Annotated in this window: 77 protein-coding genes and 1 rRNA gene; 35 read left to right on the plus strand and 43 right to left on the minus strand. The window is 63.7% G+C overall.

The window, feature by feature from the left end; genetic code table 11:
* Positions 1 to 168 precede the first annotated feature (168 nt).
* Positions 169 to 1992, minus strand: a complete 1824-nt coding sequence (locus HMPREF2734_RS02020) for a phosphoenolpyruvate carboxykinase (GTP) (protein ID WP_070568809.1) — start codon at positions 1990 to 1992, stop codon at positions 169 to 171.
* A gap of 294 nt (positions 1993 to 2286) precedes the next feature.
* On the opposite strand from HMPREF2734_RS02020, the gene trmB reads away from it, so the two are divergent.
* Genes trmB through HMPREF2734_RS02050 form a run of 6 tightly spaced genes read left to right on the plus strand, consistent with a single transcriptional unit; the run spans position 2287 to position 8463 of the window.
* Positions 2287 to 3057, plus strand: coding sequence for a tRNA (guanosine(46)-N7)-methyltransferase TrmB (gene trmB / locus HMPREF2734_RS02025; protein ID WP_070568811.1), 771 nt, complete (start codon positions 2287 to 2289; stop codon positions 3055 to 3057).
* Complete coding sequence (locus HMPREF2734_RS02030) at positions 3057 to 3731, plus strand: NYN domain-containing protein (RefSeq protein WP_070568814.1); 675 nt, start codon at positions 3057 to 3059, stop codon at positions 3729 to 3731. Before trmB ends, HMPREF2734_RS02030 begins: the two co-directional genes overlap by 1 nt.
* A 9-nt stretch (positions 3732 to 3740) precedes the next feature.
* The gene (locus HMPREF2734_RS02035; RefSeq protein WP_070568816.1) at positions 3741 to 6032 is read left to right on the plus strand and encodes an MMPL family transporter; all 2292 of its coding nucleotides are present in this window, start codon (positions 3741 to 3743) and stop codon (positions 6030 to 6032) included.
* On the plus strand, positions 6022 to 6987 hold the full coding sequence (locus HMPREF2734_RS02040; RefSeq protein ID WP_070568819.1) for a lysylphosphatidylglycerol synthase transmembrane domain-containing protein: 966 nt from the start codon (positions 6022 to 6024) through the stop codon (positions 6985 to 6987). Before HMPREF2734_RS02035 ends, HMPREF2734_RS02040 begins: the two co-directional genes overlap by 11 nt.
* A 58-nt stretch (positions 6988 to 7045) precedes the next feature.
* A complete protein-coding gene (locus HMPREF2734_RS02045; RefSeq protein ID WP_141750399.1) occupies positions 7046 to 8119 on the plus strand; it encodes an HNH endonuclease signature motif containing protein in 1074 nt (357 codons plus the stop codon).
* Complete coding sequence (locus HMPREF2734_RS02050; RefSeq protein WP_246815477.1) at positions 8116 to 8463, plus strand: DUF3054 domain-containing protein; 348 nt, start codon at positions 8116 to 8118, stop codon at positions 8461 to 8463. Before HMPREF2734_RS02045 ends, HMPREF2734_RS02050 begins: the two co-directional genes overlap by 4 nt.
* A gap of 173 nt (positions 8464 to 8636) precedes the next feature.
* On the opposite strand, the gene HMPREF2734_RS02055 is transcribed toward HMPREF2734_RS02050, so the two are convergent.
* The 12 genes from HMPREF2734_RS02055 to HMPREF2734_RS02110 all read right to left on the minus strand — a co-directional run bounded on the left by HMPREF2734_RS02055 (position 8637) and on the right by HMPREF2734_RS02110 (position 27331).
* Positions 8637 to 10178, minus strand: a complete 1542-nt coding sequence (locus tag HMPREF2734_RS02055; protein ID WP_070568824.1) for an acyl-CoA carboxylase subunit beta — start codon at positions 10176 to 10178, stop codon at positions 8637 to 8639.
* Positions 10175 to 14896 (minus strand): type I polyketide synthase, encoded by a 4722-nt coding sequence (locus tag HMPREF2734_RS02060; protein WP_070568827.1) that lies wholly within the window; start codon positions 14894 to 14896, stop codon positions 10175 to 10177. The genes HMPREF2734_RS02055 and HMPREF2734_RS02060 overlap by 4 nt, the downstream gene beginning before the upstream one ends.
* A gap of 35 nt (positions 14897 to 14931) precedes the next feature.
* Complete coding sequence (locus tag HMPREF2734_RS02065) at positions 14932 to 16749, minus strand: FadD32-like long-chain-fatty-acid--AMP ligase (RefSeq protein WP_070568830.1); 1818 nt, start codon at positions 16747 to 16749, stop codon at positions 14932 to 14934.
* Positions 16750 to 16782: 33 nt separating this feature from the next.
* On the minus strand, positions 16783 to 17724 hold the full coding sequence (locus HMPREF2734_RS02070) for a cutinase family protein (protein WP_070423320.1): 942 nt from the start codon (positions 17722 to 17724) through the stop codon (positions 16783 to 16785).
* Positions 17725 to 17747: 23 nt separating this feature from the next.
* Positions 17748 to 18224, minus strand: a complete 477-nt coding sequence (locus HMPREF2734_RS02075; protein WP_070568833.1) for a hypothetical protein — start codon at positions 18222 to 18224, stop codon at positions 17748 to 17750.
* A complete protein-coding gene (locus HMPREF2734_RS02080; protein ID WP_070568834.1) occupies positions 18224 to 20167 on the minus strand; it encodes an alpha/beta hydrolase-fold protein in 1944 nt (647 codons plus the stop codon). Before HMPREF2734_RS02080 ends, HMPREF2734_RS02075 begins: the two co-directional genes overlap by 1 nt.
* Positions 20168 to 20358: 191 nt before the next feature.
* On the minus strand, positions 20359 to 21357 hold the full coding sequence (locus tag HMPREF2734_RS02085) for an alpha/beta hydrolase (RefSeq protein WP_070568837.1): 999 nt from the start codon (positions 21355 to 21357) through the stop codon (positions 20359 to 20361).
* Between the two features lie 71 nt (positions 21358 to 21428).
* Complete coding sequence (locus HMPREF2734_RS02090) at positions 21429 to 23192, minus strand: arabinofuranosyltransferase AftB family protein (RefSeq protein ID WP_070568839.1); 1764 nt, start codon at positions 23190 to 23192, stop codon at positions 21429 to 21431.
* A 25-nt stretch (positions 23193 to 23217) separates the two neighbouring features.
* Entirely contained in the window at positions 23218 to 24213 is a 996-nt protein-coding gene (locus tag HMPREF2734_RS02095) for a decaprenyl-phosphate phosphoribosyltransferase (RefSeq protein WP_070423325.1), read from the minus strand.
* Positions 24214 to 24732: a phosphatase PAP2 family protein gene (locus HMPREF2734_RS02100; RefSeq protein ID WP_070423326.1), complete on the minus strand. Its 519-nt coding sequence runs from the start codon at positions 24730 to 24732 to the stop codon at positions 24214 to 24216.
* Complete coding sequence (locus HMPREF2734_RS02105; RefSeq protein WP_141750400.1) at positions 24722 to 26671, minus strand: glycosyltransferase; 1950 nt, start codon at positions 26669 to 26671, stop codon at positions 24722 to 24724. Before HMPREF2734_RS02105 ends, HMPREF2734_RS02100 begins: the two co-directional genes overlap by 11 nt.
* 87 nt (positions 26672 to 26758) lie before the next feature.
* On the minus strand, positions 26759 to 27331 hold the full coding sequence (locus HMPREF2734_RS02110; RefSeq protein ID WP_070568842.1) for a TetR/AcrR family transcriptional regulator: 573 nt from the start codon (positions 27329 to 27331) through the stop codon (positions 26759 to 26761).
* A gap of 73 nt (positions 27332 to 27404) precedes the next feature.
* On the opposite strand from HMPREF2734_RS02110, the gene HMPREF2734_RS02115 reads away from it, so the two are divergent.
* From HMPREF2734_RS02115 to HMPREF2734_RS02125, 3 genes are all read left to right on the plus strand, one after another.
* On the plus strand, positions 27405 to 28094 hold the full coding sequence (locus HMPREF2734_RS02115; RefSeq protein ID WP_070568845.1) for a GAP family protein: 690 nt from the start codon (positions 27405 to 27407) through the stop codon (positions 28092 to 28094).
* A gap of 124 nt (positions 28095 to 28218) precedes the next feature.
* Positions 28219 to 29751 (plus strand): SulP family inorganic anion transporter, encoded by a 1533-nt coding sequence (locus tag HMPREF2734_RS02120; protein WP_070568848.1) that lies wholly within the window; start codon positions 28219 to 28221, stop codon positions 29749 to 29751.
* A 10-nt stretch (positions 29752 to 29761) separates the two neighbouring features.
* Positions 29762 to 30172 carry a hypothetical protein gene (locus HMPREF2734_RS02125; protein ID WP_070568851.1) on the plus strand — a complete coding sequence of 137 codons (411 nt, stop codon included), beginning with the start codon at positions 29762 to 29764 and terminating at the stop codon, positions 30170 to 30172.
* A 9-nt stretch (positions 30173 to 30181) separates the two neighbouring features.
* Here HMPREF2734_RS02125 and HMPREF2734_RS02130 read toward each other — a convergent pair whose 3' ends face one another.
* A complete protein-coding gene (locus tag HMPREF2734_RS02130; RefSeq protein WP_246816762.1) occupies positions 30182 to 31483 on the minus strand; it encodes an ATP-binding protein in 1302 nt (433 codons plus the stop codon).
* A gap of 74 nt (positions 31484 to 31557) precedes the next feature.
* Between HMPREF2734_RS02130 and HMPREF2734_RS02135 the strand changes: the two genes are divergently transcribed.
* A complete protein-coding gene (locus HMPREF2734_RS02135) occupies positions 31558 to 32121 on the plus strand; it encodes a TetR/AcrR family transcriptional regulator (protein ID WP_070568856.1) in 564 nt (187 codons plus the stop codon).
* Between the two features lie 3 nt (positions 32122 to 32124).
* On the opposite strand, the gene HMPREF2734_RS02140 is transcribed toward HMPREF2734_RS02135, so the two are convergent.
* Positions 32125 to 33717 (minus strand): cation:proton antiporter, encoded by a 1593-nt coding sequence (locus tag HMPREF2734_RS02140; RefSeq protein ID WP_070453294.1) that lies wholly within the window; start codon positions 33715 to 33717, stop codon positions 32125 to 32127.
* An 84-nt stretch (positions 33718 to 33801) separates the two neighbouring features.
* Here HMPREF2734_RS02140 and HMPREF2734_RS02145 point away from each other — a divergent pair, with 84 nt between their 5' ends.
* On the plus strand, positions 33802 to 33996 hold the full coding sequence (locus HMPREF2734_RS02145) for a hypothetical protein (RefSeq protein ID WP_070568859.1): 195 nt from the start codon (positions 33802 to 33804) through the stop codon (positions 33994 to 33996).
* A gap of 81 nt (positions 33997 to 34077) precedes the next feature.
* Positions 34078 to 35031: an iron-siderophore ABC transporter substrate-binding protein gene (locus HMPREF2734_RS02150; RefSeq protein WP_245167960.1), complete on the plus strand. Its 954-nt coding sequence runs from the start codon at positions 34078 to 34080 to the stop codon at positions 35029 to 35031.
* 21 nt (positions 35032 to 35052) lie between these two features.
* Here the strand turns inward: HMPREF2734_RS02150 and HMPREF2734_RS02155 are convergent, their stop codons facing one another.
* The 7 genes from HMPREF2734_RS02155 to glf form a co-directional block, all read right to left on the minus strand.
* On the minus strand, positions 35053 to 35823 hold the full coding sequence (locus HMPREF2734_RS02155) for an ABC transporter ATP-binding protein (RefSeq protein ID WP_070423332.1): 771 nt from the start codon (positions 35821 to 35823) through the stop codon (positions 35053 to 35055).
* Positions 35820 to 36815: a FecCD family ABC transporter permease gene (locus HMPREF2734_RS02160; RefSeq protein ID WP_083279546.1), complete on the minus strand. Its 996-nt coding sequence runs from the start codon at positions 36813 to 36815 to the stop codon at positions 35820 to 35822. Before HMPREF2734_RS02160 ends, HMPREF2734_RS02155 begins: the two co-directional genes overlap by 4 nt.
* Positions 36815 to 37837 (minus strand): FecCD family ABC transporter permease, encoded by a 1023-nt coding sequence (locus tag HMPREF2734_RS02165; RefSeq protein ID WP_070568860.1) that lies wholly within the window; start codon positions 37835 to 37837, stop codon positions 36815 to 36817. The genes HMPREF2734_RS02160 and HMPREF2734_RS02165 overlap by 1 nt, the downstream gene beginning before the upstream one ends.
* Before the next feature lie 12 nt (positions 37838 to 37849).
* A complete protein-coding gene (locus HMPREF2734_RS02170; RefSeq protein WP_070568863.1) occupies positions 37850 to 38752 on the minus strand; it encodes a siderophore-interacting protein in 903 nt (300 codons plus the stop codon).
* Positions 38753 to 39045: 293 nt separating this feature from the next.
* Positions 39046 to 40758, minus strand: a complete 1713-nt coding sequence (locus HMPREF2734_RS02175) for an RNA-binding domain-containing protein (protein WP_070568866.1) — start codon at positions 40756 to 40758, stop codon at positions 39046 to 39048.
* A gap of 128 nt (positions 40759 to 40886) precedes the next feature.
* On the minus strand, positions 40887 to 41123 hold the full coding sequence (locus HMPREF2734_RS02180) for a hypothetical protein (RefSeq protein ID WP_070423337.1): 237 nt from the start codon (positions 41121 to 41123) through the stop codon (positions 40887 to 40889).
* A gap of 9 nt (positions 41124 to 41132) precedes the next feature.
* Positions 41133 to 42323, minus strand: a complete 1191-nt coding sequence (glf, locus tag HMPREF2734_RS02185; protein ID WP_070568868.1) for a UDP-galactopyranose mutase — start codon at positions 42321 to 42323, stop codon at positions 41133 to 41135.
* A 150-nt stretch (positions 42324 to 42473) separates the two neighbouring features.
* Between glf and HMPREF2734_RS02190 the strand changes: the two genes are divergently transcribed.
* On the plus strand, positions 42474 to 44357 hold the full coding sequence (locus tag HMPREF2734_RS02190; RefSeq protein WP_246816763.1) for an N-acetylmuramoyl-L-alanine amidase: 1884 nt from the start codon (positions 42474 to 42476) through the stop codon (positions 44355 to 44357).
* An 18-nt stretch (positions 44358 to 44375) separates the two neighbouring features.
* On the opposite strand, the gene glpK is transcribed toward HMPREF2734_RS02190, so the two are convergent.
* Positions 44376 to 45836 carry a glycerol kinase GlpK gene (gene glpK, locus HMPREF2734_RS02195; protein WP_070568871.1) on the minus strand — a complete coding sequence of 487 codons (1461 nt, stop codon included), beginning with the start codon at positions 45834 to 45836 and terminating at the stop codon, positions 44376 to 44378.
* 303 nt (positions 45837 to 46139) lie between these two features.
* Here glpK and HMPREF2734_RS02200 point away from each other — a divergent pair, with 303 nt between their 5' ends.
* Together HMPREF2734_RS02200 and HMPREF2734_RS02205 are read left to right on the plus strand one after the other, a co-directional pair.
* Positions 46140 to 47072: a hypothetical protein gene (locus HMPREF2734_RS02200; RefSeq protein ID WP_141750402.1), complete on the plus strand. Its 933-nt coding sequence runs from the start codon at positions 46140 to 46142 to the stop codon at positions 47070 to 47072.
* Between the two features lie 72 nt (positions 47073 to 47144).
* Entirely contained in the window at positions 47145 to 47606 is a 462-nt protein-coding gene (locus HMPREF2734_RS02205) for a hypothetical protein (RefSeq protein ID WP_070568874.1), read from the plus strand.
* Here HMPREF2734_RS02205 and HMPREF2734_RS02210 read toward each other — a convergent pair.
* Genes HMPREF2734_RS02210 through serS form a run of 3 tightly spaced genes read right to left on the minus strand, consistent with a single transcriptional unit; the run spans position 47603 to position 50522 of the window.
* Positions 47603 to 48442: a Cof-type HAD-IIB family hydrolase gene (locus tag HMPREF2734_RS02210; RefSeq protein WP_070568877.1), complete on the minus strand. Its 840-nt coding sequence runs from the start codon at positions 48440 to 48442 to the stop codon at positions 47603 to 47605. The two genes, HMPREF2734_RS02205 and HMPREF2734_RS02210, sit on opposite strands and share 4 nt — an antisense overlap.
* Positions 48439 to 49269 (minus strand): lysophospholipid acyltransferase family protein, encoded by an 831-nt coding sequence (locus tag HMPREF2734_RS02215; protein WP_070568879.1) that lies wholly within the window; start codon positions 49267 to 49269, stop codon positions 48439 to 48441. The genes HMPREF2734_RS02210 and HMPREF2734_RS02215 overlap by 4 nt, the downstream gene beginning before the upstream one ends.
* Entirely contained in the window at positions 49269 to 50522 is a 1254-nt protein-coding gene (gene serS, locus HMPREF2734_RS02220) for a serine--tRNA ligase (protein WP_070422639.1), read from the minus strand. Before serS ends, HMPREF2734_RS02215 begins: the two co-directional genes overlap by 1 nt.
* 80 nt (positions 50523 to 50602) lie before the next feature.
* Here serS and HMPREF2734_RS02225 point away from each other — a divergent pair, with 80 nt between their 5' ends.
* Genes HMPREF2734_RS02225 through HMPREF2734_RS02235 form a run of 3 tightly spaced genes read left to right on the plus strand, consistent with a single transcriptional unit; the run spans position 50603 to position 52791 of the window.
* A complete protein-coding gene (locus tag HMPREF2734_RS02225) occupies positions 50603 to 51331 on the plus strand; it encodes a GntR family transcriptional regulator (protein ID WP_070422640.1) in 729 nt (242 codons plus the stop codon).
* A 9-nt stretch (positions 51332 to 51340) separates the two neighbouring features.
* A complete protein-coding gene (locus HMPREF2734_RS02230) occupies positions 51341 to 52441 on the plus strand; it encodes a septum formation family protein (RefSeq protein WP_070568881.1) in 1101 nt (366 codons plus the stop codon).
* A 2-nt stretch (positions 52442 to 52443) separates the two neighbouring features.
* Positions 52444 to 52791 carry a metallopeptidase family protein gene (locus tag HMPREF2734_RS02235; protein ID WP_070568884.1) on the plus strand — a complete coding sequence of 116 codons (348 nt, stop codon included), beginning with the start codon at positions 52444 to 52446 and terminating at the stop codon, positions 52789 to 52791.
* On the opposite strand, the gene pheA is transcribed toward HMPREF2734_RS02235, so the two are convergent.
* Complete coding sequence (gene pheA / locus HMPREF2734_RS02240) at positions 52788 to 53612, minus strand: prephenate dehydratase (protein ID WP_070568888.1); 825 nt, start codon at positions 53610 to 53612, stop codon at positions 52788 to 52790. The genes HMPREF2734_RS02235 and pheA overlap by 4 nt on opposite strands.
* A complete protein-coding gene (locus tag HMPREF2734_RS02245; RefSeq protein WP_070568891.1) occupies positions 53613 to 54536 on the minus strand; it encodes a DUF2891 family protein in 924 nt (307 codons plus the stop codon).
* 17 nt (positions 54537 to 54553) lie between these two features.
* Here HMPREF2734_RS02245 and HMPREF2734_RS02250 point away from each other — a divergent pair, with 17 nt between their 5' ends.
* Positions 54554 to 55261, plus strand: a complete 708-nt coding sequence (locus HMPREF2734_RS02250; RefSeq protein WP_070568895.1) for a CPBP family intramembrane glutamic endopeptidase — start codon at positions 54554 to 54556, stop codon at positions 55259 to 55261.
* 31 nt (positions 55262 to 55292) lie between these two features.
* Positions 55293 to 56621, plus strand: coding sequence for an LCP family protein (locus HMPREF2734_RS02255; RefSeq protein WP_083308035.1), 1329 nt, complete (start codon positions 55293 to 55295; stop codon positions 56619 to 56621).
* Between the two features lie 330 nt (positions 56622 to 56951).
* Here HMPREF2734_RS02255 and HMPREF2734_RS02260 read toward each other — a convergent pair whose 3' ends face one another.
* Positions 56952 to 58535: an alanine/glycine:cation symporter family protein gene (locus HMPREF2734_RS02260; protein ID WP_083279457.1), complete on the minus strand. Its 1584-nt coding sequence runs from the start codon at positions 58533 to 58535 to the stop codon at positions 56952 to 56954.
* A gap of 187 nt (positions 58536 to 58722) precedes the next feature.
* Here HMPREF2734_RS02260 and HMPREF2734_RS02265 point away from each other — a divergent pair, with 187 nt between their 5' ends.
* Positions 58723 to 60165, plus strand: a complete 1443-nt coding sequence (locus HMPREF2734_RS02265; protein ID WP_246816764.1) for a YjiH family protein — start codon at positions 58723 to 58725, stop codon at positions 60163 to 60165.
* Positions 60166 to 60176: 11 nt separating this feature from the next.
* Here HMPREF2734_RS02265 and hutG read toward each other — a convergent pair whose 3' ends face one another.
* Complete coding sequence (hutG, locus tag HMPREF2734_RS02270) at positions 60177 to 61130, minus strand: formimidoylglutamase (protein WP_070568898.1); 954 nt, start codon at positions 61128 to 61130, stop codon at positions 60177 to 60179.
* 37 nt (positions 61131 to 61167) lie between these two features.
* Here hutG and HMPREF2734_RS02275 point away from each other — a divergent pair, with 37 nt between their 5' ends.
* The 7 genes from HMPREF2734_RS02275 to hutI all read left to right on the plus strand — a co-directional run bounded on the left by HMPREF2734_RS02275 (position 61168) and on the right by hutI (position 70537).
* Complete coding sequence (locus tag HMPREF2734_RS02275; protein WP_070568901.1) at positions 61168 to 61902, plus strand: IclR family transcriptional regulator; 735 nt, start codon at positions 61168 to 61170, stop codon at positions 61900 to 61902.
* Positions 61903 to 61934: 32 nt separating this feature from the next.
* On the plus strand, positions 61935 to 63482 hold the full coding sequence (gene hutH, locus HMPREF2734_RS02280) for a histidine ammonia-lyase (protein WP_070568904.1): 1548 nt from the start codon (positions 61935 to 61937) through the stop codon (positions 63480 to 63482).
* Positions 63483 to 63659: 177 nt separating this feature from the next.
* Positions 63660 to 64826, plus strand: coding sequence for an acyl-CoA dehydrogenase family protein (locus HMPREF2734_RS02285; RefSeq protein ID WP_070422648.1), 1167 nt, complete (start codon positions 63660 to 63662; stop codon positions 64824 to 64826).
* Between the two features lie 20 nt (positions 64827 to 64846).
* Positions 64847 to 65983 carry a CaiB/BaiF CoA transferase family protein gene (locus HMPREF2734_RS02290; RefSeq protein WP_070568906.1) on the plus strand — a complete coding sequence of 379 codons (1137 nt, stop codon included), beginning with the start codon at positions 64847 to 64849 and terminating at the stop codon, positions 65981 to 65983.
* A 21-nt stretch (positions 65984 to 66004) separates the two neighbouring features.
* Positions 66005 to 67402 (plus strand): YjiH family protein, encoded by a 1398-nt coding sequence (locus HMPREF2734_RS02295; protein ID WP_141750403.1) that lies wholly within the window; start codon positions 66005 to 66007, stop codon positions 67400 to 67402.
* A 158-nt stretch (positions 67403 to 67560) separates the two neighbouring features.
* Complete coding sequence (hutU, locus tag HMPREF2734_RS02300) at positions 67561 to 69252, plus strand: urocanate hydratase (RefSeq protein WP_083308036.1); 1692 nt, start codon at positions 67561 to 67563, stop codon at positions 69250 to 69252.
* A gap of 91 nt (positions 69253 to 69343) precedes the next feature.
* A complete protein-coding gene (gene hutI / locus HMPREF2734_RS02305; RefSeq protein ID WP_070568909.1) occupies positions 69344 to 70537 on the plus strand; it encodes an imidazolonepropionase in 1194 nt (397 codons plus the stop codon).
* Here hutI and HMPREF2734_RS02310 read toward each other — a convergent pair whose 3' ends face one another.
* Positions 70538 to 71461, minus strand: a complete 924-nt coding sequence (locus HMPREF2734_RS02310) for a DUF5926 family protein (protein ID WP_070422668.1) — start codon at positions 71459 to 71461, stop codon at positions 70538 to 70540. It abuts the gene before it with no gap.
* Positions 71462 to 71504: 43 nt separating this feature from the next.
* Entirely contained in the window at positions 71505 to 72260 is a 756-nt protein-coding gene (locus HMPREF2734_RS02315; RefSeq protein ID WP_070568912.1) for a glycerophosphodiester phosphodiesterase family protein, read from the minus strand.
* 64 nt (positions 72261 to 72324) lie between these two features.
* Between HMPREF2734_RS02315 and HMPREF2734_RS02320 the strand changes: the two genes are divergently transcribed.
* Positions 72325 to 74250 (plus strand): alpha/beta-hydrolase family protein, encoded by a 1926-nt coding sequence (locus HMPREF2734_RS02320; RefSeq protein ID WP_246816765.1) that lies wholly within the window; start codon positions 72325 to 72327, stop codon positions 74248 to 74250.
* On the opposite strand, the gene msrA is transcribed toward HMPREF2734_RS02320, so the two are convergent.
* Positions 74247 to 74888 carry a peptide-methionine (S)-S-oxide reductase MsrA gene (gene msrA / locus HMPREF2734_RS02325; RefSeq protein WP_070453367.1) on the minus strand — a complete coding sequence of 214 codons (642 nt, stop codon included), beginning with the start codon at positions 74886 to 74888 and terminating at the stop codon, positions 74247 to 74249. The genes HMPREF2734_RS02320 and msrA overlap by 4 nt on opposite strands.
* Before the next feature lie 89 nt (positions 74889 to 74977).
* Here msrA and HMPREF2734_RS02330 point away from each other — a divergent pair, with 89 nt between their 5' ends.
* Together HMPREF2734_RS02330 and HMPREF2734_RS02335 are read left to right on the plus strand one after the other, a co-directional pair.
* Positions 74978 to 75580 carry a superoxide dismutase gene (locus tag HMPREF2734_RS02330; protein ID WP_070568946.1) on the plus strand — a complete coding sequence of 201 codons (603 nt, stop codon included), beginning with the start codon at positions 74978 to 74980 and terminating at the stop codon, positions 75578 to 75580.
* A gap of 238 nt (positions 75581 to 75818) precedes the next feature.
* Positions 75819 to 76952 carry an MFS transporter gene (locus HMPREF2734_RS02335; protein ID WP_083308039.1) on the plus strand — a complete coding sequence of 378 codons (1134 nt, stop codon included), beginning with the start codon at positions 75819 to 75821 and terminating at the stop codon, positions 76950 to 76952.
* A gap of 6 nt (positions 76953 to 76958) precedes the next feature.
* On the opposite strand, the gene HMPREF2734_RS02340 is transcribed toward HMPREF2734_RS02335, so the two are convergent.
* A complete protein-coding gene (locus tag HMPREF2734_RS02340; protein WP_246816766.1) occupies positions 76959 to 78458 on the minus strand; it encodes a TM0106 family RecB-like putative nuclease in 1500 nt (499 codons plus the stop codon).
* 106 nt (positions 78459 to 78564) lie between these two features.
* On the opposite strand from HMPREF2734_RS02340, the gene HMPREF2734_RS02345 reads away from it, so the two are divergent.
* A complete protein-coding gene (locus tag HMPREF2734_RS02345) occupies positions 78565 to 79200 on the plus strand; it encodes a DUF6474 family protein (protein ID WP_070453376.1) in 636 nt (211 codons plus the stop codon).
* On the opposite strand, the gene HMPREF2734_RS02350 is transcribed toward HMPREF2734_RS02345, so the two are convergent.
* Together HMPREF2734_RS02350 and HMPREF2734_RS02355 are read right to left on the minus strand one after the other, a co-directional pair.
* On the minus strand, positions 79201 to 79839 hold the full coding sequence (locus tag HMPREF2734_RS02350) for a LuxR C-terminal-related transcriptional regulator (RefSeq protein ID WP_070422656.1): 639 nt from the start codon (positions 79837 to 79839) through the stop codon (positions 79201 to 79203).
* A 15-nt stretch (positions 79840 to 79854) separates the two neighbouring features.
* Positions 79855 to 81075, minus strand: a complete 1221-nt coding sequence (locus tag HMPREF2734_RS02355) for a sensor histidine kinase (protein ID WP_070568917.1) — start codon at positions 81073 to 81075, stop codon at positions 79855 to 79857.
* On the opposite strand from HMPREF2734_RS02355, the gene HMPREF2734_RS02360 reads away from it, so the two are divergent.
* Positions 81074 to 81625 (plus strand): DUF2020 domain-containing protein, encoded by a 552-nt coding sequence (locus HMPREF2734_RS02360; protein ID WP_070568920.1) that lies wholly within the window; start codon positions 81074 to 81076, stop codon positions 81623 to 81625. The two genes, HMPREF2734_RS02355 and HMPREF2734_RS02360, sit on opposite strands and share 2 nt — an antisense overlap.
* Positions 81625 to 82572: a TIGR00730 family Rossman fold protein gene (locus HMPREF2734_RS12225; RefSeq protein ID WP_083308042.1), complete on the plus strand. Its 948-nt coding sequence runs from the start codon at positions 81625 to 81627 to the stop codon at positions 82570 to 82572. Before HMPREF2734_RS02360 ends, HMPREF2734_RS12225 begins: the two co-directional genes overlap by 1 nt.
* Before the next feature lie 3 nt (positions 82573 to 82575).
* Here HMPREF2734_RS12225 and HMPREF2734_RS11950 read toward each other — a convergent pair whose 3' ends face one another.
* From HMPREF2734_RS11950 to HMPREF2734_RS11955, 6 genes are all read right to left on the minus strand, one after another.
* On the minus strand, positions 82576 to 82728 hold the full coding sequence (locus HMPREF2734_RS11950; protein ID WP_167617510.1) for a hypothetical protein: 153 nt from the start codon (positions 82726 to 82728) through the stop codon (positions 82576 to 82578).
* 3 nt (positions 82729 to 82731) lie between these two features.
* Positions 82732 to 83505, minus strand: a complete 774-nt coding sequence (locus HMPREF2734_RS02370; protein WP_070568923.1) for a class E sortase — start codon at positions 83503 to 83505, stop codon at positions 82732 to 82734.
* 8 nt (positions 83506 to 83513) lie between these two features.
* Positions 83514 to 84143, minus strand: coding sequence for a TetR/AcrR family transcriptional regulator (locus HMPREF2734_RS02375; protein ID WP_070422659.1), 630 nt, complete (start codon positions 84141 to 84143; stop codon positions 83514 to 83516).
* Between the two features lie 115 nt (positions 84144 to 84258).
* Positions 84259 to 84528 carry a GlsB/YeaQ/YmgE family stress response membrane protein gene (locus tag HMPREF2734_RS02380; RefSeq protein WP_070422660.1) on the minus strand — a complete coding sequence of 90 codons (270 nt, stop codon included), beginning with the start codon at positions 84526 to 84528 and terminating at the stop codon, positions 84259 to 84261.
* 84 nt (positions 84529 to 84612) lie between these two features.
* Positions 84613 to 85518, minus strand: a complete 906-nt coding sequence (locus tag HMPREF2734_RS02385; protein WP_070568926.1) for a universal stress protein — start codon at positions 85516 to 85518, stop codon at positions 84613 to 84615.
* A 62-nt stretch (positions 85519 to 85580) separates the two neighbouring features.
* Positions 85581 to 85727, minus strand: coding sequence for a hypothetical protein (locus HMPREF2734_RS11955; RefSeq protein WP_167594476.1), 147 nt, complete (start codon positions 85725 to 85727; stop codon positions 85581 to 85583).
* On the opposite strand from HMPREF2734_RS11955, the gene HMPREF2734_RS02390 reads away from it, so the two are divergent.
* On the plus strand, positions 85663 to 86712 hold the full coding sequence (locus HMPREF2734_RS02390) for a pseudouridine synthase (protein WP_141750404.1): 1050 nt from the start codon (positions 85663 to 85665) through the stop codon (positions 86710 to 86712). The two genes, HMPREF2734_RS11955 and HMPREF2734_RS02390, sit on opposite strands and share 65 nt — an antisense overlap.
* Positions 86713 to 87336: 624 nt before the next feature.
* On the opposite strand, the gene rrf is transcribed toward HMPREF2734_RS02390, so the two are convergent.
* A 5S ribosomal RNA gene (gene rrf, locus HMPREF2734_RS02395) occupies positions 87337 to 87454 on the minus strand.
* Between the last annotated feature and the right edge of the window lie 84 nt (positions 87455 to 87538).

Here is an 87538-nt window from a genome sequence, read left to right on the forward strand (position 1 = left end):
GCCGATAGCAGACACACATTTTGTCGCTTAACCCGCATTTCACCCACCATGCCGTGAGCATAACAAAATGCCCGCCTCGCGGCGGGCATCCTGCAAAATTAACAACAGATCTTGTCTGAAGTTTTCCACGGGCGATGTTACAGCATCACCCCGTGGGCGGGCAAGGGGTTACTTCGCGGCGTGGATGCGCTCGTCGAGCTTCTTCAACTGGTCGAAGATCTCCTGCGGGATGCGGGAGCCGAGGCTCTCGAGGTAACGGCGGGAATCCGCGACGTCTTCCTTCCACAGTTCCGGATCCGCGGTGAGCGCCTCGCGGACGTCCTCGATCGGGGTGTCCAGACCATCAAGGTCCAGGTCCTCGGCGCGGGCGGTGTAGCCAACGACGGACTCCTCAGCCCCGACGTTGTCCTCGATACGGTCGATGACCCACTTGAGCACGCGGGAGTTCTCGCCGAAGCCCGGCCACAGGAAGCGGCCGTCCTCGCCGCGGCGGAACCAGTTGACCAGGAAGATCGACGGCATGCGGTCGCCGCCCTTCTTGCCCATGTCGAGCCAGTGCTGGAAGTAGTCGCCCACGTTGTAGCCCATGAACGGCAGCATCGCCATCGGGTCGTGGCGCAGGGAGCCGACGTTCGCCTCGACAGAGGCTGCGGTCTGGCCGGAGGAGAGCATCGCGCCGATCATGGTGCCATGCTCCCAGTCGTGCGCCTGGGTGACCAGCGGGACGGTGTCGGGGCGGCGGCCACCGAAGAGGATGGCATCGATCTTCACACCCTGCCAGTCCTCGAACTCCGGCGCTGCGGTCGGGCACTGCTCGATGGCCACGCAGTAGCGGGAGTTCGGGTGGGCGGCCTTGCTGGTGGAGTCCGGGTTCCAGTCTTCGCCGCGCCAGTCGATCAGGTGCGCCGGCTTTTCGCCGTCCATGCCTTCCCACCAGACGTCGCCGTCGTCGGTAAGAGCGACGTTGGTGAACAGCACATTGCCCGGCTCCATGCTCTTCATGGCGATCGGGTTGGAGGCGAAGTTCGTGCCAGGGGCGACGCCGAAGAAACCGTTCTCCGGGTTGACGGCGTAGAGGCCGTCTTCGCGCAGCTTCATCCACGCAATGTCGTCGCCAACAACCTCGGCCTCCCAGCCCGGCAGGGTCGGGGTGAGCATGGCCAGGTTGGTCTTGCCGCAAGCGGACGGGAATGCAGCGGCAACGTGGTACTTCTTGCCCTCCGGGTTGGTGAGCTTCAGGATGAGCATGTGCTCAGCCATCCAGCCCTCTTCCTTCCCCATCACAGATGCGATGCGCAGGGCGTAGCACTTCTTGGCCAAGATGGCGTTGCCGCCGTAGCCGGAGCCGTAGGACCAGATTTCCTTGGTCTCCGGGAACTGGGAAATGTACTTCGTGTCGTTACACGGCCAGGCCACGTCTTCCTGGCCCGGCTCGAGCGGGGCACCGACGGAGTGGAGGCAGTGGACGAAGTTGTCACCCTGGATCTTGTCCAGCGCCTGGGTGCCCATGCGGGTCATGATGCGCATGGACATAACCACGTAAGCGGAGTCGGTGAGCTGCACGCCAAGCTTCGGGTCCGGGTCGGAGATCGGGCCCATGCAGAACGGGACAACGTACATGGTGCGGCCACGCATGGATCCGGCGAAGTGCTCGAGCATTTCTTCCTTGAGCGCTTCGGGCTTCATCCAGTTGTTGGTCGGGCCGGCATCTTCTTCGTTTTCGGTGGCGATGAAGGTGCGGGACTCGACGCGGGCGACGTCGGAGGGGTTGGAGCGCGCCAGGTAGGAGTTGGGGCGTTTTTCCTCATTGAGTTTGATGAGCGTGCCGGCGGTGACGAGTTCGTCGGCCAGGCGGTTCCATTCCTCGTCGGAGCCGTCTGCGAAGACCACCTTCTCCGGCTCGAACAGGTCGACGGCTTCGTTGATCCAGTCGATGAGCTGTTCGTTGTCGGTGGGGGCTTGGCCCTCCAGGCGCTTAACTTCGGCGGTCATGTGCACTCCTTGTGTAACTGGTTATTGCCAGTGCGTGGCGCACGGCAACCCCAATAATCGTTGCGTTTTGCCCCAAGAGTATCGAAATGTGTGTTCTTCAAGCCAAACCTTGGGCACTTCCACAGCATAGTGGATATAACCAGTACGCCCGAGCACTCATAACACTTTGGGCGGGGGTAACGCGCTACCCCCGACAGGGGTGCATGCGTATCGACGACACGGGGGTGACAACCCGGCCCCTCACCCCTCGCCGGGACACTTGCGTTTGACCTGTTCATATGGACAATAAACACGATGAATAATTCTGAAAACACGCGGTCGGGCACGGGCGAGTTGCCCGCTGGCCGCCCATTGCAAACTGATTTTGAAACCGGCCTGGATTACCCGCGTTTGGGGTCCGTGACGTTTCGTCGCGGCACGCTGACCGATAACCAGGAGGCTCTGTTCAACGAGCACTGGCCACGCCTGGGCAAGGTGCTGGCGGAGGGGTCGGACGAACGCATTGATATCGACGACTGGTTTGGCCGCACCGGCCACCCCACCATCGTGGAGATCGGCTCCGGCACCGGCACGTCCACCGCGGCGATGGCTCCGCTGGAGGCGGACACCAACGTGGTTGCCGTGGAGCTGTACAAGCCGGGGTTGGCGAAGTTGCTGGGCGCGGTGGTGCGCGGTGGCATCGACAACATTCGTATGGTGCGCGGCGACGGCGTGGAGGTGCTGGCCCGCATGTTCGGCGAGGAATCCCTCGACGGTGTGCGCATCTTCTTCCCGGACCCGTGGCCGAAGGCGCGCCACCACAAGCGCCGCATCATCCAGTCCGGCACCCTCAACCTCATCGCTACGCGCCTGAAGCCGGGCGGCGTGCTGCACGTGGCCACCGACCACGCCGACTACGCCGAGTGGATCGACGAACTAGTCAATGTGGAACCCATGCTGGAGTACAAGGGCTGGCCGTGGGACGAGGCGCCGATGCTGACGGACCGCCAGGTGATCACCAAGTTCGAAGGCAAGGGTCTGGACAAGGATCACGTGATCCGCGAGTACCTGTGGGAGAAGAAGTAATGGACCTGCAGGCAATGACCCACCCCTACACCCCGGGCGCGCCGGCCGGTCCGGAGAGCTACCTGCTGGTGTGGGACGCCCCGAACCTGGACATGGGCCTCGGCGCGATCCTGGGTGGCCGCCCGACCGCGGCGCACCGCCCGCGTTTCGACGCCATCGGCCGCTGGCTCATCGACCTCGCCGCCGACCGCTCCGACGAACTCGGCTACGACGTCGAGCCGGAAGCCACCGTGTTCACCAACGTCTCCCCCGCCGGCGCAGACTCGATCCGCCCGTGGGTGGAGGCGCTGCGCAACGTCGGTTTCGCCGTCTTTGCTAAGCCGAAGAGCGAAGAAGACTCGGATGTGGACGGTGACATGATCGACCACATAGAGCGTCGTCGTAAAGAAGGCGTGCTCCAAGGCGTTGTCGTCGCATCCGCAGACGGGCAGAACTTCCAAGAGCTCCTGCAAGAACTTATCGACGACAACGTCCCCGTCACCGTCTTAGGCTTCCACGAACACGCCTCTTGGGCCGTGAACTCCCCGGACGTCACCTTCGTGGACCTCGAAGACATCCCGGGCGTGTTCCAAAACCCGCTGCCGCGCGTCCACCTGGACAAACTGCCGGAGGAAGGCGCCTGGCTGCAGCCGTTCCGCCCGCTCAAGGCGCTTTTGCACAACCCGAAAGACTAGGAGCCCGCCGTGTTTTACAAGTGGGGCCACTTCGCCTACCGCCACCGCCGCATCATCCCGGTCATCGTCATCGCGTTGATCCTGCTGATGCAAGTGCTGTTCGGATCCAAACTCGCCGACCGCCTCTCCCAGGAAGGCTGGGAGGACCCGGGCGCGGATTCGACGACGGCGGCGCAGATCGAATACGACACGTTCGGCCGCGACAACTCCGGCGATGTGATCCTGCTGGTGACGGCGCCGGATGGGGTGGACAGGCCGGAGGTCGTCGATAAGGTGAATGCGCAGTTGGGGGAGCTGAAGGCGCAGCACCCTGACCAGATCGCGCACATCACCAGTTACTTCGAGCGGCCCAACCCGCAACTGGTCAACGCCGATCACACCAAGGCGTTCGCCGCGATCGGGCTGAAGGGCGACGGCGAGCAGACGCTGAAGGACTTCCGCACCATCCAGCCCGCGCTCGAGGCGCTGGAGGTCCCTGGCGGCACCGCCCAGATCGCCGGCGCCACCGCCGTGGCCGACGCGTTGGACACCGGCATGGCCGACGACATCGCGCGCGCCGAAAAGATCGGCCTGGTGTTCGTTGCCATCATCCTGCTGTTTGTGTTCGGCGGCGTGGTGGCCGCGGCGATGCCACTGATCGTGGGCATCCTGTCCATCATCGGCTCCCTGTCGCTGCTGGCGGTGCTGGCGCAGTTCCAGCAGGTCAATATTTTCTCCCAGTCGATCATTACGCTGCTCGGCCTGGGCCTGGCCATCGACTACGGGCTGTTCATGGTGTCGCGCTTCCGCGAGGAACTCGACCGCGGCCTGGACACCGAAGAGGCCGTCGCCGTGACCACCAACACGGCGGGCAAGACGGTGTTCTTCTCCGCCCTCATGGTCGGCGTCGCACTGTCGGGCCTGCTCATGTTCCCGCAGGCGTTCCTCAAGTCGGTTGCCTACGGTGCGATCAGCGCGGTGGTGCTCGCCGCGGTGATTTCGGTGGCGGTGCTGCCGGCGCTATTTAGCATGCTGGGCACCAAGATCGATTTCCTGTCCGTGCGTCGTCGCAAAGAGCGCAGCATGGAAGATACGGTCTGGTACAAGATCCCCGCCTGGGCGATGCGCCACGCCCGCCCCGTTGTCGTCGGGGTGGCGGCGCTACTCATCGCCCTAACCGTGCCGATTGTCGGCATCGCGTTCGGCGGCATCAACGAAACCTACCTGCCGCCCAACCAGGTCACCCGCCAAGCGCAGGACGAGTTCAACGAAGAGTTCCCCGCCTTCCGCACCGACCCGGTGAAACTCGTGGTCCAGGGCGCCGACAACGCGCAGCTCGGCCAGATCGTCATGCAGACCCGCGAGATCGACGGCTTCACCCGCCCGCTCAAGCCCGACTACCCCACCGAAGGCGACATCACGGTGCTGTCGGCGCCGTTGGAGAACAGGGACGGTGGGGCGGACGTCGTCAAGCAATTGCGTCAGATTGACGTGCCGGAGGGCGTAACCACCTACGTCGGCGGCACCCCCGCCATGGAAGTCGAATCCATCGAAGCGCTGCTGGAGCGCCTGCCGTGGATGGGCGTTTACATGGTGCTCGCGACGTTCCTGCTCATGGCGCTCGTGTTCGGGTCGCTGATCCTGCCGGCGAAGGCCGTGATCATGAACATCCTCGGCATCGGCGCCACCCTCGGCTTCCTCACCGCCGTGTTCGTCGACGGGCTCGGCGCAGGGGTGCTCAACTTCACGCCGGGTCCGCTGATGAGCCCGATCCTGGTGCTCATCGTCGCCATCCTCTACGGCCTGTCCACCGACTACGAGGTGTTCCTGGTCTCCCGCATGGTGGAGGCCCGCCAGGACGGTGCACGTACCGACGACGCCATCAAGGACGGCACCGCCCATACCGGTGGGATTATCACCGCCGCGGCCGCCATCATGATCGTGGTCGCCGCCGCGTTCGCCCTGTCGGACATCGTGATGATGAAGTACATCGCCTACGGCATGATCTTCTCGCTCGCCCTCGACGCGACAATCATCCGCCTGCTGCTCGTGCCCGGCGTGATGCACCTGCTGCGCGAGGACAACTGGTGGGCGCCACGCTGGGTCAAACGTGCCGCGGGTGCACTCGGCGAGGGCTCTGGCGTATCGACGACACCACCCACCGAAACCCCCATCGAGCACATGGTCGTTGACACCCTGCCCGGCCGCGCCGGCGTCTCCGTCGAAGAGGACGCGACGCTGGTGCCGTTTAGCGAACTCATGCGCGACATCGAGCAGCGCCGCGCCCTCGAGCAGCTGAAGAAGAAAGAACTTGAACGCTAGGACCTGGCTGCGCTGGCTCGCCCCGGTCGTTCTGGCCGTGGTGGTGCTGGTAGTACTCCGCGACCAGATGCCGTTCTTCGGCGACGCCTGGCGCGCCGTTCGGTCCGCTTCGCCGCTGCCACTGTTGGGCACGGTGGTCACCGCCTTGCTGGCGCTGGTGGCGATGGCCGGGGTGATGCAGATCCTGCTCAACGTCGAAGGCCGCATCACGGGGGTGGCGCGCACGAACGCGATCGTGTTCGCCTCCAACGCGTGGTCCACCACCGTGCCGGGCGGACCGGCACTGTCGGCGTGGCTGACGTACCGGGTGCAGCGCACCTGGGGGGCGTCGACGGGCCTGTGCGGGTGGTTCTTCGTGGTCTCCGGTGCGCTGTCCACGGTGTGGCTGGTGCTCATCGGCATCGTCGCCGTGGTGCTGCTGGGTGCCGACCTGTCGGTGACGTCGCTCGTGCTGTCGCTGGTGGCGGCCGCGCTGACCATCGCCGCGGTGCTCTGGGCGACGCTCAACCCTGCGGTGCTCAAACGCTGGGTGCGCTTCCTGCCCTCGCGCGTGCACGAGCGCGCTGTGTCCGTGATCGACCAGGTCTCCGCCATCCGCATCTCCGCCCCAGCCTTCGCAGGTGCGGCCGGGCTGTCGCTGTGTAACCGGCTGCTGGACCTTGCGACGATGGTGTGTTCGGTGTGGGCGGTGTCGTCGTCAAGCATTTCGCTATCAGGTATTTGCTTGGCGTTCATCATGACCAAACTCGCGGGATCCGCCCAAGTCACGCCCGGCGGCCTGGGGACCGTGGAGCCGGTGGCGGTGGGCATGCTGGTCGCCGGGGGCCTCTCGCTTGCCGACGCCACCGCCGCCACCGTCATCTACCGCGCCATCTCGTTTGCGCTCGTGACCGCCATCGGCTGGATCGTCTATTCCGCCTTCTACCTGGGACGTGTGGATAAACCAACGGCATAATCGCGAGTTATCCACAGGGCCGTTGCGCAAGTTTGGCCGGCGCTTTAGGTTGAAATGCATGACTTCATTTACTGCTCTCGTGGACACGCTGGCCAGCGCCGTTGATGCGCTCGCCGGTTTCGACGAGCAGTACGCTCTCCAGGCAGGCCTCGACCCGGCGCAGGTGTCCGCGTGGGCGGGGCTGCGCGAGGTGTACTTCGGCCGCACCGCCTACACCCGCAAGCAGGCCGTGGCGCTGGAGCGGGCGCGGGGGTTCTCGCTGCACCAGTTGGTGGCCATCGAGCGCCGCCTGAAGCGCCTGCCAGTCAACGAGCGTTGGGCGCCGCGGCTGGCGCTGCTCGAGGTGCGCGGCGACTACCGGGCGGTACAGAAGGCCGCGCGCGAACTGCTTCCCGACGACGACCACACGCCCGAAGACGCCTTCCGCTTCTCCGCCTCGCGGGGTGGCAAACGGAAGTTCTCCGGCTGCGGCGATGAGCACGTACTGGCTGCGCTGGAACAGCAGTTGCGCTCCGGGCTGGACGCGTCGAAACCCGCGGGCCCGCAGATGTTCGCCCGGTTCGCCGACATGCTCGCCGGGGGTGGCGGGGTGCAGGTGCAGGCACCGCGCCCGATCGTGGCGGTGCCGGCGGACCAGCACGTGACAATCCTCGCCGACCACGGCGACGACGTCCTGCTCGCACTTTCCGACGGCACCACCATCACCGGCGCCGAATACGTCGCGGCGTTGTTGGGTGAGATGTTCCCGACCGAGGTCGCGCTCGTGCACCCCGAGGCCGGGCCGGTGAACCTGTACCGGACCCAGCGCGTGGCCAACGCGAAGCAACGCGACTTAGCCCGCATGGCCACCCCGATGTGCCCCGTACCCGGATGTCGGGTGGCGGCGGATCTGTGCGAGTTTCACCACATCACGGCGTGGTCGCAAGGCGGGCAGACCAACCTGGCCAACCTGGTGCCGCTGTGCAGGTACCACAACCGGGTCAACCACGACGATCCCCGCCACACCAACCGGCGCGGAAGGATCGAACGGATCCGGGGCCGGCCGGTGTGGGTTTCACCGCGCGGGTACCCGGTGTTTAGGCCCTGCGGAATCATGGACGCGCTGTTCGGGCGCTACCATCTGCGAGTATGACGAAACGAATCACACGCCCCACCGCGATCGCGGCAGACTACGTCGCCATCGCGGTATTCGCGCTGCTCGCACGCGCCGCCCACCAGTCCGAAACCATGCCGTTCAACTTCACCGGCTGGCTGTCCACCCTGTGGCCGTTCGCCCTGGGTGTGACGCTGGGATGGCTGATCGCCCGTGACAACAAGGGCGGCATCATCTGGCCGGTCACCGTGATCACCGGCCTGGTCATCTGGGGCATCCGCAACGGCTCGATCCCCCACTGGTCGTTCATCATCGTGGCGACGACCATGTCCGCGCTGCTCATGCTCGGCTGGCGCGGAATCGCAAAACTCGTGCGCAAATAACAAAACGCACCCGCCAACCAAACGGGTGCGTTTTCGGCGTCCAGGCCTAGAAGCTCGAACCGAAGTTCCAGAGCGGATCACCCGTCTGGATGCCGTTGATGAACCAGATGATCATGCTGACAAGGTCGCCGAACAGGTCGAGGGTGGAGGAAAGCATAGAAGAAGGGCCTTTCTTACAGGGGGCTGATGGTGTGCTTCTTAGGAAGGTCGAATTCTTGTTTGGTGGCCAATTGGCGAAGGGCTCGTCGTAAAGCAATGCGTGTTTGATTGGGCTCGATCATCTGGTCGATGTACCCACGCTCCGCAGCCACGTACGGGGAAGTCATCTCCTGGTCATAGAAGTCCATGAACATCTTCTTCATGGCCTCGCGCTGATCAGGGTCCTCGATGGCGGCGAGCTGCTTGCCCTGCAGCATCACCACCGCCGCCGCCGAACCCATCACGGCGATCTGGGCGGTGGGCCAGGCGAGGTTGATGTCGCCGTTGAGGTTCTTCGACCCCATCACCGCATACGCGCCGCCGTAGGCTTTGCGCACGACCAGCGTCACCTTAGGCACGGTGGCCTCCACGCCGGCGAAGGCGAACTTCGCGCCACGGTGGATCAGGCCTTCGCGCTCCTGCTCCACGCCGGGCAGGTAGCCGGGGGTGTCCACGACATAGACGATGGGGATGTTGTAGGCGTCGCAGGTGCGGATGAAGCGCGCGCCCTTGTCGGCGGCGTCCGCGTCGATGCAGCCAGCGGCGTACATCGGGTTATTGGCGACGAAGCCGACCGCCTTGCCGTCGATGCGGCCGAAGGCACAGATGAGGTTTTCGGCGTAGCCGCCTTGGATTTCGACGAGGTCTTCGTCGTCGCCAAGTTGCACGAGCAGATCCATCATGTCGTAGCCGGCGTTGGTGTCGTCGGGCATGAAGGAATCGAGTGCGGAGTCGTCCAACTCCTCGTCCGCGGGGGCCGTCACGACGGGGGCCGCGTCGAAGGTGGAGGTGGGCAGGTGGGCCAGCAGGTCCTTGACGTAGTCGAAGGCGTCCTCCTCCGTGGCCACCACGGCCTGGATGTTGCCGGCTTGCTCCTGTACGCGCGCACCGCCGAGTTCGGCGGACGTGATGTCTTCGCCGGTGACCTCGCGGATCACGTTCGGGCCGGTGACGTACATTTCGGACTCGCCGTCGACGGCGATGACAAAGTCGGTGGTCACCGGGGCGTAGACGGCGCCGCCGGCGGACTTGCCCAGCATGATCGAGATCTGCGGGACGCGGCCCGACAGCGGCAGTTGGCGCTTGGCAATCTCGGAGTACATGGCCAGCGACGTCACCGCGTCCTGGATGCGGGCGCCGCCGGAATCCTGAATGCCGATCACGGGACACGAGATCTTGATGGCGAACTCCATGACCTCGGTGACCTTGCGACCGAACGTCACGCCGACGGAGCCGCCGTAGACGGTTTTGTCGTGGGCGTAGACGGCGACGGGGCGGCCGTCGATGCGCCCGTAGCCGGTGACCACACCGTCGGAGTAGACGGCGTCCGGGTCGCCGGGGGTGCGGGCGAGCGCGCCGATTTCGACGAAGGATCCCTCGTCGAGCAGGGCGTCGATGCGTTGGCGCGGGGTGGTGCGGCCGGCGTCGTCGCGACGCTTGCGCGAGCGTTCCGAGCCCGGGTCCTGCGCTTTGTCTAGCCGTTCGCGCAGGTCGGCGAGTTTGTCGGCGGTACTCATCGCTTCCCTTCGATCCATGCGTTCATGTGCTTACCGACGATGCCCACCGCCGGCTCGTCCACAACCGCCAAGTGGTCACCGGGCAGGTGGACGATGGTCAAGTCGCTCACGATAGCGCCCCAGCCGCCGTCCTCGTCAATGTGGGCGTAGTTCGGCTCGAGCTGGATGGCGCCGTCGTGCATGCGCTCGGCGCGGAACAGCAGCACCGGCACGTCGACGTCGGCCCAGCGGGTGAAGTCGAGGTGGTTGAGGATCTGGTTGTCCACGAACGATGCCCGCTGGTGCTCCAGGACACCGGCGGCCAGGCCGTGTTCGGAAGCGTCGGTGCTGGCCAGGAACTCGGTGAGCATGGTCAGCAGTGCGTCTTCGCCGGCGGTTTCGAGCAGCTCGTAAGGCACCTCGAAGTCCAGGCCATAGGTCTCCTTGGCAAAGGCGGCGTAGCGGCCCCAGCGTGCCTTGGTCTCCTCGAGCGTGTCGGGGATCGGCTCGGACGGCTGGGTGGTGTCCAACAGCGCGATGAAGTCGATCTTGTCGTTGCCCAACTGGGATGCGACCTCGTAGGCCAGGGCGCCGCCGAAGGACCAGCCGGCGAGGATGACCTTGCGCTCGCCTGCGATGCGCTCGATGTCCTTGACGTACTCGGCAGCACGCTCCTGGAGGGAGCCCTCCAGGCGCTCGACGCCGTAGACCGGGACGTCCTTATTCAGGCGGCGGGCCAGCGGCGCGTACACCGACGACGACCCGCCCGCCGGGTGGAAAATAAAGACAGGGTTCTTGGCGGCGTCGCCATCTCGGAAGACGCGGATGTTGCCGTCGACCGGGGTCTCCAGACCCTCGCGGACCTTGTTCGCAAGCGGTTCGAGCGTCTCGGCGCCCAGCACATCCTCGGCGGTGACCTCGATGCCGGAGCGCTCGGTCAGGTGCGCGGCGATCTCGCCCGCCTGCTCCTTACTAATTTCCGGCAACTCCGACGTCACACCAGCAGCCGCCGCACCGGCGTACTTTGCCCAGGCACCGAACACCATGCGTTCGGACGCGTCGCGCGGGGCGACGCCCACGCCCTGGGTCTTTTCGGCAGCAGCGGCCGGGTCGCGCGCCTCGTCGTTGACAGCCATCGGCTGAGGCGCATCGGTGCGGCCTGCGACGGCGTCTTCGACGATGCGGATGACATCGGCGACGGAGGCGTCGCGAAGCGTTTGCACCTGCAGCGGTGGGATCTGGAAGTCGTTTTCCACCCGGTTTTTGATGCGCATGCCCATCAGGGAGTCGAGGCCGAGGTCGATCAGCGGCAGCTCGTCGGGCAGGTCCTCGGGGTCGTAGCCCATGGATTCGGACACGATGCCACGCAGGCGCTCGGCAACGGTCTCGCCGGAGTTGGGGTCCCAGCGCACGGCGTCGATGTCGTCGTCCTGGTCCTCGTCAGAGGCGGCGGCCGGGGTGTCGTCGATACGCGTGGGCTCCATGACGCCCTGAACCGGGGCGCGGTCGATGGTGGAGGCGAAACCCTCCGCAACCAGCGCGGAACCGTCGTACACCTTGACGGACACGCCGCCGAGCGAGGACGCCACCACAGTGGTCACCTCGCCGTCGGCGGGCAGGTAGCCGTGCTCTTCCGTAGCGACGACACGCGCACCCTCGGCTACCTCGGCCGCAGCGGACTCGATGAGTTGGTGCGGGCTGAAGACCTGGTCGGCGGCGGTCGCGAACGCAACCTCGCCGCTCGGCAGCGTCACACGGGAGCCCAAAAGCGACGTGCTTGCCGACGACGGCCTCGCCGGCGTCCAGTGATCCACCTGCTTAAACGCCATCTTCGGCGCGTCGATGAACTTGCCTGCGCCGTAGAAGGCGCCGAAGTCCACCGGCACGCCGCCGGCGTAGAGCTTCGCGGCGAGGTCCAAAAGCGACTCGAGCTCGTCGACCTTGCGCTTGGTGGTGAACAGCAGCTGCGCATCCGGCTGGCCGGCGGCGAACGCGGTGTTCATCATGCCCATCAGTGCAACCGGGTTCGGGGTGATCTCCACAAGCGTGGTGTGGCCGGCGGCAAACGCGGCTTCGGTGGCGTCCTGGAAGTAGACCGGCTGGCGGGTCATGCGCAGGAAGTAGGCGTCGTCGTGGATGGTCTGGCCGGGCTGGTAAACCTCGCCGCGGTCGACGGAGGTAAACAGCGGCACCGTGAGCGGGCGCGGGGTGATGCCTGCGATTTCGCCAGCGAGCTCGCCCATGATCGGGTCGAGCGCGCTGGTGTGGCCGGCGCCGCGCACGTTGAGTTTGCGGGCGAACTTCTCCTCAGCGGTGAGTGCCTCGACGATGTAGTCGACGGCCTTCGACGGCCCGCCGACGGTGGTCATGCCGGGGCCCGCGTAGACGGCTGGCTCAACGCCTGCAGCCTGCTCATGCTTATCGACGAACTCCGCCAGCGCCTCGCGCGACAACTCCACAACTGCCATCGCGCCTTCTTGGTCGGTGCCGGCAATCATTTCTTCACCTTCACCCATGAGGCGGGCACGGGCGGTGGCGATGAGGATGCAGTCCTCGTCGCTCAGCCCGCCGGCACCGTAGGCTGCGGCAATCTCACCCATGGACATGCCCATGGTGGCGGCCGGGGTGATGCCGGCGGAGGCCAGTAGGTCGGTCTGGGCGATCTGGATGGCGGTGATGGTGACCTGGCCGGTTTCGGTGTCGTAGGTCAGTTCGTCGTTATCAATGATCTCGAGCATCGACCAGCCGGCCTGGAATTTGACCATCTCGTCGAGTTCGCGCATGCGGCGGGCGAACAGCGGCGAGCGGGCGATGAGTTCCTTGGCCATCTTGCGGTGCTGGGAGCCGAAGCCGGAGTAGACGAAGACGGGGCCCATGGGGGTCGGTGCGTCGGCGGATGCGATGCCGGGGCCGATCTTGCCGGCAGCGACCTGGCGTAGGCGCTTGACGGCTTCTTCGGTGGTGGTGGCCTGGACGACGGCGGCGGAGCGGCCGTGGTTGCGCTTGGCCAGGGAGCGCGCCACCGGGATCAGGTCGGTGTCGGGGCGGCCTTCGAGGAAGTCGGCGAGCGCGCCGGCAGCTTCCTTGCGACGAGAGGGCAGCAGGCCCGACACCGGCAACGCCGCCGCAGCCACGCCCTCGAAGGACGGCTCGGTTTCGGGTGCCTGGGTGTCGTAGTCGGCCGGGTCGAAGTCGGCGACGACCACGTGCGCGTTCGTGCCGCCGAAGCCGAAGCCGGACACGCCGGCGATGCGGCGGCCGGAGTAGCGCGGCCACTCGCGCGGGTCCTGGACGACCTCGATGCGCTCGGTGTCGAAGTCGACGTAGCGGTTTGGGGCGGTGAAGTTAATGGACTCCGGAATCGTGTCGTGCTTGAGCGCCTCGATCACCTTGATCAGCGCCACCACGCCGGCGGCGGATTCGGAGTGGCCGATGTTGGACTTCGCCGACCCCAGCAGCAGCGGCGAGCCAGCGTCGCGGCCACGGCCGAGGACCTCGCCGAGTGCGGTGGCCTCGATCGGGTCGCCGAGGATGGTGCCGGTGCCGTGGGCTTCGACCACGTCGACCTGCAGCGGATCCACACCGGCGTCGTCGTAGGCGCGGCGCAGCACGTCTACCTGGGCGTCCGGGTTGGGGGCGGTCAGGCCGTTGGAGTGGCCGTCGGAGTTGGTGGCCGAGCCTTTGATTACGCCGAGGATGTTGTCGCCGTCGGCGATGGCGTCGTCGACACGCTTGAGCACGATGAAGCCTGCGGCGTCGGCGCGGACGATGCCGTCGGCGTCGTCGGAAAACGCGTGGATGCGCCCGGTCGGCGAGATCACGCCCAACTCCGAAAACGCAAGCGAGGCGAACGGGTTGGCCAGGATGTTCACGCCGCCGGCAAGGGCGACGTCGGCTTCGCCGTCGCGAAGCGCGCGCACCGCGTGGTGCACCGACACCAGCGACGAGGAGCAGGCGGTGTCCACGTTCATGGACGGGCCGCGGAAGTCGTAGGCATAGGAAATGCGGTTCGGGATGACCGCGGAGGATGCGCCGGTTAGCGCGTACGGGTGCGCTTCGGCGGGGTCGGCGACGATGAGCATGCCGTAGTCGTTGTTGGACGAGCCAACGAACACGCCGACGGGTTCGCCGCGCAGCTTGCTGGGTGCGAGGCCTGCGTCTTCGAGGGCTTCCCACGCAACTTCGAGCATGATGCGTTGCTGCGGGTCCATGTTTTGGGCCTCGAGTGGGGAGACGCCGAAGAATTCGTGGTCGAAGGAGGCGATGCCGTCCATGTAGCCGCCGTCGGTGTTTTCTTCCGACATTTTAGTGCGGACGACGGGGTCGCCGAGGTATTCATTCCAGCGTGGTGCGGGAAGTGGGCCGGTGGCGGAGCGGCCTTCGATGAGCATTTGCCAGAATTCGGCGTTGTTTTTGGCGCCTGGGAAGCGGCCGGCGGAGCCGATGATGGCAATGTCGTGGGTGCCAGGGGTCGCAGTTGCTTGACGACGACGCCTTACCGGCCCCTCCGCCTTCACCGCCGTCAGCGCCGCGGCGATCGCAGCGACGGTCGGGTACTGGTAGGCGATGGTCGGGTCTACGCGGCGGCCGAGGAGCGTTTCCAGTTCGCCGGAGAGGATCACGGCGTCGCGGGATGCGAGGCCGTAGGTCTCCAGCGGCGTGGTCGGGTCGACGTTATCTACGCCGGTGGCGCGCTCAACCCAGCTGGTGAGCCACTGAATCAGATCATGCTCGTTCATAACAGCTCAGACTATCGCCCACCGGCGGGGTTTTGTTACTGCGTTGCAGCGTGTTCGCGATCGGTGAATCGCTTCGCGTTGACGCGGCGGGCGATCTTGCCTGCCGAGGAGCGTGCGATCTCGCCCGGACCGTAGAACTCGACGACCTCCGGGGCGATGCCGTGCTTGGCGGTGACGGCGGAGCGGATGGCGTCGATGGCGGCTGCGTCGCCGTCGGCGGAGGCGTTGTCGGCGCGTTCGACCATGATGATGAGGCGCTCGACGTCGTCGCCAGGCACTGCGAATGCGGCGACGGAGTCCTTGCGCACGTGGTCGGTGGACTCCATGACGGTGGCTTCGATGTCCTGCGGGTAGTGGTTGCGTCCCGCCACGACCACGAGGTCCTTGACGCGGCCGGTGATGTACAGGTGGCCGTCGAGCATGGTGCCCAGGTCGCCGGTGGCGCACCAGTTGTCCTTCGGCATGCCGTCCTGGATGGTTTCGCCGATGGTGTTGTGGAACGTCGCGGCGGTCTCTTCCGGGCGGTCGAGGTAGCCGGCGGCGACGTTCTTGCCGTGGACCCAGATTTCACCGATGGTGCCGTCTTCGACCTCGTTGCGGGTCTCCGGGTCGACGATGGCGAAGTGCATCCAGTTCACCGGCTGGCCGTTCGACGCGGTAGCCACGCCGCCTTCGGCCGGGACGGCCTTGCCCTCTGCGAGTGCGTCGCGGTCGAACTCGATGAACTTCGGGCGCTCATCGGTGCGGTCGGTGGATACCAGCAGGGTGGTCTCGGCCAGGCCGTAGGACGGGCGCAGCACGGAGCGGTCGAGCCCGGAGGCGCTGAACGCGTCGATAAACGCGGTCACGCCCGCGCGGGTAACCGGCTCGGAGCCAATGATGATGCACTCCACGGCGGAGAAGTCGTACTGGTCCGCAGATTCTGGCGCGGCGTAGCGGGCGGCGAGGTCCAGCGCGAAGTTGGGGATCACGGTGTAGACGTGGATGTCGGTGAGGTCGTCGTCGCGACGCGACAGGCGCTCCACCCAACGCTTCGGCTGCTGGATGAAGTCGCGCGGGGCGAAGATCTCAATCTCCTGGCCCAGCACAACGCCGAGCATGGCCACGATCATGCCCATGTCGTGGTGCAGCGGCAGCCAGGTCGGGATGCGCATCGGTGTTTCGAACTTCACCGCGTCGTTGATCTGCAGAACGTCGGTGACCAGCGCCTCGTTGGTGATCATCACGCCTGCCGGGTTGCGGGTGGAGCCGGAGGTGTACTGCAGGAAGCAGATCTGGTTCGCGGTGTCCTCGCCCGGCACCGGCGGGATTGGCTGGTAGGACTCGGCGAGCGTGTCCGGCAGGGAGTCCACGGCGATGACGCGGGGACGTTCGGTGCCGGGCAGGTCGGCGAAGTAGCGGCGCACGGCGGGGGCGGCGACGGAGTTGGTGAGCACGATCTGGACGCCGGCGTCGCCAAGCACTGCGCGCAGGTGGCCCTCGTGGCCCGGCTCGGTCGGGTCATACAGCGGCACCGGCACCTGGCCGGCGTAGAGCGCGCCCATGAAGCCGAAGACGTACTCGGCGGAGTTCGGCGCCATCAGCGCGACGCGTGCGCCCGGCTCGCCGACCTGGGCGAGGCGTGCTGCGACGGCCTTGATGCGGGTGTTGACCTCGGAGCGGGTGAACGTTGTTTCCACACCAGCTGGGTCGGTGGAAAAGTCCCACGCGCGGACGTTGATCGCGTCGCCGCCGCCGGCCTGCAGTTGGGCCTGGTGGATCATTTCGGCGAGTCGGGGCAGGGTGAAGTGTTCTGGCAGGGCGATGTCGCCGTCGGGGCCGATGAATTGGGCGGTCAGTTGCTGAAGATCCATCGAAAAACTCCTTGTTTTACACCTGTATTCGAGTTACAAACTCTCTACCACGTCACGGACCCAATTGACAGCCCACTCGGGCACTGTCGAGCCCGGAATCACGTCCGGATTTGTGGCATATAGTGCATGATTGCCGTTTGCTGAAATGAGTGCGTTTGCGCGTTCGATCGCGTTGCCTACACCCAGTGGGGCGTCGCAAACGGTGTCGTTCGGCGCGCAGATTTCGTAGGCACGGTCCTCCACGAGACCGAAGCCGCCGGGGCGTGGTCCGGTCATGGTGGCGCCGGGGGTGACGGCGTCGGCGACGCGCTGCAGCGGCTGCAGGACGATCTCCGCGCCGGTGCCGTGCACTTCGGCGCCGGGGTTGATGCCCACGCCGTTTTCTCGGCGTCCGTCGGCGATCATCATCGCGCCGAGCAGACGGTCCGGGTTGATCGGACCTTCGCTATTGCCTATCGACGACGCCACGTCCCCCACAATCACCGCACCCTGCGAAAAGCCCGCAATGATGAACTTTGTCGACGAGCAGGTGCGCGCCACGAAGTCCAGTTCGCCTCGCAGTTTCGCGGTGCCCTCGGCGCGGGAGTCGTCGTAGGTCATCTCGGCGCGGCCGTGCGCGGTTTGGATGTTGCGGAACTGCGCGGTGTACGGGACGGTGAACACACGCACGTGGTTGATGTCGTACATCTCCTGCAGCGGGCGCGTGATGGACAGCATGAAGCTGGCCGGGTTGGCCTGGGGGTTGAACGGGTCGTCGTCTGCCGCGGATTCCCAAGTGCCCGGCACGGAGATGACTTCGACGGCGGGACACCAGTCGGGCTCGTCGACACGCTCGGGCGCGCTCGACTCTGGCGGCTTGCTCGCCGACGGCAGGTCGCTGTCGGTGGTGGTGCGCCACTGGTAGATACCTAGGCCGATAAGCGCAAGCACCACAATCACGGCAGCGACGACGACAACGTTGCGCGATCGGCGCATGAAAACTCCTTACACGTGCGGGGTTAGCCGCACAGGTTGGCGCGAGCGGTGTCGCTGAGCAGGGTCGCTACGGTGCCTGCGTCCATGTCGGTGCGGCGCTGTTCGACCAGTTGCCCAGCGACAGCGTCGCGGGTGATCGTATCGTCGTCGCACACGGTAAACCCGGTTGCTGTGAGTTGGTCTTCAAGACCGTCGACGTTCACCCCGTTTTGCCTGAGGTGATCCAGAAACGCCTGCTCCTCCGGCGCGTATGAAGGCACCTGGGTGGGCACGGTTTCCACTTCCCGTGCGGGTTGGTCGCCGGCGCCATTGCGTGACGACGACGCCGTCGCGGATTCCGTCGCGGACGCAGTACCCGACTCAGTGGCCGAGGTGGCCGTTTCCGTGGCTGAGGTGGCCGCAGTTTCGGTGACGTCCTCGGAGTCCACGGTGGCTCCACCGCAGGCGGTGAGGGCGGCGGTGCAGGTGATCGTCGTCAAGCAAAGGGCGAATTTGCGCATTACTTCTTCCTTACGTTGACCACGCCGTTGACCTGCTCAACCGTGCCGTGCTGGAAGTCGATGGTCAGACCGCCAGCCGGAATCTTCGCCATGTCCTTCACAGGCCAGCCGAGCTCGCCCTGCTCGTAGCCGCGCTTGCCCCACTCGTTGAAGATGTCGCCCTTGAGAATCGTGTGGGCGCCGGTGGCAGCGGACCAGTAGATGTTGCCGTGCTCGAACTCCTGGAAGAAGCCGCCCTTGATGGCGATCTCATTGGACTTCGGGTAGCCGAGCTCGGAGGTGGCGGTGCCGATCTCGCCGTACTTCTCGCCGATCGCACCGTGGACGATGTAGTGCTTGCCGTCCGGGTTGCGGGTGAGGTAGCCGCCCTGGAACTTCTGCACGTAGCCGTCGCCGACCTTGTTGGCCTCGGCGACCGGGTACTTCAGGTCGCCGGTCTCGTAGCCGTTGGCACCCCATGCCTTGAACATGTCGCCCGGGATGGCGTAGGCGCCGGTGTTCGCGGTCCAGTAGACGGAGCCGTTTTCGAAGTGGACGAAGCGGCCCTGTCCGTCCGGTGCCTGGAGCTCGCCGGTGGTGGGGAAGCCGAGCCAGCCAGCGGCGCCGCCGAGCGCGTTGTACTTGGCCAGGATTGCGCCGTACAGGGCGTGCGCGCCGGTGTTCGGGGACCAGAACGCAGTACCGCCGCGGAAGTCCTGGGCCTTGCCCTTGCCGTCCTTGCCCGCGTTGTACTCGTCGTTGACACAGGTGCCGATGACGCCGGACTTGGTCTCTTCTGCGATCGCACCGATCGGGTTGCACTTGGAGCCACGGTCAGCCTCCGGCACGTCGAGGGCGTTAGCGATGTACGGCCATGCCTGTGCCATCTCGAACTGCCAGTACTCCCACGAGTGCACGCCAGAGGGGCGGAAGCGCACGATCGGCTTGACGGAGGTACGCGAGGCGTAGTCCACGAACGTCTGGGTGGACAGGCGCGAGATGACCTCCAAGCCCATGCCGGCAGCGTTCGCGCGGCCCTTGGCCACGGATTCGGCGTTGCCGTAGTCGTCGCGGCCCGAACCGGAGGAGACGTAGACCGTCATGTCCTTCAGGTTCTCAATGCCCAGCTTCGGGTCGTGGTCGATCCAGTCCTGGGAGCCCAGCGGGCCCCACATGGCCTCGGCGCTGTAGCCGCCGGCATCCATCTGCGCAGCCTTGATAGCAGTCGGCATGCCGGTGGTCGTGGTGTCCAGGTAGCCGGAGAACGAGCCGACAAAGTTAAACAGGTGCGGGTTGCGCTCAGCCAGGTTGACTGCGGCGGTGCCACCCATGGACAGGCCGACGACGGCGCGCTTGCCGTTGGAGCGGAACTCGTTGTTCAGCACCGGGACGAGCTCCTTGGTCAGGAACGTCTCCCACTTGTAGTGCTTGCCGTTGTTCTCCCGCTGCCAGTCGGAGTAGAAGGAGGACTCGCCGCCGACCGGGAGGATGACGTTGACGTTCTTGTCGGCGTAGAACTGCTCGATGTTGGTTTCGATGGTCCAGCCGTTTTCGTCGTCACGCGCGCGCAGGCCGTCGAGCGCCCACACTTCCGGGAACTTCGCGGTCGGGTTGGAGTGCCAGTCACGTGCCAGCAGGATCTGCACCTGGATGAGTTCCTTCGGCATGGCCGCGGACTTGATGAATACGGCTACGCGACGGCTGGTGATCCACTCGATGCGGTCCACCTTCACGCCCTCCGGCAGGCCGGGGATCTCGGGGTTCTTCTCCACCTCGATCGGAGTGCGCTTTGGCGGGTCGGACGGGCGCAGACCGTCGGAGATGCCGCGGTTCGACGACAGCGACGAAAGGTCCGAGGACTGTGCTTGGGCGGTGACTGCGGCCGACGGCGCCAGCGTGAGAGCCAGCGCGGCAGGCAGCAGGGCTGCGGTGAGCCTGGTGGGGGTGATCCGGTTGTCTCGCATGAGTCTCCTACCTCGTCGGGCTACTTGTGTCACAAGAGTATCGCCCTAAATCTTAAGTTTCACTTGAGGGTTTAATCGAGCGCGACACGCGGGGCGTTACTGCAAACACTTCCGCAAACACCTCTACAAACAACAAAAGGCGCGTGCGGAACACATCCGCACGCGCCCTCACCTGGCTGGAAATCCGGGAACTACCAGGCGTTCATCACATTCAGGATGCGCGGCTTGGTGGCCTCGAGCTGGCTGCCAAACTGATCCCAGTTGTGCAGGCCGGTCGGGGTGAACACGGCAGTGTGCTTCACGCCGGTCACGGTGGCCTTGGCGGACCAGGCGCGCGTCGTCGCGTTGGCAACGCCCTCGAGCGCGATGCCGGCGGCTTGGTGCTGCGGCAGGTACTTCTCGTCGGCCGGGCCCGGCACGGCGGAGCCTGCGGAGACGTACACGTCCTTGCCGCGCAGGTTGCCCATGTTCAGGAACGGGTCGTTTTCAAAGCGGCGCGGGTTCAGCGAGGAGCCCCACATGGCGTTGACGTTGTACATGCCGCCATCCAGGAGCGCGGCGCGCAGCGCGGTCTGACCACCCGGGATGGTGGTGGCCAGGTAGCCCGAGTAGGACAGCACCTGACGGAACTGGTTCGGGTGCAGCGCAGCCAGGTTGACCGCGGCGGTGCCACCCATGGACAGGCCGAGGATGGAGTTGTTCGTCGGCGACACGCCGAAATGCTGCTGCAGGTACGGCGGCAGCTCCTTGGTCAGGAACGTGTCCCACTTGTAGGTCACCGGGTTGTTGAAGTCGTAGGTCGCCGGGGCGTTCCAGTCGGTGTAGAACGACGACTGTCCACCCACCGGCAGCACGAGGGTGATGTTGTGGTTAACAAAGGTGCGTGCCGCGTTGACGTCGTTGAGCCACGCGTTGGTGCGCTCCGTCGCACGCAGGCCGTCGAGCATGTAGAGGCCCGCGTTGCCGCCGCGCTGGGCGGGCTGGATCTGTACCGGGATGTGGCGGTTCATTGCGGCCGACCACACGTTGCAGCGCTGGACCCAGTAGCCGACCCGGTCCCAGGTGCAGCCGGGGCGCAGCCAGTCGCGGTTGGCGGCGGCGGCCTGTGGCGCGCTCACGATGGAGATCGCGCTGAGGATCGCGACCAGCACCGCGGTGAGTTTGCGGCGCACGGAGGTTCGAGTGTTCATGCATTCCCCTCGAGACGTGTTTTCAGGCAAAAGACACGTTCACGTTACCAACCCGAAACATAGTCCGCTATTCACTCGGTCGGCCAGGCGATTTGTCGGGTGGGGCTGGTGTGACTGAGGTAGTGCGTGGGGTCGTCGTCAAGCGTGAGCGTGCGGCCCGGGCCCAACGAGTAGCGGACGTTGGCCCAGAAGCGGTCCCAGCTCATGGGTTCGCGGGAGGTGGCCAGCAGGTCGGCGATGTCGTCGCTACGCAATGCTTCGCGCGCGTCCTGCGCTTTTTGCTTATCGACGAACTGCGGCAACTTGTCCAGATCCGCATCCGTGTCCGCCACCTGCCACTCCAGGCCCAGTTCCTTGTCGTGGCCGATGCGCCCGTCCGGCACCCGCGGCATGCGCGCGGCGATCGGGGTGGCCAGGCCGACCGTGTCCAGGATGCGCGTGTTCAGCGGCGAGTTCATGCTGGTCATGCCAAGGTTGACCATGTAGGCGGTCAGTTCCAGATCGCGCTGGTCGGTTGCGTCGGGCTGGCGCTCGCGCACGAACCACTTGTAGCGCTCCGGCTCGGCGGTGACGATAGCGAGGCTGATCTGGGCGGCGTCCTCGTCGAGGCCTTGCTCGATGGCCTCGTTCCAGTCCCACATGAGTTTCGAGCCGAGGAAGTCTTCGGCGTACAGGGGTGGGTCGCCGGCGTCGCGGCCGACGGCCATGGTCCAGAAGTCGCGCTCGTCGACAATGCCGAGTTCCTTTTCGCCGTTGTTGTATGGCTCCCAGTCGATGGGATGCGCGCGCAGGACGATCACGCTGGCCCACACGACAAGCGCGGTGCCCACTGATGCGGTCACCTTGGTGTACGGCACCGCCATCACTGGCAGCAGCAGCGCGAACAGGGGCAGCAGCCACATGCGGCCGTGCATGAAGTCGCCGCCGACGCGCAGCACGTACAGCATGTGCGCGAGTGCAACGCCGGTGGTCAAACACACAATTGCTAATCGACGCCCCCTCGCACCCCACAACAACCACACCGCCACCGCAGCAGCGCCGAGGAGAGGCAGGGCCAGCCAGTAGTAGCCGAAGAAGTCCGCAAAGTACTCCCAGCCGCGGGCCCATTCAGAGCCGCTGGCGGACTTGGCCACCGCGGTGTGCGGGGTGATCAGGCCGTAGTAGCCCATGCGGAACAGTTGGTAGCCGGCGGGAACCGGCAGCGCTACGGCGAGGATGCCGAGCGTTTTGCGGGGGCTAAACGCGATGAGCATGATGCCTGCCACCCCGCCGTAGAGCGCGAGTTCGGGGCGGACCAGCCAGGACAGGCCGGACCAGAACGCGAGGAAGTAGCCGGCGTAGGGCGCGCGGCGCTTGACCGGGTCCTCGGCCCAGGCGACGAGTGCCGCCCACCAGATGGCGATCCACAGCAGCGACATGCCCCACTCGAGCCCGGAGGTGGCAAAGTCGCGCGCGGGCGGCAGCGCAATATAGATGATGATGCCGAACGGGATGACGGGGCCGACCCTGCCCCAGAACTTGCCGGAGGCGTACGCGGCGGTGGCGGCTGCTGCGGCGGTGCACAGCAACGCCAGCCACATGGCGATGCTTTCCAGACGGGCATCCGTGAGCCACCCGAACAGCGTGATCAGGTACTGCCACAGGGTGGAGGTGTTGGCCTCCACGCGCTCGCCGGCGTTGAACACGGGACCGTTGCCGGCCAACAGGTTGCGCACGGTGCGCAGGACGATCAGGCCGTCGTCGGACATCCAGCGGCGGGTCCAACCGCCCCAGAATGCGGCAACGCCCGCCACCACGGCTGCGGCGAGCGCGGAGATGCGGGCGTTTTTAGTCATTGCGCAGATGTTACTGCGTTTTGTCCTACCAACCTAAGTTCGGCACAACGTAGACCGCCATGACGATGCAGAAGATCCAAGCTGCGGCGAGAAGCTGCAGCACTCGGTCCTCGAGGGCGATCTCGTCGGGTGCACCGCCCTGACCACCGTCGACGACGGAGGCGTAGCGCAGGATCGCGATCACGAACGGCACCATGGATACCTGGTACCAGATGGCGGCGGTGCCCTCGACGGAGTTGGAAAGCTGGAAGCCCCACAGTGCGTAGGACATGACCACGGCGGTGGCGGACAGGGTCCAGACGAAGCGCAGGTAGGTTTCGGTGTAGCCCTGCAGCGAGCGGCGGATCTCCGCGCCGGTTTCCTTGACCAGCAGCAGTTCTGCATAGCGCTTGCCGGAAGCCATGAACAAGGAACCGAACGCGGCGACCAGCAGGAACCACTGCGACAGCTCGATGTCGGCAGCGACACCGCCGGCCATGGTGCGCAGCATGAAGCCGGAGGACACCAGGGCGATGTCGATGACCGGGATGTGCTTCCAGCCGAAGCAGTAGCCGAGTTGCAGCGCAATATAAATGCCAATGACCCACGCCAACGCGGCACCATCAGTGGCCAGCAGCGACAGGCCGAGTGCCGCGGCGATGAGCACCGCCGCCATGATGTATGCCAGGTTGATCGGCAGCATGCCGGAGGCGATCGGGCGGAAGCGCTTCGTCGGGTGGCGGCGGTCCGATTCGACGTCGCGGGCGTCGTTGATCAGGTAGATCGAGGACGCACCGAAGCAGAACACGATGAACGCCAGCAGGATGTCCACCACGGTGTGGCGGGTGAACGCTTCCGCGCCGGCAGCCAACGGTGCCGCCAGCACGAGGACGTTTTTCACCCACTGCTTGGGGCGCAACCCCTTGATCATCGCGTCGACGAGGTTCTTCGGTGGGGTTTTCTTCATCACCTGGTCCACACCTGAGGTGTGGGGTTCAGACTTCAGCAGCGGCTCGTCGATAGGTTCTTGCGTGTGTGCCACTTAAATCCTCTTCTCCGCTTCAATCACGGCCTTCGCCGTCCCCGCGCCAAGCAGTGCGCCGGCGAGGGTGTCGGTCGGGTAATGGACGCCGAGCACGTTACGCGACAGCATCATTACGGGCACCAGCAGCCACGGCCACTTCTTTCCGGTGATGTTGGCCAGGTGCGCGGCGGCGGCACCCGTGTTCGCGGCGTGCGAGGACGGGAACGACAGTTGGGAGGGCGTTCCCACTCCGATCTTCACCCGCGGGTCGTTCGGGCGTGGGCGTCGCACGATGCGTTTGAGCACCACGGTTGCGGCGTGCGCGGCGAAGGTGCCAACGCCCAGTGCGAGCCACTTTGAGCGCCGTTGCTTATCGACGTCCCCGATGCTCGTTGCGATGGCGCCAGCCATCGCAACGCCTAGCCAGCCCAGGTCGTGCTCACCGAAGTATGAGAGCACACGGGCGCCTTTGGCGGTGGCGGGAGAATACAGCGCGTCCTGGATGGCGACGAGCAGGTCTGTTTCCTTACTGGGCATCGAACACCTTCCCCCAGTTGTCGTGGCTGGTGAGGTCTTCGCGCGCGTCGCGGTAGATGCGCTTGAGTTCCGGCCAGCGCTGCTTGATGTCGGCGCGCAGCTGCTTTTGCTCTTCAACAAGTTTGTCGGCGAGGGCCTTGTCGCGCTTGCGGAAGGCCACGCCGGTGCCGCCGGCGGTGGACACGGTTGCGGAATCCACACGTGCCAGGGTGTACCAGCGGGCTTCCTCCGCGGTGAGGTTCAGCTGCGGGGCATCCCAGTGGGCGCGGTCTTCGTCCTTACGCAGGTGCAGCAGTGCCTTAACGGCCCACGGGATCTTCTTCACCTTGGCTAGGCGGCCGCCGATCTTGTTCGTCGGCACACCGGGCGCGCCGGTGGGTGCGGGCAGTTCGGTCGCGGACGGCAGGACCTGCGCGTCGGAGTACTCGCTACGGATCTTCTGGATGCGCGGCAACGAGGATTCGAGGATGTCGAAGAGTTGGTCCGGCCCGGCCAGGAAGTCACGCATCGCCTCGTTTTGGATGGCGATGGTGGAGTACTCCATGCAGAAGTAGTGCTTCGCAGTGGACTTTTGCATGTTCTTCAGCATCGCCTCGGGGTTGTCGGGCCCGTAGATGGAGGCGACGATGAGGCGATTGCGCATGTGGAAGTATGCCTGCCAGTCGATGGCGTCGTCCTTGTCGGCCCAGGCCATGTGCCAGATGGCAACGCCCGGCCAGGTGACGGTTGGGAAGCCCGCTTCCTTGGCGCGCAGGGCGTACTCGTTGTCGTCCCACTTAATAAATAGCGGCAGCGGCAGGCCCATCTTCTCTGCGACGACGCGCGGGAAGAGGTTCATCCACCAGCCGTTGTAGTCCACGTCGATGCGGCGGTGCAGCGGGCGCGAGGTGGTCTTACGCGGATCCAGATCCTCTTCCTCAGTGCCCACGTAGCCGAGTGGGTACTTGGCAAAGTCGTGGTCGTACACGGCGTGCTTGGCTGCAGAGAACATGAAGATGTTCGGGTCGACGGTCTCGCCGGTTGTGCGCAGCTGGGAGCGGTCCTGCAGGTTCAGCATCTGGCCGCCGACCAGGATCGGCTGCTTGGCGTAGCGCGCGGCCTGCACGGAGCGCACGATGGAGTCCGGCTCGATGGCGATGTCGTCGTCCATGTACAGGATGAACGGCGCGTCGGTGCTGTTGAGCGCCTCGTACATGATGCGCGAGTAGCCGCCGGAGCCGCCCAGGTTGCCCTGGTGGAAAATTTGCAGTTTGCCACCGAGATTCTTCTCCGCTTCGGCGAAGTCCGGCTCGTCCGCCGGGTGCTGGTTGCCCTGGTCGGGCATGAGCACATTGCTAATCGACGCCTCCACGTACGGGTCCTCAGCCAACGCATGCAACGCGTTGACCGCATCCCGGGGACGGTTAAACGTGGGGATGCCAACGGCGACCTTTTTGGGTTGGGGTGGGACCACGGTGCCGTCGTTAAGCACTTGCTCTTGCGGCTCCTGCGGGGAGCACCACGCCGCATCGCTGATGCGCGTGTCCTCCTCGGCGGTGATGTCGAACCACAGCCAGCCGCCGTCCTCGAAATTGCCCAGCTTCAACGGGATCTCCGTGTAGCCGGTCGCGTCCACGTTGGTCACGCTGATGCGGGTGCCGTCGTACTTCGAGCGGTACACCGAAATCGTCGCGCGGCCCTGAACCGTCATCGCCAGGACGACGGTGTCCAGCTGCGACCAGCGGCGCCAGTAGCTCGCCGGGAACGCATTGAAATAGGTCTCGAAGGAAACCTCGTTGCCTGCCGGAACCTCAAAACTCGTCCGGTCCGACCAGCGCAGGCGCTGCTTGTTCTGCTCCTGCTCGATCAGGTACAGCATGCGCACGTCGTGCGGCTCGCCCTTCTTCGGCATCAGCACACGCGCAAGCGTGTCTACCGCGAGGTTGTTGCTCGTTTCCACAGCTCTCACTTTCTATTGTGGGCAGTCGGAGTTAAGCGTAATCGCTTCAAAGGTGATTCCTTGGTGTGGCTCGCGGGGTGGCGCGGGTTAGCCGGCGAAGAGGAGGCGCAGGCCCTCACGGAGGTCAGCCAGGATGCGGTCGGCCTCCGATTCGGGAACCCGCAGGTTGTCTAGAGTGAGGCCGTTGACCAGCGCGGTAACCAGGCGCGCTTTGGGCTTTGCGTCCTCCTCACCGCCCATCGCAGCGACAACGCTGTCCTGAAAGTCTTCGAGGACCTCGGTATAGAGATTCGCAATCCAGTCCCGGGTTGCAGAGGCGGAGCCGTACGTGACCCAGATTGCGGCGTCTTCGGAACGCACACCTCCGATCGGGAGGAGCTCTGCAAGCCTCGCCACCCAGGTTTCGAGCTCGCCTTCCCTTTCAGGCACCGCCGCCACCCGCTCGCTCTGGCGCTGGATGGAGCGGATGAACGCGTGAGCCAGCAGGGTGTCCCTGTTCGGAGCGTGGTACTGCACAGAGCCGGCGGCGAACCCGGATTCCTTCGCCACCTCCCGCACGCTCACGGCATCGAGCCCCCGCGACGCAATGATGCGGATGGTCGCGTCGGCGACGGTCGCGGCCGATTCTGAGAACTGATGGTCCAGGGAAAAATCATTCATGGTTGCGCCCCAGTCTAGATTCTCGTACGTTCGTACGGTGTAATACGTTCGTACGAGAGATCCGGAGATCCGCATGGGTTCAGTCATCGCCGTTGTTGGCTTGGCGCTGCTCGACAGCCTGAGCTTGGGCACCCTTGTCATCCCCCTTGCGCTTATCGTCCACTGGCGCGCCGTCCGCGTGCCGGCGCTGACCACCTACCTGCTTACCGTTGCGGCGGTGTACTTCCTCCTCGGACTAGGGATCCTCCTCGGGTTCGCCGGCCTGGGCTCAATTGCCGAACGGGCCACGCAGACCGACGTCTTCCCATGGATCACGTTGATACTGGGCGCGGTCCTCGCGCTTTTCGGCATCTTCGGCCCCAACCCCAAGAAGCCCGAACCCGGGCAGTTGCCGAAACGCGCAGCCGGAGCCACAAGCAGTGTGCCAAGCATGGTCGCCCTGGGCCTCGGCGCATCACTTACCGAGGCGGCGACGATGCTGCCGTACATCGCAGCGATGGGCATCATCGGCAGCTGGGAAATCCCCTCCGCGGCAAAAGCCGGGGCCGTGGGCGTCTACTGTCTCGTCATGATCTTGCCGACGGTCATCCTCGCCACCTTGGCGCTGCTCTTCGGCCAGAAGTTCTTCCCGCGGCTCGAGCGCCTCATCCCCCGCCTCGAGTACGAGGCAAAAGTGACACTTCTCTGGATCGCCGCCATCGTCGGCATCTACATGGTGGCGTACAGCTTTGCGACGATCCGCGGCGACCTCCCCGCCTCGTAACAAGGACCGTTTTCGCGCGGCGGCTGCATTGGCGATCGCCTCCCCGGAACCGTTACGGTAGCTACGATTTCCACCCCTCACCTGCTCGAGGGAAACCATCTAACGCATTGAAAACGGTATACCTATGGCTGCCCCTCACACCGAGACCACTCGCGAACCGCTCGCCCCGACGGGCGTTGTGGAATCCTTCCGCTACGCATTTAGCTCCGCCGCGCGGCTTCGTCGTGAAGTACTTGCCGGGCTCACCGTCGCACTCGCCCTGATCCCCGAGGCCATCGCGTTTTCGATCCTGGCCGGCGTCGACCCCGCCGTCGGCCTGTTCGCCTCCGCCACCATGGCTGTGACCATCGCGTTTACCGGCGGGCGGCCGGCGATGATCTCCGCCGCAACCGGCGCAGTCGCCCTCGTCATCGCACCCGTCTCGCGCGAGTACGGCATGGACTACTTCATCGCCACCGTGCTGCTCGCCGGCGTGTTCCAAATCATCCTGGCGGCACTCGGCGTGGCGAAACTGCAGCGCTTCATCCCGCGCTCAGTCATGGTTGGTTTTGTCAACGCCCTCGGCATCCTCATCTTCGCTGCGCAGATGCAGCACCTTATCGACGTCGCCTGGCCCGTCTACGCGCTCACCGCCGCCGGCCTGCTCATCATGGTGTTCTGGCCGAAAATCACCAACGCGGTCCCCGCCCCGCTGGTTACCATCGCGGTGCTGACCACCGTGGTCGTCATCGCTGACATCCCCGTGCCCACCGTCTCCGACATGGGCGAACTACCCCGCTCCTTCCCCGCCATGATGATCCCGCACGTGCCGCTGACGTGGGAGACGTTCCAGATCATCGCGCCGTACGCGCTGGCCATGGCAATCGTGGGCCTGTTGGAATCGCTCATGACCGCAAAACTTGTCGACGACATCACCGACACCCACTCCGACAAAACCCGCGAATCCTGGGGCCAGGGCGTGGCCAACATCGTCACCGGCCTCTTCGGTGGCATGGGTGGTTGCGCCATGATCGGCCAAACCCTGATCAACTCCCGCGAGGCTGGTGCCCGCACCCGCCTGTCCACCCTGCTGGCCGGCGTGTTCCTGTTGGTTCTCCTGCTGGCGTTCGGCGACGTTGTGGGCATCATCCCGATGGCCGCGCTCGTCGCCATCATGATCGTCGTCTCCCTTGGCACGATCGACTGGCACTCCATCCACCCGCGCACCCTCAAACTCATGCCGGTGTCCGAAACCATCGTCATGGTGGTCACCGTTGCCGCCACCTTGATCACCAGCAACCTCGCCGTCGGCGTGGTGCTCGGCGTGGTCACCGCCATGATCATGTTTGCCCGCCGCGTCGCCCACCTCGCGTCGGTAGAGAAGGTGGCGGAGCTCGACACTGATGGCGACGGCCGCATCGACACCCGCACCTACCGCATCCACGGCCAACTCTTCTGGGCATCCAGCAACGACCTGGTCTACGCCTTCGACTACGCCGACGACGCCGACCACATCATCATCGATCTCAGCCACGCCGAAATCTGGGACGCCTCCACCGTGGCCACCCTCGACTCCATCACCCAGAAGTTCCACAACCGCGGCAAAACCGTCACCATCACTGGCCTCGACGGCCCCAGCAAAGCCCGACTCGACCGCCTCACCGGCCAACTCCCGTAGGCTCTTCGCCATGAAGCCTTACAACTACAACGGCGATTACGACGCCGACGGCCTCCCCATCGGGGGATCTGGAGACCGGAGTGGAACTGGCGGCGGACAGGGTGGCGGATTTCTCGGGGGAAGCTCGGTTGATCGCTCGCCACTCGGCGCCCCCAATGAACACCGCACCCCCGGCACGCCCGCCCGCAACTACACCATCGGCGCAGTCCTCATCGCCATCTGCGTGCTGTCCTTTTCGTTCCTTTCCGGCGCAACCGCCGTGTTCGTTGGCATCTTCGGCGCCATCGCCGGTGCCGTGTTCCTGATCATGGGTGTTCAAGGCAGCAACGACGCACCCAACCTGGAGCAGCACTACTTCGACTCCCAACCCGAGGTGGACTGGGACGACAACTTCAAGCGCGAGTTCGGCGACGGCCGGTAGGTGGTTCGGCTACGGGCCTAGCGCCCCGATCGGCACAACCACCACACCGTCCGCTCGACGGTGTGCAGGCCCACCAGAGGTGACAACGAGCAACACGGTGTCCTGTTCAAGCTGTTCGTCAAACCTCTTAAGGGTGTCTGCCGCGTGATCGAGAATTTCCGGCGTGTACCCAAGCTTGACCTCAACCAGGATGTCGACGCCTTCGTAGTTCACCACCGCATCAACCTCAAGCTTCGTGTTTAGCCGAGCGTGGTACACCGTCTTGCCAGTCAGTGCGCGAAGCTCGTGGAAAACGAGCGACTCGAAAAGCTGCCCAAAGTAGCGCGGATCCTGCAACAGTTGCTGAGGACCGCGCTCAAGTGCAGCCATCGCAAAGGACGGGTCCGCGAGGTGACGCCTGGGTGACTTGCGCAAGGTTGCTTTCGACCGCAGGTGCGTAGACCACGCTGGCTGATCCACCGAAATAAAGATCCGCGATAACGCGTCGAGATAATCACGTGCGGTTTCACGATGCATGTCGATATCAGTCGCAATTGTTTGCAGATCAATTTCTGTAGCAACCGCGCGAGAGATGGACTGCATCATTCTGCGCACACGCTCCGAGTCTCGCGAGACTTCACCCACAGTGTGGATATCCACATCGGCGACCGTCTGCACGTAATCACGGACGTTCTCTATCGCGTCATCCAAGGAAAGGTCCGCGTTGTAAGGAAGGCCTCCGCGACACATTCGCTCAGCAAGCTCAGTCAGCGTCAAGGCAGGAGTTGCAAACTGAGGCGCATTGCCCGCAGCAATCTTGCTGAGGGATGCAGAACCTTCTGACTCTCCCGACTCGAACAGGGTCATCGTCGACATCGTTAGGCGCGCAAATCTTCCAGCACCAGAGTGGCGGGTTGCGTCCACTCCCGGAGCGGTGGAACCCGTGAAGATGAACTGTCCCTTCGCCTTACGAGAATCAATCTCGTGCCGCGCAAAATCCCAAAGACGCGGTTGCAATTGCCACTCGTCGACGAGACGAGGGGTGCCACCTTCGAGCAGTACACGTGGATCGGTCGCCATCGCCAGCGGGACGCTCGGATCAGTTTCAACATTCAAGACACTCCCGGCCTGCCGGCTCGCGGTTTCCGTTTTCCCGCAGCCCTTCGGCCCTTGAATGAGCACTCCACCTTGGCGACGAAGAGCGCTTTCGAGTTGGCCATCCGCAAGCCTTGGAATGTATGAGTTTGACATGCCAAAACTATACCTCCCACCAGCATATTCGACACTTTGAAACGGTTTTGTTCGACATTTTGAAACGATTTCGTTCCGCACTTTGAAATTCTGCGAGATAGTCGGCGGAAACATGTCTCGCCGAAACGAAATAACCACTCCGTAGACTCAGGGGCATGCCGAAGATTACTGAGGACACCGTCGCCGAGCACCGCGCCGTACAACACCGCGCGGTGCTTGACGCCGCCGAGCGCCTCATCGTCGAAAACCACGGCAAGGTGCCCACCCTGGCGGAGGTGGCTGCCGCGGTCGGTCTCGCGCGACCCAGCGTGTACCGGTATGCAAAATCCCAGCACGACCTGCTGGTCCAGCTCCTCATCGCGGCCACCGACGAGTGGAACGCCGAACTCGAGGCCAAGATTAAAAACGCGCCGCCGGAGCCTCATCAGCGCATCCGCGCCTACGTGGACGCCACCCTGGACCTCTTCGCGCATGGTGGCCACGGCCCACTCATGGCGGCGGCGAAGAACTTCCCGGAGGCGTTTGCCGACGACAACGTGCAACGCTCCCACGCCGGATTCCGCACCATCGTGGCGGACTTTTGCCCTGGCGTATCAGCCGTGGATATCGCGCTGCTCAACTCCGCCATTGCGCGTGCAGCCGAGTTCGCCGCCACACCGGAGGCGTTCAAGGCGGCGCGGGAGACGTTATATGCGATGGCGGATGTGGTCGTCGATTAGCAACTAGGACTCCCACTTCACCATCTGGCTTGGGCGTGCGAGCACGTTGCGCTTGCTGGCCACGATAAGACGGTCCAGGTCAGCCTGCACCGCGTCCACATCCGCCGGGTTGTACTGGCGCTCCCGGCGCGCCCGGTGCAACTCGGAGCTCGCCGCCTTAAGCGCAACCTTCTGCATTTCAATCGCGCTTTCGCGAGCGCGCTCGAAAGCTGCCATGCGCTCGTCAGTGCTTTCCGGATCCTGCAGGCGCTGCTCCGTAATCGAGTTCAACCACTCCTGCACCATCGTGTACGCCTCCGGCGCATGCTCCTCGCCGTGTTCGCGCACCGCCTTGTGCGCCGCCGCGTACGCCCGCTGGTTCAATTCTTCAATTGCCCGGTCTGCTTCTGGGCCTTTTTGCAGGTCCATCTTCCGCACCAGCCATGGCAGCATGAGGCCGGGGATCACCATCGTGCAGGTCAGCACCGTCAACGCAATGACGGACAGTTCGTGGTGGTACTCGGTTGCCGACGGCGGGATAGCCAACACCAGCGCCAACGTGACCAAACCGCGCATGCCAGACCACGCCATCAGGAGCACCTCCTGCAGGCGCAGTGGCGACACGTGCGTGCGACCCTTGCGCACGTTCAACTTGTACAGCACCCACATCCAGGCCAGACGCACCACAAATGCGACGACGGAGAGCACCACGCCGACTTGTACGGCCGGCCAAATGTAGGTGCCGGCGGTGTCGATAGCATCACGCACGCTCATGCCGATCAACCCGAACGCCACGCCCGTGAACAGCAGCTCCACTGTTTCCCAGAACGAGTGACCGGTCAGGCGGTCCTCCGCTGTCATCGTGGAGCGCGACGACAACTCCACCGCGGCGATCACGATCGCGATCACGCCCGAAGCGTGGATCGCCTCACAACCCGCATAGATGGCGAACGGCAGCACCCACGTAAACGCGGTACGGATCACGGAATCTGGCACCGAGTTTGCAAACAGCGCAGCTAGCCTGCCGACGATCAACCCCACCACCACAGCAACCGCCGCGGCATAAAGGAACTCAACGAATCCCTTGGTGAAGTCCACTTCACCCTCTGCAATCACCGCAGCCATGGCGATGTTGAAGGTGACAATCGAGGCGGCGTCGTTAAACAGCCCCTCCGTCTGCAACGTTCCGGTGATGCGCTTCGGAATGCCAGCCGGTCCCGCCACCGCGTCGACCGCGACTGGGTCCGGCGGGGCGATCGCCGCCGCCAACACCATCGCGGTAGCCAGACTCACGCCCGGCAGGATCCACATCGCCGTCGCCGTCAGCGCCGCGATAGTAAGGAACACCAGGATGACCGACATGGTCAGCACCACGTTGAGCTGCGAGCCGATCTGACCCCAACTCGTGCGCCTGGCCAGCGACCACAGCAGTGGCGGCAGGAAGATCGGCAAGATCAGGTGTGTGTCAATGGACACCGTGTCAATGCCTGGAATGAAAATCACCGGCGCCACCACGATGGTCAGCAGCGCCGGCCACGGAATGCCCGTGCGCTCACCAACCGCAGCGACAATGACGGTGGCCAGCAACAATCCGATTAGCGCAATAAACGTTCCCACGCTGGCTCAGCTTACGACGCTGACGCTGGTTCCTCGCCCATCTGCTGAATTCACAGAAATCCGATATCGGCTTCCGCCGGCGACGTGTTGGACGTCATCGGCGACTCCGTCCCGGCCTTCACCACCCCATATGCACTGCTTGCCCACAACGACTCGGCCGAGTTCGGCACCGATGACGACACGGTGGTTGGCATCATCAACCGCTCCGACATCAACCGGTACCTCGTCTCGACGTTCGTCGCCCCGGTCCCGAGCGCCCAGACAAGGATTGTCCCTTAGGTAAGGCATGCCTTAGAGTAATCACGTTAGGTCAGGGAGACCTAACGTGAAACTTTTTGACCACCTACGAAAGGTGCAACCTTGGCACTCTTTACCTCTCGCGCCCTGAAGGGGATCGCAGCCACGTTCACTGCGGCGCTCATGCTTGCCAGCTGCTCCAGCGGATCAAGCGATTCAACAACCGCCCCCGAAACTTCCGATGCCAACGGGTCAGAGGAGCGCATTGTGACAATGGGCCTCGGCGACGTCGATACGGTTCTTGCCCTGGGCGAACAACCGGTTGGTTACGCCACCTGGCAACAGGAAGGTACGGGGGACCCTTCCGGACTTGGACCGTGGGCCAAGGACAAGCTCACAGTCGAACCAAACCCGCTCCGGGACACGACCACCGAGTTCAGTACTGACACTGCCGAACAAGTTGCCTCGCTCAACCCGACAAAGATCATTGCAGTGAATAGCGGCCTCGAAGCCGATAAGAGGGCATTACTCGAGCAGATTGCACCAACCACCTTCCACTCGGATGAGTACCAAGATTGGCAGGTGCCATGGGACGAACAGATTAAGGAAATCTCCAAGGCGTTGAATAAGGAGGCCGAAGGCGAAAAGCTCATCGCCGACTCCGAGAAGGCCTTCCAGGATTTCCGTGAAGCGCACCCCGAGTTGCAAGGCAAAACAGCGGTAATCGGCATGCCTTACGACGGAAAGTTTGGCGTCTACACCTCGGGCGACGGCCGCGGCTCCTTCATCGAAAAACTAGGGTTCAAGATCCCGGAGAAGTTCAACGGCGATGGCTCCAGCTTCTTCCTTGACTGGTCCCCCGAGAACTACGCCGACTTCAACGACGTGGATTACCTCTTCGTGCTGGACTACTACGGCGCAATCGATGCTCTGAAGAACGACGCCACCTTCATGGACCTCGATGTGAATAAGCGTGGCGGGGTCTACTGGTTAGACACAGATACCGCCAACGCAATGAGCATGCCGAACCCCCTCACGATCCCGTACGCAATCGATCAATTCAAAAAGCAGCTCTAGAACACCAGGCAGAAGTGGTGCTTACCGGGGTACAACCAGTGGCCCCCCGTTTACCGGGTCTGTTGCCACGACAGCAGGCAGATGAAAAACACGGTCCAGTAAGGACTCGGTGAGCACCTCGGCGGGCGCACCGACCGCTTCCACCTCGCCACGCTGCATCACGATGAGTTGATCTGAGTAGCGTGCAGCGAGGTTCAAGTCATGCAGCACCATAAGCACGGTTCTCCCCTCCTGATCAGCGAGACGACGTACGAGTGACAAGACCTCGACAGAGTGAGACAAGTCGAGATAGGTCGTAGGCTCGTCCAACAACACGAGCGGAGTCTCCTGAGCTAAGACCATCGCAATCCAAGCGCGCTGACGCTGACCACCAGAAAGTCGCTCGAGCGGACGGTTTGCAAACTCCGTGATATTGGTCAGTTCCATCACCTCATCGACCACACGTGAATCCTCAGCCGAGCTCTGTCGCAACCAAGATCGATGTGGGTGGCGTCCACGGCCAACCAAATCATGCACTGTCAGCCCCTCGGGAGCCACCGGAGTCTGTGGCAACACTGCAAGCTGACGCGCAATCTCGCGGCGCTTCAGATTCGCCATGTCCACGCCGTTCAGCGTTACCGTGCCGCAGTCACGCGTAAGAAGCCCTGCCACAGCACGCAACAGCGTTGACTTGCCACAACCGTTTGGGCCGATGATTGTGGTGATTCCGCCTTTGGACACGTCGAAATCAATGCCCTTGAGGATGACGGAAGCGCCATAACTTACCTTAAGATTTCGGACCTGAAGCATCATATGGACACCTTTCGTGTTGCACGCAACAGCGTGTAAAGCAGCACTGCGCCACCAATTGCAGTTGTGGCTATCCCCACCGGCAGATTCCCCGGCACCAGGGTTCGCACCGCCAAGTCAGCGACGGATACGATCGCCGCGCCAGTAAGCATCGCGGTTCCTAATGGCGGCGTTGCTGCATGTGTGATCTTGCGTCCGATCTGTGGTGCGACAAACGCCACGAAGGCTATCGGCCCAGATGCCGCAACGCCCATCGATGCCAGTATTACAGCCATTAGCATGAGGGTCAGCTGGGTACGCCGGGGCTCTACCCCGAGACCAGCAGCAGTGTCCTCCCCCAAAGAGAGTGCCTCAAGCTTGAAGGCTACCCACCGCAATAGTGGAATGACGACCGCCAGTGCAATGAGTACAGCGATGGCGTCGTGCCAACTAGAAGAACCCACCGAACCGGTCACCCACGCCTGCGCCTTGCCTACATCTCGATAGTCAGCACGAACAAGCAGGAACGAGTTGTAGGCCATCGCCAGCGCATTGATGATGATGCCGGCGAAGACAAGCTGGAAAGACCCTAGTCCAGCACCACGACTCAGCCACCAGATTGCCGCAGATACGGTCAGTCCCCCGAGGAATGCACTGAGCGGCACGCCCAATACACGCAGCATCATCCCGGCACTTCCACCAGCGAGTAGCGCGGTCAACGCGAAAGCGGAGGCACCCGAGGTGACCCCCAAGATGTCCGGACTCGCCAGTGGGTTCCTTGTAATGGTCTGGAAAATTGCCCCGGCAAAGCCCAGCGCAGCACCTACCCCCAGCGCCGTGACCACTCGTGGCAGGCGCCACTCGAGAACTACAGTCCGGGTCAGCTCTGCCGTTTGGCCCATGAGAGCGGAAACTACGTCTCGAACCGATAGCTCGAAATCTCCAACCATCACGCCCCCGAGGGCAGCGGCTAGGGCCAGCACCGCAAGAGCAGTGTTTATCGCGAAAACCCGCATCAGAGTTTCGTCCCCTTCCGCAAGATATGCAGTGCAAATGGGGCCCCAACGAAGGCGAGTGTGATGCCCACCTGTAATTCTCCAGGGCGCGCGATGACGCGACCAATAACGTCAGCAAGCAAGAGCAACGTCGCCCCAGCCAGCGCGGAACACGGCAGCACCCAGCGGTAGTCCGGGCCGGTGAGGCTACGCACGAGGTGCGGAACAACCAGGCCAACGAACCCGATCGGTCCGGCTCCAGCCACCGCTGCGCCAGTAAGCAATGCAACCAGGACGATACCCAAGGTCCGCGCGATAGAAACTCGGACGCCAAGTGCATTTGCCACGTCATCCCCCAAGTTCAGGAGGTTTAGCTGATTCGCTGAAGCAAAGGCGCCCACGAGCCCAAGAACAATCACGGGAGCAAGGACCGTGACCACCTGCATATCGCGTCCGGCGATAGCACCCGCTGTCCAAAACCGCATCTCATTAAGGCTTCGCGTATGCGTCAGTACGATGCCGCTCGTCAGCGCAGAACAAACCGCACCCAACGCGGAACCACCAAGCACCACCGTGATCGGCGTAGATCCCAGGCTTCTCATGCTGAGCACGAACACAAGCGCTACCGCAAGTATCGCCCCGAGAAATCCCACCCCGACAGTGCCTAATACCGTCATTGACCCATGAAAGGAAATGGCTGCTGCCACAGCAAGCGCCGCGCCAGGCCCGACGCCCAGCAGGTTTGTGTCTGCTAACGGGTTTCGGGTGTGTCCCTGCAGCAGTGCGCCCGCAGTGCCCAGCGCTGCTCCCACCAGCAGACCAAGCAGAGTGCGCGGAACACGGAGCTGCGCGATGATCTTCGCCTCATCGCTGGACGCCTCAGGCTGTTCGTCTGCGCCCGAGAACGCCAGCATGAGTCCATCACGAACCGCGCTCACCGTCGCCTCGAAACCCATTTCGCGCGCCCCGATCAACAGCGACACCAGCGCTGCACACACAGTGGAAATCACAAGGAGGGCGACAAGCCCAACACGTTTAGTCACGCTGTAACTCCGTTACCGCCAGTACCCCATGAACGACACGTGGTGACGAGGCACTCCCGCCTCACCCACCAGAAGCCGCCGCATCGCCGTCACAGCCGTATTCTTCCCAGCGATCCAGTAATAGGTATGTCCCACGGTATCCGGCGTGGAAGCTATGGACTCACCACTGCTGGAATACGTGGGTGTCTCCCAGACTTCATCGAGCTGGGCTTCATCCACAAGGCCAGTTTTTCCAGTTTCCAACGAAGCGGAGGCACAACGGGATCCAACTTCCTGTTTCAGCTGCGCAAGAAGCAAGCCTCCGTAGTCGAAGTCACCCTCTTCACGAAAGTGCCAACGGATATCAACCTGTGAAGGGGAGTCGATGGGCAGGTGATTGCCGGCGGGCACCTCGATATCAACCGAACCGGCGAGCCCCTCGGGCCAATCCCCCAAGATACGAGCCATTGCAGGCAACGCGGTTTCATCGCCGTAAAGACGCACAATCGCAGCAGATCCGGGGTCAAACTCAATACCAACACCGGAATCATCGTCGCGGGTTGGTCCAATAATCAGCAGCTGCTGCCCAGGGTGTGCGTCCTGCGCCCACGCCGAGGCGGGACCGGGACTATCGCTGTGCAAAACAAAATCCACATCCAATTCGTCAGGGCCTTCAGCACTTCGCCGGAACTCCCGAATGGAATAGGTACGCAGGTGTCCGCGCATATGCTCCGGCATCGCACGCCACGTCTCCCACCACCCCTCTTCCGGAAGCTCGAACAGACCACTGACAGGCGGGATCAGTAGCTTGATACGCAAATCCCTGATAGGAACGGCGGGTCCCATGTCGTCGACCCCGGTGAACGTCACCCGCTGGAAACTCGGCGCAATGCGTTCACTGCGGACGACGGTTGCAAGGAAAGGTCTAAAACTCACCCCGCAAACTATATAGGCTTGCCTATCCTAAGGAAAGCATTGAGGTGAGCAGTCCCGGCGCCCGTGTAGCCGGCCAAACGGCTAGTCGCCTTTAAGACCGGTGACGGCACGGGCGCGGGCATCATCAACCGCCCTGACATCAACCGGTACCTCGTGTCCGCCTTCGTCGCCCCGGTCCCGAGCGCCTAGCCACCCGGCTGCGGAGTTGTTTGAAACAACTATGAAACAACTCGCTATAAAACTGACCCGAAATTAAACCATCGCCGCAGTTCACAATAGTTGTTTCGAGTTGTTTATACCGAAACCCAACGGACACTCGGGCCTCGCGTTGGGCTCCCGTCGGCGATTTTCGCTTTCCCTAGGTCCCGAAGGTGGCGAAGGATTCGGCTCACTGATTCACGCTCGACGCCGAGTTCATTCGCAACCTCACGAGCGTTCAGGGACTTCCCCTCGCGCAACTGAGCAACGATCCAGTCCTCGGTAGTCACGGATGCAATCACAGTGGAACCGTTTTCCTCAAACGCCGTCCGTGCTCGAGCAGACAATATCCACTCGGGGGCATCCCGCAAAGGTTCTAGGAAGCCCTGACTTGCGTACCACCCCAAGTATTCTTGGGCCTGCGCTTCCGGGACTTGCATGAGTCGGGCCGCCGTGGACGTCATCAAAATCTGGTTGTTCGCCAGATGACGCGCCACTAAGAGCCCATTTACGCTATTGAATATCGCCTCTCCGAACTCAGCACGCAGCAGGTACAGCGACTTAATAAAAGCCGAATCGACGTTTCCGGCGGGCAACGTGACCTCCACAAACGGTCCATCGGCATTCAGACTAGGCGCTTGTCTACCACTGGCGAGCATGGAGACCCACATGCGATCGAAGCCTCGCGAAGACTCTTCAGCGAGGCCCAACCGCCGCAATGCACCCATCAGAATCGGGTTACGCGGGATCGATTGGGTGGTCAGAATCCTTTCCTCAGGCACGCCGACAGGGAGACCACCAGGAGACCAAACGGTCAGACTGGTCGGAGACTGATCAACAACGATTGCAGTGGTCGCTCCCCAGTCGCGGTGCGCGAATGCGTTGGAAACAATTTCGTCTACAGCAGCCGCAGGAAACGCCGGAATGGGAAACTCTTGCCCGTTCGGGAGTTGCACTCGCGCAATTTCCTGCGACGTGTGAGCCTTAATCAACGCACGAAGCTGTTCTGATGCAGTAATCAACGGTGCGGAGATCTCGGTGACTTTCGGATCGCCACTGGGCACGTCGCGAAGCAAGTGTCGCACGACCGTCCGGTTGCGCAGCGGCTGCATGAAGAGAATTTCTGCCGCAAAGGTCAGCGCGCCATGGGGCGTAAACAATCCCAACTCACTGCAGAGTTCAAGACTCGTCTGGGGTACAGGAGAGTCATCACCCAAGGCATGCTTCCGGTTGGCAAGGAGTGCTTTAGCCTGCTCGATTGCCTTAGGATCGAGATCTTCAGGGCTTCGTCGAGACGCAGTAGCGCTCAGGTCAGGGTTCGAACGGGACAGGTGAATACTGCGACGCTCATCCTCGCCCAGAGGGACGCAGTTTTTCCCGACACGTTTACTGGCTTGGCCTTTGGAACGCTGATACAGCGCCATCCCCCGTGGGATGCGCAATGCAATCAAACGCTTGCCGCAGCGCTCGATTTCAGAAGCTTCGACCTGAATATGAGGCTGCGTCTTGCTGTAAATCTTTTCCACCAACCAGTCGCATGAGCGATCGGTGCCAGTGAACGCAGCAGGGCCTGCCTTCTTGTCATTGACGCCAAGGACGATGTAGGCGACACCGCCGTCGGCGTTGGAGAAACAAATGACCTCGTCGACAAGAAACTCCACAAGCCCCGCATCGGGGTTCTTGTTCATCGGGTGGACAGCAGGATCTTCCTTGAAATCCAGTACCTGGGATTCCCAGCTCCCAGCGCTATCTCCGGCCTCAATTGCCGACAGCGCTTCCTCCACACCCTCAAAACCCGAATCGAGCATGGGCTCAGAATAACAAAAGTTGTTTCAAAGTTGTTTGAAACAACTCCGAAACAACTTACCGCAAAACTCGCCCGAAATCAGCCCATCCGAGCAGGTCAGCATAGTTGTTTGGAGTTGTTTTGGGTTGTTTATAACTCGACCGTCGTGCCGTCGATCACCTTGGACGGCACACCGATCTTGCCGGCGGCGCGCACGTCAGCGAACCCGTCAAGCGAGTCGCGCAGGGTGAGGAAGCGTTTGAGGTTGCGCAGGTTGGTGACGTCGAGAAGTTCGGCGTCGCCGAAGGCCTGCGGGTCTGCCTTAAACTGCGCGATCACGTCCGTGCAGTCGGGGCAGTCGGGGTGAACGAAAATCTCAGCGCTCACAAGTACCTCCTAGTGGCCGCGCGGCTGGGACAGTGGCTCGCCGGACTCGAAGAACGGACGGAGCTGGTTGTCGAACAGGGTCAGCGCAGACGCGATGGCCATGTGCATGTCCAGGTACTGGTAGGTGCCCAGGCGGCCGCCGAAGAGGACGTTGTGTTGTTCGGATTCGGTGGCGGCGAGTCGTCGATAAGCCTCGAGCTTTGCGCGGTCCTCGGGGGTGTTGATCGGGTAGTACACCTCGTCGTCGCCCTCGGCGAAGCGGGAGTATTCCTTGACAATGACGGTCTTGTCGGTGGGGTACTCGGTGCGCTCCGGGTGGAAGTGGCGGAACTCGTGGATGCGGGTGTAGGGGACGTCGGCGTCGTTGTAGTTCATCACCGAGGTGCCCTGGAAGTCGCCGGTGTTCAGCACTTCCTGCTCAAAGTCGAGGGTGCGCCAGCCGAGGTGGCCTTCGGCGTAGTCGAAGTACTGGTCGAGCGGGCCGGTGTAGACCACTGGTGCGTCGGGGTTTTCGGCGCGGATGTCGTCGCGGACGGTGAACCAGTCGGTATCGGTGCGGACGTCGATAAGTTCGTGCTCCGCCATCTTCTCCAGCCAGGCGGCGTAGCCGTCGACGGGCAGGCCTTCGTACTTGTCGTTGAAGTAGCGGTTGTTAAAAGTGTAGCGCACTGGCAGGCGGGAGATGATCTCCGGCGGCAGGTCGGTCGGGTCGGTTTGCCACTGCTTGGCGGTGTAGTGCTTGACAAACGCCTCGTAGAGCGGCTTGCCGATCAGGGCGATGCCGCGCTCTTCCAGGTTGGTCGCGGCGGCTGGGTCGAGGCCTTCACGCTGCTGTTCGATGAGCTTCTTCGCTTCGTCCGGCGAGTAGTACTTGCCGAAGAACTGATTGATCAGGCCGAGGCCCATGGGGAATTGGTAGGCGGTGCCGTCGTGCATCGCGAACACGCGGTGCTGGTAGTCGGTAAACGAGGTGAAGCGGTTGACGTATTCCCACACGCGCTCGTTCGACGTGTGGAAGAGGTGCGCGCCGTATTTGTGCACCTCGATGCCGGTTTCCGGCTCCTGCTCCGAGTAGGCGTTGCCGCCGATGTGGTTGCGCTTTTCCACCACCAGCACGCGTTTGCCCAGCTCGCTCGCCGCTTGCTCGGCCACGGTGAGGCCGAAGAACCCTGATCCAACAACAATGAGGTCGTATGCCATGCGGTCTATTTTCGCACAGTTGCTTATCGACGACACCACGCCGCGACACGCCACAAAAGCCTCAAGTCTTTCTTGAGACTTTAAATTGCACTACACTGCGTTCCAGTCACAATTGCCACTATTTTCACAAGAAGTGTCAGGAGTTTTACCGTGCAACAACGCCGTAGTCTTCAGGGCGGTGCGGTCCGACCACGCCGGGCCGTAGTCCTGCCTGCCGTGGTGTCCGTTCTCCTCGTGGTGGCTCTCGTCGCTACGCAAGTGTTCAGCGGCAACCGCATCCTCCACGTCCAATCCCTCGGCGCCGGCGCACCCGAGGTGTACACCGCGTCCGAGTCCTTCGCGTCCGGCGCGAACATCACTGTCGACGACGCCGCCATCCGCACCCAAGGCGGCGAAGAAGGCGAAGTACGCCGCGTGGTCAAGGAGTTCACCAACGACCGCGACTTCTCCATCGTCGGCCTGACCTGGACCGGCGACCGCGACATTGCCGCATTCGTCCGCTCCCAGAAGGCCGACGGCACCTGGTCCGAATGGTTCGAAATGGACCCGATCGACCCGCCGAAGGGCAGCGACAAGTTCGGCACCGAACCGATCTTCGTGGGCAAAACCAAGCGCGTCCAGGTCTCCACCGGCGGCGTTGATCTTCTCGACGGCGGCCGCACCGACTCCGGCGCACCCACCACCGCCAAGGACCTCAACGCTGTCTTCCTCGACGGCGGCGAAGGCCAAACCCAAGGCGGCATCAACCCGGTCGCGGACTCCTACACCTGGGGCATGCCCAAGGTGATCACCCGCGCACAGTGGGGTGCAGGGTCCAGCCAGGCCCCGTACTACTCCGAACCAACCACCGCAGCGACCGTGCACCACACCGCCGGCTCCAACAACTACACCGAGGCCCAGGCACCGGGCATCGTCCGCGGCATCTGGAACTACCACGCCCGCACCCTGGGCTGGGGCGACATTGGCTACCACGCACTCGTGGATAAGTACGGCAACATCTACGAAGGCCGCGCAGGCGGCATGGACCGCAGCCCGCAAGGCGCACACGTCGGCGGATTCAACCAAAACACCTGGGGCGTCTCCATGCTTGGCGATTACCAAAGCGCCCAGCCCACCACCGCAGCACTGCGCGCCATGGGCGAAATCATCGGCTGGAAGGCAGCCGTCGCCGACTTCAACCCAATGGGCTACAGCTACCACCAGGCAGAATTCAGCTTCAAGGGCTCCAAGTACTCGGCTGGCCAGGGTGCATCGTTTAGCAACATCAACGCTCACCGTGACTTCCACTACAGCACCTGCCCAGGCGACAACCTGTACTCCAAACTGCCCATGATCCGCGCCACCGCCGCAGCGAAGTACCGCACGCTCAAGGCCGGCAACCGCGCAGGCCTGGGCAACCGCGGCACCGAGTCGACCGCTGTCACCACCACGGCGCAGTCCCCGGCATTGCCAGGCGACACCGGCAATCAGGGCAACACCGGCAACAACGCCACAGGCGTTCTCACCGGCCTGACCTCCGGCGACCCGATCGCCATCGCCACCGCGGCCGGCACCGTCATCGGCGCAGTCCTGCTGTTCCTAGCGGCACGCGACATGCTCCCCGGCGTCAGCGAGCGCCAGGGGGTGGAGGTCTTCCAAGGGCTCAACCTCGCACAGGTCTCGGAGTTGGCCCAAAAGATCGGCCCGGCCGTCGGCCCCGCACTGAACGCCTTCGGTGCCACCGAGGCCGCCGCCGTCTGGACCGCGCTCGAGCCCACCCTGGGCAAACTCATCGCAGGCGTTGGTGGACCGACCGGCCCGGCGATCACCTTCTACTCCAACGGCATCGCCGCGCGTAATGACCAGGGTGAGATCATCTCGCTCGTCGGCAAGATTGCGGAGACCTGGCTGCAGCAAGGCCTCGACGCCGGCCCGCTGGGCATGCCGATCACCCGCGAGTACTACCCGACCACCGACGTCGTGCGCGTCGACTTCGAAGGCGGCTCCATCACCTACAACCCGGTCACCAACGCGGTGGACATCTCCACCCGCTAGGCCCTCGCAGGCTCGGGCCTAGACAAGATCCAAACTGCGCGACACCGCGTCTTCCCACGCGGTAACCAGCCGGTCCCGTTCGGGGCCGGCCATTTCGCTTTCCCAGGTGGTGGAGGTGCCAAGCGACAAGGGTTCGTCGATAAGCGAAATGCCCATCGCCGCCGCCGACGCCGCCCCCATCACCGTCGTCTCCGTATTCGCGGGTCGCTCCACCGTCACGCCCAGGATGTCGGCCTGCATCTGCATCAACAGGTTGTTCTCCGTCATGCCGCCATCGACCTTCAGCGTCGTCGGGTCGCCGCCCATCGCACACACCACCTCGCGCGCCTGCAGGCACGTCGCCTCCAGCGCAGCCCGAGCAATGTGCCGCTTATCGACGAACCGCGTCAACCCCACAATCACACCCCGCGCATCCGGACGCCACCGGGGCGCGAAGAGCCCTGAAAACGCCGGCACGATCACCACTCCCCCGCTGTCCTCGACCTGCTCCGCCAGGGTTTCCGATTCTGCGGCGGTGCTCAAGATGCCGAGCTGGTCACGCAGCCACTGAATCAACGACCCGCCCACGGCCACCGAGCCCTCCTGCGCGTACACCGGCGGCTGGCCCTGCACCTGGTAGGCGACGGTGGTCAGCAGGCCGCGGTCGCTAAACTTCGGCTCGGCACCCGTGTTGAGCAGCATGAACAGGCCGGTGCCGTACGTCATTTTCGCGTCGTTCTCGTGCAGGCCACCCTGGCCGAACAGCGCGGCCTGCTGGTCGCCGAGCACGCCCGTGATCGGCACGCCCGCCAGCGGACCCCGCGGACGGATCTTGCCAAAGTTGCCCACAGACGGCCGGATCTCGGGAAGGATTCGGGGCGGGATGCGGAGGTCGTCGCAAAGTTGCTCGTCCCAATCGAGGGTTTCCAAATCCATGAGCAACGTACGCGACGCGTTGGTCACATCCGTCAGATGCAACGCCTCGTCCTTGTCCTTCGCCCCGCCCGTGAGGTTCCAGATCAGCCACGTGTCCATCGTGCCTGCCAGGAGTTCACCCTTTTCGGCCCGCTCACGAGCGCCTTCGACATTGTCCAGAATCCACGCCCACTTCGGCGCCGCAGGATACGAATTGTGCAAAAGCCCGGTCTTACTCAGGTACTTCGTGGCGTCCCCGTCGTGGTTCGTGCGGGTGTCCTGCCACACGATCGCGTTGTAGATCGGCTTGCCGGTTGCTTTGTCCCAAATCACGGCAGTCTCGCGCTGGTTGGTCAGCCCGAGAGCGTAAATGTCCTGCTCAGCGATGTCCTTGTCAGCAAGTGCTTCGCTGAGCGCCCGGCGTGTGTTACGCCAGATCTCCATCGGGTCGTGCTCCACCCACCCCTTGCGCGGCATGATCTGCTCGTGCTCAAACTGCGCCTGGGTGATGACCTTCCCGTCCGTGCGCGTGATGCACACACGTGTCGACGTCGTACCCTGGTCAATCGCCGCAATCAAAGCCATGCGCGTGATTCTACGGTGGGCGGTGGTGCCCGTTGGGTTGTTGTGGCGCTTTCTGGCTCGTTTCCGGTGCTTTCCTGGCGCTTTCTGACTCGTTTCCACTGCTTATCGTCTAGTTTCCGCTGATCGTCTAGCTGCATTTTTGTCGAACCAGACGATCAGCTAATTACTGAAAACCGTGTTCATCATCACCTGGGGAAATACCCGGTCCTCCCCGAGGCCGTCTAGCTGGATTCGAGGTGGAGCTAGACGATGAGCCGAACTAGACGATCAGCGCGCCCCGGTTCCCTCAAAATGCACAATATATTGCGCAAAGACCCCCTTTACAGCGCAGCAGTCGGGTGCAATATTGCCTACATGGGGGATTTACAGAAGAAACGCGAAGCAGAACTCGAACTCATTCAAGACGTCGCGGCAAAGTCCAGATCTGCAGTAATCACAGGTCCAGCCGCGGCCAGGTGGCTAGGACTCTCGACATACAACTGGGTCACCACAGTCGACCTCGCACTACCAGGAGAAACGAGGCCGTGGAAGCGCGGCGATGCCCATCGCATTTACAGAAGTGGAATCCTCGCTGAGCAGGAGTACCTCGTACACAAGGGGGTTCGCACGGCGACGGCGATCAGGGCGATGTTCGACTCGTTCAGGTACCACGGGCGCACTGAAGCGCTGGTGCAAATCGAGTCGGCGAGGTGGAAGCACCGCCACCTGACCACGGAATACCTGCTGGATAAAACGGAAACGCTGCCGAAAGCACGCGGAATCGCGGGGTTCCGAAAACTCATCGAACACGCGACGGATACGTCAGCGAGTGTGTTGGAGACGATTGTTCGCGACGCAATCCTGCGTGCGATCGCAGACGGAACGCTTACCGGGGTGGTCACGCTCGAGTTCCAGGTTGGCCTGCGGATCCGGGAACGTGACGGCCGCCCGATGATGGCCTGGGCGGACATACTGATCAACGGGTTTCTCGTTGTGGAGGCCGACGGTCTCGAGAAGACGAGCGGGGTAATGGGAGATGCAGCGAGCATGCTTCGCGACGAACGCGAGCGCGAAACCCAGCTTCAAAACCAGGGCGCAGTTGTCAGGCGGGTGAGGTGGGACCGTGCAACGTCCACCGAGTTCATCGCGTCGCTGCAGACTGTGATCGACAGCAGCCCCGGCGTGAGGGAGTTGCCAAATCGGGTAGACGTGAACTATCGCGACTGGTTGGAGGAGTTAGAACAACGCGCGGCATGATCTGTTCGTGCTCAAACAGCGCACGCCGCCGCCTATGTATGCTCTACGTCACACACAACCCAGGAGGACACTATGTGGTTTGACGGATATCTACGGCAATTCGGAAACCGGCTGGAGGACTTCCTTTCAGTAGCAGTCCCCGAAGCGCTCGCAGAATTGACGCCTTCCCAACGGGAGCAAGTTACCAATGGCGTAGACGAGTTTCCCTTTGAAATCGTGCTCGAAATTCTCAACGCTAAACACAGCCATGAAGACACCGTCTCCCGCATCCTGGCCATAACCGGAACATGGATGAATGCCGCATCAGGGAGCCAGTGGACTGTTGGTCCTCTCAGCAGCACTGCTTACTCTGAGCGAGTAGGTGTAGGTGTTAGGTGGGGCGAGCTCGCATTTTCACCGTTGTTAGGTATCTCGGAGAACCTTGTCGATACATTTCCCACCTGGCCGGGCGTACTCATGGAATTTGCTCGCATGCAAGAGGACGATCGCGACTATTTCCGCCAGAGAATGCAGGAAATCCTCGAACAGCCCTAGTACCAGCGCTCGAGGACTGCGGCGACGCCGTGTTCGTCGTTGGTGGTGGTGACGTGGTCGGCGGCGTCTTTGAGTTCGGGTTTGGCGTTAGCCATGGCCACGCCGGTGCCCGCCCACTGGAGCATCTCCAGGTCGTTGGGCATGTCGCCGAACGCGATTGTCTCGGCGGCGGTAAGCCCGTAGCGGTCGGCGAGGTATTGGGCGCCGGTGGCTTTGTTGGCGCCGGGTCGGGATATTTCGATGAGGCCTTCGTCCATGGAGTAGGTGACGTGGGCGGTGGTGTCGTCGATAAGCGGTGCGATGATGTCGTACATCTCCGCGGAGGTCATGTCGGGGCAGCGGACCAGCAGTTTCGCGGCGGGCACCTCGATGAGCGTTTGCTTATCGACGACACCAAACCGACTATCCCACGCATCCGGGTTGTACTCCGGCGTGATCAGGAAGCATTCGTCCTCCGGGTCGAGGGCTGAGGAGCCGACGCGTTCGACGCCGTAGCCGTGGTAAACGCCGGCAAGTGCGCGTTCGACGTCGTGGAGGATTTCGCCCATGGTGTCGGGGCTGAGTTCGTGGGCGTGGAGGACGCGGTCCTCGGTGGGGTCGTAGACCACGGCACCGTTGGCGCACACGCACACGGGTGCGACCGGGAGCTGCTCGAGCACCGGGATGAGCCAACGGTGGGGGCGGCCGGTGGCCAGGCCGAAGTGAGCGCCGCTGGAAATCGCACGGGACACCACGTTGCGCAGGCGCGGGGTGACGCGACCGGCGGAGGTGATGAAGGTGCCGTCAATGTCAGAGATGATCAGGCGGGGTGCGGTGTCCGGCAGCGAGGTGGTCATGGTTTCCGGCCCTTCTTCGCGGCTTTCGCGGCGCGTTCTTCGGTGTGGATCCGGTCGGCCTCCTCAATGGTGGGTGCGGTGCCGCCGAGGGAGGCGGGCATCCAGGGTTCACCCGTGCCGGGGCCGGCGAGTGAGGTGTAGTCGGTGCGGGATTCGTCGAGAAGCAATTGCATCTGGCGCTTGAGTTCCGCCATGTCGGCCTCGGCGTCCCCGGTGAGTTCGACGGGTGCGCCGTAGCGGACGATGACCGGTACGTTGCGGAAGTGTTTCGGCAGGTCCTTGGTCCAAATGCGTTGCGATCCCCAGATCACGCACGGGATGAGCGGCACACCGGCCTGATGGGCGATGCGCGCGGCACCGGTTTTGAAACTGGCCAGTTCGAACGAGCGGGAGATGGTCGCTTCCGGGAAGATGCCCACCAGGTTGCCGCTGCGAAGTCGCTCCACGGCGGGCGCGATGGCGGTGCTGCCGTGGGCGCGGTTGACCGGCACGTGATGCATCTTGCGCAGCAGACGCCCGAGGACGGGTACGTCGAAGACTTCCTGTTTGGCCATGAAGCGCACGAGGCGCTCGCCGCGCAGGTAGGGGCCGGTGCCCATGAGGATGAAGTCGGCGTAACCGGTGTGGTTACCGGCGATAAGCGCGCCGCCCTCGGTGGGGACGTGTTCGGCGCCGATGACGGTGACGTCGATGTTCAACGCCCGCATCACGCGCCGTAGCGTACCCACGAGCCCCTGGTAGAAGCGCTCCACCGCCTCCGTACGGTGGGCCGGGCTTGCAGTAAAGCGGTGCGGGACGTTGAATCCGCGGTAGGCGCGCAGTTTCATTAGGGCGTGAGCACTTCCTTGCCAACCCACGGACGCAGCGCCTCAGGGACGCGCACGGAGCCGTCGGCCTGCTGGTTGTTCTCCAGGATGGCGACGAGCCAGCGGGTGGTGGCCAGGGTGCCGTTGAGGGTTGCGGCAATCTGGGTCTTGCCGTCGGCGTCGCGGTAGCGCGTCTGCAGACGACGAGCCTGGAAGGTGGTGCAGTTCGAGGTAGACGTCAGTTCGCGGTAGGTGTTTTGCGACGGCACCCACGCCTCCGTATCAAACTTACGGGCTGCAGAGGAGCCCAGGTCGCCGGCGGCGACGTCGATGATGCGGTACGGCACCTCAACGGCGGCAAGCATGTCGCGCTCCAGGCCGAGAAGCTTCTGGTGCATCTCCTCTGCGTCTTCCGGCTTGCAGTAGGCAAACATTTCGAGTTTGTCGAACTGGTGGACGCGCAGAATGCCCTTGGTGTCCTTGCCGTAGGAGCCGGCCTCGCGGCGGAAGCAGGAGGACCAGCCGGCGTAGAGCAGCGGGCCGTCGGACAGGTCGATGATCTCGTCCTGGTGCAGGCCAGCGAGTGCAACCTCGGAGGTGCCGACGAGGTACATGTCGTCGCGCTCCAGGTAGTAAATCTCCTCGTCGTGCGCGTCGAGGAAGCCCGTGCCCTGCATGATGTCCGGGCGTACCAGCACCGGCGGGATCATGAGCTTGAAGCCGGCCTCGCGGGCCTTCTGCGCGGCGAGCATGAGCATGCCCAGCTGCATCCAGGCGCCGTCACCGGTGAGGTAGTAGAAACGCGCGCCGCCGACCTTGGTGCCGCGCTTCATGTCGATCAGGCCGAGCGGCTCGGCGAGGTCCAGGTGGTCCTTGACCTCAAAGTCGAACTCGGGGACCTCGCCGACGTGCTCGAGGACCACGAAATCCTCTTCGCCGCCAGCCGGGGCGCCCTCGATGACGTTGGCGATGGAGTACTGCAGCTTCTCCAGCTTCTCCTGCGCCTCGGCTTCCGCAGCTTCGGCTTCCTTCACGCGGGCCTTCAACTCGTTAGAGCCCTCCAGCAGCGCTGGGCGGTCCTCCGGGGCTGCCTGGCCAATCTTTTTACCGAACGCTTTCTGCTCGGCGCGCAGCTCATCTGCTGCTTGGATCGCAGAGCGTCGGGCTTCGTCGGCGGCCAGGAGCTCGTCGACAAGCGCTGGGTCCTCTCCGCGAGCTCGCTGGGACTCGCGGACTGCCTCGGGGTTTTCGCGCACACGCTTCAGATCAATCACAGTTGCATACCTTACCTTGTCCCCCGACGCGCGTACGCCGATCCGCTATCCGGTCATAACCAGTGCGCTATGGTGGCCTTATGCCCACCCGCATCACTGACGGCCCCGTGCCCAAGCATGAGCAGCTGCGCGCGATTATCGACGAGCTGATCTCCACCGAGCTCTCCCCCGGCGACCCCCTGCCTGGCGAGCGGGCATTAGAAGAGGCCTACGGCGTCTCCCGCATCACGGTGCGTCGCGCGATCGGAGATCTTGTGTCCGCTGGCCGTTTGCGCAGGGTGCGCGGCAAAGGCACGTTTGTGGCGCCTGCCCCGCTGGTGAGCCGTCTGCACCTGGCGAGTTTTTCGGACGAGATGCGAGCGCAGCGGGTGGAGGCGTCGTCGAGAATCTTGCTCTCTGAGCGCACGACTCCGCCGGACGCGGTGGCCACGTTCTTTGGCACCCCGCCCACGACTGAGCACATCCGCCTGCGGCGCTTAAGGCTTGGCGACGGCGAACCGTACGCCGTCGACGACGCCTGGTACAACTCCATCCTTGTGCCTGACCTGCTGGAAAACGACGTCTACCACTCCGTGTACACCCTGCTGGAAAACGAATACGGACTCGGCATCACAGAAGCGGAGCAGACCGTCACCGCCGTCACGGCAGGCCCCGACAACGCACCGCTTCTCGACGTCACCCCGGACACCGCCCTGCTCCACATCCTGCGCTACGCCCGAAGCGGCACCAGCAACGTGGAGTATTGCTCCTCGGTGTACCGCACGGACCGCTACCGGCTGACTACACGGGTCGCCCGCGAAGTGGAATAATGGTGCGCCATGGCTTCGAAACAGACCGCGCTGCGCGCCTTTCTCATCGCCACTCTGGCGGGCACGGTGGGCGCTGGCACCTACGGACTGACCGCCGATAGTTCCGGCTCCGCAGACCAGGCGGGCGGCTCGTCTACCTCGAGTTCTGTTGCGGAGGCGGCGTCGTTCACCACCGCCGACGCCGGCTCGTGTTTGACGTGGCAAGTTGCCGAAGACGGCACCCATACCAACTTTGAGCAGGCGGATTGCGCCGGCGAGCACCGCTTCGAGGTTGCCGCGCGCGAGGACCTGGCCACCTACCCCACCTCCGAGTTCGGGCCAGAAGCACCGCTGCCAAACCAGACCCGCCAGGCGCAACTGCGCGAGGAACTCTGTGGCGCTGCAACCCTGCGCTACCTGGACGGCAAGTACGACCCGAACGGGCGTTACTCCATCGCTCCGATCCTGCCGCCGGCCGACGCGTGGCAAAACGGGGACCGCACCATGCTGTGCGGCCTGCAGGAAACCGACAGCAACGGCGAGCCGGTGCTGACCTCCGGCCGAGTTGCGGAGGCGGACCAGGCCCGCGTGTTTGAGGCCGGCGAGTGCGTGGCCATCGACGCCGCCAACTCCCTGTCGGTGGTGCCATGCGACAAGCCGCACCAGCTGGAGATCACCAGCCGCGTCAACCTGGCGAAGCACTTCGCAGACCACACCCCGTCCGTCGAGGAGCAGGACAAGTACCTCGGCGACGTGTGCACTCAGGCCGCGCAGGATTACCTGGGCAGCGAGGAGGCGCTCTACCAGATTGCGCTGCGCCCGTTCTGGACCTCGCAAACCGCCGCCGCTTGGGAGGGCGGTTCCCGCAGCGCCAACTGCGCGTTGATGTTCTCGCGCCCGGAGGGCCAGTTTGCCAACCTCACCGGGTCTGCGACGCAGGGCCGCGAGCATTTGCTTATCGACGACGCCCCGCCACCCGCACGCCCCGAACGCCGCCCGTTGCGCTCTGAGCAGCAGGCAAACCAGTCGCAGGCCCCGGCACCTGCGCCGGAAGCGCCTGCCCCCGAAGCGCCTGCCCCCGAAGCGCCTGCCTCCGAAGCGCCTGCACCTGAGGCTCCGGTGCAGTTCTGATGATGGCCCCGGTCAGCGACGAACTGTTCGAGGAGATGATCAACGACGCGTTGGACACCATCCCGGACCGCTTCGCCGAGCACATGCAGAACATGGTGATTTTGGCCCGCGACTTCAACCCCGACGACCCCACACTGTTGGGCCTGTTCGAGGGCGTGCCGCTGACCGAACAGCACTCCAACCACTCCGGGTTCCTGCCCGATGCGGTGTTCATCTACAAAAACGCACTCGAAGCCATCTGCGCTGACGAGGAGCAGTTGCGCCACGAGGTGAAGGTGACTGTCCTGCACGAGGTCGGCCACTACTTCGGGCTAGAGGAACACGAGCTGCACGCCCTCGGCTGGGGTTAGGCCTTCGGCCAGCTCCCGAGCATGCGTATCTGCGTCGCCTGCTCCCCCACGGCGGCAATCGCCTGGGCGATGGGCTCGTCGTCAATGTGGCCCACCAGGTCGACGAAGAAGTTGTACGTGTTGAGCTCTTTGCGGGTCGGGCGTGACTCGATGCGCGACATGTCCACCCCGCGCACCGCGAACTCTTGTAGCGCGCCGACCAGGGTGCCTGGTTTGTTGGGGGTGCGAAAGACGATGGCGGTGCGGTCGTTGCCTGTTGCGGCCGGTACCTTGCCTTGCTTACCGACGAGCACAAACCGCGTCCGCGCCGTCTCCATATCCGCCACCCCACGGGCGTGAACGTCCAGGCCGAACAGGTCCGCGGCGCGCTCGGGCGCGGCCGCCACGTCCGCTTTACCGTCGGCCACCATCTTCGCCGCGGCCGCGTTCGAGGACGCCGGGACGAACTCCACGCCCGGCGCGTGCTCACCAACCCAGCGTTTGACCTGGCTGTACGCCACCGGATGGGTGGCCAAGCGGCGGGCGCTGCCCAGTGTTTCGCCCGCGCGTGTCATGATGGCGAACGCGATGGACAGTTCCGTCTCGGCGTAGATCTGCACGCCGGGGGTGTCCACGAGCGCGTCGGCGGTGGTGGTCACCGCACCGTCGACGGAGTTCTCGATCGCGCACACCGCCCAATCGGTCTTGCTTTCCGCGACTGCTTTAAGCGCCGCCGCAGGCGAGTCAACCGGGACGAACTCGGCTTGGCCTGTGGAGTCGAAACGGCGCGCCGCCTCCTCGGTGAACGTGCCCTCGGGTCCGAGATACGCAATTCGTGTCATTTACTTCTCCTGTGCTTCCTCTTCGGCGAGTAGCGCGTAGGTGATCAGCCAGTGTGTGGCCATGAAGTTGGTGCCGGTGAGGTGGGGCACGGTGGCGTCGATAAGCATTTGCGTACCCTCTGACCTGCCGATAGCCCGCAGCAACCACGCCCGCGTCAGCATTAGCCCAAGCAGGTGAGCCTGCTGGCCGTCGTCGGGGTCGTTGACCTGGAGCGGGGTGGCGTAGAACTCCAGCGCACCCGGAGTGAAGAAGCAGTCTAGCCAGGCGGGGAAATCCTCGCCGAGTACGCGCTGCATCAGGGCTGCCTGCGCCAGCCCGTTGGGGACGAAGTCGTGGCCGGACAGTTCCCAGGTGTGTGGGTAGGCGTGGTCGTTGTGGAACCAGGCGCGGGCGGTGTCGTCGCAAAGCAAGCGGAGCTTGTGGAGGCCGAGTGCGTCGGCGGCGTCGATGATCAGCAGCAAAGCGAGCGCCGAGTTGCTATGCACGCCGTGGCGCACCGGCAACTGCTGAGTGCCAAGCCAGGCGGTGATGTTCTCCTCCAGTTGGCGGGCCAGCGGCGCCATCGCGGCCTCCCACGGGGTGCCGAGCGTGACCTTGCACAACTGCAGCGCCCACGCCCAGCCATACGGCCGCTCGTACAGCGGGTGCTCGCGCAGGTAGGCAGCCTCGGCGGCGATGTTGTCGGCGGTCAGGCGCTGGTTGAGCAGGTCGGTGAGCGAGGGGTCGTCGACTAGCTTGTGCAACTTCACCCCGCTGGCCAGCATGTGCACGCACGAATGCCAGTCGAAAGACCCCCAAAACGCCGGGTGCAGGCGGCGCGGGGTGACATCCGTGTCGGCCGGCCCGAGGCTCGCGTGGTGCATCGCCGCCGGATACTCCCGGCCGACGACCTCGACGACAGTGCGCGCCCACATTTCGTGCATGGCGCTAAAGTTACCGCATGCAACGGCGCCTGAAGATAGAGATCCTGCTGGTCCTCGCCGTCACATTCGGCACCGCGGGCCTGCGCGCAGCCCTGCGCCTGATCGACTCGCTGCTCAAAGCCCCGCTCAACCAACAAACCACCACAATTTACGACGCCACCTCCACCATCCCGTGGCTCGACCTCGCCCTCCAGGCATGCTCGGCGTTGACCCTGTTCGCGTGGGGTGGGCTCGCATGGTTTCTTCTCGACGACCGAGCGCAACCACCCCGCCTACCCCGCCTCCCCGACCTCGCCCGCGGTGTCGGATTCGCCGCCCTGATCGGCCTGCCCGGGCTCGCGTTCTACGTCACCGCCGTGCACCTCGGCCTGTCCAAAGTTGTCGTACCGACCACCGAGGCCGTACAGATCCCCACCTCCCTACTGTGGTCGCTCGCCAACGGCTTCGGCGAAGAAATCGTCGTGGTGATGTACCTGGTCACCCGCCTGCGCCAACTCGGGTGGAAGCCCTGGCAGTTCATCGCCGCCTCAGCCGTACTGCGCGGGTCCTACCACCTGTATCAGGGCATCTCGGCGGGCCTGGGCAACATCGTCATGGGCGTGGTGTTCGCCTGGTACTTCCACAAAACGGGGCGCATCTGGCCGCTGATCATCGCCCATTTCCTCATCGACGCCGTGGCGTTTATCGCCTACCCACTCCTCGACCTGTCGTGGCTCGGAATCTAACCACACGCGTCACACTGGTTACACTGTTTTTATGTCAACGACGCCCCACTCCAACGACCCCCGCGACAACGCGGGCGAGTTCGTCCTGGGCAAAGACGGAAAACCCCTCGTCGACCGCTACGGCCGGCCCGTCCGCCGCCGGCCCTCACAGTCTGCGCGGCCTGCGGATTCCCGTGCTGAGCGGCCCGCACGGCCCGCCGAGCGACCCCCGCGCCGCGAAGAGTGGCGCCGGGAAGAACGCCGCGTCGAACCCGGCCACACCGTGTACGAGTCTCGTCCCACCTACGAGCCGCGCCGCGCACCCCAGTACCCTCCGCGCGAGCCTGCCCGTCCGGCGCAGTACCGGCCCGGACAGCGCCCAGCGCAGGGCCAGTACAGGCCCGCGCAGCGTCAGGCACCCCGTGATGAACGGCCGATGCCGCTGCAGGTGTCCAAGAGGAGGGAAAGGTCGGCGGGGCGTCGTCGTCAAGCAAAACGCCCTGGATGCGGCAGCATCATCGCCCTCATCATCGTGATCGCGCTCGCGTCCGTCCTCCTTACCGACGCCCGCCTCAACCGCGTCGCCGCACTCCCCGACGAACAAATCGGCAATACAGCCGGCACCAACTGGCTCCTCGTCGGCTCCGACTCGCGCACCGGCTTGAGCGAACAGGACGTCGAACGGCTCGGCACCGGCGGCGACATCGGCTCCACACGCACCGACACCATCATGCTGCTCCACCTGCCGCTGCGCGGCAAAGCAACCCTGATGTCTATCCCGCGCGACTCCTACCTGCCAGTTCCCGGATACGGCTACGACAAGATCAACGCCGCGTTCGCCCTCGGCGGGCCCGAACTTCTGGTGCAGACCGTGGAGCAAAACACCGGGCTACACATCGACCGCTACGCTGAAATCGGTATGGGCGGCATCGCCGGAGTTGTCGACGCCGTCGGAGGCGTGGAAATCTGCGTCGCCGAACCTATCGACGACCCCCTCGCCAACCTGTTCGTCGAGCCCGGCTGCCAAAAGATGGACGGCCCCACCGCACTCGGCTACGTACGCACCCGCGCCACCGCCCAAGGCGACCTCGACCGCGTCGTCCGCCAACGCGAATTCCTCAGCGCATTGACCTCACGAGTGTTCTCACCTGCGGTGTTCCTCAACCCGTTCCGGGTCGGGCGCCTGCTATGGGTCGCGCCGACGCTGCTCACCGTCGGTTCCGGCGACCACGTTTGGAACCTCGCCCGCATCGCCTTCGCTATGCGCGGCGGCCTTGACACCGAGACCGTGCCCATCGGCGGCTTCGACGACACCGAAGTGGGCAACGTGGTGCTCTGGGACGACGAGGCAGCCGAAGCCCTGTTCGCCCGGCTGCGGTAGCGGCTGGTTGGCGGCCGGTTGGCGGGTGGGCCGGCTGCGCCTCCTTTCCCCCGCCCCCGCCCCTCCCACACATGGTGAGAACACAACGGTGAAGACGCGTAAAAACTCGCAAGCTCTCCGTTGCGTTCTCACCATCTGTGGCGGTGGGGTCGGTGGGGGCGTCGCAAAGCTAAACGGCGCCTCCTACACGGTGCATTTCGTCGAAAATCAGCGAAATGAGCTGTGTTGGATGTACCGTTTGGGACCGGCACCCAACCGAACCACCCCGCCACGCACGAAAAAGCCGGCCGCCGGGCGCAAACCCGGAGACCGGCTTAGAGCAGTAAGCGCTTACTGCTCGTCTGGTCGCACGACCGTCGAGCCAGAGCCAGCACCAGCAGCACCTGCGGTGCCCTCAACGCCGGGCCACTTGCCAGCGGCGATGAGCTCGTTCTTGCGCTCAACCCAGAAGTCGGCGTTCTTGATGCCGAGTGCTTCGGGGTCGAAGTGCGGGTCGATACCGGCCTTCTTCTGGCGGCGGTAGTCCCACAAGCACTTGAGGGCCGGGACCTGCAGGAAGAGGATGGCGACGATGTTGAGCCATGCGGTTGCGCCCACGCCGATGTCGCCGAGTGCCCACGCGTTGCCCGGGGTAGTGGTTGCGCCGATGAACACCGCAGCGATGATCAGGACGCGTAGGCCCCAGATGATGGCCTTGCGGGCGCCTTCGTTCTTTACCCAGCGGTTGAGGTAGACGGAGTTGGTTTCTGCCATGTAGTAGTACGCCAGCACGGTGGTGAAGGCGAAGAACATGATGGCCAGCGCGATGAAGGATGGGCCGAGGCCGGCGGAGAAGGAGTTCAGGCCTTCTTGGACGAAGCCGGGGCCGACGGGCACGCCGTCGGGAAGCGAGCCGTCGTAGACTACGGCGCCGTCTTCGGACTGGCCTTCGAACACCTTGTACATGTCGGTGGAGATGATGATGAAGGCGGTTGCGGAGCAGACGAAGAGGGTGTCGATGTAGACGGCGAATGCCTGGACGAAGCCCTGCTTGGCCGGGTGGGAGACTTCGGCGGCTGCTGCGGACTGCGGGCCGGTGCCCTGGCCTGCTTCGTTGGAGTAGATGCCGCGTTTGACGCCCCACATGATGGCTGCGCCGAGCATGCCGGAGAATGCTGCTTCCTTGTCAAAGGCGGAGCGGAAGATGATGCCGAAGACTTCGGGGATGTCGGAGGCGTTGGCGAAGAGGACGACGATGGCGATGATGATGTAGATGGCGGCCATGAACGGGACGACCATGGATGCGAAGTTCGCGATGCGCTTCACGCCGCCGATGATGATGAAGGCGAGGAGGATCGCCATGACGGCTGCGGAGATCTTGACGTCGATGCCCCATGCGTTGTCCACGGCTGCGGCTACGCCGTTGGCCTGGATGCCGGGGAGGAAGTAGGAGGTTGCCAGCAGCATGCAGATTGCGAAGATGATGGCGTAGACCAGCATGAATGGTGCGGCGGTGGTGTGCTTGTAGGCCTTTTCGATGTAGTAGGCCGGGCCACCACGGTATTCGCCGGTGTCGCGGTCGGTTTCCTTGTAGATCTGGGCGAGGCAGCACTCGATGAACGAGGTTGCGGAGCCGAGTAGGGCGACGAGCCACATCCAGAAGACTGCGCCGGGGCCACCGAAGGCGATGGCGGTGGCGACGCCGGCGATGTTGCCGACGCCGACACGGCCGGCCAGGGAGATCATCAGGGATTGGAACGAGGAGATGCCTTCCTCGGACTTTTCGCCGGATTTCAGTTGGCGGATCATGTCGGGCAGGCAACGGATCTGCAGGAACAGGGTGACGAGTGTGAAGTATGCGCCTGCGCCGAGGCACAGGAACACCAACCAGTTGGACCAAATGAGGCCATTGAGGGTGTCGATGAACCCTTCCATGGCGCCCTCCTTTTGTTTGTGTGCTGGGGTTTTCTTGAACGTCGCTTCAAGTAACTAGAGAATCTAGACCATCACTTTGTGCCGTGTGTCACTTTTTGTGTAAAAATTATTCTTCGGCACCAAAAATATTCGGCCCCAATTGTTGGGCAGACGTTGCGGACGCCGCTGCAGTATTGAAAGGATGTTTATGGAACCCGCTGGTAAGCGCACGAATCGCATGCGTAGGTATTCGCCTGCGTGGCCAGTCAAGGATTTGCCCGCAAGTTCGCATGTGCTTGACGACGACTCCACGTCCCCGGCTGATACCAATCCCGACGCCACCCCCGATGCGGATGTGAAAGCGAAGGCGGTGTGGCGTTTCTTTGTGTACAGCGCCATCGGTATCTTCGCGTTTTTCGTGCCGTTTTCTATTAATGGTTCGAAGTCGACGATCCTGCTGGATCACATCGTCACGTGGATCACGACGACCCTCGGCGAGGGCACCCGTTTCCTGGCGCTGGCGGCGATCATCGCTGGCACGATCTACCAGTTCGTCACTGGACGCTGGAAAGAGGACTACGCACGCATGGCGTTTGCGGCACTGTCTGTGCTGGCGATTGTGCTGTGCGCGATGCTGACGTTTGGGTTCGGCCCGGAGTGGTTGTTCAACCCGGATATTGGTCCGTTCATCCTGGATAAGTTGGTGATCTCGGTCGGCCTGCTGATTCCGGTCGGCGCGATCTTCTTGGGTTTGCTGGTGGGCTTTGGCCTGATGGAGTTCATTGGCGTGATGGTGCAGCCGATCATGCGCCCGGTGTTCCGCACTCCGGGCAAGTCTGCGGTGGATGCGGTGGCGTCATTCCTTGGTTCCTACTCGCTGGGCCTGTTGATCACGGATCGTATGTATAAGAACGGCAGCTATAACGGGCGTGAGGCGTCGATTGTTGCTGCAGGTTTTTCTACGGTGTCGGCCACGTTTATGGTGATCGTCGCTAAGACGCTCGACATCATGGAGCACTGGATCGCGTACTTCTTTATCGCCTTCATCATCACGTTTATCGTGACGGCGATTACGGTGCGCATCCCTCCGATTTCGCGCATTCCGGAGGATTATTACCCGGGGGCGACGCCGCATCCGGAGAAGGAGATCACCGGTAACCGTTTCAAGGCGGCATGGCGTGAGGCGAAGATTGAGCTCAACCGTGCGGATTCGTTGGGCAAGGTGTTGTGGACGAACTTCCGCGACGGTTTGGTCATGGCGGTGCAGGTCACGCCGGGCATCATGTCGGTTGGCGTGATTGGCCTGGTGCTGGCGACGTACACCCCGGTGTTCAAGGCCGTTGGCGTGGTGTTCTATCCGGTGGTGTGGTTGCTGCGTCTGCCGGATCCGTGGGCAACGTCGGGTGCGCTGGCGACCGGCTTGGCGGAAATGTTCCTGCCGGCCACGCTGACGGCGGGTTCGGATGACATGGTGTTGAAGTTCACCATTGCTGTGGTGTGCGTGAGCCAGATTTTCTTCTTCTCGGCGATGGTGCCGGCGGTGTTGGCGACGGACATTCCGCTGAACATCGTGAAGATGGTCATCATTTGGTTCATCCGCGTGGTGCTCACCGTGATCATTACGGTGCCCGTCGCCCACCTGCTGTTCTAAGGGGCTTTTGCTTAGCGACGACGCCCTGCCGCCGCCGTTACCGCATCGTCGATAAGCCGCGCCGCGGCTTTGGCGGTGCGGTTATCTACGTCGTAGTCGGGGTTGAGTTCCACAACGTCGAGCAGTGCGACCCGGCCGGTGGCGGCGACGGCGGCGACCATGGCGCGCAATTTCGCGTAGTCCACGCCGAAGCCCGCGGGGGCGGACACGCCCGGCGCGACGGCGGCGGGCAGTACGTCGAGGTCGATGGAGAGGTGGATCGGCAGATCACCGTCGACGGAGGCGAGGGCGCGGTAGACGGCTTCGCGCATCGACATTTCAGCAAGTTCGGTGTCCAGCACGGTGGTCACACCGAGGTCGGCGGCGGTGTCGAAGAGCACCTTGGTGTTGTTGGGCTGGGAGATGCCGAAGACGGAGTAGTCGAAGTCGCTGCCCGCTAGGTCGGCGATCTGGCGGAAGGGTGTGCCGGAGGTGGGTCGGCTGGCGGTGCGCAGGTCGAAGTGGGCGTCGAAGTTGATGATGTGCATCGGGCCGATGGCCTCGTAGGCGCCGCGGTGGGTGGCAAAGGAGGTTTCGTGTCCGCCGCCAAGCACGACGGTCATGCCGTCTGCGCCTTGCGCGGTGACGAGGTCATACACCTTGTCGGAAAGGGTCCGTTGCGCGGTTTCGAGGTCGTCGTTTTGGGTGGTGACGGTGCCGGCGTCGATAAGCGTGCGCTCGTCGTGAATAGCGAGGGAGCCGAGTGCGGCGCGCAACGCGTCGGGGCCCTGGGCGGCGCCTTGGCGGCCGCCGTTGCGCTCAACGCCTTCGTCGGAGGCAAAGCCGATGAGGTGCACGGCACCTTCTTGTGGTTCGGCGCTGGTAGAGACCTCGCTGTGCCAGCGGGCGTGCTCGGCGCCGGGGCCGTCGTCGCGGCCGGTCCAGTCGGGTGCGGGTGCGAAAAGTGGTGCTGTGACTGTATTCATGTCACACGAGCCTAGCGTCGGGGCATACTGAGAGGCGATGAATAAGCCCCAGGTTCCCGCTGCGCACAATGTGCTGCGCATCCTGTCGCTGTTGTCCACTACAGATGCGCCGATTTCTGCGACCCGTATCCAACGCGAGTTGGAGCTGCCCCGTTCGACGACGTACCACTTGCTGCGCGAGTTGGAGGATTCTGGCTTTGTGGTGCACTTGAAAAACCCGGGCACGTACGGGTTGGGCCTGGCGGCGTACCGGATGTCGCAGGCGTACACCACGCAGCAGCCGTTGGTGCGACTCGCGGCGAAGCCGCTGGCGCGTATTGCTGCGCTTGCTGGGGGTTCGGCTCACCTGACGCGCCTGGCCGGGTCGGAGATTGTGTACCTGCACGAGGTGCGTGCTCCGGGGGCGGTGTCGTTGGTGACGGAGGTTGGTGTGCGTTTGCCGGCGTTGGCTACGGCGTCGGGGCGCATCATGCTTGCGTATTTGCCGGATGCGGAGTTGCGCGCGGTGTTCACGTCGTCTGGCGAGCGCCGTAGGTACAGCGAGGTCAAAGCGCAGCTTATCGACGTCCGCGAGCACGGCTGGGAAAGCGAATGCGAGGAAGTCTCGCGCGGGCAGGAGTCCGTGGCGGTTGCGGTGTTGGACCATCTGGAGCGACCGGCGGCGGCGCTTGCGGCGACGTTCCCGGTGGGAAGCACCGATAAGCAGGCACTTTTGGGGGCTTTGGAGGATGCCTCGGCACGCTTGCGCACGCAGTTTTTTGGTAATCGTTGAGCACTACACCGGTGTGATCTAGCATCGCACGCATGACAACTATTACCCCCGTCACAGTAGGCATCGGCGCGCTGTCCGTTGAGGACGTCGTCGCCGTCGCGCGCTACGGCGCAAACGTTGAGATCGATCCGGCGGCGCTCGAGGAAATCGCCGCTACCCGTGAGCGCATCGAGGAGCTCGCTGCGGACCCGACCCCGGTCTATGGCGTCTCCACCGGCTTCGGCGCCCTGGCCACGAAGCACATCCCGGAAGATATGCGCGCGCAGCTGCAGGTATCGCTGGTGCGCTCCCACGCTGCGGGCTCCGGCCCGGAGGTGGAAGAAGAGGTCATTCGCGCACTCATGCTACTGCGCCTGTCCACGCTATGCACGGGCCGCACGGGTGTGCGCCCGGTGGTGGCGGAGACCTACGCCGCCGCGCTGAACGCTGGGATCACGCCGGTGGTGCGCGAGTACGGTTCACTGGGTTGCTCCGGCGACTTGGCGCCGCTGGCCCACTGCGCCTTGGCCCTGCTGGGCGAGGGTGAGGTCCGCGTCAAGGGTGGTGAGATCATCCCGGCCGCTGACGCCCTGTCCCAGGCGGGCATCGAGCCGCTGGTCCTGCGCGAAAAAGAAGGCTTGGCGCTGATCAACGGCACCGATGGCATGCTCGGCATGCTGTGCCTGGCCATCGCGGACCTGCGCGAGGCGGCCAAGGTTTCGGACATCGCAACCGCGATGAGCGTGGAGGGTCTCAACGGCACGCTGTCTGTTTTCGACGACGACCTGCAGCAGCTGCGCCCACACCCGGGCCAGGCGGATGCCGCGTACAACATCCGCACCATTGCGGCAGATTCGCCGATTCTGACAGCTGCGCTCGAGGGCTTCAAGGCTAACGACGTGCAGGATGCGTACTCGATCCGTTGCACCCCGCAGGTCGCCGGCGGTTTCCGCGACACACTGACGTACGTGACCACGGTGGCGGACCGCGAGCTCGCCGCCGCGAACGACAACCCGGTGGTGGCCAAGGACGGCCGTGTCGCCTCGAACGGCAACTTCCATGGCGCACCAGTGGCGTACGTGTTGGACTTTTTGGCGATTGTGGTGGCAGATTTGGCGTCGATTAGCGAGCGCCGCACGGACCGCTTCCTCGACCCGGCACGCAACCGCGGCCTCAACGCATTCCTTGCGGGCGACCCGGGCGTGGATTCCGGCCACATGATCGCCCAGTACACGCAGGCAGGCATTGTCGGCGAGCTCAAGCGCAACGCGGTGCCGGCGTCTGCGGATTCGATCCCGTCGTCCGCGATGCAGGAGGACCACGTTTCCATGGGCTGGTCGGCGGGCCGCAAGCTGCGCCGCAGCATCGATGGTCTGCAGCGCGTGCTTGCGGTGGAGATCCTCACCGCCGCGCGTGCGCTGGACATGCGCGAGGGTGAGCCGTCCGTCGGCACCGGTGCTGCTCTGTCCACGCTGCGCAAGCATGTGGAGGGCCCGGGCACCGACCGTTTCCTCTCCCCGGAGATCGAGCACTCCGTGCATTTGGTCAAAGGCGGGGATTACGTTCAGGCCGTTGAGGCGGTCGTCGGTACGCTGCGCTAAAACGCGCGAGAAAACGGGCAGCGCCGCGGTGTCGGTGCTGCCCGTTTTTCTCTTTCGCAACACCATTGGTCTGTAATCCCAGACAACTCGAGGGGCGGGCCCCTTCCTTACCACGGGAAACTTCATACAATGTCGCCTACATCATTAACCCCCGCAGATTGTGATTGGAGTCTCACCATGGCTGGCCGGTACCCGAATGGCGATTTCTACGACTTTGAAAGCGAACTGTCCACGGAGGAAAAGGACATCCTCTACAACGTCCGCGATTGGGCGAAGGAGAAGGTGCTCCCCATCGCGGTGGACTACTGGAACCGTTCGGAGTTCCCGCACGAGCTGCTGCCGTCGATTGGCGAGCTCAACATCATCAGCCTCGTGCGCGGCCAGGGTCGCTCCCGCCTACTCGCAGGCCTCGTCGCGGCGGAGATTCACCGCGCCGACGGCTCCGTGGGCACGTTCTTCTCTGGCCAGGACGGCCTGTTCACTGGCAGCATCGAGCTGCTCGGCTCGGAGGAGCAGAAGGAGCGCTGGCTGCCGGACCTCTACGCCGTGCGCAAGACCGGCGTGCTCGCGATCACCGAGCCGGAGGCCGGCTCCGACGTTGCCCAGGGCATGCGCACCACAGCCACCAAGGTGGATGGCGGCTGGATCCTCAACGGCGCGAAGCGCTGGATCGGCAACGCCACCTTCTCCGACTACGTCGCCGTCTACGCCCGCGACCCGGAGGATGAGCAGGTCAAGGGCTTCATCGTGGACACCACGTCCGAGGGCTACACGGCCACGCTGATGGAAAACCGCATTGCCATCCGCGCGGTGCAAAACGCCGACATCACCCTGGACAACGTGTTTGTTCCGGACAGCGACAAGCTCGAGGGGGCGAACTCGTTCAAGGACATCAACAAGGTGTTCAAGAGTGCACGCTCCACGGTGGGTTGGCAGGCCGTCGGTACGCAGATGGGCGCGCTCGACGTGGCACTCGGCTACGCGGATGAGCGCATCCAGTTTGGCAAGAAGATCTCCTCGTTCCAGCTCAACCAGAACAAGCTGGCCACCATGCAGGGCAACCTCGTTGCCTCCGAGTCGATGATGGCCCAGCTGGCCCGCATGGAAGATCGCGGTTCTGCGAACAACGAGCAGTCCGCGCTGGCCAAGGCATTCACCTCGAAGCTCATGCGTGAGACGGTCGCGCTCGGCCGCGAGATCCTCGGCGGCAACGGTCTGATCTCGGATTACCGCATGGCGAAGATCTTCAACGACGCCGAGGCCATCTACTCCTACGAGGGCACCTACGACATCAACCAGCTCATCGTCGGTCGTTCCATCACGGGCGAATCGGCCTTCGTCTAGTCCACGCAGGAGGCAACACTATGAATGCACCACTCTCTGGAATCCGTGTCCTCGACCTTTCCCGCGTGCTCGCAGGCCCGTTTTGTTCGATGATCCTGGCGGACCTCGGCGCCGAGGTGATCAAGGTGGAGTCGCCGTGGGGCGACGATTCGCGCCAGTTCGGCCCGTTCGTCGACGGCACGTCCGCCTACTACCGCCTGTTCAACCGCTCGAAGATGGGCATCACGCTGGACTTCAAGAACGACGACGACAAGGAAGTGTTGCGTGATCTGGTCCGCCGCGCTGATGTGGTCGTCGAAAATTTCCGCCCTGGTGTGCTTGAGAAGCTCGGCCTTGCGCCGAAGGATTTGCTGGAGATCAACCCGCGCCTCGTGGTCACGAGTATCTCCGGCTTCGGCCAGACGGGCTCGCTTGCCAAGGAACCGGCGTACGACCTGGTTGCGCAGGCGATGAGTGGCCTGATGTCGATTACGGGTTGGCCGAACAGCAAGCCGACGCGCGTGGGCATCTCGCTGGGTGATCTCATCCCGGGCCTCTACGCCGCGATCGGCACGGTTTCGGCGCTCTACCAGCGCGAATCCAGCGGTACCGGCCAGCATTTGGATCTCGCGATGTACGACTCGCTCGTGTCCGTCATGGAGTCCGTGGGCATGCGCGCGCTTTACGACGACACCCCGCCCACCCGCATCGGCAACGACCACGGCCTGTCCGCGCCGTTTTCCACCTACGCCACGAAGGACGGCGATGTGGTCATCGCGATCACCACGAACCGCCTGTTCGAGCGCCTTTCCAACGCGCTTGGCATGCCGGAGTTGGCAACCGACCATCGCTTCGCGGAACCGGTGGCCCGCTCCGAAAACCGCGTTGCGCTGCGCGAACTGATCGAAGAAGCGCTGAGCACGAAGACACGCTCGGAGACCATCGCCCTGTTTGAAGAGCATGGCGTGCCCACCGCCCGCGTGTACGACCTGGACGAGGCGCTGCGTAGCCCGTTCGCCCAGGAGCGTGGCGTGGTGGTTGAAGAAACGGATGGGTTCCGCACCCTCGCCTCCCCACTCAAACTCGCCGGCATGGAAAAGCCGACGCCGGCGCCGGAGTTGGGGCAAGACAACGAACGTATCCAGTCCTGGTTGAGCGAAGATCCGCGCACCACCTGAGTTCCGTAAAGGAGCAGCACCATGGATAAAACGCAGACCCCACGTCGTGGTGGCAGCACCCGTTGGATTCCGGGCGACAATATTGCCGCCGTCCCGTCCCTTCCGCCCGAGCATGAGGTAGACAGCGCAGAGCCGAAGAACAAGTGGAGGTTTTTCCTCTACAGCGCGATCGGTTCCTTTGCGTTTTTCGTCCCGTTTACTGTCGGGGAGAAGAACACGATTCTGTTGGACCACATTGTGGGCTGGCTCCAGTCCTCACTTGCCGGCGCCCTGCCGTACATCACCCTGGTGATGATCACCGCCGGCGCCGTCTACCAATTCGCCACCGGTAAGTGGCGCGAGGATAAAGCGCGTGCCGTGTTCGCGTTCCTCTCCGCGTTGGCGGTGGTGTTGTGCGCGATGCTCGTGTTCAACTTCGGCCCCGCATTTCTTTTCGACGAACGCCTCGGCCCCTTCATCCTGAACAAACTCGTCATCCCCGTCGGCCTGCTTATCCCAGTGGGTGCCGTATTTTTGGGTTTGCTGGTTGGCTTCGGCCTGATGGAATTCATCGGTGTGATGGTGCAGCGGTTCATGCGGCCGGTGTACCGCACGCCGGGTAAGTCGGCCGTTGACGCAGTGGCGTCGTTTTTGGGGTCCTACTCGCTGGGCCTTTTGATCACCAACCGCGTCTACCGCACCGGCGGCTATACGGCGCGCGAAGCGTCGATCATCGCGGCTGGGTTCTCCACCGCATCCGCAACGTTCATGGTGGTTGTGGCGCGAACGCTGGACCTGATGCACATCTGGGGCGTGTACTTCGCGGTCACGCTCATTGTGTGCTTCCTGGTCACTGTGGTTATCGTCCGCATTCCGCCGCTGAGCACGATCCCGGACGACTACTACCCGGGCGCTACCCCGCAGCCGGAGGAACGCGTGGAGGGCAACCTGTTTGCCGCCGCCTGGAAGGAAGCGAAGGCGTTTTTGGCGCAGGCGGAGTCGCTGCCGAAGACCATTTGGCGCAACTTCAAAGACGGCGTGATCATGACCATCCAGGTCATCCCAGGCATCATGGCCGTGGGCATCATCGGTTTGGCGCTGGCGTTTTACACCCCGGCGTTCAAGATCCTTGGAGCACTGTTCTACCCGCTGGCGTGGCTGTTCCAGCTGCCAGAGCCGTGGCTGGCGTCCGAGGCGTTTGCCATCGGCCTCTCTGAGCTGTTCCTGCCGGCAACGCTGGCGGCTGGCAACGAGTCTGACGTACTGCGCTTCACCGTTGGTGTGGTCTCCATCAGCCAGGTGTTCTTCTTCTCCTCGATGATCCCGGCGGTGCTGGCCACGGACATCCCGTTGAAGATCAGCCACATGGTGATCATCTGGTTCCAGCGCGTGGTGCTGTCCATCATCCTGACGGTGCCGATTGCGTACCTGATCTTCTAACCCCCACTGCCCGGTCTGTCTCGTATCCGAGACAAACCGGGCAAAAACTGTATTCCAGCAACCACATTGCCCCCTTATCCTCAATGTAACGCGGGTTACATTCCTGTCGGATTGTGGTCCTGCATCACGAAACTCAATGAGCCGTAGAAAGGATTCCCATGGCGAAGAACTGGTCCGAAGGTGCACGCGAGGTCCGCTCCCCGCGAGGCACTGAGATCACTGCAAAGTCCTGGCAGACCGAGGCCCCGCTGCGCATGCTGCAGAACAACCTTGATCCGGAGGTTGCGGAGCGCCCCGATGACCTCGTCGTCTACGGCGGCACCGGTCGTGCGGCACGTAGTTGGGAGGCCTTTGACGCGATCGTCGATACGCTGAAGGACCTCGAGTCCGACGAGACGCTGCTGGTCCAGTCTGGCAAGCCGGTCGGTGTATGGAAGACCAACGAGTGGGCGCCGCGTGTGCTTATCGCCAACTCCAACCTGGTTGGCGACTGGGCGGACTGGGAGCATTTCCGCGAGCTCGAGGACGAGGGCCTGATGATGTACGGCCAGATGACGGCCGGTTCCTGGATCTACATCGCAACCCAGGGCATCCTGCAGGGCACCTACGAAACCTTCGCGGCTGTGGCGAAGAAGCGTTTCAACGGCACGCTCGCCGGCACCCTGACCCTGACCGGCGGCTGCGGCGGCATGGGTGGCGCACAGCCGCTGTCCGTCACCCTCAACGGTGGTGCCTGCCTCATCGTCGATGTTGACGAGGGCCGCCTGAAGCGTCGCCAGGGCAAGCGCTACCTCGACGAGGTCACCACCGACCTCGAGGAAGCGATCAAGCTGGTCACCGACGCGAAGAACGAGAAGCGCGCCCTGTCCGTGGGCCTCGTCGGCAACGCATCCGAGGTCTTCCCGGAGATGCTGCGCCGCCAGCGCGCGGGCGAGTTCACGGTGGACATCGTCACCGACCAGACCTCCGCACACGACCCGCTGTCCTACCTGCCAAGCGAGATCCCGTTCGCCGACTGGCACACCGAGGCAGACGCCGACCCGACCACCTTTACCAAGAAGGCCCGCGAGGCCATGGCCGCACAGGTCCAGGCAATGGTCGAGTTCCAGGACGAGGGCGCCGAGGTGTTCGACTACGGCAACTCCATCCGCGACGAGGCCCGCAAGGCCGGCTACTCCCGCGCGTTTGAGTTCCCGGGCTTCGTCCCGGCCTACATCCGCCCGCTGTTCTGCGAGGGCCTTGGCCCGTTCCGCTGGGTTGCACTTTCCGGCGACCCGGAGGACATCAAGGTCACCGACCAGGCCATCAAGGAGGCTTTCCCGGACAACGAGCACCTGCACCGCTGGCTCGATGCGGCTGAGGAGTACGTGGAGTTCGAGGGCCTGCCGGCACGTATTTGCTGGCTGGGCTACGGCGAGCGCGCCAAGGCCGGCGTGATCTTCAACAACCTGGTCAAGGAAGGCAAGGTCAAGGCGCCGATCGTCATCGGTCGCGACCACCTCGACTCCGGCTCCGTGGCGTCTCCGTACCGCGAGACCGAGTCCATGCTCGACGGCACCGACGCTGTGGCTGACTGGCCGCTGCTCAACGCCATGACCGCTGTGTCCGGCGGTGCGACCTGGGTGTCCATCCACCATGGCGGTGGTGTGGGCATGGGACGTTCCATCCACACCGGCCAGGTCACGGTGGCTGACGGCACCGAGCTCGCCGAGGCGAAGCTCAAGGCTGTGCTCACCAACGATCCGGGTATGGGCGTCATCCGCCACGTGGATGCCGGTTACTCCCGCGCCAACGAGGTCGCGCAGGAGCGCGGCGTGCGCATCCCGATGAAGTTCCAGGCACGCGACTAATCACGCGTCCCGAGCGCTGACGTTTCCCTCACGGGCGCGTCAGCGCTTTTCGTTACCCTGGGCCCCACGAGCCCTCCGAAGAAAGGCACCCATGAGCACCTTTATTACTGGCATTTCCGAGCTCCGCACGGTCTCCGAGCTGGGCACCATTAAGAACGCAGCATTGCTTATCGACGACGGCGTGATCGCCTGGGTCGGCCCCGCCGACGAAGCCCCCGCGGAAGCAGCAAACGCCGCGGAGACCGTCGATGTTGACGGGCGCGCAGTCCTGCCCGGCTGGGTAGATTCCCACTCCCACATGGTTTTCGACGGCAACCGCGCCGAAGAGTTCGAGGCCCGCATGGCCGGCGAGTCCTACGCCGCCGGCGGCATCGCCGTGACTATGGAGGCAACCCGCTCCGCAGGCGAGGAGCGCCTGGATAAGTTGGTGGCGGAGCGCGTCGCCGCAGGCCATGCAGGCGGCACCACCACCTTTGAGACCAAGACCGGCTACGGCCTAAACGTCGAGTCCGAGGCGGAGGCGGCTCGCGTTGCTGCCCGCCACGTGGATGAGGTGACGTTCCTCGGCGCACACCTGGTCCCGCCAGGGGCGGACGCTGACGAGTACATCGACGAGGTCGTCGGCCCGATGCTGGATGCGGTGAAGGACCACGTGCAGTGGATCGACGTGTTCTGCGAGCGCGGAGCGTTTAACGAGGAGCAGTCCCGCCGCGTCCTCGAGGCCGGCAAAAAGGTTGGCCTGGGTGTGCGCGTGCACGGCAACCAGCTTGGGCAGGGCCCGGGCGTGAAGCTTGCGGTGGAGATGGGCGCGGCCAGCGTGGACCACGTCAACTACCTCTCTGATGAGGACTTCGAGCTGCTGGCCGGTTCGGACACCGTAGCCACGCTGCTGCCTGCCTGCGATCTGTCCACCCGCGAGGATCTTGCACCGGGGCGCAAACTTATCGACGCCGGCGCCACCGTCGCCATCGCATCCAACCTCAACCCCGGTACGTCGTTTACGTCCTCGATGAACTTCTGCGTGACCACCGCGGTGCTGCAGCAGTACCTCACGCTCGACGAGGCGATCGAGGCTGCCACCACCGGCGGTGCGAAGGCGCTGCGTCGCCACAACGTCGGCGATGGCAAGGACCCGCAGGGCCGCCCGGCCAAGGGCACGCTAGTGCCCGGTGCGGCAGCCGACCTGCACATCCTGGATGCAGAAAACGCCATCAACCTGGCCTACCGCCCAGGCATGCCGATGACGTGGCAGACCTGGGTGGCAGGCAAGAAGGTCTATGGCTAGCTAGATAGTCACCTGACGGGACTTAATATTGTCCAGTTGTTTGCGCTCGTCTGCAGATAATGCAGCGTCGTTGGCGTACTCGGCGGTGATCTTCTTGTCCAGATCTGCCAGCGCTGCCTCGTAGGAGTCGGCCGCCACGGACGGGTCGAGGTCGAACACCGGCACAACCAGGCCGTGGGTGCGGAATGCGCCGGCGAACTTGGTGTCCTCGCCCAGGTTCAGCTCGCCACGTGCCGCGATGCGTGCCAGTGCGGACAGCATCTGCGCCTCGTTATCTTCGGTGCGCACCCAGCGGATGTGTGCCTTGCCGCCGCCCGGGTTAACCCACCAGATTGCGCCCGGCAGGTTCTCGCCGATCTTCTCAGACGGCAGGACGGCGTCGTTGGCCTGGCGCAGCGCCTGCTGGATCTGCGGCGGGACCGAAGCCCCCTCCGGGAACCACCAGGAGAAGTCCTGGTAGGTGGTGATGTCCAGGGTGGCGTCGTCGCTAAGAAGCTCCGACAGCTCCGGCTGCGAACCGTCGGCGACGGTGGACTGCAGCGTCTCGCCCGGCTTCGCATTCACAACCCAGTTCAGGGCGTACGCGAGGTCGCGGCCCGGGTTCTGGGAGTGGGAGGTGACCTGGAGCGCGACGAAACGCTCGCCGCCCTGGTCCTCCTCGCGCACGAGCGCAGCACCCGCGCCCGGCAGGACGGTCACGATGTTGACCGGGGTGCCCTTCACATCCACCGTGGTCACGGCAGAGGGGACGAACTCCTGCAGCGCTACCAGGTCGGCTTCTGCTGCCAGACCGCCGTACGGACGGGGGTCCTTCTGGAACTTCTCGCGCTCAGCGGCGCGGGCTGCGAGTTTTGCCTCGCGGCGCGACATGCCCTCGGGCAGGTCTGCGCGGTTCTTCTTTTTCTTCGGTTTGCGTTGCACCATGCGCGCAATCGTACCGGCGTGCACGACACCGGCGGGCAACAAGCTAGTCAGACACAACAGCGGTGTGGTTGCCAAAGATCTCCAGGGCAAGATCGGGAAGGTCCGTTGCCATCACATCCACGCCCTTGTCAGCGCACCACTGCATACCGCGAGGCGTGTTTACGGTCCAGGTGTACGTCTTCAAACCGCGGTATCCCAGCAGTTCCGTGCGCAGCTGCAGGTGCTGCAGCGCGGGACCCACGCCGTAGGGGCGGGAGAACATGCGGTTCTTTTTGTTCCACTTCATCTCGCGCAGGCGGAACAGGTAGAAGGTTTCCAGTTCGGGCGCCATGTCGGTGAAGTAGCGCACCGCGCGGTGGGAGAAGGACGCGAGGTGGATGTTCGGTGAGTCGTCGAGACGCGCGTACCTGAGCATGCGGAAGGTCTGCTCGTCCACCTCAGGCCCGTGCGGGGTGGGGTGTTTGGTCTCTATGTAGATGTGTTTGTCGGGGTAGTCCTGCATGAGTTCGAGCAGTTCTTCCAGCAGCATGATCCGCTGCGGGTCCTCTTTGGTGCCGACGTTCAGTTCGCGCAGGTCGTTGTAGTCGTTGAAGTCGATGCGCCCCGGCACGCCCGCAGTGCGGATCAGGGTGGGGTCGTGGAAGACGACAACTCTCCCGTCACGGGTGAGCCGTACATCGCATTCGATGCCGTGGATGGGAAGTTCGAGCGCCTTTTCAAACGCGCGTTGTGTAAGTTCTGGGTAGGCTCCGGAAAATCCCCGGTGGGCGACGATTTTTGGTGCGGTGTTGTGGCTCACGGCCCACAGGCTACTCGCCCTTGCGCCCGCCCGCGAGCGTAAGAAGTTTGGGACAATAGCGAGCGTGCTTATCGACGACACCCGCAACGCCATCCGCAACATCACCGCAAAACTGCCCAACGCAGTATGGCGTGCGCGCCAGCGGTTCTCGTTCAGCCGTGACGGCTGGCTGGCGGTACCGATCGGCGCGGTGCAGGTGTTGGGAGACCTCTCCCCCGCGATCCGTCTGCTTGGCCCGCACCGCCTGCCGCCCGCGTTTCGCTCTGGTTTGGTCGGTGCGGAGGTGGCCACGTGGGGTGCGGTGTCGCCGTCGCTGCTGCCGCACAACTGGTGGGCAACGGCGGCGAACGTGGCGGTGCTCCAGGGCATCGGCCACGGGGTTGCGACGGGCCTTGCGCACGCGTTCGGGCCGACGACCCCACCAACCGGGACCGGCCGTTTGCCCCGCCCGGCGCGTGTTGCGATGACTGCGACCACGGTTGCGGTGTTCGCCACCTCGATCCGCCGGCGCATACGGCTGAAGCGCCTGGTACAAAGCGACGACACGTTCCGGGCTTCTGACCTCGCGGGCGGCGTGATGCTGGGCACGCTCGGCTACGGCACGGTGCTGCTGGTCGGCGATGCGATCCAGTCCTTCATCGACGCGCTCAACGAGCTGCTGGGCAAGAAGTTGCCGCCGGTGGCGTCGTGGCCAATCGCCATCGTGGGCGGTGGTGTGCTGCTGGTGTTGGTAAGCGACCGGGTGGTGCTGCGTCGGTTCCTCTCCAATGCGAGCCGGCGCGCCTTTGAGCTAGACCGTGAGTACATGCGTGGCGCGGTGCAGCCGCATCGCCCGCAGCGTTCGGGTTCGCCGGAGTCTTCGGTGGATTGGAACATCATGGGCCGTCAGGGCCGCGCGGTGGTTTCCGGCGGCCCGCGCAAAGATGACATCGAGCGTGTCCTTGATCGGGAGGCACGGGAGCCGATCCGTGTCTTCGTCGGTCTGGATCTGGAGCGTGAGCAGGACGAGCCGGACTTTGAGCAGATGGCGCGCCTGGCCATTAAGGAGATGCATCGCACCGGCGCGTTTGAGCGCTCCCACATTGCGGTGATGTCGGCGGCCGGCACGGGATGGATCAACGATTTCCACACGTCCGGTTTCGAGTTTGTCACCGGCGGCGATAGTGCGATCGTCGCTATGCAGTACTCGTATCTACCCTCGGCGTATTCGTATCTTGCGGACCGCACGAACCCCGTGCGCTCCTCGCGCATGTTGATCGAGTACATCCTGCGTGAACTCGAGGACATCCCAGAATCGTCTCGCCCGAAACTCTTCGTCGGCGGCGAATCGCTCGGCGCCTACGGGGTTTCCGACGCGTTCGAGTCCATCGACGAACTCTTCGAGCTCACCTCCGGCGCCGTGTTCACCGGCACACCCGGCTTCGCCCGCAACCACAGCGAGTTGACCAAGCAGCGCCAAAAGGGTTCTCCGGAGCGCCTTCCGCTTATCGACGACGGCCTCCACGTCCGCTTCACCGCCCACCCCGACCACCTCAACCACGACTTCCAAGGCGACGCCTACGCTCAGAAGTGGGAGGCCCCGCGCGTCGTATTCGCCCAACACGCCTCTGATCCGGTGGTGTGGTGGGAGCACAGCCTGGCCTGGCGCCGGCCGGATTGGCTGAAGGAGCCGGGCTCGCGCGGGGTTCCAGCACCGAAAAAGCAGCACTTGGATGCGCTGCACACCATGCGGTGGATGCCACTTGTGACGTACTGGCAGCTCGCCATCGACCAGTTGTCCTCCAAGGATTACCCGTCGCCCCACGGGCACAACTACCACGAGGAAACCGTGGCGTATTGGAACGGCGTCATCCACGGCGAGCGTTCAGACGAGGATTCAAACGCCGCGCTTTCCAAGGACGAGATCAAACGCGTGGCCGCCTGGATCCACAACGACGCCACCAAACTGCGCCGCCCCGTCGGAGGGTTCCCCTCCAAGCACGGCTACTAAATGCCGCAGGCCACGCCGGTGGAGTGGTGCGGGCAGTAGCCGTTGGGCACCTTGTGCAGGTACTGCTGGTGCTCCTCCTCAGCGAGGTAATACGGCGCGCCGGCGCGCACTTCGGTGGTGATGTCGCCGTAGCCAGCGCTGTTCAGGTCCGCCTCGTACTGGCGGATCCACTCACGGATCTGCTCGGCCTCTTCCTCGGTGTCGGTGTAGAAGGCGGAGCGGTACTGGGTGCCCACGTCGTTGCCTTGGCGGTAGCCCTGGGTTGGGTCATGCGCCTCGAGTGCAGTCTTAACGATCTCCTTCAGCGAGATCACCTCCGGGTCGTAGACCACCTCCACCAACTCCACGTGGTTGGTCTGGCCGGAGCAGACTTCGCGGTAGGTGGGGTTCGGGGTAATGCCGCCGCCGTAGCCGACCGAGGTCGATTCAACACCGTCGAGCTGCCAGAACATCTTCTCCGCACCCCAGAAGCAGCCAATCCCGATGAGGATGCGCTTCTGCCCCTCACGCCACGGGCCGGTAATCGGGGTGGTCAGCACGGCGTGCGGGCGGGGGTTGGCAAGGACGGGTTCGGGGCGGCCGGGAAGGGCCGTGGTGTCGTCGACAAGCTTTGGCTCAGGTGCGAAAAGAAATCCCATATCTGCTGTAACGAGTTTGGGCACAACACTGTTCCCAAATTTTCTCTACGATGGTTGCCGTACACGAAACCAAACGAAAGGAAACCATCATGGCTGTTTACGAGCTTCCTGATCTCCCGTACGCATACGACGCACTTGAGCCGCACATCTCCGCAGAGATTATGCAGCTGCACCATGACAAGCACCACGCTAACTACGTCAACGGCGCAAACACTGCACTCGAGGCTCTTGAGGCAGAGCGCAACGGCGACGCAAACGCCGACAAGATTCGCGCACTGACCAAGAACCTTGCGTTCAACCTCGGTGGCCACACGAACCACTCCATCTTCTGGAAGAACATGGCACCGAACGCTGGTGGCAACCCGACCGGCGCAATCGCCGAGGCTATCGACCGCGACTTCGGCTCCTTCGAGGGCTTTAAGAAGCAGTTCGCTGCCGTGGCTAACGGCCTGCAGGGCTCCGGCTGGGCAGTGCTTGGTTACGACCACATCGCTGGCCGTCTGATCATCCAGCAGATGACCGACCAGCAGGGCAACATCTCCGTGGACTTCACCCCGGTCCTGATGCTCGATATGTGGGAGCACGCTTTCTACCTGCAGTACAAGAACGTCAAGGCTGACTACGTCGAGGCTTGGTGGAACGTTGTCAACTGGGACGACGTCAACGAGCGCTACGCAAAGGCTTCTGCATAAACCTGCAGCGACCTAGCTCGCACAAGCGCCCGCCACTTCCTTTCGGAGGTGGCGGGCGCTTGTTGTTTTCCCTGTGATACGTCGAGTCCGCATGAACTCAAGAAGCAGTCTAAGTTAGGGTCGCCTTAACTGCAAGTATTTTCGCAAAGTTTTTGTTGCGTAATTCCCCCGCGAGAAGTTTCGTAACATAGGCAGGGTGAGAAAAGGCAGTCCTGAATACCGCAAAGCAACGCTAGCGATGCTGGCGTTCGGCCTCGCCATCTTCAACACCCTCTACGCAACCCAGGCCCTACTGCCCACGCTCACCACCGAGTTGGACATCACCCCCTCCACCGCCGCACTGACGGTCTCCGCCGCCACCGGCGCCCTTGCGCTGTGCGTGGTGCCGGCGTCGATCCTCTCGGAAAAGTACGGGCGCGGACGCGTCCTGGTCATCTCCGCACTGGCCGCCACCGGTATCGGGTTGCTCCTGTCCATCGCCCAAAACGCCGAGCAACTCATCGCCATGCGTGCCCTCCAGGGCGCGATGATCGCCGGCACCCCGGCGGTGGCCATGGCGTGGTTGTCCGAAGAACTCGACCACCGGGACTTACCCGGCGCGATGGGGCTCTACATCGCCGGCAACAGCATCGGTGGGCTCACCGGTCGCCTCATCCCGGCAGGGCTTTTGGAGGTCACCTCCTGGCGGTGGGCGCTGTTAGGCAGCGGCCTCGTTGCCTTCCTGCTGGCAGTGATTGCCGTGTGGCTGCTTCCGGAGCAGCGCAATTTCGTACCAAAACTCTCCATCCGGCCGAGCGCGGAAATTCGCGCGATGGCCCGCCACCTGCGCAACCCCCGGCTGCTGGTGCTCTACGCCACCGCGTTCGTGGCCATGGGCGTGTTCGTGTCCATGTACAACTTCTTCGGCTTCCGCGCGGTGCTCGACTTCGGCCTACCCGCCGCACTGTCCGGCCTGGTGTACGTGGTGTACCTGTCCGGCACCTGGTCGAGCGCGCGTGCCGGAGTGCTGCTGAAGCGCCACGGGCACGGGGTGGTGGTGCTGGCATCGTCGATACTCATGCTCCTCGGTGCGCTTGCCGCAGCCAGCGGATCGCTGTGGGTCACGCTGCTTGGCCTGTTGGTGTTCACCGCCAGCTTCTTCGCGCTGCACTCCACGGCGTCCGGTTGGGTTGGGCTCATCGCTGAGCGCGACCGTGCGGAGGCCTCCAGCATGTACGTGTTCTGCTACTACATGGGCTCGTCGATCCTGGGCGCCGCCACCGGGCGCGCGTACGAGGCGTTGCCGTGGGCAGGCTTCGTCGGGGTGCTCGCTGGGCTACTTGCTGCCCTCGTGGCCACGGGTGCGGCGCTGTGGAAGGCGGAGCCCCGCTAAACCCCGCTAAACCTCGCCCAATCGTGGCACGCCCGGCGCGCCGGCGTCGAGGAAGTCGCGCACGGCACGGGTGGCCAGGCAGTCGTCTTCGTTGTAGCGGATGAGCATGTCGCGCGCGTCGGTATCGCCAAGCCTGCCCGCGCGGCGCAGTGCCACGGAGCGTTCCCCATCCACGTCGTCGTCTTCCCACGCGAAGCCGACCACAGGCCCGAGTACTTTCAGGCCGAGCCCATCCGTGCCGACGAGCGAACGTCGCACCAGGGCGAACACGTCGACCCAATCCTCAGACGCGATGAACTCCGCAACCTCCGCCTCGTCCACCGAGGCAAACCTGCGTGCCGACGACCGCAGCCAGTGGTTCTCCCCACCCGCCGCATAACAGTAAGCGCGGAAGGTCTGGCCGGCCTCGCGCGCGTCGCGACGCCGCTGCATCAGCCACGACCAGAACGCGTTGAAGTTCGCCTCCTCGGCCGCACCACCAACGTCTTCCCAGGTGACAAACGCGCGGTACTCCTCGCCGTCGTACGCGCCCCACAAGTAGGCGCCCTGGTCGAGGTAGGCCTCCATGTCGATGTCGATCTCCACGTCGGCGCGCGGCACCGGCGCTAACTTCTCACGCCGCAGCACCGGGATACCGGCGCGCCAGGCGCGGGCGATGGCTGCGGGTTCGGCGGGGCCGTCGTCGATAAGCGACTGCACCGTGGTGATCCCTTCCTCGCGCCACACGTCCCCGCGGCCGCCCGGCAAGAGCAGCGAAATGTCATCGAGTTCCTCCAGACGCGGCTTGCACAGCGGCCAGAATCGGCAGGATGCGCACTGCTTCATCCGCTTCGGCTCGTCCGGGATCTCCACGGCGAGCGCCTCACGCAACTGCGGGACGTAGCGGGCGGGGTCGACGACGTACACGCGCGCCCGATCCTGCCCAACCGCTCCGCCGCGACCATCCGCAAGCGTGCCCAGCAGGACATGCGCCATGGCCAGGCGGTACCCGTCCACCGTGTGGTGGCGGCCCTTCGCCTTCACCGTCATCGCGCGCCCCAACCCGAGCCTGGCGGTGGGCACCATCAACATCTCGTTCGTCGGATGCTCCCGCGCTACCCGGTGGTTCGAGATGATCACCGGCGCGTACCCGCGGTCGGTGCGCACGAGGATGTCAACCTCCGCGAGTGCAGGCGCCCCATCGATCTCGCCTTCGAGCGCCGCGTTAGTGATCAGGTGTGCGCGCCGCTTCAGCGCCAACCGCGTATCGACGACCCGCGCATCCACCCCCGCACCCGGATCGATATCAATGCGCGTAAACGCCTTTCCACGGCCATCCCCAACCGCCCGCTTCACCGGCAACGCATCGAACACAGCAGCACGACCCGCATCAATCTGCGGTTGGCGCAGCAGCGCATCCGGCAACTCAGGCGTATCCGGGTGCGCGCGTCGCTGACGCAGCCGGTAGCGGCACCCGACAAGATCGGACGCGCGCACCGGCTGCGCTGGTTGGGCAGTTCCGCCCACGGTGGGAGGTTTCACAATGCCTGCCACGATACCCGGGCGGTGTTGTCGGACCGGCAGGTACAGTTGTTTGGAGTTAACGCAAACGAAAACGCAAGGAGTACCGACCATGGGTGTCCTGGGCATCATCCGCAAAGCACGCCGCAACGTCAAGGCCGAAATTAAGGCCGCTGAGGTGCACGCACGCCAACTGGCCAAGGATCAGGCGAAGGCCGACAAGCGCACCGCCGAACTGCTGGACAAGGCAGAAAAGCGTCTGCTGAAGGAAGAGAAGAAGGGCCTCAAGCGCAAGCGTAAGCACGAAAAGGACCTGGCCAAGGCGCACCTGAAGCGCATCGAAGAAGCCGGCATTACCAAGAAGAAGGCCAAGCAGTGGACCGGCGCCGCCCGCGTCATTGTCCCCGTCGCGCTGCCGCTGATCTACAAGGCGCTGACCTCCCTGCAGCAGAACCAGGTGAACGCCAACGCAGCAGGCCTCGGCCTGTCCGCAGGTGATCTGGCGCGCCACTCCGGCCGCGGCGCCGAGCTCAAGGCCCGCATCGAGGCGATCCGCGCAAGCGTGTCCGGCTCCGGCGAGTTGACCGAGAGCTTCAAGCGTGACGCGAGCGTGCGTCTCGACGAGCTCGAGCAGGCCGTCCGCAACGCCGAACACGCCAACCCGGAGCAGCGCCGCCTGGCCCACAACTCCATCGACGAGGACCTCAACGTCCTCGCCGGCGATGTCCAGGAGCGTCTCTCCCGCTAGTTAGAGCACTCCCTGCTCGCGCGCCGACGCCACGGCCGAGGTGCGCGAGCGCACACCCAACTTGTCGTAAATGTGGACAAGGTGGGACTTCACGGTGGCCTCAGACAGCATGAGTTCGTGGCCGATCTCGCGGTTCGACGAGCCAGCAGCCACTAGTTGCAGCACCTCCAGCTCGCGCGGCGTCAGCGACGAACGTGGCGTACGCTCGCGCGTTTCCAAACGGTCGCGCACCACCGGCGACATCGTGGCATCACCACGGGCAGTCGAGCGCACCGCCGCGACCAGCTCTTCTGGCGGGGCGTCCTTCAGCAGGTAGCCCACCGCACCGGCCTCAATCGCACCGAGGATGTCCGCATCCGTGTCGTAGTTGGTCACCACCAGCACCTTCGGCGGGTTGGACATCCGGGAACGGATCTCCGCCGTCGCCTGCGCACCCGTGGTCACACGCTGGCCTTCCGCGCCGGCGCCGAAGCGCAGGTCCATCAACACCACGTCAATGCCGCCGGCTTGCGCTGCGGCGATCGCGCCTTCCGCGGTGGCAACTTCTGCCACGACCTCGATGTCGTCCGCTTCTTCGAGCACGGCACGCAGGCCGAGGCGAACGATCTCGTGGTCGTCTGCCAGCAGGACTCTAATCACCGGGGACCTCCTCGTTTACGTCTTTTGGTTGATATTAACCGGCACGGCGACAGAAAGGGCCGTAGGCCCGCCCGGCGCGGACTCAATGTCCAACTTCCCACCCAGTTCTGCCGCACGCGAACGCATCGCGTCCAGCCCCAAATGCCCCAACCCACTGGGTTTGAGTTCCTGACCGTCCACGTCGAAGCCGCGTCCGTTGTCCACCACGTCCAGGCGCACCTCGTCCGGCGCGTAGGTCAGCGTGATGCGGGTACGGGTGGCCTCGGCGTGGTTGACCACGTTGGACACCGCCCCCTGCGCGATACGCAGCAGGCCGGCCTCCACGCGCATGGGCAGCTGGATAGCCTCGCCGTCTGTCTCCACCTCAATGTCCAACTCGCCTGCCGCGGCAAAGTCACCCGCGACCCGCTCGAGCGCTTCACGTAACGACGACTCCGTCAACGGCGCCGGCGCCAACGCCGCAATCATCGCCCGCGTTTCTGCCAGGTTGTTCGACGCCGCCCGCCGCGCAGTTTCCATCTTGCGCAACGGCTGCGTCGCGTCCACACCCAACGCTTGGATGTCGCGCTCGGCGGAGTGCAGCAGCATCTGAATGGAGGACAGGTTCTGCGCCACCGTGTCGTGAATCTCGTGAGCCAATCGTTCGCGTTCCTGCGCTACACCGGCGGCGCGCTCAGTTTCGGCGAGAAGGTCGCGGGTGGTCAGGAGTTCGTCGATAAGTTGCTGGCGTTCTTGGCTGACCTTATTGATGGTGAAAAACGCCCAATCAATCGCCATCACCACCACCGCCGACAGCGCCGGCCCCATCACCCCGCCGAGCGTGAGCCCCGCCGGGATCTGCACCGCGATGCTAATCGCCAGCCCCACCGCCACCCAGACGTAGCCGAGCCAGCCGCGCATCGCCCGCAGATAGACGAAGAACAGCACGAACACCCAGTACACCGCCACCGGCGACACCGTCGTATCCGCCACCCACAGCGCAGTCGCGCTAAACGCCCACACGATGCGGCCCCACCTGCCCCACCGGTACATCTCCACCATGCCGTAGAACAGCAGGAACGCGAACCCGGCGGTGAGCAAAATGTGCAGCAGCGCCTCGTTCAGAGGCATCCGCGCCAGCGCGCCCAGCGACACCACCATCAGGCACACAGCCAAAATGGTGATGCCGGAATCAAGCGCGCTGTTTTCGGTACGTTTTCCGGGGTGCTGCTCCAGCAGCACTAATCTGGAGCTCATGCGTTCGAGATTACCCATCGTGCTGCTCGTGCTCGCCCTCGCCGGTTGCGGGGAGCAATCGCTTAACGACGACACCCCCACCCCCGAACCCGCTCCCGCCCCCGATTCCGGCCTGCCCGTCGAAGCACTGCCGGAAACCGCACGCGACGGATGGCAGGAATGCCCCTACCTGGACACCGAGTGGGTAGCGCGCACCAACGGCCAACGTGTCACCGGGGTGGGCACCGACACCCGTTTCGACACCCCCGCCTGCCAGTTCTGGTCCTACCCCGAAGAACCCCAACTGACCGTGATCGTGCGCCACATGGACTCCCCCGAACAGGCCATGGCGGTGGTGGACTGGGCCACCCCAGTGGACCTCACCCAACCCGCCGACCACCCCGCAGGCTGGGACGGCGGCCGCCATGGCGGCGGAGACGTCCCCAACCGCATCGGCGCCGCATACTCCGTGGCCAAAGGCAACGTGGCCGTGACGGTGTTTACCAACCAAGACGAGTCGGTCAAAGCCGAAGCGGTCGCCACCGAAGCAATCACTAACCTAGGGCTGTAATGAACACCATCAACGTCGCCGCCATCGTATTCACCGACAACGCCGGGCGCGTCCTGTGCGTACGCAAACACTCCAGCCCGCGCTTCCAACTCCCCGGAGGCAAGCCAGAAGGCGGCGAGACCCGCCTGCAAACCGCAATGCGCGAAACCCGCGAAGAAGTCGACATCGACGTCGACCCCGAACACTTAAGCTACCTGGGCACGTTTACCGCCGAGGCCTCCAACGAGCCCGGCCACAGCGTGACCTCCACTGTGTTCCTCCACCCCGGCCTGCCCGCCGATCCGGCCCCCGCCGCCGAGATCGCCGAAGCCACCTGGATCGACCCCACGAACCACGCCGACTTTGAAATCGCGCCCCTGCTGCGCACCCAAATCTTTCCCGCGCTAACCCCCGCGAACATCAACGCCATCGCCGTGTTCGCCGGCGCCCGCGAGGGCACCGACCCGAACAACGCCACGCTCGCCCGCAGTTTCGGCGAGGCACTGGCCCGCCACGACATCACTCTGGTCTACGGCGGATCCAAGCTCGGGTTGATGGGTGAGGTGGCGAGGGGGTCGTCGAAAAGCATTGGCGTCCTCACACACCACCTGGCGCAATACGAGATCCAGTACGACGGGCTCGAGCGCCTCGAAATGGTGGACACCCTCGCCGAGCGCAAAGCACGCATGAGCGAACTTTCCGACGCCATCGTGGCCCTGCCCGGCGGCGCCGGCACCCTCGACGAACTTTTCGACGAATGGACCAACCAACAACTCGGCCTCCACCGCAAACCCATCGGGCTGCTCGGCCGCGACTTCTGGGCCCCCTTCATCGCCATGGTGGACCACATGGTCGCCCACGGCTTTGTGCGCGCCACCGACCGGGCACACCTCATCGTCGCCGACGACCCCGACGAACTCATCGCAGCACTGCGCGCCTGGCACCCACCGGTACCGCGCTGGCTCTAAGGGCTACACCGCGACGTCGTTATACGGCATCTGCGCCGACACCCATGGGTAAATAACCTCCATGAGCAGGAGGAACAGCAACACCAAAATGACGGCGGTGAGCAGCCACTTCACCACCGGCGGGCCGGGCAGTTTACGCCACAACGCTGCATACATGGGCTAATCCACCTCCGCCATCGCCGGCGGGAGCGCGCCCGCCTGGTCCTTCGGCATCACTTCCGTGCGCACCGCGTGAATGATCATGCGCTCCGCATTAGAAAACTGCGGGTGGCACGTGGTCAACGTAATCAGCCCCTCCATGCCGGGCTCCACCTTCGTGGACTTCGACCCAGGCATCGGGTTGACCACCTCAATGTTGCCCGGCAGCGTGATCTCCCGGCCAAGCACGTGCTGATAATCCCCCGACGCGATCCGCTCATTCATCTGCTCCGGCAAGCATCCGGCGCCCTCCGCGTGACGAGCCGCCGGATCCGGCGACAACGGCATCACCCGATACGTCACCCATTCGCGCTGCGTCTCCACCACGATCGCGTCACAGGCCTTCAGCGCGCCAAGGTCGTTAAACGGCGCACCCTTGCCCACACGGTGACCGGCAACCGCGAAGTTGCCATCTTGGCCCGGGAACTGCGTATCCGGGTAGTGGCCCGGACCCGTGAGCAACTGCGCCTCCTGCACGCCCTCGACGATGGCGAACTGGTAGTCCTGCCCAAACGCCGGGATATACATCTTCGCAAGCGCGTCCCCCAACTCGGCGTGCTTCGCCTGACGAGGGTTCACCCACTGCTCCTCAAGCTTCGACTGCACCTCGTCCTGCATCTTCGCCGACGCCAAGTTCGTCCAATAGGACTCATAAAACGCGAACAGCAAAAGCAGCACGCCAACCGTCAGGAGGACCTCGCCAATCACCTGCGAGAAGCTAATCCGATTCTTCACAGCCCTACCTAAATGGAGTAATCCGGCGGTGGCGCACCCAGCTTGGACTTAGCCAGAGCCTTCGCGGTGTGCAGCGGTGCGCTATCACGCAAAATGCGCGCACCAGCAAGCCCACCCTCCAAAAAGATCAGCAGCTCATCCGTCAACGAGGACGAATCGTAGCCATTCTTCTCATTGAGCAACTCCGTGATCGTGGAATGCATCCACAGGCGGTGATTCCTGCAGGTCTCCACAATCCGCTCCTCGGATTCCGTCTCCGGGCGCGGGTACTCGGCCGCAGCGTTGAGGAACGGCGAGCCACGGAACTCCTTCTGGGGCTCCTCCTCGATCGCCATATCGAACAAGGCGAGGATCTTCGAATCCGCATCCGGCGCCTTCGCCGCACGCTCACCCCAACGTGAACGGTACTGCTCGTCGAGCTCCTCCAGGTACGCAACAACCAGGTTGTCCTTCGACCCCAGCAGCGAGTACAACGACGCCTTCGCCACATCCGCCTCACGCAAAATGCGGTCAATGCCGATGACGCGGATGCCTTCTTCTGTAAACAGCTTCGTCGCGGCATCCAGCAGACGCTGCCGAGGACTCGGACGATCGCGGCGGCGCGCAGGCGCCTTCTTCTTACTCGTGGCGGCGGCCAATAGGAACTCCTTTCGCGCGCCTAAAACAGGACCATCTCAATATAGACAAAACGGTTCGTCTATTCCAGCGAAAAGCCCCCGGAGCAGCTCACTCCGGGGGCTCAAAGCAGATTGCTTATCGACGACTACCTGTCACCTTATTCACAATCCACAGCAGAATCACCGCACCGATCAGGCAGGTCAGGAAACTAAAGAAGCGTCCACCGCCTTCCACATCAAAGCCGAGCAGGCCAAGCAGCCAGCCGCCGATGAAACCACCGATAACACCGACCAGAATGTTCAGGCCGATGCCCATCTGTGCGTCACGGTTCTGCATCTTGGATGCGATCCAGCCAGCAAGGCCGCCGATAATAATCCAGCCGATAAAACCAAGTGTTGGAGTCATGTTGAAATCCGTCCTTATAAATAGATTTTGTCAGTTACCCCTACCATTGTCCCTCGTTTTTCGGACTTTTGGGTAACGAATCTATTACTCTTCTGGACGGACCACCATCATCGGGCACGGCGCCGACTGCAGCAGCGCACGCGAAGTGGACCCAAGCAGCATGCCCTTGAAACCACCACGACCATGCGAGCCAGTCACCAACAATTGGGCGTTCTCCGCCGCACTGGTCAGCGCACGCACCGGACGGTCACGTGCAATAACCTTCTTCACCTGGACATCCGGGTACTTCTCGATCAGTTCGGCCAACAACTCGTCGAGAAGCTGCTGCTTATCCTGCTTCACAGCTTCCCAGTGATCCTCAGCCACCGCGTACCCAGCACCAGGGCCCTGGATGTGCGTATCCACCCAAGTGTGCACCGCAACCAGCTCCGCACCACGCGCCGCCGCCTCCTCGAAGGCAACTTCTGTTGCGCGCTGCGAAACCTCAGAGCCATCCACACCGACCACAACCGGACCGTACTTGTTCTCCTCGGTCACCGCGCTATCCTCGCGCACCACCACAACCGGGCAGTTCGCGTGCGACACCACAGCACCAGAAACGGAGCCCAGCACCATGCCAGACAGGCCACCCAGACCACGGGAGCCCATCACGATCATCGTGGACTCATTCGACATACGCAGCAGCATGTCAATCGGAGAACCCTCAGCCACCGCGTGGCCAATGTGCAGGTCCGGCGCCACTTCAAGTGCGATATCGCGGGCACGATCCACGGACTGCATCGTCTCGCGCTGGAGTTCGTCGAAAATCTCCGCCGGCGGAACCATGCCCTCCGCGTACAGGAACTGCGGCATGGTGTAGCTCGCAGCCAAACGCAGCGGAATACCACGCTTCATCGCCGTATTCGCCGCCCAACGCACCGCATTATCTGAAGCGGGGCTGCCATCGACAGCAACAACGACGATGTCTTCGCGGGTCTCTTCCTGGGTCATTATCTCAGCCTTTCTGAGCTAGACAGCTGGTTATACCCACATTCTAGTCGCGCAAGCGCAAGTTAGCGGGGAATCTCCACCGGGGTTGCTGCCGGCGCATTCGCCGGATACAGCAAGTTGTAAATCAGGGTCAACGCGTCCGCGATCGCCTTACCAATGCCCTGCGAAAAGAAGCCCATCAACGGCTCAACCAATGCTCCTAAATCCATGCGGGCTAATCTACTACACACTATGGCGAGAAAGAAGGGTCCACCAGCAATGCCGCTGCCACCCCGCGGCGGCCTCGGCGCATCCCGCGCCCGCGTCCCCGAAGGCGACGGCATCCGCGCCATCGACTTCATCTGGCACCTCGTCTCCACTCAGCGCCACCGCCACCCCGAAGACAACTTTTCCGCAGTACAACAGCGTTTCGACGACTCCCTCGTCGTTCACCGCGACACCACCCCAATCTCTCCCGAGGACTGGCTCGAACCCGGCACCGACGTCTTCTTCTACCGACGTCCCGCCCCCGAAACCCCCGTCCCCTACGACATCGTTCCAGTCTTCGAAGACGACAACATCCTCGTCGTGGACAAGCCACCATTCCTGGCGACGATGCCGCGTGCCTCCCACATCACCGAAACCGCCACCGTGCGTCTCCGTCGCGCCACCGGGAACGAAGAACTCACCCCCGCTCACAGATTGGACCGCGGCACCTCTGGTTTGTTGCTGTTGACCAAACGCCGCGAAGTCCGTGGCGCCTACCAGGAACTTTTTGCCCGCCGGGAGGTGGACAAGATGTACGAGGCGATCGCACCGTATGTTGCACTGTCCGTACCTGCAGACTGGTCCCACCACCTGGTCAAGGTTGCTGGCGAAGCCGCTGGTTCTGTACTCGTGGGTGAGGAGCCGAACTCCCACACCGAGGTAGCTTCCGTTACTCGGCTGCCTGCCGAGCAGGAGCAGGAGTTGCAGTCGCTCTATGGCGTTACCGCTCCTTTGGGACGCTACGTTCTCCACCCAACAACCGGCCGCACCCACCAACTGCGGCTGCAAATGATGACCGAAGCCGCCCCCATCCTTGGCGACACCATCTACCCCACATTGCTCCCCGCCGACGCCGAAGACTTCTCCCGCCCCATGCGGTTACGTTGCATCGGCTTAGGGTTTGTAGATCCTTTGACAGGCGAAGATCGCTCCTTCGCGCTGGACTAGGGCGGGAAGGCCTGACAGCTCCTTCGTTGGCCAGTCCGGCTGTCACAATCTGTCGGGACCATTTCTGAACTTACCGGAACCCCGAATGCAAAACTGCACATCACACCTTTCGCCAACCTGGGCGGAGTGTAAAACCCTGCAGCCGACGAGGCACCATTTTGCATCGATAGCTGTTCGCGCCAGACATGAAGTATCTACGGGCGGGTGGAAACCGCTTGGCTCCGCATTGCGGACTAGTGGGGGTGTACCCATTAACTATGCAGCGGCATAGTCATGCCCGATCCCCTCCTTACTCTGCATTGCGGACAAGTGGGTGGACACCAACTATGCAGTGGCATAGTGAGCCTCATTCCGATTCTCACTTCGCGTTGCGGACAACCTGGTGGACACCAACGATTCTGTTGCCTCAGCCAGGTCACGGGCGGTTGGGAACCCAGCCGTTGACTATGCAGTGGCATAGTGACGCCGGTTTTGTCGTTGATTCCGCATTGCAGACATTCCGACTCCGCATTGCGAACAAGTGGGTGGTCACCAACGAAATGTAGAGGGATGGGAATGTGAAAAAACACCCGTAGGTGAAACCGGTTGGGTTTTACCTACGGGTGTTTGTGTGTGAAGTTGTTGGGTCGGCGGTAACCTACTCTCCCACTCCCTCCCGGGAGCAGTACCATCGGCGCGGGCGGGCTTAGCTTCCGGGTTCGGAATGGGACCGGGCGTTTCCCCGCCGCTATCAACCACCGACACATCTATAGGGATTCATAGAGTGTCCATGTGTCGTGGACTGTATTGAGTTCACTGTGACAATGTGGGTGTGTTGTGTCAGTGA

The sequence above is a fragment of the Corynebacterium sp. HMSC055D05 genome, assembly GCF_001810365.1.
Taxonomy (GTDB): domain Bacteria; phylum Actinomycetota; class Actinomycetes; order Mycobacteriales; family Mycobacteriaceae; genus Corynebacterium; species Corynebacterium coyleae.

Bases quoted from the DNA above. Each gene is read 5' to 3' on its own strand.
- hutH (WP_070568904.1), top strand. From the start codon at position 61,935: ATGACAACTATTACCCCCGTCACAGTAGGCATCGGCGCGCTGTCCGTT.
- HMPREF2734_RS02110 (WP_070568842.1), bottom strand. From the start codon at position 27,331: ATGAATGATTTTTCCCTGGACCATCAGTTCTCAGAATCGGCCGCGACC.
- HMPREF2734_RS02085 (WP_070568837.1), bottom strand. From the start codon at position 21,357: ATGAACACTCGAACCTCCGTGCGCCGCAAACTCACCGCGGTGCTGGTC.
- HMPREF2734_RS02115 (WP_070568845.1), top strand. From the start codon at position 27,405: ATGGGTTCAGTCATCGCCGTTGTTGGCTTGGCGCTGCTCGACAGCCTG.
- glpK (WP_070568871.1), bottom strand. From the start codon at position 45,836: ATGGCTTTGATTGCGGCGATTGACCAGGGTACGACGTCGACACGTGTG.
- HMPREF2734_RS02045 (WP_141750399.1), top strand. From the start codon at position 7,046: ATGACTTCATTTACTGCTCTCGTGGACACGCTGGCCAGCGCCGTTGAT.
- HMPREF2734_RS02070 (WP_070423320.1), bottom strand. From the start codon at position 17,724: ATGCGCCGATCGCGCAACGTTGTCGTCGTCGCTGCCGTGATTGTGGTG.
- HMPREF2734_RS02355 (WP_070568917.1), bottom strand. From the start codon at position 81,075: ATGAGCTCCAGATTAGTGCTGCTGGAGCAGCACCCCGGAAAACGTACC.
- HMPREF2734_RS02205 (WP_070568874.1), top strand. From the start codon at position 47,145: ATGTGGTTTGACGGATATCTACGGCAATTCGGAAACCGGCTGGAGGAC.
- HMPREF2734_RS02310 (WP_070422668.1), bottom strand. From the start codon at position 71,461: ATGGTGCAACGCAAACCGAAGAAAAAGAAGAACCGCGCAGACCTGCCC.
- HMPREF2734_RS11955 (WP_167594476.1), bottom strand. From the start codon at position 85,727: ATGGATTTAGGAGCATTGGTTGAGCCGTTGATGGGCTTCTTTTCGCAG.
- HMPREF2734_RS02230 (WP_070568881.1), top strand. From the start codon at position 51,341: ATGGCTTCGAAACAGACCGCGCTGCGCGCCTTTCTCATCGCCACTCTG.
- HMPREF2734_RS02125 (WP_070568851.1), top strand. From the start codon at position 29,762: ATGAAGCCTTACAACTACAACGGCGATTACGACGCCGACGGCCTCCCC.
- HMPREF2734_RS02265 (WP_246816764.1), top strand. From the start codon at position 58,723: ATGGAACCCGCTGGTAAGCGCACGAATCGCATGCGTAGGTATTCGCCT.
- HMPREF2734_RS02290 (WP_070568906.1), top strand. From the start codon at position 64,847: ATGAATGCACCACTCTCTGGAATCCGTGTCCTCGACCTTTCCCGCGTG.
- HMPREF2734_RS02100 (WP_070423326.1), bottom strand. From the start codon at position 24,732: ATGCCCAGTAAGGAAACAGACCTGCTCGTCGCCATCCAGGACGCGCTG.
- HMPREF2734_RS02065 (WP_070568830.1), bottom strand. From the start codon at position 16,749: ATGGATCTTCAGCAACTGACCGCCCAATTCATCGGCCCCGACGGCGAC.
- HMPREF2734_RS02255 (WP_083308035.1), top strand. From the start codon at position 55,293: ATGTCAACGACGCCCCACTCCAACGACCCCCGCGACAACGCGGGCGAG.
- HMPREF2734_RS02175 (WP_070568866.1), bottom strand. From the start codon at position 40,758: ATGCTCGATTCGGGTTTTGAGGGTGTGGAGGAAGCGCTGTCGGCAATT.
- HMPREF2734_RS02295 (WP_141750403.1), top strand. From the start codon at position 66,005: ATGGATAAAACGCAGACCCCACGTCGTGGTGGCAGCACCCGTTGGATT.
- HMPREF2734_RS02075 (WP_070568833.1), bottom strand. From the start codon at position 18,224: ATGCGCAAATTCGCCCTTTGCTTGACGACGATCACCTGCACCGCCGCC.
- HMPREF2734_RS02030 (WP_070568814.1), top strand. From the start codon at position 3,057: ATGGACCTGCAGGCAATGACCCACCCCTACACCCCGGGCGCGCCGGCC.
- trmB (WP_070568811.1), top strand. From the start codon at position 2,287: ATGAATAATTCTGAAAACACGCGGTCGGGCACGGGCGAGTTGCCCGCT.
- msrA (WP_070453367.1), bottom strand. From the start codon at position 74,888: ATGGGATTTCTTTTCGCACCTGAGCCAAAGCTTGTCGACGACACCACG.
- HMPREF2734_RS02055 (WP_070568824.1), bottom strand. From the start codon at position 10,178: ATGAGTACCGCCGACAAACTCGCCGACCTGCGCGAACGGCTAGACAAA.
- HMPREF2734_RS02060 (WP_070568827.1), bottom strand. From the start codon at position 14,896: ATGAACGAGCATGATCTGATTCAGTGGCTCACCAGCTGGGTTGAGCGC.
- hutU (WP_083308036.1), top strand. From the start codon at position 67,561: ATGGCGAAGAACTGGTCCGAAGGTGCACGCGAGGTCCGCTCCCCGCGA.
- HMPREF2734_RS02215 (WP_070568879.1), bottom strand. From the start codon at position 49,269: ATGAAACTGCGCGCCTACCGCGGATTCAACGTCCCGCACCGCTTTACT.
- hutI (WP_070568909.1), top strand. From the start codon at position 69,344: ATGAGCACCTTTATTACTGGCATTTCCGAGCTCCGCACGGTCTCCGAG.
- HMPREF2734_RS02160 (WP_083279546.1), bottom strand. From the start codon at position 36,815: ATGCGGGTTTTCGCGATAAACACTGCTCTTGCGGTGCTGGCCCTAGCC.
- HMPREF2734_RS02120 (WP_070568848.1), top strand. From the start codon at position 28,219: ATGGCTGCCCCTCACACCGAGACCACTCGCGAACCGCTCGCCCCGACG.
- HMPREF2734_RS02260 (WP_083279457.1), bottom strand. From the start codon at position 58,535: ATGGAAGGGTTCATCGACACCCTCAATGGCCTCATTTGGTCCAACTGG.
- HMPREF2734_RS02345 (WP_070453376.1), top strand. From the start codon at position 78,565: ATGGGTGTCCTGGGCATCATCCGCAAAGCACGCCGCAACGTCAAGGCC.
- HMPREF2734_RS02050 (WP_246815477.1), top strand. From the start codon at position 8,116: ATGACGAAACGAATCACACGCCCCACCGCGATCGCGGCAGACTACGTC.
- HMPREF2734_RS02380 (WP_070422660.1), bottom strand. From the start codon at position 84,528: ATGACTCCAACACTTGGTTTTATCGGCTGGATTATTATCGGCGGCCTT.
- HMPREF2734_RS02285 (WP_070422648.1), top strand. From the start codon at position 63,660: ATGGCTGGCCGGTACCCGAATGGCGATTTCTACGACTTTGAAAGCGAA.
- HMPREF2734_RS02080 (WP_070568834.1), bottom strand. From the start codon at position 20,167: ATGCGAGACAACCGGATCACCCCCACCAGGCTCACCGCAGCCCTGCTG.
- HMPREF2734_RS02210 (WP_070568877.1), bottom strand. From the start codon at position 48,442: ATGACCACCTCGCTGCCGGACACCGCACCCCGCCTGATCATCTCTGAC.
- HMPREF2734_RS02155 (WP_070423332.1), bottom strand. From the start codon at position 35,823: ATGATGCTTCAGGTCCGAAATCTTAAGGTAAGTTATGGCGCTTCCGTC.
- pheA (WP_070568888.1), bottom strand. From the start codon at position 53,612: ATGACACGAATTGCGTATCTCGGACCCGAGGGCACGTTCACCGAGGAG.
- HMPREF2734_RS02330 (WP_070568946.1), top strand. From the start codon at position 74,978: ATGGCTGTTTACGAGCTTCCTGATCTCCCGTACGCATACGACGCACTT.
- HMPREF2734_RS02225 (WP_070422640.1), top strand. From the start codon at position 50,603: ATGCCCACCCGCATCACTGACGGCCCCGTGCCCAAGCATGAGCAGCTG.
- glf (WP_070568868.1), bottom strand. From the start codon at position 42,323: ATGGCATACGACCTCATTGTTGTTGGATCAGGGTTCTTCGGCCTCACC.
- HMPREF2734_RS11950 (WP_167617510.1), bottom strand. From the start codon at position 82,728: ATGTATGCAGCGTTGTGGCGTAAACTGCCCGGCCCGCCGGTGGTGAAG.
- HMPREF2734_RS02235 (WP_070568884.1), top strand. From the start codon at position 52,444: ATGGCCCCGGTCAGCGACGAACTGTTCGAGGAGATGATCAACGACGCG.
- HMPREF2734_RS02250 (WP_070568895.1), top strand. From the start codon at position 54,554: ATGCAACGGCGCCTGAAGATAGAGATCCTGCTGGTCCTCGCCGTCACA.
- HMPREF2734_RS02020 (WP_070568809.1), bottom strand. From the start codon at position 1,992: ATGACCGCCGAAGTTAAGCGCCTGGAGGGCCAAGCCCCCACCGACAAC.
- HMPREF2734_RS02275 (WP_070568901.1), top strand. From the start codon at position 61,168: ATGAATAAGCCCCAGGTTCCCGCTGCGCACAATGTGCTGCGCATCCTG.
- HMPREF2734_RS02385 (WP_070568926.1), bottom strand. From the start codon at position 85,518: ATGACCCAGGAAGAGACCCGCGAAGACATCGTCGTTGTTGCTGTCGAT.
- HMPREF2734_RS12225 (WP_083308042.1), top strand. From the start codon at position 81,625: ATGAACACCATCAACGTCGCCGCCATCGTATTCACCGACAACGCCGGG.
- HMPREF2734_RS02360 (WP_070568920.1), top strand. From the start codon at position 81,074: ATGCGTTCGAGATTACCCATCGTGCTGCTCGTGCTCGCCCTCGCCGGT.
- hutG (WP_070568898.1), bottom strand. From the start codon at position 61,130: ATGAATACAGTCACAGCACCACTTTTCGCACCCGCACCCGACTGGACC.
- HMPREF2734_RS02135 (WP_070568856.1), top strand. From the start codon at position 31,558: ATGCCGAAGATTACTGAGGACACCGTCGCCGAGCACCGCGCCGTACAA.
- HMPREF2734_RS02335 (WP_083308039.1), top strand. From the start codon at position 75,819: ATGCTGGCGTTCGGCCTCGCCATCTTCAACACCCTCTACGCAACCCAG.
- HMPREF2734_RS02090 (WP_070568839.1), bottom strand. From the start codon at position 23,192: ATGACTAAAAACGCCCGCATCTCCGCGCTCGCCGCAGCCGTGGTGGCG.
- HMPREF2734_RS02245 (WP_070568891.1), bottom strand. From the start codon at position 54,536: ATGCACGAAATGTGGGCGCGCACTGTCGTCGAGGTCGTCGGCCGGGAG.